This window comes from Paenibacillus nasutitermitis (genome assembly GCF_014641075.1).
GTDB lineage: Bacteria > Bacillota > Bacilli > Paenibacillales > Paenibacillaceae > Paenibacillus_Z > Paenibacillus_Z nasutitermitis.
In genome coordinates this window covers 57672-173014 of record NZ_BMHP01000003.1, presented here as the reverse complement: position 1 = coordinate 173014, position 115343 = coordinate 57672, and the positions used below count along the sequence as shown (strand labels likewise).

The following is a 115343-nucleotide window of genomic DNA, read 5'->3' as shown; positions in this document are numbered from 1 at the left end:
TATTATGAAGCGACAGGCAAACGCAAGCTGCTGGACGTCTCCTGCAAAATGGCGGACCACTACGACAGCCTCTTCGGCCCGGGCAAACGCCATTGGGTGGAAGGTCATGAGGAGATCGAGCTTGCGCTTGTGAAGCTCTACCGTGCGACCGGTGAAGAACGCTACTGGAAGCTTGCGCTCTGGCTGCTGGAGGAACGGGGGCATGGACATGGCCGCGGCATGATCTGGGATAAGGAGGATTGGGGCCCTGCTTACTGTCAGGACGATGTCCCGGTCCGGGATATTGAGAAGGTCACGGGTCACGCCGTTCGCGCCATGTATCTGTACACGGCAATGGCGGATGTCGTTCATGCCTCCGGCGATCCCGCCTATATCGATGCGCTGCATCGCGTCTGGTCCCACTCAGTGGAACGTAATATGTATGTGACAGGAGGCATCGGACCGTCCCGTCATAATGAAGGATTTACATTTGACTATGATCTTCCCAATGAAACGGCTTACTGTGAGACCTGCGCTGCGATCGCCATGGTATTCTGGAATCACCGGATGAACCTCTTGTTCGGCGATGCCAAATACGCCGATGTGGTAGAGCGGGAAATGTATAACGGAGCCTTGGCCGGCATTTCCTTGTCCGGGGATAAGTTCTTCTATGTGAACCCGCTTGCGTCCCGGGGCGACCATCATCGGGTGGAATGGTTTGAAACCTCCTGCTGTCCGACCAATCTGGCGCGGTTTCTGCCCTCCATCGGCCAGTACGCGTATGCGCAGACAGAAGACGGAATTGCGGTGAATCAATATATGAACGGCGAAGCTTCTGTGGTTATCCCCGGGGGACGAACCGTCAAGCTTGCGCAGAATACCGCTTACCCGTGGTCGGGAAGGATCGAATTGATGGTGGAACCGGAGCGGGCGGAGGAATTTGCCATCCGGCTGCGCATTCCGGGCTGGTGCAGAGGATTCTCCGTGACGGTGCAAGGCGATTTGCTGCAGGAAACGGCAGTTATTCCAAGCAAAGGATATGTGACAATTGTCCGTTCTTGGACAACTGGCGATTCTATCATGCTGGAGCTTGATATGCCGGTGGAAGCAGTGCGTGCAAGACCGGAAGTCGAAGCGGACCGCGGCCGCCTGACGCTGCAGCGGGGGCCGGTGGTATACTGCGCGGAGCAGGCGGATAATCCGCAGCTGTCTTATGACGATTTTGAAGTGTCGGCCCGCGGCCAGTGGTCTGTTCGCCATATGCCAGAGCGCCTTGGCGGTGTTACGGTACTGACGGGAGCGGATTCGCAAGGCAGGCCGCTCGGGCTGATTCCTTATTATGCATGGGATAACCGGGAGCCGGGCTTCATGCAGGTCTGGCTGAGGGAAGCGGAAGAGGGCCAGCTGTACAGCTATTGATGCTTCAACCAAGTATGGATGAATGTAAGCAACAGGACAATCCCGGATGCGGTCAGCTTAGCTGATTGTGTCCGGTTTTTTTGCAATTATAGGTTCTCGGTCATTCCAGGGGAAGCGACGTGCGTCGCCGAACTTGAGTGCATGATCGCGGAGGATGCCGTCAGGTGTTTTTCTTTACAGCCACCCGGGCGGCTAATAACTTCTTGCCGAGAACAAATCCGGGGTAGTTTTCATATGCGCTTTTTCTTAGAATGGAAGAATGAGCATGCTCCTATGTTGATAATGCCGAGAATAGCGAAGGAAAGAAGTGATAGCCATTATGAAAAAGCTGGAGCAGGCGACTCCCTCCATCCGCATTGCGCATCATTACCGGTTCAGCAAGGACAGGATCCCCGAGACCAACCGGGTCGGATACTGTTATGCCCTGCATTTATTTGATTCCGGCCGGGGGAAGGTGCAGATTGACGGAACGATGTATACGGCAGGCAAAGGAACGCTGATCTTTCTGCGGCCGGATCAGCCGCATTCTTTTTTTCCGGATGCGGTGAATCCCTTCTCCTCCTTCAATATTTATTATGAGCCCTGGCGCAGGCCCGCAATGAACACCAGCAAGCATCTGGCGCGCGACCAGTCTGAATACGACAAGGCGATGCTCACGCCCGTATGGGAATGTCCGGAACTGGAACAAATGCCAAATGTGCTGCAGTTGCAGCATCAGCCCGCCGTATTCGAGATGATGGCCTTAATCATCGAATCCCATCAGCATGCCGCTCAGCCTTATGCGGAAGAGATGGAGAACAGCTTGTTGTATGCGCTAATCCTGCAGCTGTTTATGTGGAGCTCCCACCAGGCGACTTACGATTCCCGCATTCAGCGCATTAAGGAACGTCTGGATTTGGATGCCTCCTTGAAGTACCTGGATCTGATGGAACAGGAGGCGCTGAAAAAATCGCAATTCCACCGATTGTTCCTGGAAATGACCGGCCTTCCCCCGCGCGCTTATTGTTTGCGCAATCTGATGAAGCAGGCGGTAACGGAGCTGCTGGAAAGCCGGAAATCGATATCGGATATAGCCGAATCGCTCGGCTTTCCTTCTATTCATTATTTCTCCCGGCGGTTCAAAGCCTATTACGGCATTTCTCCAAAGGCTTACCGCGAAGGGATGCAGATTACCGGGAAATAAATCGGGCGACAATTTTATCGGAAAAAATGACAAATTTGACCGATTTGTTTAAATACGGCCCGCCGGCTCTTCTTTATAATGAAAGCAATCAGTATTTCATTGATCCTAACGAAGGGCAGGCGGATTCAAATGGCAATCAATCAGGGAAGTCTGAGCAGGGAGCAAGTGGACTTTTATGAAACGGAGGGTTATCTGGTTATCCCGGAGCTGTTGAATGCGGAAGATTTGGCGGCGCCCAGGCAAGCGATGGAAATGAAGGTATCGCAGATTGCCGATGAACTTTATGAAGCAGGTCTCATAACCGACAAACGGACGGACAGCCCGTTTCCCAATCGGCTCGCCGAGCTGTTCAATGGGCTGACAGATAAGGACTTCAATCATTACGGCCGCAGCTGGCGCGACCGGATCCCGGGTTATTTCACCCTGATGAGCAATCCCAAAATCCTCGACGCAGTGGAATCGCTGATTGGCGGCGAGCTGTTCTCGAATCCCGTCTACAATGTGCGGCCGAAGGTGCCGCTTGTCGCCTCTGGCGCCGTTCCCTGGCATCAGGACAAATCGTATTGGCCGGACGCCAATGCCAATCCCGTTATTACAGTATGGATTCCGCTGGTCGATGCCAATTTGGAGAACGGCTGCCTGCACATCAAGCCCCGTACGCATAAGAAGCGGGTGCTCAAATGGCATCAGGAATCTTATTCGGGTACCGGCTACACCGCCCTGAAGGATAAGCAGCTGGGCAAGACCGAGACGGTTGTGCTGCCCGTGAAGGCAGGCTCCGCGATTCTCTTCAATGACCGCTGTCTGCATATGTCGACGCCGAATCTGTCGGATAGCGTCCGGTGGAGCGTGGACCTGCGTTACCAGCCGACCAATCAGGATCCCATGCCGCAGCATGGCGCCGGATTTCTGGCGAGGAGCTACAAATATCCAGAACGTGTCGCCACGCTTGAGGACTGGATGAACAACCGCCCGGAGCATGGATGAGACGTTGCGTGAAACAGTCACCACGAAGAGGCGCATAAGGAATAAGGCTTCATGCCCGGTTGTGATCCAGCCAAGATTTGGATTCAATGACAAGGCCCCATCCGGATGATAAGTCGATACGACAAGAAGACCGCCTGCCATCCAGCCAAAAGCTGAAGGAGGCGGTTTTCATTGCCGTCCGAAGACGGTGCTGATTTAACTTTATCGATACGACTGTGTCATAGCCTTCTCCGCCTGCGGATAAGATCTCCGATGATGCTTTCCATGCTGATGATCAACTTGCGCCACTCCAGGCACAGCCACGCAAAAACTTCCTGACCATATAAATCTGGAAAAGTTAGCATTCTTCGTCTATTCTCATCATAGAGCTTGTTCAAAAAGATCAATTGGGGTCATGAAGACAGCCATTTCGTCAATGAGATAAGGAGAGAAGCGATGAAACCGCTATTCGGGCAGGACGCAAGGGTACCTACGAGCAAAAGAATAGTTTTTCTTGGCGACAGCATCACCGATGAAGGCACCTATATTGCCTATATGGATGCATATTTCCGGCAGCATATGCCGGAGCATGATATCACCCTAATCAATCTTGGGGTCAGCAGTGAAACTGCTTCCGGATTAAGCGAGCCGGACCATCCGTTTCCCCGTCCCTGCGTTCATGACCGGCTGGAACGCGCTCTGCAGGAGAGCAAGCCGGATTGGGTCGTGATTTGTTACGGGATGAATGACGGCATCTATTATCCATTCTCCGGGGAGCGGTTCCGGGCTTATCAGCATGGTATACGGAAGGTCATCCACAAAGTCCGCCGTGCCGGGGCGCTGGCTATAGTCATGACCCCGCCGCCATTTGATCCGGCGTCGCTTCAGGGAGCCAGCCTGCTTTCCGAAGGGCATGAAGCTTACAGCTATTTGGCTCCTTATGCGCATTATAATGAGGTGTTGAGGCGTTATGCGGACTGGGTGCTCGGATTGACAGATGAAGCGGACGGGATTGTGAATATTCATGACCCTCTGGCCTCCTATATGGAACAAAAGCACCGTACAGATCCCGCATACCAGTCAGGTGACGGCATTCATCCGAATAATCAGGGACATTGGATCATGGCGAGGACACTGCTTGCCCGCTTGTTCAATATCAGTCTGGAGCGGGAGCCGTCTTATGTGGAGCAGCCCGAGCAATCGGAGCTGTTCCGGCTGGTCAGGGAGCGCCATCTGCTGCTCAGCGCAGCCTGGAAGGAGCATGTCGGCCATACCAATGCCAATAAGGCCGAGGCATTGCCCCTGAAGTCTGCACTGGAGCATGGCGAGCGGCTGACGAGTCGGATCAGGGAATCGTCAGAAGCACAGCCGGTGAACAGGCATGCAACTGCACGGTCCTTCTGGAAGGGATATGAACGGATTGATTTTTACGTTGCAGGCAGAGAGGGTTTTCTGATTCTGCCGAAGGTGCCGGCGCCGGGGAACCCGTGGATCTGGCGGGCGGAGTTCTTTGATGCATTTCCGACTGTAGATATGGCGCTGCTGGAGCAAGGGTGGTACATCGCTTATTACCGGTTAAGCAATATGTACGGATGCCCGTATGCTGTGGAGCTGATGAACGGGTTCCAGAGTTATGCTGCGGGCGCTTATCATTTGGCGGACAAAACGGTTCTCTTCGGCTTCAGCCGCGGGGGATTGTATGCGTTCAACTATGCCGCAGCCTATCCGGAGCAGGTGGCTGCCTTGTATCTGGACGCCCCGGTAATGGATATCCGCAGTTGGCCAGGTGGACTGGGCGCGGGTGACGGATCACCGGACGAATGGGAGGAGTGTCTTGCTGTCTATGGAATGACGGAGGAAAGCTCAACCGCTTACAAGGAAACCATGCACAGTAGGGCGACTAAACTTGCTGCTGCCGGCATTCCGATCATTATTGTGGCGGGAGATGCGGATGCACCTGTTCCGCTGGACGAGAATGCCGCGATGTTGGAAAACCATTACAGGTTGCTGAACGGTACCGTGAAGCTGATCGTGAAGCCCGGTGTCGGCCATCATCCACACAGTCTGGAAGACCCCAGGGTGGTTGTTGATTTTATTGTGGGAGCGATTCCGAATAATCCCAGCAGTTAATTCCCCATTCGAACTGGAGCCATAAAAGAAATAAAATAAGATTGTTTCATCCCCCAGCCGCGGTGTCCTCGTTGGCAGATGCAGTGACAGTATCCAAGTCATTCTGTCTGTACATCCAAGCCTTTATCAATTAAATAATTAATTAAGTGTTTACTTTATAAATAAAATAGTGCATTATAGATATGCGGACGAAAAACAATCGACAAGACGAAGAGTTCGATTTATTAAAAAGAAAAGAAGGGAGGAGCGAAACGATAGATGCCGGCAGATATATTCTCGGCTTTGGCTGATCCAACCAGACGAAAAATTTTGGAAATGCTGGCGGACAACGACGGATACCCCGCATCGGACATTCACAACCAATTCCAGTCCAGTCCTCAGGCCATTTCCCAGCATCTGAAAATTCTTCGAGAAGCGAATTTGGTGCAAGTGGAGAAAAAAGCGCAACAGCGCATATATCGGATTAGCACCGAGGGCATGGCTGAATTGGAAGCATGGGTCCATAACATGAGACGGCGCTGGAGCAGCCGACTGGATGCGCTGGACGCCGTGTTGAAGGATGAAACGGATAAACTGAAAAACAATCATAAGGAATAGGAGAACTGTCCGATGACTGAACGTTCCAACAAGCAAGATATTGTCATTACGCGAGAGTATGATTATTCGGTAGAACTACTTTGGAAAGCTTGGACGGATCCGACGCTGCTCATGAAATGGTGGGGGCCAACGCACTATACCTCGCCGCGCTGCGAGGTCGATTTTCGCGAAGGCGGGAAATACGTGTTCTGCATGCGCGCTCCGGATACGCACGGCGGCTTGGAGTCGTATTCGGCTGGCGTGTATAAGAAAATCGTGCCGATGAAGCGGCTTGAATTCTCATCATACTTATCCGACCGAGATGGTAACGCCATCGATCAGGTTCGAGCGGGCGTCCCGTCGGATTTTCCGGCGAATATCGAGTTCGTTATCGAATTCAACGCTAAAGGCGAACGAACGGAGCTTAAAATTACGGAGTACGGATGGACAGCCGGAGAGATGATGAAATACGCCATCATGGGGATGAACCAGTCGTTAGATAAGCTTGCTGCAAATTTATTTGCATTCAAATGAAAAAAACCTCCGGGGTCCCCGCCGCAAGTCATTGGGAGATGCTGCACGGCCGGAAGATCCATGAGGTTTGCTTCTGCAGTGCAAATATAACATATAACAAATTAAAGTCAACCAAATGAATAAGAATCGGGGAGATAGATATGAGTAAAATTATTGCATCAGTAAGCTGCACGTTGGATGGTATCTATACAGGGCCGCAAGGTGACGAGAACAACATGGTGAGCTGGGCAATGCCTGGAATCGTAGACTCCACGGCAGACAACCTGGCCATGTTCCAGAAAGCTGACGCCATCTTGATGGGGCGGGTTAATTACGAGGGCCTTGCGACCTATTGGCCATTCCAGGAGGGGGAGTGGGCCGATGCCATGAACAAGACGCCCAAGTATGTGGCCACGGGCAATCGCGAGCAAATGGAAGCGCAATGGGGGGACTTCAGCGACACGATCTCCCTGCTGTCCGGCGATTTGAATGAACGTGTAGCTGCGCTTAAGAGCGAGATCAAAGGCAATATCATCGTTCCGGGGAGTGCCGTCCTCGTGCAGAGTTTATTAAATGCCGGTTTCGTGGACGAAATCAGCATGATTATCCATCCAGTCGTCCTCGGGAGCGGCAAGAGATATCTGGATAACATTGCAGCAAGGAACGACTTGAAGCTCATCGGTACCCAACTTTATGAAAAGAGCGGCTCCACGAGACTTCATTATGAGGTTGTAAAATGATCAAAAAACGAATAATCGCTCTGCTCGTCGCAGTCGCGATTGCCGCTTTCGAATGGATGTCTCCAAGCCCAATCAGCGCGGTACCGGCGAAACAACCGGCCATCGAAACGATAAAAAAGCAAACCGGTTATGCAGAAGTCAACGGGCTTGACATGTACTACGAAATATACGGCGGGAAAAACGGCAGGAGAAACGGCGGAATGCCGCTCGTTCTCCTTCACGGTGCATTTATGAACGCGGATAGCTCATTTGGGCAGCTGCTTCCGGATCTTGCCAAAGGTCGCCCTGTCATTATCGTTGAACAGCAAGGCCACGGCCGCACGGCTGACATTGACCGTCCGCTGAGCTATGAGCAGATGGCGGACGATACGGCAGCATTACTTCATCAGTTAGGCGTGAGGAAAGCGGATTTCTTCGGCTGGAGCACGGGCGGCGTGATCGCAAGCCAGATAGCAGTCCGTCACCCTGAATTTGTGGGCAAGGTGGCGGTAACCGGCGCACATTTCGGACCGATTGAATCTGCCTTCACCGATGAGGGCTACAAAGGCTTTATTAGCATACCGGACGACTTTGCGCCTCCATCGCTGAAGGACGCATACGATAAACTGTCACCGAAGCCTGAGCAATGGTCCGCGGTTGTTGTAAAAGTTCGTGAGATGGGGATAGCCTACCAAGGAATTTCAACCGAACGGCTTCGCCATATCCAAGTTCCATTCCTGGTCATGGCCGGCGATCACGATACTGTTGATCTGGGCCATCTCCTCGATGTATACCAGCTGCTTCCGAAAGGGTACTTGGCAATAGTGCCGAATAGCGACCACTTCCTGCCTGTAAGTCATCACCAAGAAGTGCTTGCATTGCTAGAAGATTTTCTGAAATCATAAATCGAAGAACCTCCATCGCCACGTAGTCAGTGGGAGTCGGAGGTTCTTTTTTTGCGCTTTTTCGACTTATGGCTAAAGTTTCGAGAATTTTCCTCTTTCAGTACGTTTTACACAATGCGACGAGCTTGTTGATCGTCTTCCAGTTGCGTACGGTAGACGGCACCCCCATCTTCTCCACCTGGGCCGAAAGCTTGGAATTGCGTATGCTCTGGCCATATAAAAGATAGAGGTCCCTTCCTTCTAAATGATATTGATCGCCCTTGGTATCGAACGCCTTCAGCTTCTCCATCCGGTCCGTGGACGGTTCCTCAAGCAGCATGGAAACATATAAACACACGGCCTCCGAGGCGGCTTCTGCTTCGGCAATTTGCTGGTCTGAGAAGGGGCAATTGTCTACTATCTTCATTAACTCCTCGGACGTTCGGAGAATGACTTTGATGGTGAGGCCGAATCTTTGGTTTATGAGTTGTTCAATCAGGCGGCGCAGCAGGGCCTCATCCCTATCATCTTCAAATAATATATTCCCGCTCTGAATATACGTCTGGACCCGGGACAATCCGAGCGATTCCAGCGCCTCCCTTAATTCCGCCATCTTGATTTTGTTGTTTCCGCCTACATTGATGCCGCGCAGCAAAGCAATATAAAGGGTCATTTGGTCACCGCTTTCTTTTGTTTGAATTTGTAACTCGATTCTTTGCTTGGCAATAAATTCGGCAAGGCCGTGGCCGGTCATTTGCTTGAATAACCTTGGAAGGCAGGAAGGATTCTAGTATACCACTTCCGCAAGCTTGTTTAAGGAAAGATCTTCATCCAGCCGGGAGCATGCGAAATCCATTCGCTTGCTCCCGGCTGTATTTTTAACGGGATCTGTAGGATACAATGGAGAATAGATAAATGAAACCATAAAAAGGAGATAAAAAATGCCTGTAATTGCCGCCAAACCATTCAATGAGGACATGCAGACCCTGTTAAGCGAATTAAAATCCGGGTATCATGCAGGGGAATTAAGCCGAAAAGACCAATCGGAATTACCGGAAGAGATCTATATCATCGAGGCAGACAGCGAAATAGCCGGGTACGGCGTGGTTTGGGAATACAATCATGGGAAGCAGTTGATTCAGAAGGCCGAAAAGGATTATTTCCATGAGGATGAGAGATATCTGGAAAAGGACTTCTATACGGAATTCAACAACAAAACCGATCTTGTTTTTATTGAAGCCCTGGATGTATTAAAGGACTTTGAAGGCAAGGGTTATGCCGCTTTTTTTATTAATTGGCTCAAAGGGAAATATCCCAATAAAAAAATATGCGTTTATTCCCTGGATAAATCCCGGAATTTTTGGTTTAAACAGGGCTTTGAGGCTGTGGGAAATACGGTATGGATGTCCTATAATTAATGCTATCGTTTCATTCTCAGAGATTGAACATGACTTGTAAATAACAGGAGGAAGAAACGATGAACCTGTCCCCAAAACAACAAACCTTGTTGGTTTCATTGACCACGGAATGGCAGACACCGCTGCAAATTGCCGAGCAGCTTCCGAAAGAATGGGGAGATCTAACCGGTGTAAATCAGACGCTGAAAGATTTCATGCAAGAAGGATGGGTGCAAGCGAATCCCGTTATGTTCGGCATGTACCGATTAACCGCGGATGGTACGGCTATAAAGGAATCGGAATCTGGCGAGAACTGAACCAATGACATAGGAGGAGGAGAAACGATGGAAGATACTGATTTAATCAATGCGTATATTTCAGAATTCCCTCCGAAGGTGCAGGAAATGCTGCAAACATTAAGAAAAGTGATCAAAGAGTCTGCCCCGGAAGCCAAGGAAAAAATAAGCTATCAGATGCCGACGTTTGTGCTGCATGGAAATTTGGTGCATTTTGCCGCATACAAAAATCATATCGGATTCTACCCGGCCCCAAGCGGGATTGAGGCGTTTAAACAGGAATTGTCGATCTATAAAGGGGCAAAAGGCTCCATTCAATTTCCTATAGACAAGCCCCTTCCTTATGAATTAATAAGCAGGATCGTTAAATTCAGAGCTTCTGAGAATATCGGGAAAGCAAAAAACAAATCAGAAAAAAGACCATGATGTGATAGGGATTCTACTCGTTGCAGGAGGGACAAAAATGATTCCGATACAGACGACGAAACGGACGCTCCGGCGCTTTCTGCTGGAGACCCAGCTTCTACTTAAGCCCCGTGCGGAACGTTCAGCCGAGCTTGGGCGCCAACATGTGCTGGATGTCATCCGGCAGTTGGAATGCATTCAAATCGACCCGGTATCTGCCGTAGGCCCCAATCAGCATCTTGCGCTGGCGGCAAGAATTGCCGGCTACGAGCAGGGCCTATTAAGCGACCTGCTGCGGGAAAACGAAGTTTTTGAATATTTCGCCAATGCGGCCTGCATCATACCCATGCATCATTACCCTATATTTGAACCGGTTCGCCAGCATCATCGGGAGCGGACAGCAGACCATTTGGTGAAGATTCAGTCAGTCGTCGAACAGGTGCTGCAAAAGCTGGAAAGCGAAGGACCGCTTCTTGCAAAATCATTTGAATCCGATGAGCGGGTGCACGGGTATTGGGACAACACAAACGCCAAAACCAAAGCCACGTCGCATGCGCTGAATTTATTAATGGATGCCGCGCAAATCAGAATCGTCGGCAGAACGGGAAATCAGCGTCTTTTTGATGTGACTCGCCGCAGTATTCCTGTTGAACTGCAGCAAGAAGCGGAGCAAATGGACACCTCCGAAGCGCTTGATCAGATGATGCGCAAATACTTCCGCGCCTATCGCGTATTTGAGCCTGGCGATGCCCGTTTGGGATGGCAGCGTTTAAGTGCGAAAGGCAGGCGGGATACGATCGACCGGCATGTCGAGTCGGGAGAAGTCGTGCCTGTCCTGGTCGAAGGACTTAAACAGCCCTATTATATTTTATCTTCGGACAGGGAGCGGCTTTTGGCACATCAGGAAGAGGCGGACATACTGGAGGATCAGGAGAATGAGAACGAGCCGGTTTCTTTCCTCCCGCCTCTCGATAATTTATTATGGAGCCGCAAGCGGTTGGAGGATTTATTTGATTTTGTATACCGCTGGGAAATTTACACGCCCATCGACAAACGCAAATACGGTTACTATGCGATGCCTATATTAGTCGGAGACCGCTTGATTGGCCGCATGGACCCGCGTCTGGATAAAAAACAAAAACACCTGTCCGTGCAATTGCTGCAAATCGATCCAGGTATCGGTTTCACGGAAAATCTGAGTATTAACATACATAAAGAGCTGGAAGCGTTCGCTTCCGCACACGGGGCAGAAACGGTGTCGGTCGAGCACTATTCGTATGGTGTGCCAGAATAGGTGCAGCAGGCGAACCTATGGGCCTTTATGGAAAATGACCTTGATATTTATCGATAATCCCTTCAAAATGAAGAGAACGAAAAAACAAAGGGAGTCATCCAGATGAACAACATTGATGTACGGAATAATGTGAGCGTAATTGGAAATGGAGAACGTACGCTTGTTTTTGCACATGGGTTCGGCTGCGACCAGAGCATGTGGAAATATATCACGCCTTCATTTGAGGAGAAGTATCGAATTGTCCTGTTTGATTATGTCGGCTCTGGTCATTCGGATCTAAAAGCCTATCAAACAGAAAAATATGATTCCCTCCAAGGCTATGTGCAGGACGTTCTGGATATCATTGAAACGCATGAGCTGAAAAATATTATCTTTATCGGCCATTCGATCAGCTCTATGATCGGGATGCTGGCATCCATTGAGCGGCCGGAATATTTTGACCGGTTGATTATGATCGGACCTTCCCCTTGTTATTTGAACACCGATGATTATCACGGCGGTTTCGACAAGAGCGATATTACAGAGCTGCTGGACATGATGGAGATGAATTTCGCAGGGTGGGCCAGCTTCATGGCGCCGCTTGCCATGAATAATCCGGAGCTTCCCCAATTATCGAAGGAGCTGGAACGAAGCTTTATTTCGGCAGATCCTGTCATCGCAAGGGAATTTGCTGAAGTTACCTTTCTATCGGATCATCGGAAGGATTTATCCCAAGCCACTGTTCCGACACTCATCCTGCAATGCTCGGATGACAGCATCGTACCCCTAGAAGCGGGGGAATATTTGCACCGTCATCTGAGAAATAGTACGTTTCAGTTAATGGAGGCCAAAGGCCATTATCCGCATATCAGCCATCCCGGGGAAACCATTGGTTTTATTCAAGACTATCTTCAAAATAAGGGGCAGGATGAGACCTTATTGGAAGGTAGCTAGAGATGGATGAGCGGCTGAATAATGCGCCATGCGGATACATTTCCATCACGCAGCAGGGATATATCACGAAAGTAAATCAAACCTTTCTCGATTGGATGGAATATGATTCAGCGGATTTATTGACCAAACACATTGAATCGATCATGTCTACGGCCAATAAGCTTGTTTTCCATTCCTACTTTTATCCGAATATTAACCTGCATGGACATGTGGAAGAGTTGTTTATTCGCTTAAAGCACAAGAGCGGGGAGACGGTTCCCTATTTATTAAATGGAAGACGGTTCGATCAGGCGGGCGTGGAGATGATTGATTGCATACTGGTGCAGATGAGAAAAAGGATTGAATATGAACAAGAACTGAGATCCGCCAAGAAGCAGATCGAAGACGCTTATTGGGAGAATGACCGGGCACTTGAAAAGTTAAAGGACATTCATCAGGAAATTGAAACCAAGCAAACCGAACTGCTCAGAATGAATGCGGTGCTGGTTGAATTATCCAATACCGATAAGCTCACCGGATTAAGGAATAGAAGGTTTATGCAGGAAAAGCTGGAAGAGCTGATTGCCGGGTTTACGCCGACCGGAGACGCTTTTTCCTTGCTGATCCTGGATATTGACCACTTCAAAAAAATCAATGACACCTACGGACATCAGACCGGTGATCGTGTGCTGGAGCAATTAGCGGATATTTTGAAAGCAAATGCGGGCGTTAAAGATATCGCATGCAGGTATGGCGGGGAGGAATTCGTCGTTATTCTGCCTGGCACGAATGCTCTCGAGTCAAAGATTACAGCCGAGAATTTACGCCGTACGATAGCATCATCGATTTGGGAAACCGGCTGCGTTACGGTGAGTATCGGCATAGCCACCTGTACGCCTGCGGATTCGGCTGAATCTATACTGAAGAATGCCGATCGCGCCCTTTATGCCTCTAAAGAGAGCGGAAGAAACCGTGTTACACATAGCAGGGACGGGAAGTTGTGATTGCAAACTTTATGGGGCAGCAGGTGAGCCGATGGATGAGCTGAAAACCATTCTTGAGAAGCATTATGGCCTGGAAAATATGGTCATTACCGCTCAGATGGGTGGATGGGCGGCACTCGCTTACAAGGCAGCCGGAAATAATCGCTCTTACTTTCTGAAGATGTACGAAAAATCGAGAGCATCCACTCCAAAATGGACGGCCCTCATCGATAAGTATATCCCTGTCCTCCAATGGCTCGGGCAGCATACAGTGCTTGCGGGTAAAATCCCCGTGCCGCTGGTGACAAGGAACGGCAATTACAAATGCGAGGATGACGATGGGATTTATCTACTTTATGAATACATAGAGGGGGAAACCATTGGTGGCAGCGACCTGACGGAAAATCAAATTTCACAACTGGCCGTGATCGTCTCGGAGCTTCATAAATACGGCAGCGAAATACCGGTGGAAACCGACGGTTTGAAGGAAAGCTTTGAGGTTCCTTTTGCCCCGCTGCTGCAAAATATGTTAGACGAGGGATACGACCGGCTTGCGGACGATCTGAAAAAACAGATAGATCCGTATAAGGAAATACTTCATCGCCTGATTGTCCGCATGGATCATCTGTCTGCAGGCTTGAAAAACAGCCATGTACCGATGGCGCTATGTCATACAGATATCCATAACTGGAACTTGATGCAAACGGGCAGGCAGCTGAACCTGATTGACTGGGAAGGGCTGAAGCTGGCTCCTGTGGAAGCAGATCTTATGTTCTTGACGGACAGTCCCTACTATAATGAGTTCATGGATAGTTATCGCAAATCCCACCCAGGGTTTTCCTTGAACCCAAATGCACTGCTTTTCTATCAGATCAGACGGAAACTGGAGGATATCTGGGAATGGCTCGAACAGTTGTTATTCGATATCCAGTCACCGGTGGAAAGAGCTGGCACCCTTAGCAGTTTGATGAAAGAACTTGAAGGGATGGACGGCTAGGACGCTGGGAGAGGCTCGCGGCGATCCCGCCAGGATCCATAAAATACACAAAAGCCGGTCTTCGTGGATCGGCTTTTTTATCATTAAATCCCGCTGATACGATATGGGGCATTTACATACATACTGTATGTATGTTAAAGTGGTTTTAAATTCCAGTCTGGGAGGTATCTATTATGAAAGTAAACAGCTTTTATCCCGTTATTCTGACTGAACAAGTCGCGGTTACATCCGCATTCTACAGGGAGCATTTCGGTTTTGAGCCGGTATTTGAAACCGACTGGTATGTCAGCCTCAAGATGACCAGCAGCGTGCTACCCTTCGAGTTGGCTGTTCTTGACGCTTCTCACCCCACTCTGCCAGTTCCGTTTGGTAAGGGGACGAGCGGATTGGTTCTGAACTTTGAAGTGGAGGATGCGGATGCGGAATACGACCGGCTGATTCGAACGGCCAAGCTTCCGCTGCAGTTGGATATTCGGGATGAAGATTTCGGACAACGGCACTTCATTACCAGCGATCCTAATGGGATATTAATCGATATTATCGCGATCATTCCACCTGCGGAATCCTTCAGTAGTCAATACACGGAGGATATTTGGACCAAAACAGAGGATGGACAAACAGGAGCATGAATGCGGGATGAAAAAAAACAAAGCAGAAACCAATGAAACGATTCGCAAGCTGATCGAAATTGCCAGAACACATTTTACGGAATATGGGTATGCGGATGCGGCATTGGAATCGATTGTTCACGAGGCGCAGTTAACCCGGGGAGCGGTATATCATCATTTTCGCAATAAGAAGGGGCTGTTTCGCATCGTATTTGAATCCGCCCACCAAGCAGTGGCGGAACGGGTGGAACAGGAGGCTTCGAAGAGCGGGGATGTCTGGGAACAACTGGAGATTGGATGCTGCGCATTCGTAGCTGCCGCAGTGGAGAATCAAAACAAGCGGATCATGCTTATTGACGGTCCTGCTGTGTTAGGGTGGGAAGTCTGGCGTTCGTTGGATGAGAAAAATTCCATGCGCTCTTTGCGCGAACAGCTTCTTGTCATGAAACAGAAAGGCTTCCTCAAACCGGTTTCCATCGATGCCATGACGCACTTAATCTCTGGCGCTCTGAATGAAATCACGTTGTGGAATGCCCACAATCCGGATCACCCACAGGCCCTGGAGGAAACGAAGGCCGTGATATCGTTATTGCTGGAAGGATTCAGAAGCCAAAACCCATGATCATCGGCTGATAGCCACAGCTGCCATCCGCAAACCAGACTGGCTTGTCGGATGGCAGCTGTGCAAGTTATATAGACAATCCTGATGGATAGCACATCGCTATCGTCATGCTTGCAGCCAGGTCTGCAAATCCGTCATCGTCCTGCGTATATCATCCTTCTGCTCCTGGCCGGAAATTTCGCGTTCAATAATCAGTTCACCGGTAAAGCCGATTTGCTTGAGCCTGCTCATGAAGAGGGGAAACTCGACTTTGCCTTCGCCTGCCCTTACTTCCTTGCCCAAATGATCTCCGTCCGTCGGATACATGCCGTCTTTGACATGAATATTGCGGACGTACCGTCCAAATACATCCAGCGCATCGATCGGATTGCCTTTGCCGTACAAAACCAAATTCGCCGGATCCATATTGATGCCCAGATTGGATGTGCCGACACGTTCAATCGTGCGCAGCAGGACAATAGGCGTTTCCTGACCGGTCTCAAACCAGAAGCCGATTCCTTTGCTCTCGCAATAAAGCGCAACCTCGCGGATCGCCTCGACTACGGCCGGATATTCCGGGTCCGTCAGATTCTCGGGAATAAAGCCGCAATGCGTGATGATGGCGGGAGCTCCGATCCACTGGGCAAAATCGGCCCATTGCTTCAAAGCTTTGACCCGTTCGGCGCGGTACGCCTGCGGAACCAGTCCGAGTGTCACCGGCCCCTCGGTGAAGTTCCATTGCTGCGGGCCTGGCACGCCTGCCCAGAATGCGCATATCCGCACATTGGCTTCCTTAGCTTCCCTGATGACGCGCTCGGCCATCTCGGGTGTCGCATACGTAGTGTCCCAACAGCAAAGCTGGCATACCGTAAGCCCAAATTCGCTGACAGGATTAAACATATTTTCCGATGAATCCGGTTGAATCGTGTGAATGACGCCAATTTCCATAGAAATTCCCCTTTCAAAACGAATTCGGTCACCTAATGACTATACCGCAATTATTACTGCTGCGCAGCAGCTTTATGCTCCACTTTATTATAAAAATCAAAATAAAGAATCGGAAGCAGACAGCCCTCTTTTCTGTTGGTATAATGTTCTTAATAACGAACGGAGGGGGCAGGTAATAAAATGATCAAAAAAGTGTTGTATTTTATCAAAGCCCGAATCAGAAAGTACCTTTTGGATGAAATATGGCTAGAGGATTATATGAAATTGGGAATGAAAGTGGGGAAAAACTGCTCCATCCAGCCGCAGGTTACATTTGATTATTCCCATTGCTGGCTCATCAGCATCGGTGATAATGTTACGATCGCTCCGCAAGCTTATTTATTGGCGCATGATGCAAGCACCAAACGCCGTTTGAATTATGCTAAAGTCGGAAGCATTGTGATAGAAGACAATGTTTTTATTGGGGCAAGGGCCATTGTTATGCCGGGTGTGACGATTGGCCAGAGCTCGATTGTAGCCGCCGGATCTGTTGTGACCAAGTCTGTTCCGGAGGGATGTGTGGTCGCGGGGAATCCGGCCAGACTCATCATGAAGGTTGAGGAGTACCTGGATAAGATGAGGGATAAGTTAGAGACTTCCGATATATATGGGGATGAGTATACCATTCTTGGAGAGATCACGATTGAGAAAAAAGCAGAGATGTATGCATCTTTAATAAACAAGCTGGGTTTTGTGAAATAAACACGATAGAAAGAAGCGGTTATGCTGCCAGAAGGAGATGCCATTCAGCCGGGAGTTACAACGTTAAACTTCGTAGTGATTGCCTCCGAGCAGCGACCTGCCGTTTCGCATTCATTGCTCCACAAATTCAATTCCGATATGAGAGACGGATTCCGGAATGTCTGCCAGATGGTGCTGGATGCTTTCCGGGGAGCGAGTTAGTGATTGATCCATAACAAGTTGAGGAAGAGAGGTTGATACCCCTGAAAAAAGCTATTGTTGTTGGAGCATCTGGCGGAACAAGCGCATCGATTATGCAGGAGCTGATAGCCACAGCTGCCATCCACAAACCAGTCCGGCTTATGGAGGGCAGCTGTGTAGACTATATATGTAATCCTGATGGACAGCACACCGCTATCGTCACGCTTGCAGCCAAGTCTGCAAATCCACCATCGTTCTGCGGATATCATCATGCTGCTCCTGGCCGGATATTTCGCGTTCAATAATCAATTCCCCGGTAAAGCCGATTTGCTTGAGCTTGCTTATAAAGAGAGGAAACTCGACCTTGCCTTCGCCTGCCCTAACTTCCTCGCCCAAATGATCCCCATCCGTCGGATACATGCCGTCTTTGACATGAATGTTGCGGACGTACCGTCCGAATACATCCAGCGCATCGATCGGGTTACCTTTGCCGTACAAAATCAAATTCGCCGGATCCATATTGATGCCCAGATTGGGTGTGCCAACACGTTCAATCGTGCGCAGCAGGACAATAGGCGTTTCCTGTCCCGTCTCAAACCAGAGGCCGATTCCTTTGCTCTCGCAATAAAGCGCTACCTCGCGGATCGCTTCAACTACGGCCGGATATTCCGGGTCCGTCAGATTCTCGGGAATAAAGCCGCAATGCGTGATAATGGCGGGCGCTCCAATCCATTGGGCAAAATCGGCCCATTGCTTCAGCGCTTTGACCAGTTCAGCACGGTATGCCTGCGGAACCAGGCCGAGTGTAACCGGCCCCTCGGTGAAGTTCCAATGCTGCGGGCCAGGCACGCCTGCCCAGAATGCGCATATCCGTACATTGGCTTCCTTGGCCTCCCTGATGACGCGCTCGGCTATCTCAGGTGTCGCATACGTGGTGTCCCAGCAGCAGAGCTGACATACCGTAAGCCCAAACTCGCTGACAGGGTTAAACATATTTTCCGATGAACCGGTTGAATCGTGTGAATGACGCCAACTTCCATAGTAATTCCCCTTTCCAAACGAATTCTGTTCCCTAACGACTATACCGCAAATATAGCTGCTGTATAGCTGCTTTATCATCTCTTTATTCTATAATCTATAAATGAGCATATTCGCTTCCAGTAAACTGTAAAATCAAAAGAATAGAGACAAAGCGATCTCCTTGTGGTAAAAAGTAGTCACCACAACGCATTTTTACACGAGGAGAAATCGCTGTCTCATACCGCCATCGTACCCGATCATGCCACGCTGCGCAACTATTTGCTGCAACACCGGTTGCCGCTCTATTTTTCCAAGCCGGTCACTCACTCATTCATTCCATTGATTTGTATGACAAAACGAAAACGCGGCTCGATGGCACGGTCTATACAAAAATCGATCACGTGTGCGATACGGCCGCTACGCTTCCGCTTCATGGTGGCTATGTGCTGGTCGATACCTGGTTTACCTGTGCGCATGTGATCGACAGCTATGCTGCCGCAGGCTACCACCTATCGGATCATCTATCCGCAAGGCATCCGCATTTCGGTACAGGACTTTGCCGCTTATATCCGCAAAGAAGACGTTCGCCTCGTGACCGTGAACGGGACTTCGTACTGGACGTACCGTTATGAGGGCGCCTTAAATGACATTGAAAATGCCGTGGTTCTCCTATGTTGGCCGGAGCAAGCGTTTGGAGAGCCCAAAGCCCTTCGTGCTTTTTTATGCACGGATATTTCTCTGGATACGTAAACGAACGGTATTCCTTTTCACGCTGTTCGGTGAAAAGTTTAAATTGGCTTAACTACCACTGGAATTTTCTGTATCCATTTTTGCTCATTTATAGTTAATAAAAATGGAGCAATTGCCGACAGCAAACTGCTCCTGGTTCTTTAAACTATTGTTCTGCGTTAGCGAAACGACTTGATTGCACCTGTTCAGTGATGCCACATCAAAAAATACTGAGGATACCCAACCAAACATGCTTCAATTCTTTTTAAACAGTCATTCCGACTGCGGGCATATGTTAATTTGGCTCAAATTTGTCTTGCGATGAGGAATCACTTGTTCTTTCTCCACATAAGAATTCCTATTACTACCAGCCAAATATTGAGGATCAGCCCGAATCCCCCGAAGACCATTTCTTCCGGTATGATAGGTCGATCAATAAACATCGTAAAACCCGCGATGAAATTACCTAATCCACCTATCACTGCAATCCAGCCTAGCCATCTTGGGAATAGCTTACTGCAGCTAACAGCGATTCCTGCCAGTAAGAACGGCAACCCAAACAAAAAGCCGATATAGAGCGGGAAGGTAGCCCCTAATCCGGAGAACAGAGTATAGAATGCGTTATAAATTCTCTCTTTATCAGCCGATGAACTAGCCGCTTCATAGGCTCTGGCCAAAGCCGGTAAGGTGTGCCCGTCTATGGCGTAATCGATAGCGAATATTGCGGCTCCGATAGTAATGCTGGCGACGGACAACTTTCCGAACATCGAAGCTGCAGCTCTGGTACGGAGGGAATGAGCCAAGCAGATAAAGGCAACTACCCATAGTAAAACGGAGAGGATAGTGCTGATATGAATCAGCTGCCAATTTTCATTATGACTGACATGTTGGAGAGCTTGCAGGGGATCGCTGGGCATATCACCATGGGCGAATCCCAGCAGCAAATACCCGAGCCCGCCAGCAATGGCGCTTATTGAACCAGTTATCAGATTTATTTTCTCCAAGGGATCTCTTACTCCGCTATTCATCATTTGTTTCCCCTTTCATTTTCCACCTGTGACACGGATCTCTTCCCCATTGACAAAACTATTGGCTGCCGAGCCCAAGTAAACAATCAGGTTGGCGACATCTTCCGGGGTACCCAGTCTTCTTGTCGGAAAAGATTGAGCGTATCCATCCAGCACATTCGACGGAAAAACGTTGGATACCCACTCTGAAAGTGTTAACTCAGGGATTACCACATTGGAGTAAATGCCATCAGTCGCCAATTCTACCGCCAAGGACCGGCTGAACCCGTGCAAAGCCGCTTTACTTGTGAGATTTGCCGTTTCATTTGGTTTACCGTCCCGAACCAAACTGGAGGAAATATGGATAAGCCGGCCCCATTTCCCTTGTTTCATTAGTGGAACAGCCGCTCTCGTAATCAGATATGTTCCTTTAACGGTCTGATCGATAACGGAAAACCAACGCTCACTCGAACTATCTTCTATAGATGTTTCCTCTCCCCAGAATACAGCGTTATTTACGAGTACATCCAGCTGATTATTCTCTTTATTTATTTGTTCGATGGCAGTATCAATGCTTTGCCGATTATCCAAAGATAGTTGCAGCGCTTTGCAGAATCCGCCAGACTGCTGGATTTCGTCAACTGTCAAGCAAGCCAGGTCACGGTTAGTAGAATAAGTAATAAAGACGCGGGCGCCTTCTTCGGCGAATTTTACGGCGGATGCTTTACCGATTCCTCGCGAGCCTCCGGTAACCAAAACGACCTTTCCATTCAAACCATAATCCAAATTGATCACTCCTATCAGACCGCAGAGGCCCTATGTTCTTGTTTGGGAAATTATATTAACGCTTGCCACCCGGAATCTCTTGGATACGGCAATTATGGAAAGCAGTCAGTTTCCAATCTCCGTTGTGCTTCATAACTACATTCGTATTGATGGATCCTCTATCTTTAGGATCTTGAGCGGGCTCAGCGAGCCGTACCTCCCCAATTGCATGAACGATCGCAACATCGAACGCAATAAAGCGCGGCTGTAAATCGGAAGAAGCACTAGATAATAGGATGGAACCTTTAAGAGGGCCGCCAAACAGCATTTGATGGACATCGCTAATTTGTTTTCTCCCCTTCAGATGCTGACCAGTGAACGTCACATAATCGGCGTCTTCCGTAAAGCAATTGCCGAAAGCCACCCCGTCGCCCATGTTCCAAGAATTGCTTAACTTTTCAAATAATGCCCCGATTGCTTTCAGATCTTCTTGATTTGTCATTTTGAATTGTCCTCTCCATAAGTGAATTTGTTTGGCCGTGCATGGATCGTGTGTTATACTTTGGATGGTAAGAAACTTAATTCCCTAATTATCTCGATTTATATTATATCTTAATTTATCAAGATATTTAGATGATAGCTTGGAGGTTACGATATGTCAAGGGATAACTTTCCTTTGGATTTTCCCGAGATCACTTCTTCACAAAAGGCACTAATCCACGAATTGCGGCAAAACAGCGCGAGAGCCGTCATGTTTCATCAATTGATCTCTGAGAAATTGGGTCTAAACGCGACCGATCACAAATGCCTTGATTTCCTGAATCGCACCGGTCCGGTAACTGCCGGCCAGCTGGCGCAATTAACCGGGTTGACTACGGGAGCTGTGACAAGTGTCATCGATCGATTGGAGCAAGCAGGCTATGTTATTAGGGACAAGGATCTGAATGATCGAAGACGTGTTGTTGTCAAGCCTGCACCGGAAGGCTCGGGCGATATCTCGCCCATGTTCCAATCGGTCATTCATTCGACGCTCAAGATCATCACACAATACACCGAGCAGGAAATGCTACTGATCATTGACTTTATCAGGAAGTGTAACGAGATGACATTAGATGAAATGAACAAAATGAAAGAACCAAATTGAATCCTAATGTTGAGCAATATTCAAAGGTTGCGGTCAAGCGATCAATAGGGTGGGATCCAAGGCAAAGTTATGCTTTCAAGATTAAAATAAACAAAGGAGCCACTGTGCGGCTCCTTAAGTACCCGTCGTATTATGAGGTCAGCCAGTATTTACTGGTTGACCACTTTTCATTGTAGTGGTGTATTTCTCGGTAGCCGGAGCAGGCTGGTCGTATCCCTGGGTCTGTAACCCGTTGCTAAAACTGACCGCCCCCTACCTGTAGAAACCATGTTTAAGCTGGTTGAGACGAAGATCCCGCATAACAAGCGATGCTGTGGAACTGCAAGCCATATAGAGGTTGCCGGCGCTAAACTTTGAAGGGAGTCTACCATGAATTCTGTTATCGGCTTGGATGGGATGATCCAATCGATACCCGTATAAATGAGCAAATTCTGATACAAAAAATGACAGTTTCTAAGCCAGTTTAAACTGCTCACAAACGACATGAAAGGGGATGCCGCTTCGTCCACATTCATAAAGGGCTCAGAATCGGTCCTGTTGGACTTGCTTGCGCACCAAGCGCAAACCGTCAGTGCATTTCGGTTCTTTCGAATGCATGTTCCGGCCAACACAGCAGAACGACGGCGTTGTCGATTTCGTTCAACGCGCCTTCAACGCGCCTTCGTAGCGATACGTCCAGTACGAAGAGCCGTTCACTGCCACGAGGCGCACGTCTTCCTTCCGGATGTGGGAAGCAAAGTCTTGTACCGAGGTCCGAATGCCTTGTGGGTAGAGAATTCAATTGGTCTTCAAGGCCCCAATCAGGTGATACCCCGCCGCCGCGTAGCTGTCGATGACACGAGAGCTGGTAAACAAGGAATCGACCAGCACGTACCCGCCATGAGACGGAAGCGGCAAGGTCCCCGCCATGTCGCAGATGCGGGCGATTTTCGTGTAAACGGTGCCATCGGGATGGGTGCTCATTTATAGCTATAATGTAGTTTATTGGTGCCAAGGCAAAACCATTGTTCCACACCAGAATCCAGGCGGATGCATTAGGAGAGGATATTCATTGTGAAACGATCCGTTCGTATGTGGCGCTGGGAGGGAAGAACGAGGCGGTCAGTAATGCATAATGGAGGAGCTGCTGCAGCAGCTTCTCCGATGTTATTCAGCTTGCTTGAACGTGATAAGAAAAACAGTTCCGCCATCCCCGCTGGTCACATCGATAACGGCATTATGACGTGCGGCGATACTGTAACAAACGGCAAGACCAAGTCCCGTGCCTTTCTCCTTTGTCGTAAAGAATGGCGTACCCAGCTTTTCCAACAATTCTGGTTTGATACCGCTGCCTTGATCCTCGATTTTCAATAAAATATCCGGGCCATCCATAGAAGTGCTGATGGTTAACGCCCCATCCGGTGACATGGCCTCCAGACCGTTAAAAGCCATATTAAGAATGAGCTGGCGGATTTCCTTCTCATCCAACTGCAAACATGTGATCTCTCCGTAATTTACATAAAAATGCTTGCCTGCGAGCATCGCTTCCGCCTGGATGAGCGGATACATGGAGGATATAATCTCATTGAGATCGGTCAGTGCGAGATGGGTTGTTTTGTTTTTGGCTAAAGACAAAAACTCCGTAATGATGCCGTTGGCTCTATTTAATTCCTCCAGCATAATATCAATATATTCAACTGCCATATTTTGATTATTTTTTGACATTTGCAAAAAACCGCGAATAGTTGTCATCGGGTTTCGGATTTCATGGGCGATGCCGGCCGCCATCTCGCCAATCAAATTAAGACGGGCCAGTTTGGCCATTTCTTTCTCCCAGGCCAGCCGCTCTTCATTGGCAATCACGAGCTCCCTGGTACGTTCGTGCACAATTTTCTCCAGGTACTCATACTGATTTCGATGGAAGAGGTGCATTTGTACGAATGCATCCACTTTGAGTTTAAGCACATCAGGATGAAAGGGCTTGAACATGTAATCGATGGAACCTGCTTTGTAGCCTTGAATAACATGATCCGCCGATTTATTGATGGCTGTAATGAAAATGATCGGGATGTCCTTCGTTTTTTCTCTGTTTTTGATCAGCTTGGCCGTTTCAAAGCCATTCATCCCGGGCATCTGGACATCCAGCAGAATGACAGCCACATTTTGCATATCCTCCCGTATCGTATACCTCAGCGCGTCCTCTCCCGATCGGAGAGCGATCAAACGATAGTCAGGCGACGATAGAGCTGCTTCAAGCGTCAATAAATTTTCGGGAAGGTCATCCACCATTAAAATATCAATCTTGTTTTCCATGCTTTTACCCCCGTCCACTTTCGAATTTGACGATCCGGGATCGGCTCAGGCCATGGCGATTCGTCATTAAGATTCCTGTCTATACAGCCAAACCTGTATTAAAGACAAGAGCTGATCCAGTAATACCGGTTTACTGATATAATCATTTGCGCCTGCCTCCATGCATTTATCCCGGTCATATTTCATCGCTTTAGCCGATAACGCGATAATGGGCAAGGTTTTAAACGAGTCGATTTTGCGGATTTCCCTGATCGCTTCGTGACCGTCCATCGTAGGCATCATAATATCCATGAGAATCAGGTCGGTATCGGTGTTCTGGTGCAACAGGTGGATGCCCTCTTGTCCGTTTTCAGCAAAAATAATACGGATCTGATGAGCCTCCAGGGCAGTCGTCAGCGCATAAATATTCCGTAAATCATCATCGACGATCAATATTTTCTTGCCCTCCAGCGAGGGGACCATCTGCTCCTTGAATCTTTCATTGGAATTGTCATTATTGATGACCAGCGCTGCGGCCGCTTCGTTCTCATAAGGAGCCGACAACTCGCTTGGGACTTTACCGGTGGGAATATACAACGTAAAGGTGCTCCCGATACCTTCCTCGCTTTCGATCCGGATAAACCCGTTCAATAGCTGGGCCATTTGCTGACAGATAGACAACCCTAATCCGGTCCCGCCATATTTACGGCTGGTTGTTCCATCCGCTTGTCGGAATGCCTCAAAAATAACGGCATGTTTGTCCTTTGGAATACCAATACCTGTGTCTTGTACTGAGATGGCAAGCGCATAATCGGTCAACAAGTCGGCCAACGGTTCATTTATTTCTTCTTTGGAGGTCATGCAGAATCTCATGGTAACGCTTCCCTGTTCCGTAAATTTAAAGGCGTTGGACAGCAGATTTTGCAGGATTTGCTGCAGCCGTTGTCCATCGGTATAAATCATGATGCCGGCAATATCCTCATCTAAGCTGATATGAAACTGGAGGTCTTTGTCGCTTGCCACCGGCTCATATTGCCGCTCGATAAAATCAACGATATTCGAGAGCTGCACCCAAGCGAAATTCACTTCAAGCTTCCCGGATTCAATCTTCGATAGATCCAGAATCTCATTAATTAACCCAAGCAAGTTTTTTCCGGAGGAAAAAATGGTTTGCGAATATTCGACCTGCTTCAGGTTCAAATTGCCTTCTGTGTTTTTGGCCAGCAGCTGGGACAGGATCAGGAGGCTGTTCAGCGGTGTCCGGAGTTCATGCGACATATTCGCCAGGAACTCGGACTTGTATCCGGAGGCGAGCATGATATGTTTGTTTTTATCTTCCAATACATCTTTGATATGTTCCAGCTCAATCGTTTTTTGCTCTGAAGCTTTGATTTGTTCCCCCAATTGATCATTCAAGGTTTTTAACTCTTCCTGCTGCAGCTGCAGCTCTTCGGACTGCGTTTGCAGCTCCTCGGTAAAAGTTTGCGATTCATGCAGCAGTTGTTGAATTTGCATATGGCCGGAAACGCTATTTACCGTGATACCCAATAAGCCCGCCAAATCCTCCAGAAGCTGTAAATGGGCCGGCGTAAAAGGATGGAAGGAAGCAAGTTCAATAACGGCGACCACGCTCGACTCATACGGTACAGGCACAATAACGATTTGACGGGGCGGGGCTGTTCCCAGAGCGGAGCTGATATGGATGTATTCGTTCGGGGGTCCGGTAAGAACAATCCGTTTGTTCTCCGCGGCGCATTGGCCAGCAAGTCCTTCTCCGAGGCCGAAGCTGTCCGCACCAATATCTTTTGCCGCTGGCGCGTATGCGCCGATTTTCACAAATCGGGTGGATCCGCCTTCGATCTCCTTACGGTGATACACAACGCCATAACTTGCCCCCAGAGCAGGGGTAAGCGCGGACATGAACCTGCCAGCAAGCTCGTTCAGATTCTGAATCCCTTGATAGATAGCCGTAATTTCGGCCACCATGGTCTTGTTCCAGTTCTGCTCCTGCAGCAGCAGGTTGGCCTGCTGCTGGTATCTGGCATGATCTTCAAGAGCCTCGGCCATTATATTATAGGCATGACCGATGCTGGCCATTTCATCCTTCGTTGCGACCTCTATACGCGGAAGGAGATCGTTATTTGCCGACATTGCGGCTTCCTTCATGACGGCAACAATATAGCCCAAGCTCTTGATTACACTTCTTAAAACCCAGATCGCGACAAATATGCCGGCTATTAATGTCATGACAAGCAGCACGACTACCAGGCGGATTGCAAAACTATATGTACGGGTTGAGTTCATCAGGGATTGATCCATGCCTTTTTCCTGGAGCGTGCTGAACGCTTTGAGACCCAGGAACAGCTTGAGCCGGATGGGTCCTGTGTCACGGTTGTGCAATTGAATCGCCTGATCCTTCTTCTTATTCAACAAAAGCTTGATCGCGGCATCATTGCTTTCGACATATAGATCAGTCAACTGATGCAATTCCTGCGCCAATATACTTGCATCCGGCTGGTCTTCAAACATTTGATCCAGCGCGTTCAGATTCGTATCCAGAGAAAATTTCAGTGCCTCAATATTGGCCGATCTTTCATTTGCCCGATCTGAATTTACATCCAGCAAGAGCTCGGTTGTTTCTGTATTGAGGCTGTTGATTTCTTCCTGGATGATGTTGGCAAGCTTCACCTTTGAATAATTATCATCGACGATTCCGTGCATGTTCCGATTCATCATGAAAAAAGTTCGTAATACAAGATAGGAAAAAATGAGCAGCAATAATAAAACCGCGGCGAACCCGCCAAATAGTTTTGTGCGGAATTTCATGAGAGCTCCACCTTTCTAGCAACTAGAAAAACAGCCCTATATGATTTAGTTATATCTGATATTTGGAAGATATACCAGTAGAAAATGGAAATCGATATTTTTCGTCAATATACCGTTTTTTTAACGCTTATTGAATGCATGTTTCCGTCAAAAAACGACAGGGAAGAGGAGTATGAGTGGCCTGAATTTTTTAAAATAAGAAATATTAAAGGACAATCTGTACTGCTACATATTAAGGTGAAAAGCCCTCATCTGCAACGTACAACTCATCTTAAACAGGAGATTCAAACACCACCTTATACGTGGTGTTTTTTTGCTTTCAAAAGGGGTCTGGCCCTGTACAGGAACCTGGCACTTTAAAATTTCTGGAGGTCACGGAGGGTTTGATCCTATGGTGATTGCACGAGGGATAGATTTTGGGCAAATGTATAGATTTTATGCCACTCAAAGTATCTTTCAAAGTAAATACCATATCTTTTGTATTTTTAAAACCTACAGGAGTGAGAGTAACATTGGCATAGACGGAATAAAGAAAAAACAGAATGGGAGAGAACATGCTGATGAAAGAAAAACTGCAGAGACTTCGGAAAAATCGCTGGCTCATATTAATGACAATGCCGGGAATGTTGTTCTTGCTTCTGTTTTCCTATATGCCTATGTTTGGCATATTCATTGCCTTTAAAGACTATCGGTACGCCGATGGAATATGGGGGAGCAAGTGGGTTGGCTTTAAAAATTTTGAGTTTTTGTTTGCTACCGAGGATGTGTGGAGAGTAACGGGCAATACGTTTATGCTGAATGCTTTGTTTATTATTTGCGGTCTCATCATGTCCGTATTTCTTGCTTTACTCATGTATGAAGTCAAAAATAAGTTCCTCGGCGCGCTGTTCCAGTCGTCGTATTTTTTACCCTACTTACTCTCGTGGGTGCTGGTGGGATATTTCGTATATGCGATGCTGACGACGGATGGATTTGTTAACCAGATGCTACAGCATTTTGGGATCGAATCGGTTTCTTGGTTTACATCTCCGGCCTATTGGCCGCTCATTCTTGTATTGGTGTCGATATGGAAAGGTGCGGGATACACAAGCATTATTTATTTGGCCAGCATGCTGGGAATTAACACGGAGTATTACGAAGCCGCACGGATAGACGGAGCCACTAAAATAAAGCAAATCTTTCATATTACACTGCCCCAGATCGCACCTGTTATTACAATTATGCTGCTGCTGCAAATCGGCCGGATCTTTTACGCAGACTTCGGTTTGTTTTATAATGTTACGCGCGATTCGGGCATGCTCTACCCTACCACCGATGTCATCGATACGTACGTATTCAGAATGTTACGAAAGGTTGGAGACTTCGGCATGGCATCGGCTGCGGGTTTCTATCAGGCTATTGTCGGTTTTGTACTCGTTTTTGTTTCTAATACAATCGTACGTAAGATTGACAAAGACAATGCGCTCTTTTAGCCCTCTGACCTACTCTGGAATGTAAAAGAAATCATATGGGAGGTTGTCGTATGTATCATATACGAATGAAATCAATTCTTGAGAAAAGTGCTCTATATTCGGTTCTTGGTATACTCTCTTTACTATGCATTATTCCTCTTTGGCTCGTCATATCTGCCTCCTTAACGGCGGAAAATGTCTTAACCCTTCATGGATATCGTTTAATTCCGGCGGAATTCAGCCTGGATGCTTACCGTTTTATCCTTAATGATTCCAAGCAACTTTTTGATTCCTATGCGATCACGATTATGGTTACAATAGGAGGAACAATAACTGCGCTAATATTGACGGCTCTGCTCTCTTATCCATTGTCCCGTCCGGACTTTATGTTCAGATCTTCATTTTCATTTTATATTTTCTTTACGATGCTTTTTAATGGCGGTTTAGTTCCCTTCTACATTCTAGTCAGCCAGTATTTGCATCTCAAAGACTCCATTTGGGCTTTAATTATTCCGTATCTGATCCAGCCCTTCAACGTTCTGTTGATGCGAACGTTCTTCGCGACGATTCCTATCTCCTTGATTGAATCCGCTCAAATCGACGGAGCAGGGGAAGTGTTTATTTTTCGCAAAATTATTATTCCTTTATCTACCCCTGTGCTGGCTACAGTGGGACTGTTTATTTCCCTTATCTATTGGAATGATTGGTATTTAGGGCTGCTTTTCATCGAGGACAGGAAACTCCTGCCGCTGCAATATTTGCTTATGACCTTGATGACGAATATAGAGGTCATGTCTTCCAACACTCAACTGGGTGGAGAATTATTAAGAATTCCATCGGAATCTGCAAGAATGGCCATGGCTGTTTTAGCTATTGGACCGATCGCTTGTATTTATATGTTTTTTCAGAAGTATTTTGTGCAAGGGCTTACAGTCGGTGCGGTTAAAGGTTAAAAAGGAGTTGCTCAAATGAAACTGTTGCTACAATCCAGTCTGTTTATGAAGATGTTAGTGTATTTTATGATTGTACTCGCGGCGATGGCGATTTTTTTATCCGTCGTTCTCTATAAGAGTTTTGAGAAATCCAGTATGGAGTCTGTTACGAATAATAATGGCAGATTTCTTTCGCAAATCAGTTATAGTGCAGACCATATGAACGAAAACGCGAAGAACTTTATATTGTCTATCTATGGCGACGCGAATACGATTCCACTGATGTATCAGACAGATTCAGATTACCAACAGTTAATTGATGCGATGGACAGGCTAAATCGTCTGGTCCAATCGAATTCCTTTGTCCAATCGGTTTACATTTACAATAGTAAAATGAAAAGGGTTCTCGCTACAGGGGACAAGTTTATGTTCGGTCAGGAATCTTTCTATGATCAGGAAATGGTGACGCTGCTTGCGAACAGCAAATTGCAGAAAAATAGCCGGTTGGTCCCCATTCCCCGGATGATTAACAGCGCCTTTGGGGAGAAGGACGCAGAGAAGAATATAAAGGTTTTCACTTATATTATGTACGATACCAGTTTGAACAGTGATGGAATTGAAGGCGCGATAATCGTAAATATTAAGGGCGACTATTTGCAAAATATTACGAATGCCATGAGGACGAGGGATACTTGGTCGCAAGGCGATAGCTTTGTAATCGATAGCCAGGGAGCGATCATCAGCGCATCTCAGGGTCATCCTCTCAGCATTCATTTTGCGCAATGGGCTGAAAAAAACGGGAATAAGCTCCATGCGGAATCAGGCTATTTCATCGATAATCTGGATGGCTTGAAAGTGATGGTCAATTACATTTCATCGGGCTCCCTGGGTTGGAAATTTATCTTTGTCACCCCCTATGAAGAGGTCATTTCCGATATTGAGAAGATTAGAGCCAATACAATAAAAGTAGTAATAGGCCTGCTTTTGTTGGGGTTATTGGTTACGTTTCTGCTGACCTTGCGACTATATGCGCCGATTCAGAAGCTAGTCAGTAAAGCGAGTCAATTATTAACTCCATCGAGCGCCGCGGAGTCCAAAACCAACGAGGTCATTTTTCTGAATGCGACCATATCCGAGGCTTATGTATCCATGAGAGGGACGTTGATAAAGCGGAAGCAAGAGGTTTTATACAATCTGTTGTTACATGATACGAGTAAGCTGGATCAGGTGCAGACACTTTTTCAGAAATATAAAATTTCTCTGGATCCCAACACAAGCGTGATGTTAATTTCTTTCAAGATCGACCATTTCGAAACGTTCAGCACTCAATTCCAGGAAAATGACCGTCAATTGTTTCGTTATTCCATTGGGAATTTGGCCAACGAATCCTATAGTGCGGAATTTGTTAATGAGGCTGTGGATATGGGAGAAGATACAGTTATCGTGATCATGAATATAAACCCTGTAACCGGGAAGGATGCAGTTGAAAAAGTCATTGCGCTGACGAGGTCCATTCAGTTATGGTGCGACCAGCATCTAAGGGTTAGCTTAACTGCGACAATCGGATCCGGGGGCAATTTAACGGATATTCATCGTTTGTATATGGAAATTGTGCGCGATTCCAACTATCGGTTACTATTCGGCTACCAATCTATAATTACTCCTGAGAGGATCAATAATCAGATTGCAGATCCATATAAAATTTCGGCACACGAGGATGGACTTTTGCATGAAGCTCTAATTCACGGGAAAACCGAGAAAATCGAAGCGATTTTTAAAGAAATCATGACAAAACTATACCTCCGATCCTATGAGAACGTCATGTCGAATCTGCGTTATTTGACCTATTCCGTGTACGACAGCTTACAATTAATTGAATCTAATGGGCTGGACCGGTTTGAACTCGATTACAATTCCTTTATACATCGTATTCAACAAGCAGAAACCTTGGAAGAAATTAAAAACCTGTTCGACGGATTATTCTCCTACATCATAGGAATCGTGAGCTCCAAGAAGGATAAACGAAGTACGGTGCTTGTGGATACGATAATAGAGCATATTAAACAGAACTATACGGATAAGAATTTAACGTTGGACAGCATATCGGAAAAGTTGAATATGTCGAAAATATACATAGGAAAAGTGTTTAGGGAGACGAAAGGTCAATCGGTGGCTGAGTATTTATCGGATATCCGGATGGAAAAAGCGCTGGAAATGTTGCAGATGGGGGACGGCAAGCAGCTTGCAGCAATTCTGGATCGCGTAGGAATCGATAATAAGAAGTACTTTTATACCTCATTCAAGAAAAAGTTTGGGGTCACGATAAGCGAATATAAGCTGAAAAACACGAAATTAAATCAGGATAAACCATAACATCTATACAATCGGTACAGATGTTTAAATTCCGGACCGCCCGAAGTATGGTTTTTGATCTAAAATTAACTTTTCAGCGTTTAAAGAATTCCCTTCGACACTTTAGTATAGGCATATGCCAATCGGGTTTGAGGTGGGCAGCAAACATAAGGAGGGTTTTGGATGAGGTTGAAAAGCAAGATGGCATTCACGTATTTGTTTCTTGTCTTGATGATTTTTGTTAGCGCTTGCGGAAACAATGGGGGGGAAAACACGGCATCATCGCCAGCGGCTTCTAATCCAGGCAGCGGAGCAGGGGCTGATGAACCGGCAACAAGCAAACTGGATCCGGTTGAGTTGACCTGGTATTTCCCTAATACGCCGCAGAATATGAAAGATGTTGAGATGGTACAGAATGAAATGAACAAAATCGTTCAAGCGAAGATTAATGCAACGATTAAATTGATCCCTCTTGATTGGGGTGCTTATGATCAGAAGATGAATGTAATGACTGGCGCCGGAGACACCTTTGATCTCATGTTTACAGCGCCTTGGAGCAATAATTACTTCCAGAATGTTTCCAAAGGGGCGCTTCTCCCGCTTGATGATTTGTTGACGGAATATGCCCCGACCTTAAAATCCACAGTCCCTGCATCGGTATGGGATGCAACAAGGGTAAACAAGAAAATTTACGGCGCCATTAATTGGCAAATTATTGCCATGCCTTATGGTTTGCAGGTAAATCAGAATTATATTGATAAGTATAAAATCGATCTGGATTCCGTTCAGAAATATGAGGATATGGAGCCTTATTTGGCAGAATGGAACGAATCCTTTGTTCCGCTGAATTATTCGAAGGATGATGCTGATCCCTTTACGCGTCAGCCTCCTTATTTCGGAATGGACAGTATTGGAGAGGATACTTCCGTTGGTTGGATCCGGCTTGATGACTCGGAAACCAAAGTATTCAATCAATATGCTACGGATGAATTCAAAAACTTTGCTGAGCTCATGCACAAATGGTATGAAGCGGGCTATTTCCCGAAAGACGCGGCCCTGCATACGAGCGTGGAAAGAGCAGCAGATGCTAAAGCAGGAAAGATCAGTCTCTTCGGTATTGGTTCGCCGATCAAGCCGGGAGTTGAGCTGGAAGCCAAGGCGTCTTTGGGCGTAGATCAAAAATTCAAGCCTCTAAGTAAAGCAATCATTACGACCAACCGCTCCATTGCGACAATGACAGGGATTAGCTCCACTTCCAAAAATCCCGAACGTGCCATGATGTTCCTTGAACTCATCAATAGCGATAAACAGTTATACAACTTGTTATGTAACGGAATTGAAGGCGTTCATTACAAGAAAGTTGCTGACAATGTTATCGAGAAAGTAAAGGATAACAATGGATATAATCCGGTTACGGATTGGATGTTCGGCAATCAATTTAATGCGTATTATACGTCGCCGGATGCTGTAGGCATCTGGGAGGATACGATTGAGTTGAACAAAACAGCAAAGGTGTCACCTCTCTTGGGCTTCACCTTTAATCCCGATCCGATTAAGTCGGAGATTGCGCAGACAAATGCTGTTTATGCCCAGTATAAAGACGCACTGTTAAGCGGAACTGCAGATCCGGATAAGATGCTTCCTGAGTTTCTGGATAAGCTGAATAAAGCTGGAGCAGACAAAGTAATTGCAGAGAAACAGCGGCAAATCGAGGAATGGAAGAAAAACCGCTAAACGGATAAGCCGATGCCTTTAAAACAGATCAAGGACGCCAGTCATCCCGCATTTATTGGCGGGAGGCTGATGTTCAGCCCATGGAGAAATTGGCGATGGAACGCATCAGCACCGACTAGTTTGAAAAAAAAGCATATATTCGCAAGTAGGGAGGAATGTAGCATGCGAAAAAAATGGATTTCCTTCATTATCCTGAGCATTATGATGGAATGCTGTACCGGCTTTATCCTTCATGTACCCCATGTGCAAGCTTCCCCTAATATTCAACTATTCGTTTCACCGGAGGGCACAGGGAACGCCTGTTCCTTGGCTGATCCTTGTACTCTCCAAGCAGGCAGGGACAAGGTGCGCGCACTGAATGCGGATATGACAGCTAATATTGATGTTCTGCTGCGAGGAGGCACGTATGAACTGACAGACACCTTCGAGCTGACATCCGAAGATTCGGGCCATAACGGTTATCAGATTTCCTACAAAGCTTATCCAGGCGAGACTCCGGTCCTGAGCGGGGGAACCGTAATCTCCGGATGGACACTGGATGATATCACTGCCAATATTTATCGCGCGCCTGTGGCAGCGTCATTAGAGACACGTCAGCTTTATGTTAACGGGCAAAGGGCTGAACGTGCCAAAGGCGGTGCGTTGCCTGGCGTGCAGAAAACGGAAAGCGGTTACACGACAACGGATATGTCGATGAAGGATTGGGGCAACATCCCGGATGTCGAATTTGTATTTCGCAAGCTCTGGACGGAAAGCCGCTGCGGCGTTTCCGTCATTGCAGATGGCATGATTACGATGGATGAACCTTGCTTCACGATGGTGAACAACACAAGGTCGGTACAGGCGGATAATCCCACATGGATCGAGAATGCTTACGAGTTACTTGACGAAGAGGGAGAATGGTATCTGGATCGTACAGAGCATTTTCTCTACTATAAACCTCGGGCAGGCGAAGACATGACTTCCGCCGAAGTCATTGCACCTGTGTTGGAAACATTAGTAAGAGGGACGGGAACGCTTGAAGACCCATTGGAGAATGTCGTGTTCGAAGGGCTGACCTTTGCCTATGCGACTTGGCTGCAGCCTAATGGCCTGTTTGGATTCAGAGATATTCAAGCCGGATTTATGTCACCCCATGAGCCGCCACCTGTCGCATATTCCTATACGGATGTGAAAATGCCGGCTAACGTAAGCATCAGTGGCGGGCGCAACCTCCGTTTTGAACGGAATACGTTTGTACATCTTGGCGCAGTTGGGTTGAATATCGATTACGGGGCGCAGGATAATCTGATCCAGGGCAATATATTCAGAGACATCTCCGGTAATGCGATCATGCTTGGCGATGTGAAACAGGAGGATTATCATCCAAGCGTAGAGGCCAGGGCAGTAGACCGCAATACGATAAAAAACAATTTTATTACAAAAGCAGGGGCTGAATATCACGGTTCCGTAGGCATCTGGATCGGCTATACGAAGAATACGATCGTTGCCCATAATGAATTGACGGATTTGCCTTACTCGGGTATATCCACCGGCTGGGGCTGGGGAGAGACAGATGAAGGAGGATCACTGAATTACACAATCCCTACTATAGTAGAGAATAATAAAGTGTTAAACAATAAAATCTGGAATACGATGCATACGCTTATTGACGGCGCAGGAATCTATTCGTTATCGGCGGATCGCAATCAGATCATTTCGGGTAATGTCATTTCGGATGTTCATACACATGGAGCGATTTATCTGGATAACAACAGCCGCTATAACACGGTAACCAATAATGTTTCGTTAGATATCGCAGGGAGCAATCATTTGTTTTTTAACGGCAATAAAGGAAATACGTTACTTGCTTATAATTTCTGGGATCAATCTGCCAAGTTATATGACAACAGCAAGAACGGTGTGTTTGTAGGTAACCAGTTCGTGGACGACCCATTAACATTGCCTGCTTCCATCATCAACAATGCCGGATTAGAGGCAGCTTACAAGGACTTAAATCCTTCAGCAATTCCCACAGATACCGAGGCGCCAACCGTCCCGGCAACCCTCTCATTGATAGAAGGCGTAACAGCGGTACTGGATAATAGCGTCTCCTTACACTGGCAAGCCTCTTCGGATAATACGGCTGTAACGGGATACGAAATTTTACGTGACGGCATCGTCGTCGGAGTTACGACAGCTACAGCCTTTACTGTCCGTAATCTGGAGCCTGGCCGCACCTATGCGTTTTCCGTTGCGGCAAGAGATGCCGCTCTAAATCTCTCCTCGTCCACGCCAGCCTTGACGGTGACGACAGGCAATCAGTCCAACCTCGATAACCTGGCTTATAATAAAAAAGTTGTCGCTGCTTATGAATCACCGGAAGGCCGCGAAGCGGAAATGCATCCTGACCGGAATCCGGAAAATGCCGTTGATGGCGATCCGTTAACCTACGCGGCATCCATCAATGAATATGCATGGCAGCAGCAGGTTGATCTGGGATCGCCGCAAAATATCAATAGAGTCGTGGTCAAGATGGACCCTCAGTATTATGCTTCCGAGTTTGATATTCGTACTTCGAACGACGGTATCCATTTCACCACGATTAAATCCGTCGTCGGGTTCACCGGAGGAACAAGTGAACAGGTCTTTGACGATACGCAGACAAGGTACGTCAGAATTGTTGCGGTGAAGCCTGACGGACCGAATCAGCCTGGAAACCAAATGGTTATTTACGAATTGGAAATTTATAACGATGGTTCCGGAAATCCCGCTCCCTCCCAAGTGAATCTGGCATTGAACAAACCGGCTAGGGCGTTCTATATCGGGGGAGACAATATTACAACGAAAACAACAGGTTATGAAGCGATCGTGGACGATGATTTAACGACGTACGCTCAAGCACCCCGGGCATCCGTATGGAAGGCTGCTGTTGATCTTGGTTTTGCAACCGATTTCAATCAGATTAAAGTGACGATGCCGCTTACGGCGTATACAACCGACTTTAATATTGAGGTATCGTTGAATGGGAGTACGTATAGCCGGGTTAGTGAAGTTACGGGATTTGAAGGGGGTACCTTTACCGTCTATGGTCCTCAGAACGCCCGTTATGTTCGGGTCGCTGCTGTCGCGCCCGAACATCCATTGGACGGCGAGCAAATGGCTATCGCGGAAATTGGTGTTTACAACACGAGCAATCTATCTATCGAACGAGCCGCGACTGCCTTGAATGAAGACGGATCGGGTACGACTATGCTGCAAGGTCACGAAGCAGCCAAGGCAAATGACGGGAACCCCGATACATTCGCCCAATCCGAGGGGCAGGATCCCTGGCATTGGAATTTGGACATGGGTGCCGTGAAGAATATCAATCAAATCCGTCTATTCGCAGGTACCGTTCCTGATTCATCCGTTCATGCGGATATTAGGATTGCGACTTCTGTTGATGGTGTTGCTTTTACTGATCTTGAACAGGTAACGGATTTCGCGGGCGGTTGGAAAACGATTCGCTTCGAAGATCGGAATGCGCAGTATGTAAGGGTATCTCTTGCAATCACGGGCGATTCCCCGACAGCGGGCGGCAACCTGACTTTAAACGAAGTCGAGGTTTATCATGAGAATGTTGTAGAGATCAATCAAAGAACAACGGATTCCAATGATATGGATCGCTACTATTATCAGAAGGTATCCTCCCAGGCCTATGAGTTTCAGGCGGGGGATTTACTGGAGTATGAGTTCATGCTGCTGTCCGATGAGGCAGGAATCGGAGGTATCGATATCGTTGCGGCAGACGGGAAGAGGTTAAAGGAGCAGGGAGACTGGGTCGACCAATGGCATATTGCGGGCAACCCTGCATCGGATCTAAGTGCACAAGGCCAAAATCAGTGGTTGAAAAGGACAATGAAGGTGCCTTCCTCGATGCAAGGCCGCACAGCTAATGCGTGGCTGCTAGCCATGGAGAATGATAAGCCGCTCACAGAGCTTAAGGTAAAGGTTAAAAATCTGCTCGTTCGCAACGTTTATGGCAAAGTAGCATTGAGAATCAAAATGGACGACAACCTTCCTGTGGAGGATGGATATATTCAGGGCTATAGCTTGGATACCGCTGTTAAATCGGTGCAGCTGAATAAGAAAGCCGTTGATCTTCTTATTGGAGATACTGAAACACTGGCTGCTACTATCGTACCGGCCTACGCGTTGAATAAGCAGATGGTCTGGACTTCCAGCCACCCGGACATTGCAGACGTCAATCAGGAAGGTGTGGTCACGGCAATCCAAGCCGGCTCCGCGATAATAACGGCGACAACGGAAGATGGGGGATTCTCGGACCAGGCGGAAGTGAAAGTTGGAGTACACACAACCCGTTCCGGGAATTACGCATTAAACAGACCGGCTAAAGCCTATACAAGCGGCGGAACTGACAGCACCACTCATCCGGGGCATGAACCGGGCAAGGCCAATGATGGGGATTTGGAAACCTTTGCTGCCTCAAATATGGTTTATGCGTGGAATTGGGAAGTTGATCTCGAGCAAGTCAGACCCGTCAACTTCATACAAGGGCGGATGCATGAAGCCGGCTATGCGACGGAATTTGATATTGTAGGTTCGGTTAATGGTCAAACCTATCAATTATTAGGCCATTATGTGAATTTCACCGGCGGAAATTTCGCTTTACGGTTCCCGACACAGAGTTACAGATATATACAAGTAAAAGCGCTTCAACCGGACGGACCCGGTCAGGCAGGTTCGTTGATGTTTCTGAATGAAGTTGAGGTCTATAAGGAGTCCCCGATGGATCCTACAGTTACTCCGACCCATGCAACCTTCGACAGGAATATTGCTAAGGCGACGGATCTGGAAGTAAGCCTGTTCTTGAACGGCCAAACCTTGACCAGTATCGTCAATGACGGAGATGAGCTGGAGAAAAATGCGGATTATACGATCAATGGAAACATCGTTAAGTTAAAGAAAGAATACCTGTCAAGCTTACCTCCATCGGAGGTGCAGTTCTCCTTCTTGTTTAGCGCAGGACCAACTTGTATCTATACTGTATCGTTAACGGATTCGACGTCAATTCCCGATCCGGGGCCGGAGCCGGAGTCGCCAAACCCGGAATCACCAAACCCGGAATCACCAAACCCGGAATTACCGAACCCGGAGTCACCGAACCCGGAATCACCCAATCCGGAGTCGCCAAAACCGGAATCACCCAATCCGGAGCCTGGTACCATGCCAATAACAAAGCAAGATAAGGGCGAGCATGAGAAGCAAGTAGAAGAACACGCGGTTACGAATGAAGCAAGTGTTACAACAAGTGTGCTTCCAACTGATGTCCCCGAGAGCCATTGGGCAGCAATTGCAATTTCCAAAGCAATCGGTCTTGGTATTGTTAAAGGCTATCCTGATGGTACGTTTCAACCAACTGCTGCCGTTACTCGTGCAGAATTTGTAACCATACTGATTCGTTCATTGAAGTTGGATGGGGAGGCTGGGAGCCCGGCCTTTAAAGATTTGTCGGCGATTCCGGTATGGGCGAGGGACTCTGTTGCACAGGCTGTCAGTGCTGGGATCATTAGTGGATACAGCGATGGCAGCTTCCGTCCGGGAAATCAAATCACACGTGCCGAAATGGCTGTCATGATTGCGAAAGCCTTGAAGCTGCCCCTGTCAGAACCGTACAAATTGACATTTGAGGATTCGGAGCATATTCCCATGTGGGCAAAACCTTATGTCTCAGCGGTCTATGCGGCAGCTTTGATGAAAGGCAGAGGAAACAACATATTTGCTCCGCAATCAGAAGCGACCAGGGCTGAAGCCATATTCCTGATATTATCTCTGCTGGAGTATAAACAGTGAGGGATCAAAGCTGAAAGTTGTTTTTGTCAGACTGAAATATCTATTATTCAGATGAATGTTTAAATTTTGAGGAAGATCACCTTCAGATTTCGGAGGAATCTTCCTTTTGTTTGATTTCTGTTCTCTTCTTATGTTGATAAGATGATCGAAGGCCAAGATCATATCAGATTGGGAGTGTTGAATGAATGCATAGCAGAATAAACGATTTAATATCGCATCAGGAATGGGATACAGAATCAGAAAACACGGAGATATTGTTAGGCAGCCTACGTGTAAACGTCCTTAGAGAACCTGGAAAAATGTCGATTTGTTTTCCGGATATCTCCAAGCTGGCTCTTCATTTGCCTACGCACAGCGGAATAAGAATAGATGCCACCTTCAACAAGGAATTATTGCCGATACCCGGACATTATTCTTGTCCTCTTGGGGTTATTGAATTTGAGGGGAAATTCATTTCCGTATTTGATCCGGAAGGTAAAGCGCATATGGAGGTATACAGCTGTGACGGCGGTTGGGAATGGTCGTGGCAATCGGAGCAACATCTTAAACTGGTATGGGGGCAAACGGAAAATTTGGAAGACAGCATTAACCTATATAGGGAAGTCAGGCCAATGGATACGATTAACCGGGATGCTCTCTCTAAAATAAAGCGAATACTTACATTGGATATGATGTTATCTAATGGAGAGGTCGTTCATTGCTACGATGATGTCATTGATTTAATCGTCGAACTGGCCTCCAACCATTTGGCATCGGGAACATTGATCTATATCCCGGGCTGGTGCGGAAAATATGATAAGGACTACCCCAATTATCTGCCAAGCGAACAATTGGGTGGAGAACAAGGATTTTCCCGAATGATGGAAAAGGCGAATAGAGAAAATGTAATTGTGATGCCGCATATGAATTATTGGGGCTATGATCCGGAGCTGCAGCTATTTACGAAAGACCAATTAAAGGACATGCAGCTGCATGATGAACATGGAGTACCTGCCGGGTGGGCAGGTCCCACAAGCCCGTTCCTCTATATGAGACCGGATCATCCGGAATGGCAGAAGGTTCTTCTTAAACAAATTACTTCATTCCTTGCCAAATATGACATCAAAGCGATTATGCTCGACCAGATTGGCTTTGAAATTAGGGACAAACGATGTGATTTCAAGAAAGGTACGGATGAGATATTAAATCAAATCCGATTATGTAAGCCAGAATTAATTATTTCAGGAGAAATGTTAAACGATCATTTGGTTAGCGAGGTGAATCTCATTCAAACATGGGGAATGCCCTGGTGTGGACTGGGTATAGACTTGACCGCCTATACTTCTTCAATTACGAAAGCGTTATTCCCGGAAGTATCTTTCTATGGACATCTAGGATTGCCGGCAATATCGGAGGGGAAATATACATGGACTAATCATGAGTATTTAAGTCAGAAAGGTATAGAAGCAGCCTTTTACGAAGCCCAACAGCATTTGAGCGCAATGGGGGGGATTCCCCATGTAAGATTGCATTACAAAACAAACGGATTGGATTCGATATCACTACGTTATTTACTCTCACGAGACAATGAAGTTGAAAAGGAGCGCCTGTGAATGAATATTGCAGTTATTGGATACGGCAATCGGGGCAAGTGCATCAGTGACATCTTATTAAAGTTGAACGGTGATATTCGCTTGGTTGCGATTAATGATACGAATTTGGACTCCGTTCAGAAAGCTTTGAAGGAAAGAAGCATAGAGGCCCGCCTTTATACGGACGTGGATGAGATGCTGGACAAAGAACAGCTTGATGGGGTCATCATTGGCACTCGTTGCTCCCTCCATACCCAAATGGCGATTAAGGTCCTGAAGAAACGGATTCCTTTGGTTCTGGAGAAGCCGGTTTCCACATCAATGGAAGATCTGTTAGCTCTGAAACAAGTCTATGAAAGCTCGGGGACAGAGGTGGCCGTTCCCTTTTCCCTCCGGTTAAGTAACCTGGGGCGCGCTGCTAAAAAAATCATGGATTCCGGAAGATTGGGAGCTATCGAACATGTTCAGGTTAATAACAATGTGAGTTATGGAAGTGTCTATTTTCAAGGATGGTACCGTGACGAGAATGAAACGGGGGGGCTGTTTCTACAGAAAGCTACCCATGATTTTGACATGATTAACTACATGCTCGGTCTGCAGCCTACGCAATTGTGCGCGATGAAGGCTAAACAGATATTCAAAGGCAATAAACCGGCAAATTTGAAATGCGAAAATTGCGAAGAACAATATAGTTGCCCGGAAAGTGCAACTTTGCATCGGCTGCGCGGCGAGCCGGCTCACCATGACATGTGCTGTTTCGCGGTGGACACGGGTAATGAAGATTCGGGAAGCGCGATTATTGAGTACGAGTCCGGTATGCATGCTTCTTACTCTCAAAACTTCTATGTGCGGAAAAAAGCAGGTATTCGGACATTTCGTTTTATCGGCTATGAAGGGACGTTGGAATTCGATTATTTTACTAGTCAAATCAAGGTTTTCATGCATCACGAAGATCACACGGAAACACATGACATTGGATCTTCCGGAGATGATCATGGTGGAGGCGATGTGATGCTGTGCGAGAACTTTATTGAAATGATGCAAGGCGGGAAGTCTAAAACGCCTCTGGATGCGGGGCTTCTGAGTGTCTTAATGTGCCTCAAAGCAAGAGAGGCTTCAATAACCCGTACTTATCAGGAAATTAAATGGTAGAATAAATAAAAACAATGAGAGCGAGGGATAATGTTGGAAAATCCAATCTTTAATAAGATACTTCCGGCGCCTAAAAATGGCGGATTCAAAATGGATGATTACTATATTTGGTGCGGGTCGGCGATCCAGGGGGATGATGGGCGTTATCATCTGTTTGCTTCAAGATGGCGGAAAGAACTCGGATTCGGCGCGCATTGGTTGTTTAATTGCGAAATCGTCCGCGCGTCATCCGATACTCCGGAGGGGCCTTACCGATTCGAAGAGGTTGTATTAGAGCGAAGGGAACGTCATTTTTTTGATGCCTTAAATCAGCATAATCCGTCGATCAAGTACTGGAATGGCACTTATTACCTGTACTATTTTGGAACGACATATGGAGGCCCCATTCCAGGTCCAGGAGATTCTATTTCGTCTGAACGAGCTTTGGAGGTATGGAATAACAAGCGGATTGGATTGGCAACGGCGACTTCGGTATTTGGGCCGTGGACAAGACGGGATGTTCCTTTATTGGAGCCGAGAAGACCGGGTCATTGGGACTGTACGATCACAACCAATCCTTCTGCGGCTATTTTGCCGGATGGTACAACCTATATGGTCTATAAATCGCGGGAATACGCCAATTCCACCTTAAAGCTGGGTGTTGCCAAGGCGTCAAGGCCGGAAGGGCCCTATGAAAGATTGCAGGACGAGCCGATACTCCGCTTTGACAATCCTGATTTCCATGTCGAGGACCCTTATATCTGGTATTCGGAGGGTTTGTTCCACATGCTGGTGAAGGATGATTATAAAAATAACAGTGGAGGATTGACGGGTGAGTGGGGGGCCGGCATCTATGCGACAAGCCTGGATTGTATTAACTGGGACATCCATGCCAAGCCCAAAGCATACGGGACGAAAATCCTCTGGGATGACTCGACCATAAGCTCGCCTTGCAACCTTGAGCGCCCCAACCTGCTTTTCCACGATGGCAAGCCGACTCATCTGTTTTTGGCAACAGGGAATGGCAGACAGCCTTATGACTTTACGGATGTTACCTGGAATATGGTTATTCCGCTGGATCGTTCTAAGTAAGGGGGCATTGAGCTGGAGTAGAAGCTTGAATCGGAGGAGAAATATGAATTGGAATTCAGATCGCTGGAATGAGCTGCGTGAATTGACTCGGGAAGTGGTGGAGGCTTCGCGTATTCGTCCAGGGGTCAGCCTGTACGAATTACCCGGGGGCGTTGAATTGGAAAAAAGCCGGCCTACGATGCCGGTTGTGAACACGACAGGCATTACCCTGATACGTCCCGGCGGCGGGACTTGTTATCCTTCGTTCTGGATTCGTGATTTTGCCATGTCACTGGATTGCGGCATGATTTCGGAGGAGGAACTGCACGGTATGCTCCGCTTGACTGCCTTGACACAGAATGGGAGGACTCCCCTGAAGCTTGATAAGGGAGTGGTTCCGGCTTTTGCAGTAGCGGATCATATCAATTTGGACGGTAGGCCGGTTTATTATCCAGGTACCTACAGTCCCGGCCCCGACCAGGGTGGTGAGCCTTGGGGTGAATTTCCACCGTATTGCGATCATTTTTATTTTATAGCGATGGCCTATACATTTATTAAAGAAACGGGCGCTTGGAGCACTCTGGCGGAGGTATGGGGTGAGATTCCTTTATGGGAAAGGTTGGAAGGCGCTTTTCATGTTCCGGAATCAGATTGTGAGACTGGCATCGTCTTCACATCCCTTGCGCCTCGGGCTGTCAATTTTGGCTTCGTTGACAGCATCGTGCAGACAGGCAGTTTATTATTTGCCACTTTGTTGAAATATCGGGCTGCCGGCCAATTGGCAGAGTTGGCGGAGTTAAACGTTCAGGTTGATAAAGCAGCGCGTTATCGTGGGATCGCCCAACAAATCAAGCACCATGTGCCCTTGCTGTTCGGAAGCGACTCCGGATGGCTGCTCGCGGCTACCGGATATGGTAAACAACCGGATATTTGGGGAACAGCCTATGCGATTTATTTAGGTTTGCTGGATGGGGAACCCTATGAAGCAGCGCTTTCGGCGATTCGGCATGGTTATCGGAGCGGTACGACTTGTTATAAGGGAAATGTTCGCCACCTGCCGCTGGAGGCTGCTACGTTGATGGGAACGGCTTGGGATAAGACGGTGGAAGATTATCCGATGAATACTTATCAGAACGGGGCATATTGGGGAACGCCGACTGGCTGGTACGTTTACGCGCTGAGTCAGACAGATCCTGCTGCTGCACAAGAGATGTTCGAAGATTATGTGGATGGCATGCTTGCCGAAGATTTCCGCTGTAACGGATGGGAAGGGGCGCCTTGGGAGTGTATCCATCCAGACGGAGTCTATCGCCAGAACGGAGTCTACATGACAACCGTTACGGTCCCTTATGGTGTATTCGGAGCGATGCTCGGCGAATCAGGATAAACCGTATTTAGGAGGAGGAGAGGATTCCAAGTGCCTTGGCCAATGGTTCATTTTGCGATTGCGGAGCAACTGTATGTAACAGACCCGACGCCTCATTTTTTATTAGGGAGCATCGCTCCCGATGCCATACATATGAGAGAACATGCAACAAGGGAGCATAAGGGAGTGACTCATCTTGTCTGTGAGGGCAAGCTGCCCAGTATCGAGCAACTTAGAAATCATTGTTTGAACTACTGGAAGCTTAATCATAACAACGCATGGAAAGATTACATATTGGGATACTTTGCACATCTCTATGCGGATCTGAGATGGACGGAGACGGTCTATGCTGATTTTGATGCCAATTACCAAGGAAGGAATGAGGACAAAAGGAGATTATATACCAAAGAAGTAAGCCAGGTGGAGTTTGATTATTTGAAAGCTGAAGGATGGCCGCATCGTGTCATCAAGCAATTAAAGCAAGCTGAAGCATTTACAATAGAACCCTTTGTTACGGAAAGTGAAGTTCTTCAATATCGAGATGTGAAAATAGAATGGCTCCGGAATGATCGTAACGAACCGAAGATTTCACCGAAATATTTCACGAAAATAAGGGTGGATCAGTTTGTAAAAAGCACTTCCGATGAACTGAATCAATTATATAAAGAATGGGCCGTAGGGTCTGCAGAAATGGTTTCTGGCAGGTTCCGGGAGTAAACAACTTGACTTTAATAATCCATGTAGGATATAGTGGGTGGCATAAATATGTTCCACTTGAGGAGAACTTTTATGTATCAGGTCGTTCTTAACTAACCAAATTCCATATTATGAAGGTTCTGATCACCAGGATAAACGAATTGCTGATCGAGCAACGTTTATTTTTCTATGGACGGTTGGACACTTCGGAATTAGTTAAGAACAACGGATATCAACCAAGCCTTAAGGGGATGCCTATCTTTGCGCCCACATCCGTGCTGTTTTTCAGCGCGGATTTTGTTTTTTCGGGTTCTTTATAGGTATTGACGCAAAAAGGGCAGGGAATGACGTATGTTCATTCCCTGCCCTTTTTCTATTTTTTTAGAAGGAGTGAATGGGAAGATGAAGCAGCAGGTATGCCAGGCAAGAAAGTCGGATTATGGTCATTCAACGTACAGGGAGGTTTTAAATCATCGATTATATTGATCAAGCGAGTAAACATGTAAGACTGCAGGAAGGGCCGGCTGTCATTGAGCAGCTGCTGCTGGAATGTTATTTGCACCCGGGCGTTTCAACCAAAGAGCTGGCACGCAAAACTTTGCTGCCGATTCCGGTTGCCGCTGCGATAAAAAAAGAGCTCATCAAAACCGGAGTACTTATGCAAGATCGCGGGGTTCGCTGTACGAGAGAAGGTACAGCATGGATCGAACAGCAAAGGGGCTATCAAGGGCTAAACAAGACGCTCCATCAAGAACTGATGGCTATCGATAAGGATTGGACGTCTGTCCTCAAGGATGTATTGTCGGATTTGGAACACATTTTTCTGCTTCGGCCGCAGGCAGATGTTCAGATCGACCAATCCAAGTGTACGCCAGAGACCAGCTTGCGCCGGGCGGTTCTATGCTTGAAGCAGCATGCGTTAATCGGGAAGCGAATCCTGTGCGTTGGCGATGATGATCTGGTCAGTGTATCGATCGGACTGCTTCTGGAGCGTTTGTTCCCAGGCGGCGAACATACAGGGACGATCATTACCGTGATAGATATCGATGGGCGGTTTCTGGATTTTATCAGCGGAATCGCCGAGCGTAACAAGCTTCCTATTCAATGCTGTCAGCATGATTTGCGGAAGCCTTTACCCGATCATCTGAATGAGCAATTTGACTGTTTTTTTACAGACCCACCGTACACCTTGCAGGGGATGAGTCTGTTCATCTCACGGGGCATCAATGCTTTAAAGAAAACCAAGGGGCAGCCGATCTTTTTGTCCTTTGCCCACAAATCGCCGGAGTACATGATGGCTATGCAGCGTGAGTTTGTCCGGATGGGGCTTGCGGTCAGTGCGAGCTTCCCGCGGTTTAATGCTTATGAAGGGGCGGAAATGATTGCGAACCGGAGTCAGATGTTCATTCTGCGGACAACGGACCAGACGACTCCTGAATATACGGAAGTTTTCACTGATGCACTTTACACGGGCGAAGTGAAGCAAACACAGCGAACGTACCGCTGCAAACAATGCCAACAATCTGTTTATGTCGGCATGCAGGGAACGATACCAACGATTGAGCAGCTCAAAAATCAAGGCTGCAGCAGCTGCGGCAACGATACATTCGACATGGTTGAAAAAAAGACGATTCCCCGGGCATGTGAAGAGCGTTAGGGCATAAAATGCAGTCCATGAGAGGCTAGTCAACCAAATGGCCGCGCCTGCTGAAGAGCGGCTGTTTGGTCATGTGCGAGGAGCAAGCCGGGTCCGGCTATTTTGCTTCTATTTCTTGGTAAATTATAATGCCAAACCTGTTGAGAAGGGATACAATATCAATAAAAGATCAAGTCTGGAGATGATGGTCATCAATAATGTATGGGAGTCTGGCGGATCTGCTCCCCGTCCAAGATCTGTGTTGCAAACAATCAGGATTGTATTAGCAGCCGATCTCGCTTGCTCTGAGACTGATTTCCTTGCAGATGGCGTATCTGTTCATCATGCTGAACTAAGAGATGGACGATTTCGGTTCCCGGTTCGTGCCCATTCGTTAAACATCGTAACGATGGGTAAAGGAGTTGTTATTTCATGCAGTCATCAACGAGTGGATTGGGTGAGACAGAATCTGGGTCATCTTACGCGAGGTCAGATTTTTTCCATCCCAACGATGACGATGATAGAAGAGTATGTACGCAGAGATAACCAGTTTATAGCCGGACCGGATCAGAAATATGTTTGTTCGAGTGACGATCTTGCAGAATTTAATATCCCGCAGGGTATCAGCATATCTACCTATGACCGCAGCAATGTGATTAAACTTTATGAGCATACCGTTTTCCGGCATGCTTTATCCTATCAATCGGATAGTCCCCGTCCTGACAGGCTGGCTTCGGTTGCCGAGCACAAAGGAAAGATCGTAGGTATCGCCGGAGCTTCTGAGGATAGTGAATTAATGTGGCAGGTAGGCGTGGATGTATTGCCTGAATATCAGGGGCTTGGCATAGGTAAGGCGATCGTCGGAACTTTAACGAAGAGGATCATTAATGAAGGGATCGTTCCCTATTATTCAACCGAGGTGAGCAATCTCCAGTCGCGCCAATTGGCAATCAGTCTGGGGTACAAACCCGCATGGATTCAATTATATGCACGATAACGGGAGGCAGGTATGTCTGATGAAATATTGATTCATGAATATCAGGATGAATGGCCGCTTTTGTTCCATGAGGTTGGTCTGAAATTAAGAAAATCATTAGGAGAAGCTGCATCCAGAATCGATCATATTGGATCTACTTCCGTTCCCGGTCTACATGCAAAACCAATCATAGATATTCAGATATCGGTTCGGCGGCTCGAACGTATGGAGGAATATAAAGCTGGCATCGAAAGAGCCGGGTTTCTCCACCGTCCGGAGAATCCGGATCTGACAAAAAGATACTTTAGGGAGTTGCCTGGTCATAGAAGGACGCATATTCATGTGAGGGAAGAGGGAAGCTGGTCCCAGCAATTTGCTTTGCTGTTTAGAGATTATTTGCGCTGCCACCCGGATGATTGCAAGATCTATGCAGATGATAAATATGAGCTGGCCCGCACGTTTCGCCATCAAAGAGAAGCCTATGTGAACGCCAAGGAGCCCATGATCTGGACCATTATGAACAAAGCAACCCGGTGGAGTCAACAGACCGGATGGAGACCGGGTGTAAGTGATCATTAGGAGGGGATATGATGAGTCCTAACGTCAGCGTGACACGGGAAGATGTCAGAAAATTGAATAAAGGGTATTACTCCTTGAAGGACAAGAAAAATAAACGTTTACCATATTCCGCAGATGCAATATCTGATTTCTTCAGGAGTTGGCGAGCGTGATATTTATCGGATGTATGATTACAATGAAATCTGGACAATCGGACGTTTTATCAACCGGGTAAAATACTACACCAAAAGGGAACTGGGAAAGAATTTTAGCAGAATGCCCATTGAAGTGGAATGGGGCAGACAATGACATGTGAATTTGAGCAGAAGGGAAGCCGGATTATGGACACAAGAGAAATTATCGCTGCTGCGGAACAATTCACAAAGCAGGAGCTGGAGTTCGATCCAAGCGGGCACGACTGGTGGCATGTTCATCGTGTCCGAAAGCTGGCTCTGGAATTGGCGGCAGTCGAGAAGGCCGACGTATTTGTATGTGAATTGGCCTCCCTATTGCATGATGTTGCGGATGAGAAGCTGAATGAAACCAAAGAAGCAGGATTACATAAAGTGCGCAACTGGCTTACGGAACATCAGGTGGACCACGAAACCGTAAATGAAGTCATGACCATCATTTCAACCATGTCTTATAACGGTGGACATAACCCGCCGATGGATACGCTTGAAGGCAAAATTGTTCAAGACGCCGACCGTTTGGATGCTCTGGGAGCTATAGGGATAGCCCGAACCTTCCAATACTCGGGGTGGAAAGGCCAAACCATCCATCACCCGGAACGGGATTTCAGCAATCTCGCTTACAGGTCGGATGAAAAAACGGCCATCTATCATTTCTATGAAAAGCTGCTGGAACTTAAGGACAGATTAAATACAACGCATGCCAAACATTTGGCCATTGATAGGCATGAATTTATGGAGCAATTTTTAGAGCAGTTTTATAAGGAATGGGACCTGAAGGATGCTTAATTAGCATAGAGGTTTTAACGGCGAAGGTTCGAAAGGAGAAATAATAAATGATAACAATATCGTGTACAAAAAAGCTGTTTGAACTCAGCTCGTGGGAAGAAGTGCAGGATACGGAAACAAATGACGAGTTATTTAAATGGCACGCTAATGTTTTCCGCATGGCCAAAAGGAATAACCTGATCATTATGAATAATCGAACAAGATATTGTTTTATTTTATTTGGAATAAAGAAGGAACATTTAAAGAAGTTTAATTCGCTATTCATTGAAGCATTAACAGAGAATTTAAGAGCTGATGGATTTCCGGAATCAAAGATTAGCGAGTATCTATTTGAAGCCAATAAAATAGAATTTGTTAAAACCTATAATCGCAGTGTCTTGGGATCCATGACAGATATGGTTAAGATAACTGAATTTTTATTAGAAGATTATTGGCCCATTCAAGAAATGAATATTATCGATCTTAACAAATATCACAATCAGGTACCTTTAGTAAAACTGAAAAGCTATCCGTATAAATTAATGAAAGAAGCACTTGGAACCTGACACAATACTTTAAATCAACAAACATGGAGGTTTATATGATTAACCGGATCCATATTTTTGGCGCATCTGGTTCAGGAGCAACGACACTTGGCAAAGAACTGGCTGGTCATCTGCCGCATGTGAATGTTGATGGGGATGATTATTTTTGGATAGAGAAATTTAACCAAATGAGACAACCGCAAGAAAGAGTGAAACTGTTGCAAGCTGACCTTGCGCCTTATAAACAATGGATTCTATCAGGCGCAGTGTGCGGCTGGGGAGATGAGTTAAAGCCCTTGTTTGACTTCGTTATTTTCCTCTATGTTCCACAGGATATCAGACTGCAAAGACTGCGCGAGAGGGAATATGCGAGATATGGGGAAGAAATAATGCCCGGAGGCCAGAAGTACGAGCAGTCCAAAGCATTCTTAGAGTGGGCGGCATTATATGATAAAGCGGGGCTGGAGGTAAGAAGCAGAACCTTACATGAGCAATGGATTGCGGGTTTAGCCTGTCCCGTTCTTCGGATTGAGGGGGACCAAACGGTTAATGAGCGCGTGCAAATGATTCTACTTGCTCTCGCTGAGCTTGAGCGTACCAAGGAGGCAGCGCAAGATTAGCTTGTTACGTGAGCTGTCAAAGTCGTATATCTAAGCTGACAGCATGATCCCCAGATGCTCAATACCCATTATTTATCCTAGCGAATCATGCCTGTGAATTTAGGGTTTACAGGGACCATATACCCATGCTATACTGAAAGCGTTATCAGATAAACTCTTTATTACATCAAGTAATTAAGTTTGAAGAGAGGGGTTAAATATTCAAATGATTTAGTTGAAAGACATCTACTATGGGGGAATTTTTTTTAACTACTTAGTTACATACAATAAGAAAGTAAGTTGATTGGAGGTTTCGCAGTGCCGTTAGTCACAAGCAAAGAAGTTCTGTCGAAAGCAAGGGAACAGGGTTATGCGGTTGGAGCTTTCAATGTATTTAACCTGGAAAGCGTGAAGGCAGTTATCGCAGCAGCGGAGAAAGAGAATGCTCCCGTTATGATTCAGGTCTGGAGCGGTCTGGACACTTATGTCGGCCTTGACGTGCTGGGTGCCATTGTCCAATGTGAGGCGAAGAAAGCGAAGGTTCCGGTTGTGCTCCACCTGGATCATGGTATGAGTCCCGAGCATGCCGCGATTGGAATCAGGAATGGCTTCACGTCCGTCATGATCGACGGGTCATCGCTGCCGCTCGAAGACAATATCGCCATCACCCGGGATGTTGTCAGAATCGCGCATGCCGTCGGACTTCCGGTTGAAGGGGAAATCGGTCATGTGGGAGGAGAAGAAGGCGGCGATAACGCGGATGTGGACGACATGATTGAAACAAGCATCGAAGATGCTGTCGAATTCTACCAGCGTTCAGGTGTGGATAGCCTGGCGGTCTCGATCGGAACTTCTCACGGCAAATATAATCATGAACCGCGGCTGAATATCGCTTTGCTTAGCGAAATTGCAAAACAGATTCCGATTCCCCTTGTGCTTCACGGCTCCTCTTACACGCCTGAAGACATGATCAGAGAAGCAATCGGTCAGGGAATTGCCAAGATTAACGTCGCCACCGAGATGAGCGATGCGATCATCGAGAGAACTACACAGGCCATTCAGCAGGGGCTGCAAGCCAAGTATGTGAATGATCTAACCTATGGCGCTTACGCGTTAATGACGGAGAAGATCATTCATAAGATGAGGCTGTTCGGCTCTTCCGGTAAAGCCTAGTTCATGCAATGCCAAGTAGCTTGTCAATATGCGGAGGTGCTCAGATGAGAAAGTTAGTTTCCGGTTTATTGATTCTTGCAATGATGATTATGATAGCGGCTTGCGGTTCTAACACCAAGAATAACGAAACAGTCAGCGCGAATACGACGCCGAAGGAAAGCACTGGTTCGGATACACCTGCCAAGCAAGAGGAACTTACAGTCTGGGTTTATGATTATCTGGTTAATGACAATAACAGCCCGTTGATCAAAGCCAAAGAGAAGTTTGAACAGGAAAATCCTGCAATCAAGATTACGTTTCAACCAACCGTTTATGGCACGACGAGCTACCGCGATAAATTTATTACCCAAACCGTAGGCGGCAAGGGACCTGATGTGATTTTGTCGGATGTGGTTTGGGTTCCGCAGCTGGCGTCAATGAAATCCATTCTTCCGTTGGGTGACAAGGCCAAAGCGCTGCAGGATCAATTTTACGAGGGTCCAATGAAAGCGGCTACGTACAAAAATGAGATATATGGCCTGCCTTGGGAAGCAAGCCCAATGGCTATCTATTACAACAAGACAGCGTTCAAGGAAGCCGGACTGGATCCGGAGAATCCGCCCAAGACATGGGATGAAATGCATGCTGCTGCAAAAGCGCTGACCGGAAAAGGCAAATACGGTTTTGCTTATATGGGGGGCTGGGGAGGCTCTTTCGACTGGCTGCCGTTCTTCTGGCAAGCGGGCGGGGAACTGTTCGACGAGTCGGGCAAAGATGCGCTCTTCAACAGCGAAGCGGGCCTTGCAAGCGCGAATTATTTGTTTGGCATGGTCAAAGAAAAGTTGACCCCTCCGGCAGCCCTTACATGGAAAACCTGGGACGAACTGAACTCGGCGTTCGGCGCTGGATTGACGGCCATGTACCAGTCTGGACCGTGGAGCTTGCAGGAATTGAAATCCAACAATCTTGGATTCGAATGGGGCGTGTTCCCTTCTCCGGCCGGCAAGCAGCAAGCGACCGTGCTGGGTGGAACAGACTGGGTAATCGGGAAGAATACGCAGGCTGCGGAAGCATCTTATAAATGGATTGAGTTCATCACGAACAAAGAAAACATGAACGTGCTGTCCGACATCAATCGGGTCTCGGCACGCAAAGACAACAACGAACAAACGATTTTCAGCGATCCGGCCATGAAAGTGTTTATCGAATCAATCGCTTTTGCCAAGGCCCGTCCAGACTTGACTGCATGGAGCGATATCGATTATAACGTGCTGCAGCCTTCATTGATGAAGATCGTAATGAGCAACGAAGATATCAAAAAGACACTTGATGAGGCAGTGAAACAAGCCAATGAGATACTCACAAAAAATTGAGCGGCATCTGGGCAAAATTCTCGTAGCACCCGCACTTATTGGATTATCTTTCGTCGTTGTTTATCCGCTCATTACGAACATTTTAATGGGCTTCCAAGACATGAACATGACCCAGCCTGATTCGTCAGGATGGGTCGGGTTTGATAATTACCGCCAACTGTTCGCTGATCCGATCTTCCGCAAAGCGATCTCGAATACGTTGATCTGGACGGTTCTCGGCGTCATTCTTCAACTGATGGTTGCCGTACCGCTGTCCTTATTGCTAAATATCGAGTTCAAGGGGATGGGATTCTATCGGGGGGCGCTCCTGATCCCGTGGGTCATGCCTTCCGTGGTCGCAGCCTTCACATGGGTATGGATGTATGACGGGAGCTTCGGAATTATCAACTATTTCTTGATGGAGCTGAACTTCATATCCGAGCCTGTCATCTGGTTGGGTAATCCCGATACCGCATTATACGCGGTGCTGGCAGAGCAGGTCTGGAAGGGGTTCCCTTTCCCGATGATTATGCTGCTTGCCGCCCTGCAGGCAATTCCCAAGGATATCTATGAAGCGGCGAATGTGGATGGCGCGACAGCCCTGCAGAAAATTTTCCGGATCACGATCCCGCAAATTTTGCCTTCGCTGGCATTGTGCACCGTATTCATCACGATCTGGACGTTCAACAGCTTTGAGAATATCTGGTTGATGACCGAGGGCGGCCCGCTTAACTCCAGCGAGACATTGACTACCTACGTCTACCGCGTAGCATTCCAAAGCTTTGATCTGGGCGTGGCCTCAAGCAGCGCATTAGTCATGTTCGCTCTACTGTCCGTTGTCATTATCCTTTACGCCAGATATATTTCCAAACAGGAGGCGGGATAGATGCATAACCGGACGCTGCGGAAGAACATCCTGATGAATTTGCTTATGTGTATTATCGTTGTGATAGCGATCTTCCCATTCCTGTGGATGCTGTTCACCTCCCTGAAGGAAAAGGGAGCAACGATGACGATCCCGCCTACTATATTGCCTCCCAAAATCTCCTGGGAAGGTTACAAGCAGGTGCTGGATACGAATTTTTTGAGCTATTTTTTCAACAGCTTCTATATCGCTGCGGTAACGACGGTCGGAGCGCTGATTCTGGGAGTCATGGCGGGCATCGGTTTCTCGAGGTATCAATTCAAGGGAAGCAAGGGGTTTAAGATCGGCATATTGGTGACGCAGTTGTTTCCCCTTATTCTGCTGGTGCCGCCCTATTATTTGCTCATGAGCAAAATTGGACTGCTTGATTCCCACGTTTCACTGATGATTACTTACTGTGCTCTGACGCTGCCATTCTGCGTATGGATGCTGACGACCTATTTCTCTACCGTTCCCATCGATATGGAGGAGTCTGCGATGATTGACGGCTGCTCCAAGCTTGGCGCCTATATCCGGATCACTATTCCGATGGCGGCACCGGGAATCGCGGCGACGGCGATATTCGCTTTTGTACTTGCCTGGAACGAGTTCGTATTCGCCAATACCTTCATCGATACACCGGGCCTTCGTACGCTTCCGATCGGTCTGCGGACATTCATGGGACAATATTCCACGCAGTGGAACGTACTGATGGCAGCTTCCGTCATGACGACGCTTCCGGTCGTACTTATGTTCATCTTTCTGCAAAAATATTTTATCCGAGGCATGACATCGGGTTCGGTTAAAGGATAGGTGGCGGATATGGGAACTTATTATGATATCATCGGAGTCGGTGTCCCCTACCTGGATATGGTCGTGCAAATCGGCAGCATGCCGTCCCTGAATCAATCTGCTCCGATAACCGGCTTTCAATTCGCAGGAGGCGGCAAAGTGCCGACTGCTCTGGTAGCGGCATCGCGGCTGGGCAAATCCACAGCACTTGTGGCTGGACTCTCGAATGATTATTTCGGCGAGATGATCCGCCGCGACCTGGAGAAGGAAGGAATAACGCTCCAAGCCGCTGCGGAATCTGAGAGCTCGGCGATATCGGTCGTCTTGTCGGACGAGGCGACACGGAGCCGGACCATTCTCTACAGTGAGGGCGAGGTTGCCCATACGGACTTGTTCGAAACGGACGATGCGATTGACGGGCGGCTGCTGCACATCAGTGCATCGGGACCTGTAGAGAGAAACGCCATTCGCTGGGCGAAGCGAAAGTCGCTGCCGATAATGCTGGACGCCGATTATTACGATCCCGCTTTTGAGGAAATGGCCAAGGACATCACGCTGTTCATCGGCTCTGAGCACTATTTCAGCTCTTGGGCACCCGAGATGGAACTGGTTGATAAGCTGCGGCGGATTCAAAGTGCCGGTCCTCAAATAGTTATTGCAACCTTGGGCGAGAAGGGCTGCATGCTGCTCGATCGGGGCAAACTGCATGCGATACCGGCTTTCGCCGTTGAAGCGGTGGACACGACAGGAGCTGGCGATGTTTTTCACGGGGCTTATGCGGCTGCTTATCTGGATGACGGGGATGCATACCGCAGCGCAGTTTTTGCGAGTGCTGTCAGTGCAATGAAGTGCCGGCAGCCTGGAGGACGCGCAGGAATCCCGTCAATAGAGGAAGTCAAGCGGTTTTTGGAGAATGATTACAGAAGCCACAAATGAAAAGAAGGTTAACCAAAATGAGAAAGCTGACTTTACAACATAGCGATTTAAGCAAAGTGAACCGGGCGACGGTTCTTAACTTAATAAGAATGAACAACCAAATTTCCCGGGCTGACATTGTCAAAAAAACGAAGCTGGCAGGCCCGTCTGTATCGCGGATCGTGCAGGATTTGATCAACGAGGGACTTGTGGGAGAGAAGGGCGTAGGGGAGTCGATCGGCGGGCGCAAGCCGATTCTGCTCACTTTTCGGCCGGATGGCAGAATGGTCATGGGGATGGATATCCGCCCGCATCTTATTCATGGCATTATCTGCAACCTGGACGGGGATGTGGTATGCGAGGGGGATTACCCGATACATGCCAGGATGAGTCCGCAGGAAGTTATCGACAGCATCATCGAACACGCGGAGGCGCTACTCCGCAAGAGCAAAACGGCCAGACGGGATCTGGCGGGAATCGGGCTGTCCATTCCGGGGCTTGTCGATCATCAGACATTCAAGGTTAGATTTTCGCCGCCGACCGGTTGGCGCAATCTTTCCTTGCAGCAGCCGTTGAGCGATCATTTCGGCGTGCCGGTTATGGTGGACAATACGGTGGAAGTGATGACGCTGGCTGAGAAATACATGGGCAGCGAGGCTTCCCAAATGACCAATAATCTCGTGTTCCTGTATTTCGGAGCTGGAGTCGGAGCAGGCGTAATCAATAATGGGTTATTGTTCAGAGGTTCACGCTATTCAGGCATGGAAGTGGGTCATACAACAATAGACCTTCATGGACCGCAATGCCGATGCGGGAATTACGGCTGCCTCGAGGCGATGACTTCGGAACGGGCGTTTCTTGGCAAAGTGAATGTACATTTGGCCAACTTGAACATCGACCCTGTGCAGACGATCGCTGAAGTGGCTGCATTAATTGAAGAGCGGAAGGTTGATCTACAGCCTGTTTTCCAGGAAATGTCCGTGTATCTGGGTGTTGGGATTGCGAACATGATTAACTTATTCAACCCGGATGTGATCGTACTCGGCGGTTGGCCAAGCGAGCTTGGTCAATACGTTATGGACCAGGCCAAGCAAGTCGGATTAAGCCGCAGTTTGGAAGGGATGAGCGAGGGTGTGGAGCTGCTTGCTTCTTCAATTGGCGAGCGCAGCGTCATACTCGGAGCGGCATCGCTTATTATACAAATGTTTTTTACAGGAGAGCTGGCTTCGATAGTGAGAGAGAGGGTGTAGGCTTAAGATGAGTACACAGACAACTTTGGAAGTTGCACACAAATTGGAGAAATTGCGTTCGTTTATGGCCGAGCAGCATTACGATGTTATTCGTATCCAGACGCCGAACCTGTTTGCCTGGTTGACGGGCGGCGGACGCAATCATATCGACATCACATCCGATTGGACAGGAGCAGCGCTGTTCATTACGCAGTCGAAGGTCGTATGTGTAATGGCCGAGAACGAGAAAGCCCGCGTGTGGGACGAGGAATTGGCCAGCCGGCTGGAATGCGAAATCCGCACCTATCCCTGGTGGGGCTGGGCGGATAATGAAGTGCAGGATCTTTATGAAGGGGCAGCGGTTGCCGGAGATATGGCCTTCCCTCATGTAACTCCGATCTCGGAGGAACTGAGAAGTTTGTTTTATCCGCTGGTTCCGGATGAAGTGGAGAGATATAGACAGCTCGCCCGCGACGTATCGGATGCTTTCTATGAGCTGATGAGTCATATCCGTCAAGGGATGACCGAATTCGAAATCGACGGCCTGCTGTCCGGCTTATTGCGCCGCCAGGGCATTAATCCTAATGTTCTGATGGTGGCTGCCGATGACAGAGCCCCCAAATATATGCATCCCCTGGCAACGGACAACAAATTGGAAGCTTTCGCCGTAATTTCGGTATGCGCCTCGCGCGGCGGTCTGGTTGTGTCCATGACCCGCTCCGTACACATCGGCGAGCCTGACGGCGAGTTGTTGAAAAAACATCGCGATGCCTCTTATATCGCTGCTCAATTGGAAGCCCATACGGTCGATGGGGCGGATCTGGGCGAGCTGTTCCAGTTCTGCCTGAAAACGTATGAGGAGCTCGGCTTAGGAGATGCGTGGAAAAAACATACGATCGGCGGCAAAACAGGCTATCGCACACGTGAATTTTCCGTAGGGCCCTACACGGAAGGAAAGGTAGAGAAAGGGACGGTCTGGGGCTGGAACCCGACGGTGAACGGGACGAAGAGCGAGGATACGGTGTGGGTTGGCGATGACGGCGCAATTCCCCTCCATGAAGATAAACGCTGGCCTCAGCTAAGCTTTGAAATCAATGGAAAAATCATCAGCAAGCCAGGTATTTATATTATCTAATCGAAGGAGAAGAATTCCGCTATGTTGAATATCGGGTTTGTTTCGTTGCGCGCTCAATTCGGTTTTAATCCAGAAGAAGCTGGAAGACTTTACGAAGTAAGTAAATCGATACTTGCCCCTTTGGGCAGGGTTACCTCCTATGAATCTATGATTATGTTGAAAAAAGAAGCCAAAGAAGCGAACGAGCTGCTGAAAACCAGTCAGATCGATCTGTTAGTCATGCAGATTGGAACATTTCCCTCCGGTGAGCTGCTTCCGCTCCTGATCAAGGATTTGGCTGCTCCGGTATTGCTGTGGGCGCTGCCGGAGCCTCCGTTTGACGGAGGTGCGCTTCAATTCAATTCCCTTTGCGGCGTCCATCTGATGGCCAGCCTGCTGAAGAGGGATAATCACAAGTTTGACTATGTTCATCTCAATCCGGAAGGCGACGTAACGAGCCTGACACGTTATATCCGCGCATTCGAGGTGTCTTGCGATCTGAAGAAAATGCGTGTTGGGCTTGTGGGCTCCCATACCCCGGGATTCGATGCGATGGCCGTCGATGCGGTTTCGTTAAAAGCTGTCATCGGTCCGGAAGTCGTTTATATCGGATTGGACGATGTGTTCCAAGGCTCAAATAACGTCCCCCAAGCCCAGAGAGACAAACTGACCGCGGAAATCGGCAGCCAGTTCGACAATGTGAATGAGCTGCCCGGAGAGAAAATCGAGAAATTCGCGAACACTTATGCATCGCTGGAAAGAGAAGCGAAGGCAAAGAACGTGGCTTCCTTATCCGTGCGCTGCTGGCCGGAATTTATCGAAGGACATGGGCAGGCAGCCTGCTGTTCCGTATCGAAGCTGACGGATGACGGGATTGTAACCGGCTGCGAAGGCGACGTGCTGGGAACCATCACCTCTTCCATTATGCGGGAATTTGCCGGCTCGGCTCCATTTCTCGCGGATATCGTGCACGCCGATTATACGACGAATGAAACGACATTATGGCATTGCGGCGCTGCCCCGTTCTCACTGGTGGCACCGGGCGAGAGCGTGCTGCTTGGCGAAGAATTCGGCATAGGCGGATTAAACGTCGAGTTTCCACTGAAATCAGGCGTTGTTACTCTGGCTCGTCTTGGTTATCTCGACGGCAAATACCGCATGCTTGTTACAACGGGTGAAGCGCTGAAGATCGGTCCGATCGTGAAGGGCACTGTAGCACAGGTCAGAACCGACTCCAGCGTTAAGACGTTGATGGATAAGCTCATCTATGATGGCTGGGAGCATCATCTGACGATGATTTACACCGATGTGGCCGCAGAACTGGAACAGCTGTGCAAAATTTTAAATATCGAATGTGTTCGATTGTAGACGAGAGGGGTCTGTTGAATGGGTTTCGAGAGACAGGTTGACTTTCGCTATGCGATACTGGTCGACGGACAGTTGGAGTGGCATGCAGCATTGAAGGCGGAAAGCCTTGCACAGGATGGGGAATCGGATGAACAAATTCGGTATGCCTCTTCCCGTCAGGCAGATTCAATCATCTTGCGCATAACGAGGACTGGCGGGACGGTGACTCGTCTGCAGTGGAAAGTGGATACCCGTGAGAGGGTCGAATGGGTCAGCTGCGAATACGCCGTAAGGGAAAGCGAGCATTTCTACGGCTTTGGCGAAACCTATGGGGAATTGGATCAGCGGGGCAAAGAGATAAAGCTTCGCGTGGAGAACGGCTGCGTTCGGGATTTGAGCTACAAGCCGATTCCGTTTTACCTGTCCTCGGCTGGCTACGGCATTTATATGGAACACAATGAGCTGATCTATGCCCGCATGGCGACGCCGGATATCGGAAGCCGTGTGCAGTTGAAAGTGAACAGCGGTGAATTAAACCTTTACCGGTTTGAGAACGAACAGATCGAGGGAATTATTGATGATTATACGACGGTTGTCGGAAAACCGACCCTGCCTCCCCCATGGTTCTTCGGAGCGTGGAAGTCGCGCGACTGGCGCACGGAGAACCAGGAGACCGTAATGCTCGATTTGCGCAAGCAAAGAGAGCTCGGCATTCCATGCAGCGTGAAGCTGATCGATGCCGCCTGGGAGCAGGAGCTGAATGACTTCCAATTTCACAAGGAGAAATTTCCGAATTTTCAGTCAGTTATGGATGAAGCCAAGGCATTGGAATATCAGGTTGTGATCTGGATTTCCCCTTGGGTGGCGAATTGGACGGAAGTGTATCAAGAATTGGACGCCAAAGGATACTTCCTCAAGACGCCAACCGGCGAAACCTATGTGCATCGCCTGGGCAACAGCCCGAACCTTCTCGGTTCCATGTTCGATTTCACGAATCCGGGAGCCGTTAGCTGGTGGCAGGAGCGGGTTCAAGGGCTCATGGATATCGGTGTAAGAGGCATCAAAACCGACTTTGGCGAGCAGGTACCAGACGATGCGGTATTTTACGACGGCAGCACGGGCAAGACGATGCATAACTATTACCCTGTGCTCTACAACAAAGTTACGCATGATGTCGTTCATCCGTATAACGGTATTCTGCTCGGACGTTCATCCTGGGCGGGTTCGCAAGCGTTCACCGGCATCTGGGCGGGAGATCAAACCGCAGATTTCGCTCCGCGGAGCGGGATGCTGGCGACGATCTTCGCCGGACAGAATATCGGGCTGTGCGGCTTTCCTTATTGGGGAAGCGATATCGGCGGATATTTCGGCACGCCTGACCGCGATTGTTTCATCCGCTGGACGCAGTATGCGGCATTCACGCCCTGTATGGAATTGCACGGGCTGGGTGAACGCGATCCATGGGATATGGATCAACAAGCGCTGGATAACTATGTGGAGTATACGTCATTGCACACTCGTTTGTTCCCTTATCTCTACAGGCTTGCGATCGAGGGGGCTGAGAAAGGCGTTCCGATGATGCGGGCGATGATGCTTCATTATAATGAAGATCCCAATATCCATGAATTATCGTGCATCGCCTTCCAATATATGTTCGGCCGGGACTTGCTTGTCGCACCGGTCTTCTATGAAGGAACTTCCCGTGAAGTGTATTTGCCGGAGGGAGATTGGACCGATTTCTGGACCGGAAAGCGGATGCAAGGCTCCTGGAATGGAAGAATAGATGCTCCTCTGGACCGGACCCCTGTTTTCATTCGGGCGGGTGCCGTCATTCCGGTTCTTCCAAGCGGCGTCAAGACTCTCGGGGGATACGACGATCCGGTGCGCTGGATGGAGACGCTTGGCACCAAACGTTGGGAGTTCATTGTCGCTCCTGGCGAGGGAACCTATGAGCTGGGCGGAGTTACGATTTCCCAGCTTGCAGGAGAGAACGATTCTATTGCTTTTCATATTACGATTTCGGCTGATCAGGGAATCACGCCGGATTGGATCATTCTGAAGCTCCGCCTGCCGTTAGGACAACAGCCTGAGAACATCATCACATGGCTTACAGACTCCAAAGGGGTGGTTGCAATGGAGGAGAAGGATGGGGAGAACTGTTCAGCTTGGGAAACCGGCGTTTGGATTGTTTTGTCCGGAGCGCATCCAATCCATAAATTCCACTTAAATAACAGCGCCTTACGGACGGAGGGTTAAGGTTGAGAATCACAAATGTAATCGCTGATTTGGTGAAATGCCCCTTGCCGGCGCCGTTCTATCCGACCTGGGGAAGCGGGCTTCAGTTCGATTCGGTCAAGATGACGATCGTTCAAATCGAGACCGATGAGGGGATCACGGGAATCGGGGCGGGACCGGCTACAGGCTGGGAGAATGTCGTTGGCATTAACACGTTTTTGAAGCAGCAGCTGCTGAACAAAGATCCGTTCATGATTGAAAGGCTCCGTCCGGCAATCTCCAACGCGAAGCTGCGCATGGGATGGCCATGGATGGTGGAGGCGGCTTTGTGGGATCTCGTCGGCAAAGCTTGCGGCCAGCCGGTTCACCGGTTGTGGGGCGGTTTTGCCAATGAGATTCCGGTATATGCGAGTACAGGCGAATTATGCAGCTTGGAGAAGCGTATCCAGTACGTGCAGAACTGCGTGGATCAGGGCATTCAAGCCGTTAAGCTTCGTATGCATGATCCGCACCCGGAGAATGATCTGGAGACGATCCGCGAAATTCGCCGGATCTTCGGATCCAGGATCAAGCTGATGGTCGACGCCAACCAAGCGGATCATCTGCCCGGCGCGAGCGACATCCATTCCTCCTGGGATTTGCCTGTTGCGTTGAAGGTTGCCCGGGCGCTGGAGAAACTTGATGTCGTTTGGTTGGAGGAGCCGCTTGCGCGTCATAATTATGATGGCCTGGCGGCGCTCGCCCGCAAAGTGGACATTCCCATCGCAGGCGGCGAGAAGAACTCGGGACTGGAGGAGTTCAGAACACTGGCCGAGAGGGATGGTTACCATATCATTCAGGGCGACTGCGTATTCAGTGAAGGGATCTTCCAGCTTCGTAAGGCGGCTGCATTGGCTGAGGCCCATCATAAGCAGTTCATCCCGCACACCTGGTCCAATCCGATCGGTCTGATGACCAATCTGCAGCTCGCAGCATCTCTGCCGAATTGCCCATGGTTCGAGCTTCCTTACGAGCCGCCGGCCTGGAATCTTGATATTTACACCATTATATTCGAAGAGGGTCTGGAGCTGAAGGAAGGGCGTATCGTCGTGCCGGATCGGCCGGGACTTGGCTTCAAGCTGAAGGAAGGTTTCCTGGAACAGAACCGTGTCCCTCACGATCCCCAGCAATGGATGGTCAGATGAGGCGAAGTGGTTGGCTTTGGGTGATTGCAACATTGATCTGTTTTCAGGCTTCCGATATCTCGCTTCGCATCGCCTCGGTCGATACGCATTTTGCAGTCGGAACTGTGCTTCAAGCGTTGCCGCTGATGCTGATTGCGCTCATTGTTGCCGTCAGGAGAAGCTTGCTATCCGGGGACCGCATTGCCGGTCGTTCATGGGGGATTATCGCAGGGTACGGAGTCCTTCAATTTTTCACCGGAAATTTGTTGTTCTATGCGGCGGTGCAGATGGGGGGATTAAGTATTGCATCCCCCTCTGTCCAGAGCCAAGCGATCTGGGCGGTCGTTCTGGGCGGTGTGTTTCTGGGAGAACGAATCAGCCGCATGATGATTTACGGGATTCTCCTCTTCATCGCAGGACTTGTTACGATGGCGGGTTTCAAATCTGCAGGGCTCAGCTTATCAGGGGATTGGATCTGGGCCATCGTCTGTGGAGTTCTTGGAGGGCTGGCATGGGCTGGCGGGTCGGCTTTGCAGCGGACTCAGCTGCGCCGCGGGGTGCCTTTATCCTACATATTGGCTATTGGCTCCGCGGCAGGTATATTGCTGCTTAACTTGATGATCATCCTCTATTACGGCACATCCGCATGGCAGAATACAGATTTAACGGGAGCGGTAAAAGTGCTTGCCGCCGGCTGCTTTAACGGGCTCGCGGTTGCAAGCGTATCGCAGGCGCTTAAGACCATCGAGATTTCCAAGGTCATACCTGTCATATCGCTGAGCATCGTATTTAATACCCTTGTGGGCGGATTGGTGTTCAACGAATATTTGAATGCAGGCTCCATTGTCGGAATGCTGGTCTTATTCCTGGGTGTCATTATTGTGCAAGAACCGAAATTCAGATTCTTAAAGTCAGGGGGAGTCCGTGCATGACAACAACTATTCCCGATTATCCGCTGCTTATCTCGGGCGAGAAAGTGAGCACAGGGCAGCTGCTGCCCGTTCAGGACAAATTCACCGGCGAGCTCTATGCGCATGTTCATCAGGCAAGCAAGGAAGACGTAAGCCGAGCCATTCAGGAAGCGAAGCGGGCGCAGGCCACAGTCCCTTTCGGGATACCGCAGCGATATGAAGTGTTGATGAAAGCGGCGCAAATTATGCGGAGCCGGGCGGAAGAGCTGGCGGATATTATGGTGGCTGAAGCCGGCAAAATCAAGCGGGAGGCCTTGTTTGAAGTGTATTGGTCCGCCGATATTTTCACGGAATCCGCGGAGGAGTCCCGCAGGCTGCATGGCGAGACATTCAGTCTCCCCGTTCCGGGGCTGGATCAGAAAACCTGCTATACACTGAGGCAGCCGGTAGGAGTCGTCGGAGCGATCACGCCATTCAACTTTCCGCTGAATCTGGTTGCCCATAAAGTTGCTCCTGCCTTGGCTGGCGGCAACGCTGTCGTGCTTAAGCCCGCTGAGAAAACGCCTGTGATCGCCTATAAGCTCTGCGAAATTTTGCTGGAGGCCGGATTGCCCGCAGGGTATTTGCAATATCTCGGCGGAGAAGGCGCCACGGTTGGCGAATGGATGATTGCCGATCCGGGGATCGATTACTACAGCTTTACAGGAAGCGTGAAGGTGGGCAAAAGAATCAAAGAAGCGACCGGACTTCGGCGGGTGTCGCTTGAACTGGGCTCGAACTCGGCAACGATCGTTCATTCCGACGCCGATCCGGCAGCTGCGGCGGCCGCCTGCAGTCAAGGGGCTTTCAGCAACGCGGGACAAGTGTGTATTTCTGTGCAGCGGATCTATGTACATGAGACGATTTATGACCGCTTTCTTGCCGAGCTTATTTCCCAGGCTGAACTGCTTAAAGTAGGAGATCCGCGGCAGGAGGATACGGGCATCGGTCCGATGATTGCAGAGAAGGAAGCCATTCGCGTCCAGGAATGGATTGAAGAGGCGGTTCAAGGCGGGGCAGTCGCGCATACGGGGAACAAACGGGAGGGCGCTCACGTATGGCCGACGGTTCTGAGCAACGTGAGTCCGGAAATGAAGGTAGTGAACAGCGAAGTATTCGGTCCGGTCGTCAGCGTCACTCCATACAGTACCCTGGATGAAGCGATCGATCATGTCAACCGTTCCGATTACGGCCTGCAAGCAGGCATTCTGACCAATGACCTGCAGGCTGCCATGCAAGCGAGCCGCCGCATTCGCACCGGAGGCGTCATCGTCGGCGGAACCAGCGCGTTCCGTATCGGATGTATGCCATATGGCGGAGTCAAGAACAGCGGAATCGGTCGGGAAGGGCCGCGTTATGCAATAGAGGAAATGACGGATCTGAAGACGGTCGTTCTCTTATGATGAAGTTCGTGCTCGCGCCGGATTCGTTCAAGGGCTCATTGTCTGCAACCAGGCTTATCAGCCATATGAAGCAGGCAATTCTCCGGGTCATTCCGGAGGCCGACATCGTGGAAATTCCCATTGCCGATGGCGGGGAAGGCTTGCTCGACAGCCTGATGGCTTCGCTCGGCGGTACCCAATATGAACGAATCGTCACAGGGCCCTTAGGGGACCCTGTGTTGGCGCGTTATGTCATTCTTGACGACAGGGTGACGGGCATTATCGAGATGGCTCAAAGCTCCGGCCTGCCGCTCATCCCCGCGGACAAACGGGATCCGCTGGCAGCCACAAGCTTCGGTACAGGCGAGCTCATCGTCGATGCGATGGACCGCGGCTGCCGGAAACTGGTTATTGGCTTGGGCGGCAGCGCGACCAATGATGGCGGCGCCGGGATGTTAAAAGCATTAAATATGAAATTACTGGACTCGCAAGGAAATGAGCTGACCGGTAGCGGCGAGTCCTTGCTAAAGCTTGCGGCTATAGACGCTACAATGATGGATCCCCGCATACTAAAGATGGATATTACTGTCCTGTGCGATGTGAACAATCCGTTATGCGGTCCGGACGGCGCCTCTGCCGTATTCGGGCCGCAAAAAGGCGCAGGTCCCGAAGAAGTCCGCTTGCTGGAGCGGGGACTGAACCGGTTGGCCGATGTTGCGCTCAAGCAATTCGGAGTTTCTTTGCGGGAAATTGAAGGAGGCGGGGCAGCCGGAGGCATGGCGGCAACGCTTGCCGCCATACTGGGCGGCAAGCTCCGCCCGGGCATTGAATGGATAATGGAAGCCTCTTCACTGGAAGAACATCTTAAGGATGCGGATATTCTTCTTACGGGAGAAGGCAGGCTGGATTCCCAGACTTTTGCTGGTAAAGCCGTTTCGGGTCTTGGGCGGCTGTCACGCTCTTACGGTGTTCCGGTTATAGCCCTGTGCGGGAGCATGAACATTGCTCCATCGGATCTGGATGACTTGGGTGTGACGGCGGCGCTATCGATTGTAAACGGTCCCTGTACCTTGGAAGAGGCGATTGCCCAGACGCCGCAGCTGCTGGAAAGGCAGGTAGAGAACCTCTGCCGGATTCTGACGATTCGGAGTCGGGCATAGGGTGCCTAGCCGGCATGGGCATGTTCTGACACTATTAGTGATATTTTGAAATGGATGTTGCTTTAGAGCTAGCGTCCATTTTTTTGTTAGGGGGAGATTGGGGCTGTAGCGCAAATAGACATTGCATCTGTTGTGAGGAAATACCCAATACTGGCGTAACAACGCTCCGGGAAAGCGTAACGGAGCTATTTAATGACGGCAAATTAGTGCAATTTTTAATCTTGAAAATACAGCAAACAAAAATTCTGCTTTTTATTCTACCCTCCTTTGTGTTATCCTTATATGTCATGATCTAATAGTTATGGCGAATAATAGATACAGGTACACTTAAGGAGATAACATGACATTTAATGAATTAAATCTTATACCCCCGATATTGAAGGCTTTGGCCAAAGAAAATTATACAGCGCCGACTCCGATTCAGGAGCAGTCGATTCCGGCGGTGCTCGCCGGCAAGGATCTGCTGGGCTGCGCACAGACCGGAACAGGCAAGACGGCTGCTTTTTCATTGCCCATTATTCAATTATTAAGCGCCAGCGGACAGCAGGGCAGAACCTCCGGGACGCGTAAGATACGTTCCCTGATCTTAACGCCGACGAGGGAGCTTGCGCTGCAGATCGCAGAGAACATCGGAGCCTACAGCCAGTTCACCACCCTGCGCTGCTCGGCGATTGTGGGCGGCGTGTCGCAGAAAGCACAGGAGCGTGCGCTTTATTTTGGCGCGGACATCATTATCGCCACGCCTGGCAGGCTGATCGATCTGATGAACCAGCAGCGCATTAATCTGCAGCATGTGGAAATTCTGGTGCTGGACGAAGCCGACCGCATGCTGGATATGGGTTTTATCCACGATGTGAAGCGGATTATTGCCAAGATGCCAGCCAAGAAACAGACGCTCTTCTTCTCGGCTACCATGCCGCCGGAAATTGCCAAGTTGGTCAAAACCCTGCTCGTAAATCCCGTGAAGGTCGAGATTACACCGGAATCGACAACCGTGGAACGAATCGAGCAGTCCGTTTATTTTCTCGACAAAGCCAACAAACAGAATCAGCTGAATCTGCTGCTGCAGGATAAATCCATCGCATCGGCTCTGGTGTTCACCCGCACCAAGCATGGCGCCGACCGCGTGGTCCGGGAGCTGACCAAAGCGAAGATCTCCGCCCAGGCGATACATGGCAACAAATCGCAGAATTCCCGGCAGGCTGCGCTCGCCAATTTCAAGAGCGGCGCCACACGGGTGCTGGTCGCGACGGATATAGCGGCACGGGGAATTGATATCGACGAGCTATCCCATGTGATCAATTTCAATCTGCCGAATATCCCGGAAACCTACGTTCACCGGATCGGCCGTACAGGCCGTGCAGGTCTGAGCGGAATTGCCATCTCCTTCTGTGAAACGGATGAGATTCCGTACCTGAAGGATATTGAGAAGCTGATCGGCAAGTCGATCCCTGAAGTGAAAGACCATCCTTATCCGATGCAAGGCGTCACGTCGCCGCCCGTTAAGGCGCAGCAAGGTTCCTCCAGGGCGGCGGCAACGGCCCTCCGACCAGCAAGGCCATCCGCCAAGCCTAGAGCTAACCCGGCTCCCAAGCCCCGGTCCGAATGGTTCTCCAAACGGAACAAAGCAGGCCGTTAACTCCAACGTCAAAAAACCATTTCCGCCCGAATAGGCGGAAATGGTTTTTTTTCTGATCATTGGAAGAGCCTCTCACCGGATTTCGCCTTCCGCATGAACCCTCCGTAAAATCTCATCGACCGTCTCGTCCGGTGTATGACCGGAGGAATCGATCCATAAGCCAATCCTCGGGGTGTCGGCTTGCAGGACCTGCTGAAGCGCGGAGACTGTAATCCCGCCATAGCCGGTCTTATGGCGGGCCGCATCACGGGCGGCGACAGCCTCGGCATTTGGATCCAGCACAACGAGATAAAGGGGCCGATGGTTCAAATACAGGAGCATATCGTTCAGGACAGGCCCGATAATAACATCCTGGAGGACAACATTAAATCCGGCCTCATAATATTCTTCCGCTACTGTGGCTGCAAGTCTGTACCGCAGCTGCAGCTGCCCCAGTGCCTCGGGAGACGGCTCGGAGGACATATCTTCCCTGCCGCTAACGATCATCCGGCGGAACAGATCGCCCCGCACATGAACGCTTTTGTCCAGGCGCTCTGCGAGAAGCTGGGCAATGGTGGATTTTCCTGCCGCCATGACGCCGGTTATGATGTATATCGCTTTTTTCTCAGCCATCAAGTGAACACCTCCTAGAATAAGATTACCATATTCAGACGCCTCCGGTAACAGCGGGATCTGCGTTTTGTCACATTCTTTTTCTGAATTGATATATCGTAGTAAGCACCTTTGTTTGGAGGAAATTAGCCCTGGGTATAATCTCTTATAATAGAACTTTTGAATGAGGGAGCCGAGCCGTTTATGGAAAGAAATCATACGATGATGCAGTTTTTCGAGTGGCATGTCGAGTCTGACGGCAAGCATTGGGACCGGCTCAAGGAACTTGCTCCGAAGCTGAAGCAGAGGGGAATCGATTCTGTCTGGATCCCTCCTGTAACTAAAGGAACATCGGTGAATGATACGGGTTATGCAGTCTATGATTTGTATGACCTGGGCGAATTTGACCAGAAGGGAACGGTCCGAACCAAATATGGCACGAAGCAGGAGCTGCTGGAGGCAATTGCGGTTTGCAAAGAAAACGGCATCGCCGTCTATCTGGATCTGGTCATGAACCATAAAGCAGGTGCAGACGAAAAGGAGGTCTTCCAGGTAATCGAGGTTGATCCCCAGGACCGGACGAAGGAGATCTCCAAACCCTTTGACATTGAAGGGTGGACGAAATTCACTTTTCCAGGCCGCGGGGAGAAGTATTCATCTTTCAAATGGAATTTCGAGCATTTTAACGGAACGGACTTTGACGCCAAATCGAACCGGTCCGGCATCTTCCGAATTACCGGAGAGAACAAGGTTTGGAATAACAATGTCGACGATGCATTTGGAAATTATGATTATTTGATGTTCGCCAATATTGACTATAATCATCAGGCGGTCAAGGATGAGATGATTTCCTGGGGCAAATGGCTCGCCAATGAGCTGAAATGCAGTGGCTACCGGCTGGATGCGATTAAGCATATTGATCATCATTTTGTGAGGGAATTCGTCGAGCAGGTCAAGAAGGAGCACGGGGAGTCTTTTTTTGTGGTTGGTGAGTTCTGGAACTCCGACAAGGGAGCCTGTCAGGAGTTTCTGGGAGAGGTGAACCACGTGCTCTCCTTGTTTGATGTCTGTCTGCATTATAAGCTGTACGAAGCTTCGCAGACCAAAGGCGGATTTGATTTGACCAAAATATTCGAGAACACTCTGGTAGCCACGAATCCCCGGAATGCGGTAACTTTCGTGGATAATCATGATTCCCAGCCTAACGAGGCGCTGGAATCGTGGGTGGGGGACTGGTTTAAACAAATTGCTTATTCCCTTGTCTTGCTGCGGCAGGACGGTTACCCCTGCGTGTTTTACGGTGATTATTTCAAGATCGGCGGCGATGAAACGATTGAAGGGAAGAAGGAAGCAATCGACCCTCTCTTGTATGCCCGCTATCATAAAGCGTACGGAGAGCAGAAGGATTACTTCGACGATCCTCATGTAATCGGTTGGGTGAGGCTCGGCGTAGATGAGTTCAAAGGCTCGGGCTGTGCCGTCGTAATTTCCAATACCGCGAAAGCATCCAAGCGCATGTTTGTCGGCGAACGCCGGACCGGCGAAGTATGGGTAGATTTGACCAACACGAGGGAAGACCATATAACCATCGGCGAGGATGGTTATGCGCAATTTCCGGTCAATGGGGAAAGTGTATCGGTATGGGGCCTGCCTGAGCTGCCGGTTGAACCAAAATAAACCAAACAGCAATTTCCCGCAGCGCTTCTGGACAAAAGGTTCAGGAGCCCTCTTCATTAATGAAGCTGTTCATAAATCTATCATAAAAAGCAAAAGCAGCGGATTTCTTCACCTGGAAGAAGTCCGCTGCTTGTTTGTGAAAAACGGGGCATTTGCCGGCTTTATTGGTGCTCCGTCTCGCCCTCTCTACAGCATATAGGGGAAGCTTCCTTGCAAGCTTCGACCGTATCTATGTCGTCCGGAAGCTCCACCCATTGGGTTGCCCATTCTCCTATTTCTTTAAAAAGCGGAGCCAGGGCGTAACCTTTGTCCGTTAATGAATATTCGATTCTTACAGGAGTTTCGGGATAAACATCCCGCCGAATGATGCCTTCCGCTTCAAGCTCCTTCAACCGGTCAGAGAGGACCTTGCCGCTCAAATTCGTTACCGCGTTCTCAAGGCCGACAAATCGGTGGGGACCGGAAAGCAGCTTGTAGACGATTAAAGCCATCCATCGTTTGCTTAACAGCTCAATAGCCTTTTCGAACCGTTGGCAAGAATTATGCTGATCCATCTTCATCACCTCATTATCTATCATTATACTCCCGAAGCCGAAATTAGACAAACTAACTATTTTAGATTTAAAAACTTGACGAAATATAGTTATATAAATATACTTAATAACATAAAGTAAGTGAAAATGACAAATTCAAATGAGTCTATTGGAGGGCTGCTGCAATGATACCGTCCTTATTTATTAACCACGGGTCGCCGCTCATGGCTTTGCAGGAATCGGATTATACCCGTTTTCTCCAGGATACGGGCAAAAGATTCGCCCCCAAGGCGATCGTCTTGTTTAGCGCGCATTGGGAAGAGCGGGTAACGACCATCTCGTTCGCGGAAGGTCCGCTGACGACCATCTATGATTTCGGCGGATTTCCCGATGAGTTGTACCGCCTGACTTACCCGGCGCACGGAGACCCCGTACTGGCCGGGAGGATCGAGCAGCTATACCGCGAGCGCGGTCTGGAGACCAGAAGGGACAATAAGCGCGGACTTGATCACGGCGCATGGATCATGCTGCGTTATATGTACCCTGCGGCCAATATCCCGGTAGTGACGATTTCCGTCAATCCTTTTCAGACGGCAGCTGAACAGTACCATATCGGTGAAGCGTTGGCGGGACTGGGGGAAGAGGATATTCTCATTATTGGCAGCGGTACGACGGTCCATAATTTTCATTATCTTAAATTCGGCCAAACGCATCCCGAGCCTTGGGCGGAGCAGTTTGACGACTGGCTGATCGATACAATCCGGCAGCGCGATCTGGCATCGCTGTTCCAGTATACGGAGCTTGCGCCTTACGCTTCGAGGGCAGTTCCAAGAGCCGAGCATTTTGTACCTTTGCTCCAGGCCATGGGAAGCTCCAGCAGCATGGAAGAGCCTTTATTGCTGTACCGCGGCTATGAATTTGGCACCTTCAGTTATACATGCTTTGAATTTTGATCATCTGGTCAATCGACGCTCGGGCCTTGCCAGTCTGGATGTCGAAGTGAGGAAAGGCGATCATAGTGGAAGTGACATAGGACTCCATCCTCCCGGATGGGTCTTTTTTGGCAGATCAGGATGGATTGCCCGCCCCTCGAATTGGCAATGAAGTACGCAATTAAGGGAGAAATTCTGGAGGAACTATCGCGAGATGATAGCGGGAAGCGAAGGGCAAAATGCTCACTTAAAGTCCAAGACAAGACGTTGATTGTCGAACTTACCGAGAAGGATAAGAAGGAGTGCTACTCGAAATCCAAGCAATTTGTCTTTAGCGTTGAATTAAAGCAGGGGCAGCGTGTCCGCAGCCAGTCACCTTGTCGGATGTGGCCAGTGGCATTGTCGTAACAACTCGGGTATGGTCACTCGTACTGCCACTGACCAACAGTATCCAGCCGAGATGAGTGTCGGAATTACATCTCGTTCATTGCTCGGTGGACATGCCCTTCACCAAAAATCCTGTTTTCACGAACGAATGCATCTAATAGAGATTGGCTGCACAGGGTATTAATTTTTCTAGGTACACCATGACCAAATTGGTGAATCGCAACCAACGCTTCCTCTGAGAATATCTCCTGCACAGACCCAGATACCCTGACTTGATGCTGGATGTAAGCCCTCGTCTCTTCTTCTGAGAACCCTTGGAACTGGTATCTGGTTTGGATCCGCTGATCAATGGCGTCCAAATACCTCGCCTTAAGTTGGTTGCGCAAGCTAGGCTGACCGATCAGGATTAAGGCCAGCGGTGACATGGAATCCTCTTTGAAATTCAGTAAAAACCGAATCTCCTGCATCATTGTTTCCGAAAGGCGATGTGCCTCATCTAGTACGATGACCGTTGTTTACTTGTCTTGTTCATACAGGTCTAGCAAGCACGTCTGGTATTGTCTTTTAAGCACGGTCCGACGCGATGCCCCATTCATGCCTAACCTCTCGAGCACTTCTCGGTAGAACAGCTTGGGAGTAAGCGCTGAATCACAAATGTATTCGTAATGCGTAAGTGAAGATTCAAGCTGTTTGGCAAATGCGCGCACCATGGTCGTCTTCCCCATCCCGGCTTCTCCGGTTAACATACAAGCTTGGCGCTCCTGTACGGCATATTCTATATAAGTTGAATTAAAGAATTTCCATGACATGGTCGGACTCCATCCGGATACAGAGTCGGTCAATGACGATCTGAGGCTGCAGCATCACCGCATTCATGAAAGAAGAGACGTTATTGCGAATCTCGATTACCGCGTGGTAGAAGACATTGTTCACTACATCGGACAATATTCAGCTGTGGACTATACGACGGTAGAAAGACGAAGGGAAACCGCTTGTTCTCATCCAGAAACGGTTTCAGCAACTTGGCATGATGAATGCGGGCGTTGTCGAGCACCATCGTAAACGAGGGATATCCAAGGCAGAAGCCGTTATTTCCTCACAATACCTGTTGATTGAGTGATTCTGCGCGGGTTATTAAGTCGAGAAATCGCCTAATTTTGAAAAATAAGTATTAGACTGCCCCCATGATTAACAAAGCGTTAAGGCGGAGCGTCTTTTTTCTGGAGATCATTTAATCATTTTTTCTGTAAAATCCTTTAACAAGCAATTACATTGTCTTATAAAATCGAGTACCTTCTGAAGTTCCTTATCATTATAGCTCGATAACATTTGATTCAGTTGTTGACCGAATGAATGGAAGAGAGGCAAAATATCCTTTTCCGCCTTTTCCCGATCGACGGAAATCAATACCGACCTTTTGTCTGTCGGATCTTTGACTCTGAAAACATATCCCACTTTCTCCAGCCTGTCTAATACACCCGTGATCGCCCCCGTTGTTAACCCGGTTAAATTGGAAAGACGACCGGCAGTAATGGGTTGATTGTTCAATATGACATCTAAACATTTGTGATCCGTCGCATTTAATCCCAGTTTTGTACCGATCGCTTGGTGAAACATGATCGTCACCGTACTGTTATTTCGTAATTCTTCCGCAAGGGTGTCTATGATTTGATTTCTTGACATACAGGTCATCCTCCGTTAATATTATCTTATCTCATGAGATAAATTAATTACAAATCTTATTATACCAATTAATCGATTGACAATCAAACGTAAAGGGGATGGCTGTAATATGTCCGAAATTTCAGTGGCCATAGCCGGTGCCGGGTTAAGTGGCTTGTGCCTGGCACATTCGTTGCTTCGCGCCGGGTTCGATGTGCAAATTTATGAACGCGATCCTGAGCCACATATCCGTCGCCAAGGATATCGAATCAGTGTTGACGAGCACGGTATCGCAGCTCTTCAGCGATGCCTGCCGCCTCATTTATTTAAGCTGTTTCTTGCCACTGCTTCCCCTACGGACAAAGCGAGTTACTTTCGCGTAACTAACCAAGAGCTTGGCGAGGTATTCAGACTCACTTTTAAAGGCGATCCGAGCGGTGCTGACTTGCGAACGCCACGTCAGGTGGATCGCCAAACACTCCGCGCCATTATGCTCGAGGGGCTTCAAGATAGGGTGCATTACGGCAAGGAGGTGCTGCGTGCTGAGACAACATCAGATGGAGCAACACTTCACTTCTCGGATGGAAGTTGTATCCGTGCTTCACTCGTAGTTGGTGCGGATGGTGTTAACTCGGTCCTTCGCAAGCAGCTTTTACCCGACTGTGAGCCGGATGATACCAGCAGCTGGGGGATTTATGGCCGATCGCTCCTTTTTCATAAAGGCCGATCGCTCGTTCCTCGTCCTCTGGAAACCAGCGGAGTATTCGCAATAGGTCCATCCGGCCGTGGATTCTTCTTTACCGCAATGCGCTTCGGTGAGGCACCGCAAACGGCCTTTGCACGTCTTGGAGTGAACCAAGCACCGCCAATAAATGATGATTATGTGATGTGGGGAATTCTGCTGCCGAAAGAGCAGTTTCCGGAACATCAAGAGAAACTTGGCGCCGAGGCGCTGCAACGCCTTGCACAAGAGGCCGTACGCGACTTTCATCCGGTTGTCCAACGTTTTGTAGAGCGGGCTGATGTCGACTATACCATGCCGGTAAGATTTAGAGTGGCCAAAAAACCGGATATGTGGCCAGTCTCCCGAGTTGTTTTTATGGGAGATGCGGTCCATGTCATGCCCCCTACCGGAGCGCATGGAGGTAACACAGCATTGCGTGATGCGGCACTTCTCGCAGATAAGCTGGAAGCCATAGCGATACAAGGCGAAACGCTTGAGTGGGCGATCCTTTCCTATCAAGAGGGTATGAGCAAGTATGCTTTTCGTGAGGTTGAAGCATCAAAAACGATGATGAAACGATTCTCAATCAAGAATCCGCTAATGAGTTGGGTCATGTTACGCGCGATACCATGGATGCGTTCATTTACAAATAAATCGCTAACAATCGAATGACTTATACTAGATGCGCAAAGTCGGTCTCCATCTGGAAGCACCCGAAGCGAGAGCCGCAGTTGCTCGAACCGGCTGCACGCCGCGCCAGTCTACAACTTTATTTCCCTAGTCTAATACTTTATTTTCTTTCAACACCGACAGCCAGATCGACTACGCTATTATGGTCCATTTCGCTGTCGGTTCTTTTTTTTCTTTGGCTCCGCCAAAGGGAATGGCTGGAAAACCTACACAATAGCGTCATGCAGACAGACTGCAAACAGTATGCCCCTCTGTAGGATGCCGGTTCATCCTGAGCATCCGTTCTTCTTCAACGAGTTCCTCCTCTTCCTTAAGGCGCAAGGCAACAACGGCAGCGATAGGAACGAATCGTTGTTACGTTATTCACCTGATCCTTGACAGGAGCAATCTGATTCAATTATAGTATTGATGAAATTATTTACACGAGTAAATCTACTCGTGTAAATAAGAAGTGAAACAACTAGGGGGCTTGTAGAATGGCATTTATTAAATCGTCTATACAGGGATTATCCAAACAGTTTAATGAAGAAGGTTACCTGCTGCTTAAGGATGTATTAAGCGCGGACAAGGTAGCAAGGTTAAATGCCGGTATCGACGAAATATTGGCTGAAGAGTCAGAATCGCTATCTTACAATATCTATAATAGTGTAGAGCGTCATGAAGAAATTGCCTCATTAATTGATCATCCCTCGGTTTTGCCGTTAATCGCTCAATTACTTGGCTATAACATTCAACTGCATATTTCTCATCTGACTGTAAGGAAGCCGAATCCGGACAATGTTCGGACAGCGACGAATAGCTTCATTAATTGGCATCAGGATGGACCGCATCCACAATTTCCGGCAATCAATGGCCTTACGCCGATGTACTATATAAAGGTCTGTTATATTCTCAGTGATATGTCAGAGCCTAATCGTGGCAATACGAAGATTATTCCTCGTTCACATAATCATGTGTACCAGCCTGACTCAGATAATGTTAGGGAAGAGCTGCCGGACGAAATTCAGATTTGCGCTGAGCCGGGAGATGTATTTATTTTCCCACAAAATTTATGGCATGCGGGTGCGCCGAATCATTCCGATCAGACTCGCCGTCAGCTGTTTCTCGGGTACAGTCCGATTTGGATGCGTCCCATCGACTACACGATTCCATCGGAAGGGCTGCTGAACAATTCTAACCCTGTCCGTAAGCAGCTGCTCGGCATCATTAGCGAAAATCCGTTTAATTATTATGTGCCTGACGACTCTATGGTGCCATTGAAGCAAATGTTGCAGAGCAATGGCGAAAACTCTAAGAGTATCGTATAGATCTTAGAACAACGTCTAGTGACGTCTGGAACGGGGGAAGTAAAGGACAATGGCAACAAGGCAAGAAGTAGCGGATCGAGCTGGTGTTTCTGTAGCTGTCGTCTCGTATGTGATCAATAACCGCAAAGTTGTGAAGGAAGAAACTCGGCGTAAGGTGCTCGATGCCATTCAAGAGCTCGGCTATCGACCGAATCAGATGGCACGCAGTTTGAAGACTAAGAAATCGCAGCAGATTGCTGTATTGGTGCATTACATTGGGAATCCATTCGATGCAGGATTGCTGCTCTCTATCGAAGCGACTGCCAAGCTTCATGGATATTTCGTATTCATACAAACCTATGAGCTTAATCAAGAGGAGGAGCTTCGGAATCTATGGATGGGCCGGGTCGACGGAATTCTGCTGTTGGGTCAATCCTTCAGCCAGGAGACTCTTGAATATTTCAATTCACTTGAAATACCTATCGTATCCGCTACGCAGCCTGTACCTCAGGGTGGAAGCGAGAGGTTAAGCATTCCTTATGTAGATATTGAATGGTTGCCCGCGATGCGGAACCTGGTTTCCCACCTGAGACAACAGGGGCATCACCGTATTGCCTTTATGACTGCGGGGGGGCAGAGCCTCCATTATGAGATTCGATATCAAGCTTTTCTAGAAGCGATGCGGTTGGAAGGCCCGGATGTATCTGTCTCAGGAGTGCTGGACGGCTCGGGCAGGTTCGAACAAGCAAAAGCCGTTCTTGATGGTGTTCTTGGAGAAGAGAACGGGATGACTACAGCTTTCACGGCTATTGTGTGTGCGAATGATCTAATGGCTGCGGGCTGTATAGCTGCTTGCCGTGAATGGGGTCTTAAGGTGCCGCAGCATATCGCAATCGCTGGCTGTGAGGATATCTTGATGTCATCGCAGCTATCGCCGCCGTTGACGGTTATCCACTTTCCGCGCCAGGCTGCTGGAGAAGCAGCGATGAATATGCTGCTTGAGCGGATGAACGGCCAGAAGAAGGATTCCATTCGTCTTAACAGCTATATGATCGTTAGGGAATCAACTTGTTTGGATGCATTCGGAGGGAGATCAGGATGAAATCCAGCCTGTCGAATAAAGTCATGTTGATCTATGGGGCTGTTTTCTTAGTTATTTTTACTCTGACTTTCGGTTTATCCTACACCGGAACAGTGGGTAAGCTAGAGAGTGATCTTAATGATACAAACCTTGCTTTATTGAAGCAAGTTGATCAGAAGATTGAGGTGGCCTTCCGGCAGACGGAGAAGGATCTGCTGACACTTATGGACGAACTTGAATTCGTATATTTTATGCTCGACAGTTATTTAGATGACGCTCAACGATACAGTAATTTCTATGGATTAAGTACGAAGCTAAAAAATTTTATTAATACGAATCCTCAATTCTCATCTATCTATGTCTATTCAGCTGTAAGTGGTCACATCTTGACGGATAAAGCGTATGTTAAGGATTCCCCTGACGTTGATAATTGGTTGGATGACTACTTGGAAATGCCAGTCTATTTAAAATGGTTAACTACCCATCAGCTTTGGGAGGGTAACGGAAACAAGGATGTCATTACGTTAGTACGGTCTTATCCGACGATCAGCAGTCCCGGCTATCGTAAGGGAATGGTAGCTGTTAACATCAATGAAAAGGTTATATACGATATGGTCAAAGCTGTCTATGAGGACAGTAACGTTGGCTATATGTTTATCATCGATAGTGATGGAAATGTAGTCACTCACGATGACAAGACGCAAATCTATCGCAATTTAAAGGAGCTCCCTCATATTAAGAGTGTTCTCTCCAAGAGAGGAAGTGGGTTCTTCACGGGGAAGCTTAATGGTGTTAGTCAATCGATCTTTTACCGCGATTCGGATTATACGGGTTGGAAATTGATTAGTATTCTGCCAGAGTCACAAATGTATAAGCCAATCAAGGTTACACGTAATCTATTGATTGCATTCGCAGCGGGAATGGTTCTGCTGGCATTGATCGTACTATTCTATGTGAACCGCTGGACCTTCAAGCCGCTGGATCGATTGGTGGGTAAAATGTCGGGTACATATAAGCTCAATCAGACGCAAGAGCGAACAGATGCGGGGCTTACTTATCTAGAGAAGGTATTCGACCAGCTTGTGCTTGATCGAGAGCATCTTCAGCAGCATGTGCGGGACTCGAGGCCGGTACTGAAGTGGAGAATCATGATGGATATGCTTGTCGGCTATCGCACTGATTATCAGGCTGTGCTTCATCATCTGGAATCTGTGGGTGTTCACTTATACCCAGATCGATTCCTTGTCTGTACGGCAGAGATCAGTAAAGAAGGAGTAGATTTAAGAGCTAAAGATGAGACATTGTACACGTATGCGTTCTGTAATGTGGCAGAAGAGCTAATCAATCTAGAGAACGCGGGGGCTGCAATCGACTTAGGCGAAGGTCGGGCGGCTGTGATCTTTAGCTTCGCAGAAGGGGATGCGGAGCTGAATCACCTGCGTGCGCTGGCGATTCTGGAGCTGATCCTCGATGTGATGAAGAAGCAATTCGATCTCATTGTGACTGTTGGAGTAGGTCGTGGCTGCAGCGAGATGAAGGATATTCCCCAATCGTATGATGAATCGCAGAAGGCGCTCCATTATAAGATGGTATTCGGTCAACATTCAGTTATTTCCATTGAGGACCTACAGCCACTCGATAGTCAGGAATATTACCGACTCATTCGTACAGCTGATCGAATTACCGATGCGTTGAAGCAGACCGATATAGTTAAATTGAAGGAATATATAAATGAAACGTTCCGCGAAGCCTTAGACAGTAATCTGCCACCTGAGTTAATCCGCCAACTGTCCTTCGATCTCATTATGAAATCAGTACAAGCGGTTGGTTCTATAGGGATTGACCTGAAGGAATCGATGAGTCAGCTGGATAGTCAATATGAGCTGATCAGTCGTAGTGAGAGCTTAAAGGTGATGGAGACAATCGTATTCTCCTTCCTCGAGGAGATGGCTGCCAAGATCAACGATAGACGAGTTCAGAGGGGAAGTAATGATACGATTGAACGTATGCTCATGTATATCGGAGAGCATTTTCAAGAGAATGATCTTTCCTTAGATCGGCTCGCTCAGGAATTCCATTTGAGCCCTACTTATATCAGCAAGCAGTTTAAGGAATATACGGAAAGCAATTTTATAGATTATTTAATTAGCATCCGAATTAGCGCTGCTCAGAAGCTGATCACGGGTAAGAATCGGAAAGTGAATGAGATTGCGGGAGCGGTTGGATATGTGAATACACGCAGCTTTCTACGGACATTTAAGAAATACACGGGGATGACTCCGCTCGAGTATCGGAAGTGGGCGGACAAGTCACAAGCTGACAACGCAGATTAACTATACAAGATAACGTCATTCGTTCAGGAGACATATACAGGAATCCTCTTAACTATGGAGGATATTCATGTGTATGTCTCTTTTTATTGTCTATAGACGTACAGCTCAAAACCCGCGCCACTCTAAGGATGTTCAAATGTAATCATAAGAAAGTGCACTCCGCACAAGAATTGTGACCGTACATTTTGCAAGAATAGTCATGGTGTTCAGAACGTGTCTATATTCATTTATTTCGCCTTCGCGGTACGATACGAATTGCCCGCAGACTTGGGCTTTCATCAACGAAAGGGTGAATCAAATGAAGGATAGAAGATCTGGATTCGATACGGCGCTTGCCCATTCCAATTCGATAAGAACAAAGACGCGGAGCTCATCTTTCCGAAGTCGATTAAAGCGGGATCGATATTTATATTTGATGCTGCTGCCTGTGATCGTATTTTATCTATTGTTCAAATACGCTCCAATGGCAGGTGAGATCATTGCATTCAAGGAATATCGCTTGGGGGACGGAATACTCGGGAGTAAATGGGTAGGTTTCAAGCACTTCCAAAGTCTGTTCTTAAGTCTCGATTTCTGGCGTGTTATTCGAAATACGTTAGTACTGAACTTATATAGTCTTGTCTTCGGCTTCCCAGTACCGATTATATTGGCACTCTTACTTAATGAGGTTCGCAAGGAATGGTATAAGCGAACTATACAGAACCTGCTGTATTTGCCCCATTTCATCTCTTGGGTTGTGTTGGGTGGTATCTTCATCGCGATCCTGTCACCTAGTACGGGAGTTGTTAATGCCATACTCGAGGTATTCGGCATTGAGCCTATTTACTTTATGGCGAGTTCAGCGTGGTGGCCTGTTGCCTATACAATGTCGGGCATTTGGCGGGAAGCAGGCTGGGGTACGATACTTTATTTAGCCGCTATGGCTTCGATAGATCCTCAGTTGTACGAAGCGGCCAAGATCGATGGTGCGAATAAGCTGCGGCAAATCTGGCATATTACGCTACCCGGTATCCGCAGCACTGTTGCCATCCTGCTCGTTCTGCGCATGGGCAATATCATGGATGTTGGACTTGAGCAAACCTTGATTCTCCAGAATCAGTCCGTACTAGATGTAGCTGATGTTATCAGTACCTACGTGTATAGGGTAGGTTTGCAAAATATGAATTACAGCTATACAACAGCCTTGGGATTGTTTCAATCAGCGGTTGGCTTGATCCTAGTCATCGGTGTGAATAGGTTAACCCGAGCATTCGGAGAAAGGGGGCTATGGTAAACGATGAATACTCCAATAGGCGGTATTTCTGTATGGTCTCGTATAGGGACAACTGCTAATTATATTATTCTTGGTTTCCTTTCATTCTTAGCGTTATATCCGCTTTGGTATGTAATCGTGTCTTCCTTCAGCAGCAGTAGAGCGATTACATCAGGCGAGGTGTCGTTATGGCCTGTTGAATTCAATGTTGAAGGATATTTACGGCTATTCGATGACGGTCAGCTTTTTGTCGCCATGTGGAACACGATTATCGTTACCCTTGTAGGAACGCTGATGAATATGACATTGACAACATTAGCTGCATATCCACTATCCAGAAGAAGACTTATAGGACGTAATATGCTGCTTATGTTCATCATTTTCACGATGCTGTTCGTCGCAGGAGTTATCCCGAACTTCATTCTCGTTAAACAATTGGGGCTTATGGATACTTATTGGTCATTGTGGCTGCCCGCATTGATCAGTACCTACAATATGTTCGTTATGAAAACATTCATGGAAGGCTTACCTGAGGAAATTGAGGAATCGGCAGCAATTGATGGAGCTGGGGATTGGAGAATACTCGGTCAAATCATTCTGCCTCTCTGCAAACCGATTATGGCCGCGCTTTCCTTGTTCTATGCAGTGGGCTGGTGGAATTCCTATTTCAGTGTGCTGTTATACATTACGAAGAGTTCCAAGCAGACCTTGACGCTCAAGCTCTATCAAATGATTCAACAGGTGAATCAAAGCTTACTGAATGCTTCTGGGAGTGAAGGTGTTGATCAAGTGATGCTGACACCAGAAGGGATCAAGGCTGCGGCTATCGTGATTACGGTTACCCCCATATTGATCTTATACCCATTTTTACAGAAGCATTTTGTTAAAGGGGTCTTAATCGGATCCGTAAAAGGATGATATCATGGGACAATATGTCCTTGATATAGATATAAACCATTCGATAAGGGGATGAAGAAATTGAGAATTTCGAAAGTAGTGTGGAAACCGGTTCTGGCAATAAGCTTATCACTTATGATGCTGGTATTAGCAGCTTGTAGTTCAAATGGAGCTTCAGAAAATCCCGCTGCTTCACCTGAAGCTGGTGGATCAAGCACACCGACTTCATCAGCTTCAGCTAGCGCATCTGAAGGACCGAAGAAAGAAATTAGCGTTTCAGCTTTTGACCGGGGTCAAGTGGCGACAGAGGAAGGAAACTATGAGGATAACCGCTGGACGAAGTGGATCAATGAGAACTCTCCTGTTAAAGTCAAATGGATTCCAGTTGATCGAGGCCAAGCTCAGCAGAAGCTAAGCACATTGATTGCTTCCGGAAGTGCTCCTGATCTCATCTGGGAATACGATCGTAACTATATCGCTCAATTGGCTAATCAGGGTGCCATTCAGCCGATCGATGAATATATCGAGAAGTACAGCACAACCTTCAAGAAGTATTTAGAAGAGAACCCTGACTTGAAATCTGCAATGACGATCAACGGTAAGATCTATGCAGTTACAAGTAAGAGGGCGATTGATTCGATTGCAGGTCAAGGAATATGGATTCGGCAGGATTGGCTGGATAAGCTGCAGCTGAAGGCACCTACAACAATTGAAGAGTTGATCGAGGTAGCTAAGAAATTCAAGGAAGAGGATCCAGACGGTAACGGTCAAGCTGATACAGTACCGATTGTATTTAACGGTAACGCAGTTGGAGTCATGCGGGCTTTATTCTTCACGAATGAGAATCAATGGTACCTAGAAGAGGGTCAAATGAAGTATGGCAGAACCTTAGATCGCTACACTGACTCACTAGCCTTTCAGAAATCTTTATTCGACCAGGGCTTGATCGATAAAGAGTATATTACCGACAGCAACTTCGAGCATGCACGTCAGCTATGGACAACGGGTAAGGCAGGCATGTATTTCGCTAACTGGAGAATGGATAACGAGAATACAGATCTTAAGAAGAATGTACCTGATGCTAAGTTAGCTCCACTTGAGCCAGTAGAGAGCAAATATGGCAAGAATGGTCTGTATCAGGAATTGCCAGCCAATATTCTGGTCGCGTTCAACAGTGAGATGAAAGAGGATGAAATCGAATCTGCTTTCAAATTCATTGACTGGATGTTAGAGGATGGCTGGTTGCCTCTGAAGCATGGTGAAGAGAATGTTCATTACAAGCTGGTCAACGGAGAAATTCCTCAAAGGCTCGATTCCGATAAGTTTCGGACGGAAGTGGCCTATGCTGGGGAGTACGCAATTATGAGTCAATGGAATGTGAAATCCGATTGGATGACAGTAATGGCAGCTCAAGATCCACTTTCCCAAGAAATCGCGGAATCGAAGGCCATAGCTTTGGATGTTGCGCTTAAGAATGAATATCGCAGAGATATTGCATTCAGCCCAGATCTACCAGAAGTGAGTCAGCTGATTGCGACATTTGCTCCTATTGCGACACAGATTGAAGTGAAGGTAGTTACGGGTGGAAAAGCATTAACACCTGAAGCGGGTATGGAGCAAATACGCAAGGAATGGAAACGACTTGGCGGCGAGAATGTTGAGAAGCTAGCACAAGAATGGTATGAGAAAAATAAGGAATTCCTGAAATAAGGTGTTATAAGCTCTGTGATCATCAACGAGAGGACCCATTCTAAGGAATTAGCTTAATAGAATGGGTCCTCTTGCTAATAGACTTCATCCTAAAGGAGTTGTATTTACGTGATCAGCCTCAGGAAAACGCTTTCGCTGCTATTAGTTATTACCCTCATCGTTTCTTTATTCCTATTTCCAGCTTTACCAGGCAGCCCTGTAACCAAGGCTTATGCCCAAACGAGTATGCCTGAGCTGACTATAGGTGATTTTGAAAGCGCTGATGAGGCTTGGGATTTCTTAATTGGAAGCGGTGGAGCGTTAGGGAACGGTGAATTTAGCAGGGACCCTGCGACCTCTCAGTCGGGTAGCTCCTCGGGGAAGCTTCAGCTTAATTTCAGCAGCAGCTCGACGTATACGAATAGCTATGTTTCTTTAGAGAAATATTTGTTCAAGCGTATTCTACCTGTTGATGCTGTGGAGCTTAGCTTCTGGGTGAAAACGGCAGATATAGCTAAATTCGATCTCATTCTGGTCGACAATTCTAATCAGAATCATCAACAGACAATTGTGCTGGACCCAACTACGGAGTGGCAGAAGGTTACAGTAAGCTCGTTTACATCAGGGATCAATTATACGAAGTGGAGCGGGAGTAATGATGGGGTTTGGCACGGTCCACTCAAGAAAATGTACTATAAGCTAACCAAAGCTTCGATGAAAGCGGGAAAAACAGTTGGCTCCATCTGGTTTGATGACATTCGAGTTAAGGTCGAAGCTCCTGAGCTGGCGATTGCCCAGGTTCAAGTCGGTAACGTCTTTGCAGGGAGCCAAGCAGCAGCATTTGACGTCTTAACGAGTGGAGATTCTGTTCAGTGGAGTGCGACCAATGCATGGGGAGAGCCTGTGTTAACTGGAGTCTCATCTGTCTCAGGAGGGAAGCTGCGACTTCGTGTTCCGGTGCCTGAAGATGGTTATTATCGGCTGAAGGTGGATGCTTATCTGGCTGATCACTTGGTCAGAACGACGGAAACTACCTTTGCTATACTTCCTGAGTTTGATTTAACAGCAGTATCGGAGTCTCCGTTCGGTGTCCAGACCCATTATGGGATCAATTGGAACAAGGAGATGATTCCGCTTCTCAAATATGCTGGCGCGAAGAACGTACGTGAGTCCTTCTATTGGTCGGAAATAGAGGTCAACAAAGGTCAGTATTCATTTAATCCGAAATTCACTTTACCGATGCAATCTTTTAAGGAATTCGGTATCGATCCGTTGCTCAGCTTCGCATTCAGTAATAAATATTATGATGGAGGTCAGACGCCTTACACAGAGGAAGCTCATACCGCATATGCGAATTATGTGAAGGCCTTATTGGGTAAGTTCGGCAGTCAGCTGAAGTCGGGAGAAATGTGGAATGAATTCAACCTTCCTTTCTTCGGAGGTAATGGTCCCGCGGCTTCGAGAGCTGATGTCTACTTCAATTTATTGAAGAAAGGTTATGAAGCATCTAAGTCTGTTCGTCCTGATCTTAATGTTATTGGCGGAGCAACGGCAGGAATCCCACATGAATGGCTGGAACAATTGTTCGAGCTAGGCGGGCTGGATTATATGGATTCGCTTTCCGTTCACCCGTACCGCTTTCCGTCAGAACCAGAAGGTCTGCAGGATGAGATTGAGGGGCTTAATCAGCTTGTTCGCGAGTACAATGATGGTGAGACGATCCCTCTTTGGTTCTCGGAAATTGGCTGGCCAACCCATTTGAACCCAACAGGAGTGGATGAGAATACGCAGGCTGCTTATTTGATTCGTGCTTACGTGTTAAGCATAGCGGCAGGTGTTGAGAAAATATTCTGGTACAACCTGATGGATACTGGAACAGATAAGCTCTCCAATGAGCATAACTTCGGGATTATCCATAATACGGGCGACGTATTGGGGGCTTATACTCCTAAGCCTGCTTATGTTGCACTTGCTACACTTTCGAGACAGCTAACGGGAGCGAATGCTGTGAATCAAGCTGTAGCGGATGGCATTTATCACTATACCTTCGATAAGAATAACGAAAAGATTAATGTTCTGTGGTCGTTGGAGAAACAAGATGTAACCCTGAATGTGCAAGCACCTCTTACCACAACGGATATGATGGGACGCAAGAGCACCTATACCCCATCAGAAGGGAAGGTGTACCTGACATTAACAGGTGAGCCTTTATTTATTCATGGGAACCTGGATAGTCTCGTTCAGAGCAGTCCATTTTCCCTAAATAGCAATCCCGCATATACAGGTGATCCCGTTACGCTTGTACTTCAGGTTAGTGACCTTGGACAGCAGGAGGAGCTTACCGCAAGAGTTAGCTTTCATGGGGTAGCTCAAGAAATCCACGTGAATGCTCCTGGATATTATCCGGTTGAGTTTCCAGGGATCGATGAGGTGGGGACGAAGATCGCGACAGCAGAGCTGTTTGCTGCGGGGACTGTGATTGCCGGGTTATCCGAGAACGTCGTTATTCAGTATGCCGAGCAGGTATCATCGAAGCATGTGATGAAAGACGGCGTAGATGTGATGGAGGTAACACTTGTAAATGAAAGACCAACGGAACGCCATTTAACGCGGATTGATTGGAGTATTGGGGCTTCTTCAGGCGGGGAAGTCTATGATGTGTTCATTCCTGGAAATAGCGTTCAGGTCGTCGATTTACCATTGTCTGGATTGCCGGATGGGGTGTTGCAAGCTTATCAGCTCAAGCTCTATATGGAAGATGGGGCATTGCTGCGAAGCGATGGGTTGGTTAAGCACGTTCCATCTGCGGCAAGAGTTCCTTTGCCCTTCCGAACACTCGAGCGAATGGAGGATCTACAGGATCTTAAGGGTATAGACCTTGTGACAGATGTAAATTCGCGAATTAGCTCCCCTAACGGTGTAGAGGATTTCAGCGGCAAGCTGTGGACTACGTACGATCATGATTATTTGTATATGTACGCTCGTGTCCATGATGATGTATTCTCACAGCCGAAGCAGGGTGGGGAAATCTGGTCAGGTGACAGCATCCAATTTGCCATATCGGCGGGAATGCCGGGAGAGAATTTGCAGTGGTATGAATATGGAATGGCTTTGACTTCTCAGGGCTCTGAACTCTATAGGTGGATGGCACCGCAGGGGATCCAGACAGGAGCCATCGCCAATCCGAATCTACAGATTATAAGAGACGAGACGGAGAAGGATACGATTTACCAGCTTGCTCTCCCATGGGGTGAATTGGTGCCAATCGTTCCAAGTGACGGTATTCTTAGTCTGTCTATCGTCATCAACGAGAACGACGGTAATGGCCGTAGAGGTTATGTAGAATGGGGCAGCGGTATTGGCTCAAGCAAGCAGGCCTCTTTGTTCAAGCCGATGCAGCTAGGTCATGCAGATACAACAGCTCCTGTGATTGCCATTTCGGGGATACAGGCTGGAGATAGCTACACCGACCAAGTGGCTCCTGTTATCGCTGTGGACGACTTGGGGAGTGGAGTGAAGCATTGGAATATGAAGTTGAATGGAGTGGAGTGGTTAGGCAATTCTTCGATTACTACGAGTGGTGCTCATACATTGATCATAACGGCGGAAGATCATGCGGGGAATGTGGCATCAGAAACAATACCGTTCCTGATTTTTGATAGCTCGCAACTTGTTGTGTCCGATACGGAGGCGCCAATCGGAGGGAAAGCTCTGCTACAAGCCACACTATCAGATCGTAATGGAAATCCGGTTGCTGGGCAGTCAGTTGCCTTCCAGATTTACGGTGCTCCAGTAGGCGAAGCTGTGACGGATGCGCAAGGTATAGCCTCAATTCAATACCAGATCCCGAACGATTCAAGTGTTGTTGTGGCGGAAGTGGAGGCGACCTATACGCAGAATGATGATATCTTCTTACGTGGCAGTGAGGATATGGGGATGCTTACCTTATACGTATCTGCCTCCAATGTACCAGGTAAGCCGAGCTTATCCAACAATAACGATCATGACACTGGGCTCAGAGATGGAGAATACTTGATCACGATGAACATGTGGTGGGGGGAGAACGGTAGAATCTTCAAGCTCTATGAGAATGGTGTATTGATCCATACACAAGCGATGGAGAGCATATCTGCGTCATCGAATGCGCAGACAACCACTGTACATGTGACAGGCAAGTCCAACGGAGCCTATGTGTATACCTGTGAGTTGATTAATGATAGAGGTACGACCGAATGTGATCCGATGATTGTGAATGTAACTCATGCAGTGCCTGGCATGCCGGTGCTCTCTAACGATAATTGGGGCCATGTCGGATCGTACAAGGTAACTATGAACATGTGGTGGGGGACGAATGCGACCGAGTATCGCCTGTACGAGAATGGCGTGTTAATCGATACACAGACGCTCACTGCAACCTCTCCTAACGCTCAATCTGTGATCACCCAGATTACGGGCAGAGCGACTGGCTTGTATGAATATCGCAGCGAGCTTGTGAATGCTTCGGGAGTAACAGAAAGTGCTGTCATGGTTGTAAGTGTAACGTAAAACTTGATAAGCATTGCAGGAGGGAAAGAGGCAATGCCTACGTTGCTACCTCTCTTCTGCAACTCATCAAGTCAATCTAATCATTGAAAGTTGAGGACTCCAAGCATGAGCTTATATACGAAATCAATTAATAAGAAAGAGCTTTTATTGAAAAAGATCATTTCCCAGGAAAATGATTACGATCCTACAACTCATATGCTGCTAAGGCCATTCTACACACCAGGATATCACACGACCTTAACTGCTGAACAATATCCACTGGTCCATCCGACACACCAGTCGTTACTTTATGCATTAGGCTTGTTAAATACGGAAGAACCCGGATATGTACAGAGGGCTTGTGATGTGATTAAACGCCTACTTACGTTACAAGACCGTGACCCGAAGCGAGATACCTACGGAATATGGCCTTGGTTCTACGAGGAGCCGCTCACTCAGATGGCTCCACCAGACTGGAACTGGGCTGACTTCTGTGGGAAGGAGCTTGTGATTGCCGCATTGCTTCACGGCCATCGGCTTCCTGAAGAGCTGAGAGATCAGATTCGGCAAGGGGTAAGCTGTGCCTGTGATGCGATCATCCTACGTGATGTGGGGCCACATTATACGAATATTGCAATCATGGGGGCATTAGTAACATTAATTGCGGGAGAGCTATACGGTCGTCAAGATTATCTGGATTATGCTCTGCAAAGATTGGAGAAGCTGAAGCTTCACACAGAAAAGCTGGGAACCTTTCAGGAATTCAATAGCCCTCATTATTCTGTAATTGCCATTGTTGAGTTATCCAAAATCCACACCTATTCCGTTAGCATTCGGGCTAAAGAAATCGTCTCGAGCTTGCTGAATATGATTTGGCGCATGGTAGCAGAGCATTATCATCCTGTCTCGCAGCAATGGGCCGGTCCGCACAGTCGCAGCTATCATACGCTTCTGACGGGCAAGATGAAATCCTTCCTGCAACTGGCAACCGATAATAAGTTGGATTTCCTCACTGAGGATGAGCTTGAATATGATGCCGAGTGGTACGGAAGCGGAAGCAGATGCCCGGACGAATACTTGGAGCTGTTCACACGCACGGATACACGGATGTTGGAACAGCCTTACTATCGTAATGAGGAAACTGGATTCGTGAAATGGGCCCAGACATATATGACACAGCAATATGCGATCGGGATGTTCAGAGAGGAGATCATGTGGAATCAAACACGGGGACTGGTTGCTTACTTCGAGAATGAACAGGCTACTTATATGCAGATGCGATGCTTGCATGATGGATATGACTATTGCTCAGCAGTGCTGAGTGTTGCAGCAGAGGACGGTCATCTACTTCTGGGGGTACGCTTTCTTACGAAAGGTGGAGATACTCACCCGAATTTGGATCGTATTGAAGGCAGTATAGTGGCATCAGATTTCCGGATCCGAATGGAATTCGGAGGTTGTCTCGACCGTGTGAGTCTGGATACTGATGGGCCGACTGCACGGGTCGTCATAAACGAATTACCTCTGCGGTTTGAGAGCTTATATGCTGCGTTCGATGAATCGTTGGTTACAGAAGATCGCAAAGAGCAGCGGGATTGGGGATGGGAAGTAACTAAGCAGGAGCATAGTTATGGATTAGACTTGATTATCTACGCGGGCCAGCGGAAAGTAATAGACTTTCAGGCATTAAATAAAGCTGCATTTCTATTCTCATTAGCTATAGGGGAGACGGTTGAGAATAGCCCACAGATTGTGGTTGTAGAAGAAGGAGCTCAAGTGACAGCCAGCAATGTGAATGGTTCATTATGCGGAATATCGATCCCATTAAAACCGAATGATAAGCATCCCGTGTAACGGTCTACCGAATCGATAAAAGATGAGCCTCAGCCAATGTAGGGCTGAGGCTTTCTCAAGCATTGTTGTAACTGATGTCTTAAGTGCGAATTGCGGAGCTAGTTATATGGCTTACTTAGCCTTAGCATTCAGCTCAGAGAGCAGCATGAGAACAAGCCCTTGCCCATAAAGAGTAGGATGGCAGGGAATATCGTTATAGGCTTCAATCGAAGGCATAACCGGAGTGCCACCGGAAACCCCCGTTACCTCTCCGCTTGGAAGCACTCTGTTAACGATTTCCTCCAAAGCTTGCAAGGCCGAACTCTGGCATGAGATGTCTAATAAGCCATGACGAACAGCCTTTAGGATGCCGCAGGCGATGCCTGCGCTGCCCGAGATCTCTGAATAGAAATCGGGTCGATCCATGACGGTAGCCCACAAACCATTCGTCTGCTGAAAGCGAATCAGTCCATGCATCATGGCTTTGTAGCGATCTAACGTATGCATAGGTACAGTTGCGAGACCTTCTAGTTCCTGCACAATCATGGGAGTTCCAACGGCGATCCAGGCATTCGCACGAGTCCAGCGCGCAGCGGACATATGATCCTGAGCGATGGAATTCCATCCGTGGAACAATACACCCGTTTCTTTGTCTTCAAGCAGCTTCAAGTGGAGCTCCAACTGATTAATGGCTTCGCTTGTGTAGGACACGTTGCCAGTTAGTCGGGCAAGACGAGCTAAGAACAGCACAGCCATAAAGATCGTATCCGCCCATACCTGCTCCGGAAAGCTGACATTTTCCGTAACGGTATGCTCGAATGCTCCTTCTCGGGTGCGAGGGGCTTCCGTCAGCATCCATTGTCCGATGTGCTCTGCCCTCTCTAGGAAGAGGGGATCCTGTGTGTGCTCGTAGAGCGCTGGAAAGATGGCAAAGGGAGCCATGGAATTGATGACTTTTGATTGTTCTGACTTTTGTATATTTTGGCGTGCCCACTTAACCAGATTATCCAGGATGTCTTTTCTTTGGATATTCTCATAGTAGGACAGTATTGAAATAACACCAACACCAGGAACCCAGTCCCAATGATGGAGATCCATTCCCCAATTACCGGAATGATCTTGTAACATATAGCGATAAACCTGATCTGCTGTCTGATTTACGGTATCGTAACTATTTGTATCCAGCATCTTATTCATTCCTCCATAAAAGTGTAAAAGTATAAATTCAATATATAATGTGGATTGAACAAATACTTGGTCTATCGTCTTAATAGCTTGGGATATTGTCTTTAGTAATCGGATTTGTGGGAAGGGGGACAAATTGTGGATACTAAGGTGATTACAAGTGGGTACAAACAGCAGGATCGTTCTAAATTGTCACAATTCGTTGTGGATGAGTTGACGAATGCAACACTTTCGGAATTCCCCGTACATTGCTCATACCGGACAACGAGTTTGTATCAGCCTACGTTTCATTCCCATAGTGGATTTGAGCTCTATTTATGTGTGCAAGGAGACGGTCATTTTATTGCCGGTGAACGGATCCATGATTTGGGAGTAGGTACGTTCACGGTTGTTAAACCAATGGCATTGCATTTATCTAGGCCGGATAGGAATGTGCCCTTCCATCGTTATGTTCTAGCTGTTCAAAGAAGTTATATAGAAGGCTTGTACTCGGACGATAGCGCCAGCCGCTTTACGATCAAACAATGGCTTCCAGGGCTGGATAGTGATTCGACTCACACTCAATTAAACGCTCGACAGCTATTGAGCTTGCAGGAAACACTGGCTCAACTCGAAGGGGAAATTCAGAGGAAACAAGCCTGCTATCCTATGATTGTCAAAAGCCTGCTTCTTCAATTATTCGCCCAACTGGAGCGTTATAAATCTGACACGAGTGAGGATCAGGGAGGGACCCATGAACAGAAGCGGCTGATTGAGAATATTCTGAGCTATATGATGGAGCATCACCATGAGCCTCTCAATACGGAGAGGTTGTGTAATCAATTCCATTTGTCTCGTTCCTACTTGTTCAGGTTATTTAAGCAGAATACAGGAGTGTCCATTAATGAGTTTATGGTCACTTATCGAATGAATAAGGCTAAAGAATTGTTGCAAGGAACCGAGCTGCCGATCACGGAAGTCGCGGCGACCGCTGGGTTTCAAGATATTTCTCATTTCTGTCATACTTTTAAGCGTTTATCTGGGATGACTCCTAGCCGCTATCGTATCACACATAAGCCTATGACCTCGTCAGTACTACCACTATACTAAATGGGACCGCGATGCTTATCGCGGCCTCTTCTCATCTATACGATCAGTAAGTATCATACAGGCTGGTGATCTGCGAACATTGATCAGGTCTTGTTCTCCGGCACCCGGCTCGAGGGAATGGATTTGAGCAGCTGCGATGGCGTGGAAATCGAGATTAGGCATTTGCACATAGTCATCACGGAATTGAAAAAAGAAGCCTTCCGCGTTTCAGGCCATAAAGGTCCGTTAACGCCGAAGGCTTCTTTATTATTGAAGAAACAAATCAGGATGGCTCCGCTACAGCCGTTCCCTGCTTCTTCTCAAGTTCTGCACCTGGCTTGACTGCCGAGCTGCGCAGCGGGAGTTCCTTGAGGAACAGAACCAGGACCAAAGCGATCGCAACCAAACCTGCGCCAGAGAGGAAAACCGTCGTCAGCGAGCTGCTTAACGCATCCCGCAGCATCTGAACGAGCTGCTCCACCATCCCTTGGATTTCTGTGGGAAGGCTGGCTTGGAGTTGATCCAGCTGCGGTTTATCCAGCAGAATTTGCGGATTTTGCAGCGGCGCCAATTGTTTCAGCACTTCCGGGTCAGCGCTTGAGAGATCCGGTCCCGAAGCGGACGCGGTTTTGATATTGTTTGCCAGTCTGGAGGTCATGATGGAACCCATAACCGCGATTCCGATGGTGCCGCCCATATTCCGGAAGAGCTGCGAGGTAGCGGTAACGACGCCAAGCTCTGTCGGTTTGACGGCGTTCTGGGCAGCCAGAGTGAATACCGGCATGCCGAACCCAAGACCCATACCGAAGAAAACCATAATTGCAATGGCGACGGGAATACTGTTCATAAAGGCCATCATGACCATACCCGCCGTCATAATCAACATTCCGATAAGGGCAAACCGCTTGTATTTGCCGGATTTGGTCATCCATCTGCCGGTCAAGGCGCTCAGGATAATCATACTGATGGACATCGGCATGGTGACGTAACCCGAATACGTTGGTGAGATACCTTCGACCCCTTGCACGAAGAAAGGCAGATAGATCAGTGCTCCGAGCATACCGGCATTCATAAGGAAACCGGCTACGCTGGAAATGGTGACGACGCTGTTGCGGAACAGGGACAGCGGCAGCACCGGGCTTTTGACGACACGTTCAATCAGAATGAAGATAATCAGGCTGACCAGCGAAGCAGCGAATAATCCTATTGTCTGCGGCGATCCCCAGTCGTATTTGGTCCCTGCCCACGAGAAGCCTAGCAGCAAAGGAACAATCGTTAACGTTAGGAACAGCGAACCCCAATAGTCAATGGATTCATTGTATTTGCGAACGGATTTCGGGAACAAGAGCATAATAAGGACGAAAGCGACGATACCGATAGGGAGGAAGATCCAGAAAATCCACTCCCAATCCATATGATCGACCATCCAACCTCCGAGCGTTGGGCCGATGACACTGGAGAAACCGAAGATCGCCATAAGCAATCCCGTCCATTTTGCACGTTCCCTTGGAGCGAACAAATCCCCTACAGCTGTTATGGCGGTCGCCATAATAATACCGCCGCCGACGCCTTGAAGGCCGCGATAGGTGATCATTTGTGTGATATTGACAGAGGTTCCGCAAAGGAAAGCTCCAACCATAAACAACACAATCCCCACCATCAGGAAAGGCTTGCGGCCATAAATATCCGACAGCTTCCCGACTAGTACCGTGGAGATGGTGGAGGTCAGCATATAGATGGTGACAACCCATGTATAATGATCCATGCCGTTCAGAAGAGCGGCTATGCGCGGCATTGCCGTGCTGACAATCGTTTGGTTAATCGCCGCAAAAAACATTGCAGCCATAATGGCAATCATAATGGTTACTTTTTGTTTACCTGTTAAATGTTCCATTCCTGTGTTTCCAACTCCTCGTCCGTCTTGTTTACAATATCAATCATCTGGATGAAAATCCGCTTCAGATGCGCAACATCCTCAGGTGCAAGCCGCTCTACAATCCTGCTGTAGAGATGTACTTGTTTCTCCATCAGACCGCTAATCAATGATTTGCCGCTATCTGTAATCAGCAGATAGACGACCCTGCGGTCTTCAAGATCGCGTTGTCTTTCCACATAGCCGCGTTCAATCAGCTTGTCGGCGAATCCTGTAATGGCTCCGGAGGTCACATGCAGACACTCGGCAAGTTCAGCCATTTTCTGGGGGCCTTTATGATTGAGCACATATAACATCCGAAACAGCGATAAGGAAATAAAGCTTTCGGTTTGTTTGTTCCACTCCTCCGTTATTTTTTTCGCTAACGTTTTGAACAGCCCGTGAATTTCCATCACGTCCTCGTTTAGCGGCATCCCAAGCTCCTCCTTAAGTCTTTTACAGCTATTGATATACCCGTAAAAGATTTAATAGAAAACAGTTTAGATATATATTGTTTATTAGTAAACTAATATTACTCCCCTGATAAGGCTCTGTCAATAACGGATTTGATAAAAAAATATGAAGCGTTTTCGTACAAATTGCTTCTTCCTATAGATGAAATCAACTGTGTATAGCAAAAATCAACAGATCAACCAAAACAAATATATAGGTTGCCAACCTATTTGAATTATGTTTTAATTCTTTCATGGTCATACTAAGGGAAAAGAGGTCGATTTATGAATCAGTTAACCCATAAACAGAAAGTAACCGTTATGATTGCGCTGATGGCGGCGATGTTTTTTGCAGCTATCAATCAGACACTTGTCAGTACCGCCATGCCCCGGATTATTGCCCTGCTGGGGGGAATGGATTATTACTCGTGGGTTGTGACCATCTTTATGCTAACCTCGACGATATCCACCGTGCTGATCGGCAAGCTATCCGATATTTACGGCCGCAAGCCATTCCTGCTGAGCGGAATCATTATCTTCATGCTCGGCTCTTTTCTGACAGGACTCTCGACGGATATTTTTCAAATGATCTTTTTTCGGGCTATTCAAGGGATCGGCGCCGGTATCCTCATGTCCACGACCGTGACCGCAGTAGGGGATTTATTCGCCCCGCGCGAGCGGGCCAAATGGACTGGCGTCATGATGGCTATTTTCGGATTTTCCAGCATTCTCGGACCAACGCTCGGAGGCGTCATGATCGACCATATGGCTTGGAAATGGCTGTTCTGGATTTTCCTCCCACTTGGCATCATTGCTTTCGTCATGATCTGGTTTATGTTCCCCAAATCTGTGCGGAAAACCTCGGAATCCATTGATTATTGGGGATCCCTTGTGCTGTCGGCTTCCATTGTCGCGCTGCTGCTGGGCTTCTCTTGGGCGGGGAATAAATATGCCTGGGATTCTCCTGAAATCCTCGGTCTGTTCGCCGCTGTCGTTGTCGGGATCATCATCCTGATTCTCATTGAACGCAATGCCAAGAGTCCCGTTCTGCCGCTTTCCTTATTCAGGAATCCTATCGTAACGATATCCAATTCGGTAGGTTTTCTAATGAACGCGGGTATGATGGGAGCGATGATTTATTTGCCATTCTTCGTGCAGGGCGTGGAGGGACTTACACCGACCCAGTCCGGATTTGTGAATATGCCGATGTCCGTCACGATGATTGTGCTGAGCACCTTGACGGGGCGCTGGATTTCCAAGTCGGGCAAGTATAAGCGGTTTGCGCTTTTGGGCGTAGCTATTATGGTCGTCAGCATGATCATGATGGCATATATGAACAGCGTTGCATTCGCTGTCGCCAGCATGACCGTTTTCGGAATCGGTCTTGGGCTGAGCATGCCGGTCTTCACCTTGACCGTTCAGAATGCGGTGCCGGCTTCCCAGCTTGGCGTTGCTACTGCGACCGCCACCTTATTCCGGAACCTTGGCGGGACGATCGGGATAGCCGTACTGGGCTCCATTATGAATACCACCATGACACGGAAGATGGACAAGGCGATGGCTTCCGGCTCGGGTATTGATTTATCCGGGGTCGATCCGGCCACCGCCACAAAATTGACGGATCTGCTAAATCCCCAGCTGCTGCTCAACCAGCCTTTGCTGAAGGAGATGCAATCCACGCTGCCGGAGCAAATTCAAGGCTTGTTTTCGCAAATGGTTCAACTGCTGCGAACTGTATTAAGCGATACGCTGTCTACCGTCTTCCTGTTCGGAGCGGGGCTGGTCGCGGTGGGATTGGTACTAACCTTCTTCCTCAGAGAGATTCCGCTGCGGACGTCCAATGATGCCGTACCGGATCTCAAGGTGGATGAGAGCGTCAGAAAGCGTACTGAACCTGCCGTACAATAAATCATAATGATCGTATGAAAGGCGTGCCGGATTTACATTCCGGCACGCCTATTATTGAAAGGATGCATAACCCATGGAATTATTTTACGCGGTTCTGGTTCTTCTTGGTCTTATCGCGGTCTCCCACGTTCTGAACCGGCGGGTCCCGTCCGTCCCCGTCCCGCTTATTCAAATCGCATTGGGAATTGCGGTTTCCGCGATTCCATCCGGCATTCATATGCCTCTGGAGCCCGAGCTGTTCTTCCTGCTATTCATCGCGCCGCTGCTCTATAATGATGGCAAGCATACGCCGCGCAGCGAGCTGTGGCGTCTTCGGGCGCCTATTCTGCTGCTGGCGGTCGGCCTGGTATTCGTAACGGTCTTCGTGATCGGTTACGCCATTCATTGGATGATCCCGGCGATCCCGCTTCCGGTCGCATTTGGGCTTGCGGCCATTCTGTCGCCTACGGATGCCGTAGCGGTAGGCGCGCTGGCGGGCAGAATCCATTTGCCCAAGAGCCTGATGCATCTTCTTGAAGGGGAAGCGCTGATGAACGACGCTTCCGGGCTTGTTGCCTTTAAGTTTGCCGTAGCAGCTGCTGTGACGGGCGTTTTCTCGCTGCCCAAGGCAAGCGTCAGCTTCCTTGTTATCGCAATCGGCGGGGTGGTGGTCGGGGTTATTGTGGCATCGGTCATTACGGGCATCCGGTATCTCCTGCGCCAGTCCGGCCTGGAGGATGAGACCATGCATATGCTTATACACATCCTGACTCCTTTCGCTCTTTACCTTGCAGCGGAGGAGCTGGGCGTGTCGGGCATTCTGGCTGCGGTTGCGGGCGGGGTTATGCATGCGGTGGAGCGGGACCGGTCCAACCGGATACGGCCGCGCCCCCACGAAGTGTCCGACAATACGTGGTCAGTAATTCTGTTTCTGCTGAACGGGCTTGTATTCGTGATTTTGGGCTTACAAATTCCCGATGTTTTTAGTACTATATTGAAGAGCCCGTTATACAATAACTTCGAGGCATTCGGTTATGCGGCCGTTATATTCATACTGCTGATCGTGCTCCGGTTTTTATGGAGCTATGCTTTTTCGGCGGGCGGGCGATTATTCGGCGTCAATAAAAGGGAAGACAAGCTTTCTTTTAAAATACTGGCAATGACCTCTTTATCCGGTGTCCGTGGAGCCGTTACGCTTGCAGGGGCCTTCTCGATCCCCTTGTTTATCGATAATGGCGATCCTTTTCCCGAGCGCAGCCTGGTGATCTTTTTGGCGGCAGTCGTCATCCTGCTGTCTTTGCTGGCCGCAAGCATTCTGCTGCCGCTCCTGGCCAAACAAGACGACGGTAACAATAAAGAGGAATGGGCGGAGAAGAAACGCGAGGGAGAGCTTGCGATGATGTGCGCCGCCATTCAAGCGGTACATTATGCTACGAATGTGGATAATGAACCGGAAAGCGCTTCTGTTCTTGCGGACTATTCGCGATGGATGCGGCAAATCCGGCTGCCTGAAGATCATAGGCCGCTGGATCGGCGCTTTTCCAGGATAGAAGCCGAGCTGCGTCTGGAAGCTCTCGGAATAGAACGCGCGGAGACGGAGCGGCTGCTGGCGGAAGGAGAAATAAGCGAGGAACATGGCGCATTATTCCTGAGAAGTCTTGAGAAGCTGGAGCTGCTTGTGTCGCAGCGACGGCAGCTGTTATTCGTTATTCTGAGAAAATGGACAAGAGGGCTGAAAGTTCTGCTGGCGAAAAATAAACCGAAGCAGCCGCTTAAGCTGTCTGAAGCGGACCGGGAAGCGCTCAGGCAAATCAAGCGCCGGACAAGCAGCGCGGTTACCGCAGCTTTTGAGAGCCGCTTATCCGGTTCTGACCGGAACAAGCGGATGGATATCATCCGTCATTACCGCTATCTTGGCGATCATTTATCGAAGCTGGATGCGGCTCGGACGAAGGATGTTCGTGAAATAAACCGGGAAGTGAGGCTGGAGCTGCATTGGATCGCCCTCCAGGCGGAGCGCGATGAGGTGCAGAGCTTATACGAGCGCGGGGACATAACCCGCGACATGGCCAATGAACTCAGAAGGGTTGTCCGCGACCGCGAAGCGTCCCTTCTGGAGCAGGAATGAGCAGCATGCAAGGGCGGTGTGCCCTCGCAAAATTGAGGTGATAAGGATACAGCAGGAACAATTACCTTCACTGGTTAAAGAAATGATTGAGACATTTGAGCTGTTCGCCAAATCCGAATGGCGCAAACAAACGTCCTTCGGCATCAAGTCGAGCGAGATTCGGGTGTTGGTCTGTATCAGGGTATTGTCTACCGAAAACGACCATGGCGTCAATATTTCCGATATCAGCAAAAAACTGGCTGTAACCTCCCCGACGGTTACGCAAATGGTCAAACATTTAATTCATGAAGGTTTTGTGCAGCGGGCGGCGGACTCCAGAGATAAGCGGATTTCGCTGCTGCGGTTGACGGATAAAGGGGAACTTGTTGCGGAGAAAGCTTTCGAGCGGTTCAAAACCATCTTCTACGGCCTTATCGAAACAATCGGGGAGAAAGAGAGCAAGGAGCTGATCACCTTGCTTAATCAAGTTTACCAGTATTTCCGCCAGCTTGACCCTATAGACAGGGAGTAAGGCATCGAACAAGCCCAATTTGATTCAACAAAAAAGAAGCTTCCTGGACCGCGATCTTGTGGTTCAGGAAGCTTCTTTATATGTCATGGTGGCTGTTACAGTGGGGAAACTCCCAGAACAGGCCCGACTTTGGCCGGCCCGCCGTCTGTTTTCTCGCCCTGCTGAAGCTGATACATTTGATAATATTTGCCCTTCAGCTGCATCAGTTCATCATGATTGCCGCGTTCTTCAATCACGCCGCGGTCCAGCACAAGAATCAAATCGGCATTGCGGATGGTGGATAGACGATGGGCAATGACGAACGTCGTGCGTCCTTGCTTGACTACCTCCAGCGCGTCCTGAATCACCGCTTCGGTCTCTGTATCGATATTGGAGGTCGCCTCATCCAGAATGAGGATAGCCGGATCAAACGCCAGCGCCCTGGCAAAGGAAATCAGCTGCCGCTGTCCCGCCGAGAGGGTACCGCCTTTCTCGATCACGCGCTCGTCAATGCCTCTGCGCAAATGTTTCAACTGCCGGTCCGCGCCGACTGCCGCCAGCGCCTGCTCCACACGTTCCCGGGAGATGGACGGATCGTCCATGGACACATTGGAAGCGATGGTTCCGGTGAACAGGAACGGATCCTGCAGCACGATGCCCATATGCTCGCGCATCGTCTGCCGCGGCATGTCGTTCACATTCATGCCGTCAATGGTAATGCGGCCGCTGTCCACATCATAGAAGCGGAACAGCAGATTGATAATCGAGCTTTTGCCTGAGCCGGTATGCCCGATCAGCGCCACCGTCTGGCCCTGCTTGGCCTCGAAGGTTATGCCTTTGAGCACCTTCTCCTCAGGGTTGTAGCCGAACCATACATTCTCGAAAGCAACATTGCCTTTGTAGCGCGGCATCCGTTCATCCGACACGGACTCACCCGTTTCATCCAGAAGCACGAAGACGCGCTCGGATGATACAAGCGCCGACTCCAGGTTCGGCAGCTGGTTCACGATATTGACGATCGGCTGGAACAGACGGTTGAGATAGTCGACGAAGGCGTACAGTACGCCTAGCGTGACGGCCCCCTGCGCACCCCCGATCGCCCCTGCGCCAAAATACCAGATCAGCGCAACGTAAGCGATATTGCGGATGACATTGACCAGGTTATGCCCGGTCCAGGAGTTTAAGGAAAGCAATTTTCTTTTGTAGGCATAATTCTCTTCATTATATTGCTCAAACTCGGCTTCCATTTTCTTCTCTTTGCGGAAGGCGCGAATAATGGCCATCCCCTGGATCGTCTCGTTAATCCGTCCGTTAATCTCGCTGAGGGTGGAGCGGATGATCCGGTTATAACGTTTGGCAACCTTGCCATACAGATAGATCCAGACCCCCAGCACAGGAAGGATGAACAGACAGATGGAAGCCAGACGGGCGTCCAGAAGAAACAGCGCCGCGAATATACCGATCATATTGATTCCGCCAGTAAAGAAATTCGCCAGTACCGTGACATAGAGCTCACGGATCGCTTCCGTGTCGTTTGTAATCCGCGAGACGATTTTGCCGGCTGGCAGGTTGTCAAAATAGCGGACAGGCAACCGGTTGATATGCTCGAATACATCGTTGCGCATTTTGCGTATGACGCGGTTGGCCGAAGCCTGCAGGAAATAACGCTGGCCGTATGCGAACAGGGCGGAGATAACCACCAGGCCAAAATAATACCAGCACAGCCGCAGCAATCCGCCCAGTTCCGGCTTGAAGAACTGGTAAAGCTCCGTCTTGCTCAGCTTGTCAGCTTCATACCGGGCCGATTCGGTTCCCCGGGTAATTCCGATGCCGCCGCCATCCAATGCTTCCCGGCGGCCGTCGAAAGCGACGGCTCCGGGAACAAAATAATAATCCCGTCCCACCTGGAGCACGCGGATTTCACCGCTGCGCGTTTCTCCCGCGGCAAAATGGTCAGCCCGCTTGTAGGAGCCTTCCTTATACGTTGCGGCATAGCGGTCATCAGCCGGCGCCTGGTACCATGGCTTCTCGATGCCGGTGATGTGCACGTCGATCAGCCGCTTCGCGACCAGCGGTCCCGCCAGATCGGTAGCGACCGCTACGGTCAGCATCAAGAGGGCAAACAGAAGCGGCATTTTGACCTGCATCGCGTATCTCAGCAGCCGCTTGACTGTCGTTTTCTTGTCGCCGGCAGCCGCGTCGATTTCCAAATCGTATTGCTCGTTGTCTAAGCTCAATTCTCTTCACCGCCTTATTCTATCGCCTGCTCGATTTGCTGGCGCTCATATTGTTCTTTATACCAGCCCTGACGGCGCATGAGCGTCTCATGCGTTCCCTGCTCGACAATCTCGCCTTCATCAAGCACGAGAATCCAGTCCGCATGCACAATGGCGGACAGCCTGTGCGTGGCGATCAAGGTCGTCTTGCCGGCCCGTTCACCGCGGATATTCGCGATGATTTCGGCTTCGGTTCTGGCGTCGACCGCCGACATGGCGTCGTCGAGCATCAGGATGTCGGGATCGGCAATCAGCGCTCTTGCGATCGATACGCGCTGTTTCTGGCCGCCCGACAGGGCTACGCCGCGTTCACCTACAAGCGTCGAGAGCCCGCCGGGAAGGAAGGTGATATCCTTCTTGAAGGCGGAAGCGGCGATCGCGTTCTCCAGTTCGTTATCGGTCGCCTTGTCGCGGCCGAACATAATATTGCTGCGGACGGTCCGGGAGAACAGGAACTGCTCCTGCGGTACGTATCCGTACCAGGACTTCAAGGCGTCCATGTCGATGCGATCCAGAGGGTTGCCGGCGATGGTAATGCGGCCTTGTCCCGGCGGATATTCCCGCAGCAGCTGCTTGATCAGCGTTGTCTTGCCGCTGCCGGTTCTGCCGACAATCCCCAGGGTCTGGCCCTGCTCCAGCGAAAATGCAATTTCTTTGAGGTTATCGACGGAGGAGCTGGGATAGCGGAAGGTTACATTCTGGAATTCGATCCGACCCGATTGCGCCATAGAGACAGGATCTATCGGTTCAGGAACATCCGGCTTGGCCCCGAGCGTCTCGATGACACGGTCAAGGGAGGCATTGCCCCGCTGCATAATATTGATCATCTCGCCAATGGCGAACATCGGCCAGATCAGCATCCCCAGGTATACATTGAATGAGACCAGACCGCCTACGGTCAGTTCATTGTTATAAACCAGATATGCGCCGTAACCAAGTCCGATTAGGTAGCTTGCGCCGACGAATATTTTCACGGTTGGTTCAAAAAGCGCATCGATGCGGACAACGGCTATATTTTTGGCCAACACATCGCCGGTTACATCCGCAAACCGCCTCTCTGCGGCCCGCTCCTGCACATAAGCGCGCGTGACCCGGATGCCGGAGATGGTCTCGAGCACACCGTCGTTCATATCGCCGAACGCATTTTGCGCATCGGAGAAGCGGCTATGAATCCATTTGCCGTATAAGCTGACCAGAATGGCCATAATCGGCAGCGGCAGCACGGATACCAGCGTGAGCTTCCAGGAAACCAGGATCGACATCGTCACCAGAAGGGTGGCCATCCACAGCGTCGAATCAATGAAGGTCAGGAGGCCAAAGCCGACCGTTACCGAGAGCGCCTGCAGATCATTGGTGGCCCGGGCCATCAGGTCGCCCGTCCGGTTCCGCTCGTAGAAGCTTGGTGTCATGCGCAGGAAGTGCCGCATCAGGCGGGAGCGTTTCATCTTCTCCACGACGAAGGCTGCGCCGAACAGCTTATACTGCCAAATGTAGGACAACAGATAGGTCAGGACAGTCAGTCCGCCGAGCTGCAGCAGAACAACGACCATACTGCTTTTCGTCATGCTGCCCAACTGGATGTTGTCGATGGACCGGCCCACCATCATAGGAGGCAGTACTTCGAGGATGCCGCAGATAATCAGTATTGAGATGGCGATGATATAACGTTTGCGTTCAAGCTTGAAAAACCAGCCTAATTTCTGTAAAACAGCAAGCATAAGGGACTACCTTCTCTCCAACATGTAGGGTAAGGGAAAAATCTTTCAAAAAACACAAAAGCACACCGCTCGGATACGGTGTGCTTAAGCTTTGGAATAAAAAAAGCGCACGTCACGAGAATTTCGTGACCAGCGCTTAAGGATGACGTTAAATGTCCGGTGAACGTCAGAACAGACTTCAGATCCGCTCATTAAGGAGGCCACGATGAATATGCAATTGGGCGATGCGCGGATTGTAGGCGGTAAACACATGCGGATCTCTTGCAATCATGACGGTGGCTCCTTTCCATTCCGAGATTTTGAATTCGATACTACGTAAGTTATCATGCTCGGTGAAACATTGTCAATCCATAAAAGGAAAAAAACTTCGGCTGGCCTCGTACCGTCCCATGAAATACAAGGCAGCCGCGATGATAGACAAGCTTCTCTACTCCATTAACTGGCCTTCAGTGATGGTGCCGGGCTCGGGATTGAAACGAAGGGTCTTGATTTCAAAGGCATTCAAATCGATTTGCTGCTCGATATGATACGCAGGTATCCGCAGCACGGTTGAACGCTTGATCCCCGTTGGCTCAAACAGACGGATCATATAGCCCTTTTCATCCTCCGCCTGCTTGAAGGCTGCCAGCTGCACGGTTTCGTCATCCAGCACCATCAATTCGCCGGTTAAACGGCCCTTGCCGCTGGGGAAGAACGATAGAATGGCAGGCTTCTCGTTATGGGCGAGCGCTTCACGGTCGATCGCCGTGGCACGTTCCTCGCTTGGACCTGCGTTCAGCCAAAAGCTGTAAAGGCGTTCACCTTGGTCGATACGTGGAGAGAAGCGGTCCTGCAGCATCAGCGGGCGTTCCATAATAGGATGCGAGCAATAGCCGGGGCTGCGCAGCAGTGTCGGACGCATTTCATTGCTGCTGCTGTCGCTCCCGTATATGCCGTCATTGATTAAGGTGACGGCGCTCTGCGGCGAAGACAGCATCGTCCATTTCTGCGCAACCGCCTCGGTACCGTCCTGCGGCAGCTTCTGCACCCCATAAGCGGTTTGGCCCATGTATTGGGCATTCTGCAGGACAGTCGGAATAGACAGCTTCACCATTTTGTCCTTCTCGTTCCAGAACAGCCGCACCCCGACCTCGATTTCCGTTCCCTGTTTGGGCAGCTTGTAGGTGATGCAAGCTGCCGACTGCCCGTATTCCAGCAGAGCCTCGACAACCGTACGCACTTCCCCGTCCTCGATGACCCGGACAGAAGGGATATCCTGCGTCGTGATCCCCGAGAGAGCCGTTCCTGCAACTGGACTCATAAGCGAGAAAGCGCCGATTGTGGGCTCGAAGCGGTTGGTATCCATACGCCAGGGATCGGCATTATCCTGCACAACGAGCGGGAGAAAAGCTTGCGGGAGCAGGTAATCCTTCCCGTCGATGCGATAGGCATCCAGCAGACCGGTTGCCGTATTGATCGCTACTTCCAATCTGCCGCTGCGGAAGTGCAGTAATCCGTTCTCCTCCACGAGCTGCACAGCGGGTTTGGCCGGGAGCGTTTCGATCCGGCAATCAAACCGGTTCATGGAGAACGGGGAGAGCTCGGCTTCGAATACGACGCGCTTGCGCCAGTCTAGATTGATATTGCTATATTCCTTCTCCGGCTGGGAGGGGAGCTTCACGCCGTCCCTGTATACGACTGGACTAGAGAATTCCTCCTTCCAGTTCTGGTCAGCCAGCATGAATTCACAGGCGAACGCCCCTTTGACAGGGTAGGGATGCGGATTATAAATAAGAATCGGATATTCGCCATCCGCTGCCTTGGCCTGGCCGGAAGCAAGGGCAAAGAATGCGCGCGCCTTCAATCTGGAGGCGATTTCCAAGCCGTGATCCAGCAGCCGCAGGGAGGCGTCTTCCGCAGGCTGGACGGAAGAACCAGGCAGAATATCGTGGAACTGGGCAAGCATCAGGTCATAAAACCCTTCGAGCAGTTCTGTCTTGGGATTGGCGAGCAATCCGTTAAGCGCCGCAGCGGAGAGCATTTTCTCCGTCGTATAAAGCTCATTCTCAAGCTGGCGGTGTTTCTGTTTGATCCGGATCATCGAAGTATAGCAGCCGACAAACCGTGGGTTGATATCATCTTCATGTACAGGAAGCGAATCCCTGCGTTTGCTTAGCTCGGCAAAATATCTCTCCGGTGTGGAATGCTCGATGCGCACATCCTGAGAATCCGTGATCATCCTGCCGATCTCATCCAGGTCGATACGCGAGGGTCCGCCCCCATGATTGCCCACGCCCCACAACATCAAACAGATTTCTTGATCCTGGTGCTGCGCAAGCCAATTCTCCACCTTCTTGTGAGCCTGTCCGAGGAGGGTGTTGTAGCCCCCAAGCGCTTGATGGGCGATTACCTCGGAGCCATCAAAGCCGATCCATTTGAAATCCTGCGCAGGGCCGGCTGTGCGGTCATCCGGACGGCAGAAGATATAAGAATCGTAGCCTGCTTTGCTCATGATCTGCACAAGTCCCCGGGAATGTCCGAAGGAATCGAAATTGATCGCCGTCCCTGGCATTACCCCGAATTTTTCTTGAAAATAGTTTCTCCCGAGCAGAATTTGCCGGACAAAGGACTCGCCGGAAGGCATGTTGCAATCCGGCTGCAAATACCAGCCGCCCATAATATGCCAACGCCCCGATTTGACATGATCGCGGATTCGTTCGAACAATTCCGGCTCGTATTCTTCAATCCACCGGTACAGCAGTGCTTCATTGTGATTGAATACATAACCCTCGTATTCGTCGCAGAAATCAGCGGCCGCACGGAACGTTGACACCGCGGCTGCAGCGCCTTCCTCCCATTCCCACTGCCAGACAGGATCCAGATGGGCATTGCTTAACAGATGAAGCTGCTTCATAGAACATATTCCTCCTTATTATTGCTATTGTTCTATTGTCCGTGACCGGAGGCGATAAATAAATTCATTATGGTAACAAGTTTTTATAATAAAATAACAGTCTTCCTTGTGTTAAAATGACCCTATGCCGAGTGTTTTCCAAAAGGAGCGAGCCCTATTATGTTCGAACTGGAATTCGCCATGAGCCATTTGGCCCGCCTTCAGGCTTCCGTGAATGGAAGTCTTGCTGTCAACGGAGCTAATGTGGAGATTATCGAAATTATTGTGGAGCATCCGCTGGGCGCCGATCAATGCCCTCTTCATTCCCATACCTGGTTCGAGTTCAACTATATTTGTGAAGGTACGATGCAGTCCAGCTTTGGCGGACCTATGATCGAAGTGGGGCCGGGGAGCTTCTTTCTCATCCCTCCAGGCATGGTCCACTCCCATTGCTACGTGCCGGAAGCTCCGCATTGGGGGATATGTATCCGCTGGACGCTTGCCGGCGATGCACCCGACGGAGCAAGAGAGGAAAGAGGCGACAAGCAGGATGCTTTTGCCCAATTGGAACGGCTGCGGGGGTGGAATCCCGGATGCTACAAGGATGACATGGGCATTGGTCTGCTGCTGCTGCGGATGTTCCAGGAAGCTTCCCGCGAGCATTCGCAGCTTTCGCTGCAGCTGACGCTGCTCCAGCTGCTGCTGGCGCTCGCAGGGGTGGGGGAACCGCAGGAACATGTGCCGACATCGTCGGATTATTCGAATGCTGCGCTTCTGCGCAAGATCGAAATTTACTTGAATGACGACCAGAGAAGGAAGATTAACGTCCATGAGCTAGCCGCTTCCCTGCATATGAGCTATGGCAATCTGGCCCGCAAATATAAGCAGCTGACCGGTCAGACCATTATGGACCGGATGCTCAGTATCAGGCTGGAGCGCTCCAAAGAGATGCTGCTCAGTACGGATAACCGGATTCAGGATATATCCAAAATTGCGGGATTTTCGAATCTCTATTACTTCAGCCGCGTCTTCAAGGAAAGCTTCGGCATCAGCCCCAGCAAATACAGAGCTGCGCATACCGCAAGAAAATAACAGTCCCAGCCATTTCTGAATCATTAGCATCTCTTGAAATAGAAAGTTGGACATACCCCCGGGTATGTCCAATGTCCTTCCAGAGGCGCTTTTTTTTGTGCCTGTCAAAAGAGGCCATTCGCCAGTTGCTTGTAAGGCAGGTACCGGTTAAACGGTATCTGCCTTTTTTTCATTTCATGTACTTGCTAATATCGGTTGATTTTGTATATAATCGCAGTAAGCTGTGTCTTATACAGTTTGATGTAACATAAACACTTGACTGACATAATGAGGTGAGAACTTGGAATCCTACACCGCCAAACAAATAACGGAATATTTGCAGCAGGACGATCCGGAGATCAACCTGCGGACTGTCCGTTACTACACTCAGATCGGTTTAATTCCGCCGCTTGCACTGGTGGGCAACAAGCGGGTTTATACGCAGAAGCATCTGGATTATTTCCGGGCTATTCTGGCGTTGACCAAAACAGGCGAGAGCTTGGCTTCGATTGCCCGCCAGCTGCAGGATCTTTCTCTGGAAGAGGTGATTCGAATCGGAGACAGATTGTCGATGTATCAGCAGGGCAACCAGATCCATCAGGTGAGCGAGGATGTCTTTATTACGACAAGTCCCCGGATTTCTGCGGAATTAAGACAGAAGATGATTGAATCTGTCTCCCATTTAATCAAAGGTGAACGTCCATGATGCGCCTGCATTTGGAAAAAACAAGGATGGAAAACGAAGAAGGCCTGAACCACCTTTGGGTGGAGATCATGGATTCCGCCGTCTGCGACGTGCGCATCCATATCGATCTGCCTGAGGGGCTGCTCCGCTTGCCGAATCTTACCGGACACGAGGAGTCCGATTCCGGTACCATTTTTCTCGACGGACCCTTGAAGGAAAGAGACGTGCTGGTTGAATTTTTCACGGAAGAGGCAGTTACTCCCGGACGCTGCGAAATAATTGTCGTGATGGATTACCGGGACGCGCATAACAGGGAGCAAAGCATGATTCGTACCGTTGTCCTTGAATGGGTAGAAGAGACGCAGTGGGAGGAGATCGTGATTAACGACGATGTCGCCGGGCGGGTGAAGCCGATGCGCAGTATGTCCCTTCAGCGGAAGGACCATGGGGACGAATGGATTGTGCTGGTTCCTCCCGGAACCGGAATGAGAGGCGAAATGTCGGAGCTGGAGAAGAAATACCGGATTGATTATTAACCATGCACGAAGGAGGAAAATGTATGGAACAGGAGCTTGGCGTATACACCGTGGAGTTTACCGATTCAATTTACGAAATTGTTTATTATCGTGATGTTCATGCTTTCGGTATTGAAGATGCCAGGCATCGGATCTGCCGCCTCTATCCGGACGCGAGAATCCGGGCCGTAACTTTATTGAATGACGAAGATAATACAGCCGCCAAGAATTGAATGCTCCTATTCAAGTAACAGATTCAAAGAAACCCGCCTCTTAGAGATTCCTTCATACATGGTTTCTTGCCAGATGGAATTTACAAATGGAATGAGGCGGAGCGTTGTGCTGCAGCAGGTTATAGTTGTATTCCTTTTTACGTTCATTATTCATTTATCCGAAACGTTGACGTATTCGCTGCGTCTGGCAGGCGTTCGTCTGGGCAAGCTTGCAGTTGCCCTGTCCTTGTCGGGAATCATCCTGCTGGTATCCCGGACAGCGAATATGGTGCAGGGGCCTCTGACGGGCAAAATTATCGACTTTGCCAGGGATCATCCGGAATTTAATTTGATCGGGCATTTGCGGCTCGTTATAGGCGCTTCAACGATCGGGACGCTCACCGCGATTCTGTTGTTTCCCTCTGCTGTATTCATATCTTCAAGAATCATCGCCCATCTGGAAGTGGCAGGTTCCATTCCGCTGTTGGTCCGGTCCTTCGTTTCTATCCAGAAGATCAAGCATGCCCGGACTCATATGCGTTTTCCAAGACTGGAAATGTTGTCGCGCCTAAGGATTGGAGGAATACCCAAGCGTCTAGTCGGAATGAACATTCTGGTGACCGGCATTTATACCATTGGTGTTCTTGCGGCATTGCTAGCATCAACTTTGACGACGGAGTATGCGACAGCCGCATCCCAGGCATCGGGCTTGATCAATGGGGTCGCAACGATCCTGCTCACCATTCTGATCGATCCGCAAATCGGTCTGCTTACCGACAAGGTGCTTAGAGGCGAAAAGGAAACGAAAACACTGAACAAGGTTTTTGGGCTCCTGATGCTTTCCCGGCTTGCGGGAACGCTATTGGCTCAGCTGCTTCTGGTGCCTGCCGCTTATTGGATTAAATGGCTGGTCACTGTTATGTGACTGCCTGTCGGACCCCTACCTCGATTTGCTCCGGCTGCGCCCGTGAGATACTGATCCGCGGAAACTTCCCCCGTTCGATATCATCCGCTTCCACAATTTGCTGAAGAAGGCCGCGATCGACCAAAAAAGAACCGGGATAGAGCAGAATTGACGTCTGCTACATCCCGGTTTTATTAGTTGGATCGTTTTCTTCGAGTAAAGCGGGTTCTCTCTCTTCTGCATGCGAATCCCTTATGGGACAGCTTATTCAAATAGTGGATATCCCCGGCAAGGCATTTTCTGCCGGAAGGCTAAGTGTGGAGCGCCCTTCGACAAGCGAAACCGGAATTTTAATTCGTTCCAATGTTGAAGGATCATCGATGGCGCGGATGAGCAGCTCGACGGATTTTTCGCCCATTGACTCAATATCCTGCCGCATATGCGTAAAATAATGCTTCTGCAGATCGCTGATTCCCGGATCATCGAAGGAAAGAATGGAGAGATTGCCCGGTACTGCGATGCCCAGCTTCTCGGCGACGGTCGCCACATAAATAGCGTCAATAGAGTTGGTGGTGAAGATGGCAGTCATTTCATTGTGCTCGGTAAGCCATTCTTCGATGGCTTCCCGGGTTGTAACTTCATCGTGGAAGAGCAAATCCTCATCAATCCGGGTCAGCCATTGATGAGGCTGTACCTGAAGGGACTTGGCCCTGAATGCATCCAGATAACCCTGGAAGCGGTCTTCGCTGCTTGAGGCCTTGGAGATCGGCGAGGATACCACGCCAATCTGCGTATGACCGAGGCGGATGAGATATTCCGCAGCCATTTTTCCGCCTTCGTAGTTATCGGAGAATACGGCATTGGTAGGTATACCGGGAAGATACCGGTCCACCAGGACGAAAGGAAATTGATCCGCCCTCAGCTTCAGTATGGCCTCGTTGTAGGCTTCGCCGTAGAAAGGATGAATAATCAGCCCCTCCACGCCCCAATCCAGCAAATCCTTGATCGCTTGCAATTCATCATCCTGTGAAAAAGAGGAACGGACCATCAGCCCGTAACCCGCCTCGCGGCAAGACTGTTCAATGCCGAGCAGCAAACGGTACATGAACAGATCGCGCGCGGGATGCATGATGAAGCCGATGACTGATTTCTTGACCGGCAGAGAGATACGGTTAGCCGCAGGGAGAGAAGGGGGATCCGACTGGACAAAGGTTCCTTTGCCGGCAACCCGGTACAGCAGACCATCCTCGACAAGGTAGCGGACCGCCGTGATGATGGTGACCCGGCTGACCCCGAATTGACCCATCAGTTCCGCTTCTGTCGGAACTTGATCGCCGGGTTTCAATTCTCCGCTGTCAATTTGATTTTTGATATATTCTCTTATTTTCGCATACAAAGGTATTTTGGTTTTCTTCATTCCGTACTCCTCAATTCCAGAAACGCAGCGTTTCGTCTGATGCATTTAATATAACATTAATACAAAGGTAAGAAAAGCGATCGTAATATATGACCATCATAGTTTGCTGGCTGCCAAACGTTTAACGTGGACAATACTAATTTGTACTAATGTATTATTATATTGACTTAAAAAATATGATGGATTAAGATGATCCATATGTAAACGTTTTATGACTAATGAGAAGTTAGAGGAGAGAATACAGCTATGAATAAACCGTTATCAGGCATTAAGAAAATACACGTCGTTTCCCAGACGCATTGGGACCGGGAATGGTATCAGGATTTTCAGGGCTTCCGGGCACGCCTCGTGTATATGATTGATGAGCTGCTGGACCATATGGAGAAGGACCCGGAGTACAAGTATTACACGATGGACGGCCAAACGATCGTCCTGGATGATTATCTGGAGATCCGTCCGGAGAACCGGGAGCGGCTCGAAGCTTTGATCCAGAGCGGAAGAATAGCTATTGGCCCCTGGTATGTCATGCCGGATGAATTCCTCGTCAGCGGAGAATCCCTGATCCGCAACCTGCAGAAGGGTATGCAGCAATCCCGGGCGTGGGGTGCCGAGCCGATGCTGTCCGGCTTTATAGTGGATATATTCGGACACAACAGTCAGATGCCGCAGATCCTGCAGGGCTTCGGCATCGATAATGCCGTGCTGTTCCGCGGATTTGAAGGCAATGCGGATCCTTCCGAAATCTGGTGGGAAGGGGCGGACGGCAGCCGGGTACTCGGTTTGAAGCTGGATGAGGACCGTTCCTACAGCGATTTTTATTTCAGCGTACGCTGGCCGTTTTTTGACCGCGACAATGATTATGCCGGGAACAAGGATGAATTAATCGAACGCGTCAAGGAATGGATTGCATTCAAGAACAAGCGTACGACAACCACTGTGGGCATCGGTATGGATGGCGTCGATCATGTGGAGATTGAGCCGCAACTGACCTGGCTGATTAAGACGATCAATGACTCGGAAGAGATTGATGTGGAGCTTGTCCACTCCAGCCTGGAGCTGTATCTTGAGGACCTGCGCGGCAAACTGGGAAATTTGAGGGTTTATAAAGGCGAGCAGAAGGCGCTGGCATTAAACGGTGTGAATAACTGGGTGCCGGAGAATACGCTGTCCTCGCGTATCCACCTTAAACAGCATAACCAGCATTGCGAGAATCTGCTGGAGAAGTGGGTGGAGCCTCTTGGCGTAATGGCTTCCCTGGAAGGCCGTCCGTATCCGAAAGCTTTTATCGACAAATCCTGGGAGCATCTGCTGCAGAACCATCCCCATGATTCGATCTGCGGCTGTTCCATTGACCAGGTTCACCGGGATATGATGTACCGCTTCGACCAATCCCGGCTGATCAGCGAGCAGATGATCAAGGAACAGACAAACTTTATCGTGGATCATCTGGATACCGCCGGATTGAACGGCAATCAGGCGTTTACGGTATTCAACTCCTCACAGTTCCCGGTTAACAGAGTCATTGAGGTGGAGCTTCCGCTTCCGGCGGGGACAGACGCCTCTGTTGGGTTAAGAGCGCTGGATGGCACATCTTTCCGCATATTCGATCATGAGCACAGGGAAGTGCCTTATCAGCTTCTCGCCATCCAGAGAAACAGCGTAAGCAGATTCAGACCGTATCGCGAGCTGCCGCGCGCGGATATGGTAGACCGTTTACGGATCGCGCTACCCGCAGAACTGCCGGCGATGGGTTATTCCACCTTTACTTTGGAAAAGTACTCCATCGAAAATCCTGCTCCGCTTGCATACAGCGGACCCAAGCTCGTGGGTCCGGTGCGTTTTCCAGGCAGCCTGCAGTGCGGTGAGAACCAATGGAATAACGGCCGTATCCAGGTCGAGGTGGGGGCTGGCGGAACAATCGATGTGACGGATCTGCTGTCCGGGCATACCTACAAAGGGCTGCTGCTGTTCGAGGATGAGGCTGATATCGGCGACGGCTGGAGCCATATTCCTCCTGTCGGTAACGCCAAGGTCCGCTCAAGCGCGTTGGAAGCCGTCGTTACGTCAGAGCATGACGGGCCTTATCAGGCAACGATCCGGATTCAGTTGAATCTGAGACTGCCCAAGGGCGTGAATGAGCAGGAAACGGCCAGAAGCAAAGAGCTTGTCGATGTACCGGTCATTACGTATATCGATTTGCGGAAAAACGATCCGGTCCTTTATTTCCGTACGGAAATTATCAATCATGCACGGGATCACCGCCTGAAGCTGTTGTTCCCGTCGGGACTTGGTACGGATCATTATTTTACAAGCACCCCGTTTGATTTGGTGCGCAGGGAAATCAGCGTTCCCGATCAATCCCATTATTTGCGCAAGCCATTTGAGGTTGTGCCGCATAATGGTGTTGTTGCCCTTCATGACGAAGGAAAGGGGCTGGCCGTTTATACAAAGGGTTTGTATGAGGCGATTGTACGGGATCATGAGCAGCGCACCCTTGCTTTGACGCTGTACCGCAGCACGCAGAAGGAAGTGATGAGCGACGGCAGCGACGGCGGCCAGCTGCTGGGTCCGCTGACCTTTGAGTATGCTCTGAGCTTCTTCGGCATGGACGAACCGGTCGAGGCCCGCTTGTGGCGGGAGCATCAGCAGTTTGTTACAGGCGTTCAAACCACTCACCGCAAGGCAGCGAAGCTGTATAAAGAAACCCCGCACAGCAGGGAAGCGGACCTACCGATGCGCAAATCCTATCTTCATCTGGAATCGGAAGGGCTGATCATCAGTGCCTGCAAGCTCGCAGCCGGCGGCAACGGTTATATTATCCGCTTGTTCAACAGCCGGGCGCAGCAGGAGGAAGGCATGCTGAGCTTTGCCGGACCGCTGGCATCAGCGACGGTTGTGAATCTGGACGAAGCCGTGCAGGAAACATTGCTGGTGGAATCGGGTACCGTGAAGATTGCGGCTGGACCGAAACAAATTGTAACACTTCATATCACGTTGAGGGGGTGAGGCAGGGGGCGCGGCAGCGGGTATCTCGTGAAGTACCCGCCCGTTGGACTGCGCTGCAACCAGCAAGGAAGAAGGCTTGGCACTTTTGCATCATACCGTCAAACATTCATGACCGCTGTCAGCAATTGATTGAGTCTGATTAGCCAATCAACTGAAATGGAGTTGAGCATCAACTAAGGATCCTGCATGCTGAAATAATCAGATTGGGAGCGTGATGAAGGTTATGGGTTTACATGGAAAATGGAAAGGAATAAGCATCATCCTGCTGGCTGTAATGCTGACAATAGGGGTGCTGCCGGGTTCGGCGCTGGCATCTTTGGACCCCTTGTCTGCCGACAAGGACAACAAGGACAACAACGACACCAAAGACAAAAATGGCAAATCCCTCGTCGTGTTTGATATGAAGGCGTTCCTCGCAGCCCAGCCGAATTCGCAGATTGCTTATGATTATTTCAAGCTGGCTACTGCGCTTCAAGGTCTGGTCAACCGGAAAAACGCCGATTTGTATTATCTGTATGAATCCAATTACGTGGCGAAAGCGGAAGGAATGGACAGCGACCAGTTCTGGCTGGATGAGCTGCGCAAGAAGAAAGGTTTCCTGGCTTCGCGCACGATCAAGACACCGCAAGCCTTCACCGAATTACTGGACTATTTTGTTTCGTCCTACAACGGTGTAGTGGTCTGGGATTCCAATGTTCCCGCTACGGCAAATGTGGCATCTACCGCCGCAGGGGTGAAGGGCTGGCTGCCTGTCCGCTATGACCCGGCCCCGGAAAGTCCTTATACGGAGCTGGTCGTGAAACGGAAGCTCCCCGTGAAATTAAATTTGGTGGGCAAGTTCACCGGACAGGGAACGATTCCGGATACCAGGCTCTCTTCCTCGGGCAGCGCCAAAAATGATGCTTACCTGTGGGCTAAAGCGAAATATCTGGACACGGGGCTGACCCACTCCACGCTGATGGCTTATGCACTGGATGGAGTGTCGTGGGAATTCGATCAAACCAAGGAATTAAGCGCCAAGGTCAGCACGTTGACGATTCCCAAGCGCATGAAGGCGGGGGAGAAGATGGAAGTGTCCATCACCCTGCGGAATAACGGAACCACGGCCTGGTCCTATGGCAGCAATGACCGTCTAGGAACGACAGGCGACAAAGCCAATCAATTTCAGTGGGAGGACCTGAACGGCGGTTTCTCGCAAAATCCGGCCGATCAGCG

Annotated in this window: 91 protein-coding genes and 3 pseudogenes (2 of these 94 cut by a window edge); 73 read left to right on the top strand and 21 right to left on the bottom strand. The window is 48.8% G+C overall.

Annotated features, from left to right (window positions below; translation table 11 throughout):
- The 8 genes from IEY46_RS19915 to IEY46_RS19880 all read left to right on the top strand — a co-directional run.
- On the top strand, positions 1 to 1398 hold the 3' portion of the coding sequence (locus tag IEY46_RS19915) for a glycoside hydrolase family 127 protein (protein WP_188994283.1). The gene continues 444 nt to the left of window position 1, outside the view; 1398 of the gene's 1842 nt are visible here — the last part of the coding sequence; the start codon falls outside the window, past its left edge; its stop codon occupies positions 1396 to 1398.
- 319 nt (positions 1399 to 1717) lie between these two features.
- Positions 1718 to 2581, top strand: coding sequence for a helix-turn-helix domain-containing protein (locus IEY46_RS19910; protein ID WP_188994281.1), 864 nt, complete (start codon positions 1718 to 1720; stop codon positions 2579 to 2581).
- Between the two features lie 129 nt (positions 2582 to 2710).
- Complete coding sequence (locus IEY46_RS19905) at positions 2711 to 3568, top strand: phytanoyl-CoA dioxygenase family protein (RefSeq protein ID WP_188994279.1); 858 nt, start codon at positions 2711 to 2713, stop codon at positions 3566 to 3568.
- A 435-nt stretch (positions 3569 to 4003) separates the two neighbouring features.
- A complete protein-coding gene (locus tag IEY46_RS19900) occupies positions 4004 to 5677 on the top strand; it encodes an SGNH/GDSL hydrolase family protein (protein WP_188994277.1) in 1674 nt (557 codons plus the stop codon).
- Positions 5678 to 5935: 258 nt separating this feature from the next.
- Positions 5936 to 6274: an ArsR/SmtB family transcription factor gene (locus tag IEY46_RS19895; protein WP_188994275.1), complete on the top strand. Its 339-nt coding sequence runs from the start codon at positions 5936 to 5938 to the stop codon at positions 6272 to 6274.
- Between the two features lie 12 nt (positions 6275 to 6286).
- A complete protein-coding gene (locus IEY46_RS19890) occupies positions 6287 to 6787 on the top strand; it encodes an SRPBCC family protein (RefSeq protein ID WP_188994274.1) in 501 nt (166 codons plus the stop codon).
- A 140-nt stretch (positions 6788 to 6927) separates the two neighbouring features.
- Positions 6928 to 7506, top strand: a complete 579-nt coding sequence (locus IEY46_RS19885; RefSeq protein WP_188994272.1) for a dihydrofolate reductase family protein — start codon at positions 6928 to 6930, stop codon at positions 7504 to 7506.
- Entirely contained in the window at positions 7503 to 8390 is an 888-nt protein-coding gene (locus tag IEY46_RS19880) for an alpha/beta fold hydrolase (RefSeq protein WP_188994270.1), read from the top strand. Before IEY46_RS19885 ends, IEY46_RS19880 begins: the two co-directional genes overlap by 4 nt.
- Positions 8391 to 8487: 97 nt before the next feature.
- On the opposite strand, the gene IEY46_RS19875 is transcribed toward IEY46_RS19880, so the two are convergent.
- Entirely contained in the window at positions 8488 to 9123 is a 636-nt protein-coding gene (locus IEY46_RS19875) for a DUF1697 domain-containing protein (protein WP_308422823.1), read from the bottom strand.
- A 187-nt stretch (positions 9124 to 9310) separates the two neighbouring features.
- Here IEY46_RS19875 and IEY46_RS19870 point away from each other — a divergent pair, with 187 nt between their 5' ends.
- From IEY46_RS19870 to IEY46_RS19830, 9 genes are all read left to right on the top strand, one after another.
- Positions 9311 to 9787 carry a GNAT family N-acetyltransferase gene (locus IEY46_RS19870; RefSeq protein ID WP_188994268.1) on the top strand — a complete coding sequence of 159 codons (477 nt, stop codon included), beginning with the start codon at positions 9311 to 9313 and terminating at the stop codon, positions 9785 to 9787.
- A 59-nt stretch (positions 9788 to 9846) separates the two neighbouring features.
- Complete coding sequence (locus IEY46_RS19865; RefSeq protein ID WP_188994266.1) at positions 9847 to 10083, top strand: hypothetical protein; 237 nt, start codon at positions 9847 to 9849, stop codon at positions 10081 to 10083.
- A gap of 27 nt (positions 10084 to 10110) precedes the next feature.
- Positions 10111 to 10488, top strand: a complete 378-nt coding sequence (locus IEY46_RS19860; protein WP_188994264.1) for an iron chaperone — start codon at positions 10111 to 10113, stop codon at positions 10486 to 10488.
- 37 nt (positions 10489 to 10525) lie between these two features.
- Positions 10526 to 11761 carry a winged helix-turn-helix domain-containing protein gene (locus IEY46_RS19855; protein ID WP_188994262.1) on the top strand — a complete coding sequence of 412 codons (1236 nt, stop codon included), beginning with the start codon at positions 10526 to 10528 and terminating at the stop codon, positions 11759 to 11761.
- A 102-nt stretch (positions 11762 to 11863) separates the two neighbouring features.
- Positions 11864 to 12694 (top strand): alpha/beta fold hydrolase, encoded by an 831-nt coding sequence (locus IEY46_RS19850; protein ID WP_188994260.1) that lies wholly within the window; start codon positions 11864 to 11866, stop codon positions 12692 to 12694.
- Positions 12695 to 12696: 2 nt separating this feature from the next.
- Positions 12697 to 13677, top strand: a complete 981-nt coding sequence (locus IEY46_RS19845) for a sensor domain-containing diguanylate cyclase (protein ID WP_188994259.1) — start codon at positions 12697 to 12699, stop codon at positions 13675 to 13677.
- Between the two features lie 31 nt (positions 13678 to 13708).
- Positions 13709 to 14653 carry an aminoglycoside phosphotransferase family protein gene (locus IEY46_RS19840; RefSeq protein ID WP_188994257.1) on the top strand — a complete coding sequence of 315 codons (945 nt, stop codon included), beginning with the start codon at positions 13709 to 13711 and terminating at the stop codon, positions 14651 to 14653.
- Positions 14654 to 14826: 173 nt separating this feature from the next.
- On the top strand, positions 14827 to 15282 hold the full coding sequence (locus tag IEY46_RS19835; protein ID WP_188994255.1) for a VOC family protein: 456 nt from the start codon (positions 14827 to 14829) through the stop codon (positions 15280 to 15282).
- 7 nt (positions 15283 to 15289) lie between these two features.
- Positions 15290 to 15883 (top strand): TetR/AcrR family transcriptional regulator, encoded by a 594-nt coding sequence (locus IEY46_RS19830; RefSeq protein WP_188994253.1) that lies wholly within the window; start codon positions 15290 to 15292, stop codon positions 15881 to 15883.
- A 105-nt stretch (positions 15884 to 15988) separates the two neighbouring features.
- On the opposite strand, the gene IEY46_RS19825 is transcribed toward IEY46_RS19830, so the two are convergent.
- Entirely contained in the window at positions 15989 to 16810 is an 822-nt protein-coding gene (locus IEY46_RS19825) for a sugar phosphate isomerase/epimerase family protein (RefSeq protein ID WP_188994251.1), read from the bottom strand.
- A 180-nt stretch (positions 16811 to 16990) separates the two neighbouring features.
- Between IEY46_RS19825 and IEY46_RS19820 the strand changes: the two genes are divergently transcribed.
- Complete coding sequence (locus tag IEY46_RS19820; RefSeq protein WP_188994250.1) at positions 16991 to 17551, top strand: acyltransferase; 561 nt, start codon at positions 16991 to 16993, stop codon at positions 17549 to 17551.
- 21 nt (positions 17552 to 17572) lie between these two features.
- Entirely contained in the window at positions 17573 to 17752 is a 180-nt protein-coding gene (locus IEY46_RS19815; RefSeq protein ID WP_188994248.1) for a hypothetical protein, read from the top strand.
- 198 nt (positions 17753 to 17950) lie between these two features.
- Here IEY46_RS19815 and IEY46_RS19810 read toward each other — a convergent pair whose 3' ends face one another.
- Positions 17951 to 18850, bottom strand: coding sequence for a sugar phosphate isomerase/epimerase family protein (locus IEY46_RS19810; RefSeq protein ID WP_188994246.1), 900 nt, complete (start codon positions 18848 to 18850; stop codon positions 17951 to 17953).
- 194 nt (positions 18851 to 19044) lie between these two features.
- On the opposite strand from IEY46_RS19810, the pseudogene IEY46_RS19805 reads away from it, so the two are divergent.
- Positions 19045 to 19498: pseudogene (locus IEY46_RS19805) on the top strand (IS701 family transposase); the annotation flags it as partial.
- Between the two features lie 311 nt (positions 19499 to 19809).
- Here the strand turns inward: IEY46_RS19805 and IEY46_RS19800 are convergent.
- The 3 genes from IEY46_RS19800 to IEY46_RS19790 are packed head-to-tail and all read right to left on the bottom strand — an operon-like array spanning position 19810 to position 21754.
- Positions 19810 to 20511, bottom strand: a complete 702-nt coding sequence (locus tag IEY46_RS19800; protein ID WP_229750417.1) for a DUF4386 family protein — start codon at positions 20509 to 20511, stop codon at positions 19810 to 19812.
- Positions 20512 to 20523: 12 nt separating this feature from the next.
- Positions 20524 to 21273: an SDR family NAD(P)-dependent oxidoreductase gene (locus IEY46_RS19795; RefSeq protein WP_188994240.1), complete on the bottom strand. Its 750-nt coding sequence runs from the start codon at positions 21271 to 21273 to the stop codon at positions 20524 to 20526.
- A 55-nt stretch (positions 21274 to 21328) separates the two neighbouring features.
- On the bottom strand, positions 21329 to 21754 hold the full coding sequence (locus tag IEY46_RS19790; RefSeq protein WP_188994238.1) for an SgcJ/EcaC family oxidoreductase: 426 nt from the start codon (positions 21752 to 21754) through the stop codon (positions 21329 to 21331).
- A gap of 153 nt (positions 21755 to 21907) precedes the next feature.
- On the opposite strand from IEY46_RS19790, the gene IEY46_RS19785 reads away from it, so the two are divergent.
- Positions 21908 to 22396 (top strand): MarR family transcriptional regulator, encoded by a 489-nt coding sequence (locus IEY46_RS19785; RefSeq protein ID WP_188994236.1) that lies wholly within the window; start codon positions 21908 to 21910, stop codon positions 22394 to 22396.
- A gap of 453 nt (positions 22397 to 22849) precedes the next feature.
- Here the strand turns inward: IEY46_RS19785 and IEY46_RS37225 are convergent.
- The 3 genes and pseudogenes from IEY46_RS37225 to IEY46_RS19775 form a co-directional block, all read right to left on the bottom strand.
- Positions 22850 to 23353, bottom strand: a pseudogene (locus IEY46_RS37225) (hypothetical protein); the annotation flags it as partial.
- 189 nt (positions 23354 to 23542) lie between these two features.
- The gene (locus IEY46_RS19780) at positions 23543 to 24688 is read right to left on the bottom strand and encodes a response regulator (RefSeq protein ID WP_188994234.1); all 1146 of its coding nucleotides are present in this window, start codon (positions 24686 to 24688) and stop codon (positions 23543 to 23545) included.
- A gap of 66 nt (positions 24689 to 24754) precedes the next feature.
- Positions 24755 to 27493 carry an ATP-binding protein gene (locus IEY46_RS19775; RefSeq protein WP_188994232.1) on the bottom strand — a complete coding sequence of 913 codons (2739 nt, stop codon included), beginning with the start codon at positions 27491 to 27493 and terminating at the stop codon, positions 24755 to 24757.
- A 560-nt stretch (positions 27494 to 28053) separates the two neighbouring features.
- Between IEY46_RS19775 and IEY46_RS19765 the strand changes: the two genes are divergently transcribed.
- The 30 genes from IEY46_RS19765 (at position 28054) to IEY46_RS19615 (ending at position 68239) form a co-directional block, all read left to right on the top strand.
- Positions 28054 to 28965 (top strand): ABC transporter permease, encoded by a 912-nt coding sequence (locus IEY46_RS19765; protein WP_308422822.1) that lies wholly within the window; start codon positions 28054 to 28056, stop codon positions 28963 to 28965.
- A 50-nt stretch (positions 28966 to 29015) separates the two neighbouring features.
- Positions 29016 to 29897: a carbohydrate ABC transporter permease gene (locus tag IEY46_RS19760; RefSeq protein ID WP_229750414.1), complete on the top strand. Its 882-nt coding sequence runs from the start codon at positions 29016 to 29018 to the stop codon at positions 29895 to 29897.
- A gap of 15 nt (positions 29898 to 29912) precedes the next feature.
- Positions 29913 to 32249, top strand: coding sequence for an AraC family transcriptional regulator (locus tag IEY46_RS19755; protein WP_188994226.1), 2337 nt, complete (start codon positions 29913 to 29915; stop codon positions 32247 to 32249).
- Positions 32250 to 32411: 162 nt separating this feature from the next.
- A complete protein-coding gene (locus IEY46_RS19750; RefSeq protein ID WP_188994224.1) occupies positions 32412 to 33962 on the top strand; it encodes an ABC transporter substrate-binding protein in 1551 nt (516 codons plus the stop codon).
- Positions 33963 to 34124: 162 nt separating this feature from the next.
- On the top strand, positions 34125 to 39797 hold the full coding sequence (locus IEY46_RS19745; RefSeq protein WP_188994222.1) for an S-layer homology domain-containing protein: 5673 nt from the start codon (positions 34125 to 34127) through the stop codon (positions 39795 to 39797).
- 299 nt (positions 39798 to 40096) lie between these two features.
- The gene (locus tag IEY46_RS19740; protein WP_188994220.1) at positions 40097 to 41389 is read left to right on the top strand and encodes a DUF6259 domain-containing protein; all 1293 of its coding nucleotides are present in this window, start codon (positions 40097 to 40099) and stop codon (positions 41387 to 41389) included.
- The gene (locus tag IEY46_RS19735; RefSeq protein WP_188994218.1) at positions 41390 to 42520 is read left to right on the top strand and encodes a Gfo/Idh/MocA family protein; all 1131 of its coding nucleotides are present in this window, start codon (positions 41390 to 41392) and stop codon (positions 42518 to 42520) included.
- Positions 42521 to 42610: 90 nt separating this feature from the next.
- Positions 42611 to 43591, top strand: coding sequence for a glycoside hydrolase family protein (locus IEY46_RS19730; RefSeq protein WP_188994216.1), 981 nt, complete (start codon positions 42611 to 42613; stop codon positions 43589 to 43591).
- Positions 43592 to 43634: 43 nt separating this feature from the next.
- Positions 43635 to 44957 (top strand): hypothetical protein, encoded by a 1323-nt coding sequence (locus IEY46_RS19725; protein ID WP_188994214.1) that lies wholly within the window; start codon positions 43635 to 43637, stop codon positions 44955 to 44957.
- A 30-nt stretch (positions 44958 to 44987) separates the two neighbouring features.
- Positions 44988 to 45653, top strand: coding sequence for a hypothetical protein (locus IEY46_RS19720; protein ID WP_188994212.1), 666 nt, complete (start codon positions 44988 to 44990; stop codon positions 45651 to 45653).
- Positions 45654 to 46101: 448 nt separating this feature from the next.
- Positions 46102 to 47289 (top strand): bis-aminopropyl spermidine synthase family protein, encoded by a 1188-nt coding sequence (locus IEY46_RS19715; RefSeq protein ID WP_188996035.1) that lies wholly within the window; start codon positions 46102 to 46104, stop codon positions 47287 to 47289.
- Between the two features lie 37 nt (positions 47290 to 47326).
- A complete protein-coding gene (locus IEY46_RS19710) occupies positions 47327 to 48265 on the top strand; it encodes a GNAT family N-acetyltransferase (RefSeq protein ID WP_229750413.1) in 939 nt (312 codons plus the stop codon).
- A 12-nt stretch (positions 48266 to 48277) separates the two neighbouring features.
- Complete coding sequence (locus IEY46_RS19705; RefSeq protein ID WP_188994208.1) at positions 48278 to 48823, top strand: GrpB family protein; 546 nt, start codon at positions 48278 to 48280, stop codon at positions 48821 to 48823.
- Positions 48824 to 49107: 284 nt separating this feature from the next.
- On the top strand, positions 49108 to 49782 hold the full coding sequence (locus IEY46_RS19695; protein WP_188994204.1) for an HD domain-containing protein: 675 nt from the start codon (positions 49108 to 49110) through the stop codon (positions 49780 to 49782).
- Between the two features lie 47 nt (positions 49783 to 49829).
- On the top strand, positions 49830 to 50327 hold the full coding sequence (locus IEY46_RS19690) for a DUF6933 domain-containing protein (protein ID WP_188994202.1): 498 nt from the start codon (positions 49830 to 49832) through the stop codon (positions 50325 to 50327).
- 35 nt (positions 50328 to 50362) lie between these two features.
- Positions 50363 to 50926 carry an AAA family ATPase gene (locus tag IEY46_RS19685; RefSeq protein WP_188994200.1) on the top strand — a complete coding sequence of 188 codons (564 nt, stop codon included), beginning with the start codon at positions 50363 to 50365 and terminating at the stop codon, positions 50924 to 50926.
- A gap of 297 nt (positions 50927 to 51223) precedes the next feature.
- Positions 51224 to 52078 carry a class II fructose-bisphosphate aldolase gene (locus IEY46_RS19680; RefSeq protein ID WP_188994199.1) on the top strand — a complete coding sequence of 285 codons (855 nt, stop codon included), beginning with the start codon at positions 51224 to 51226 and terminating at the stop codon, positions 52076 to 52078.
- 44 nt (positions 52079 to 52122) lie between these two features.
- On the top strand, positions 52123 to 53430 hold the full coding sequence (locus tag IEY46_RS19675) for an ABC transporter substrate-binding protein (RefSeq protein ID WP_188994197.1): 1308 nt from the start codon (positions 52123 to 52125) through the stop codon (positions 53428 to 53430).
- Positions 53408 to 54295, top strand: a complete 888-nt coding sequence (locus IEY46_RS19670) for a carbohydrate ABC transporter permease (RefSeq protein WP_188994195.1) — start codon at positions 53408 to 53410, stop codon at positions 54293 to 54295. Before IEY46_RS19675 ends, IEY46_RS19670 begins: the two co-directional genes overlap by 23 nt.
- Positions 54296 to 55126 carry a carbohydrate ABC transporter permease gene (locus IEY46_RS19665; RefSeq protein ID WP_188994194.1) on the top strand — a complete coding sequence of 277 codons (831 nt, stop codon included), beginning with the start codon at positions 54296 to 54298 and terminating at the stop codon, positions 55124 to 55126.
- A 9-nt stretch (positions 55127 to 55135) separates the two neighbouring features.
- Positions 55136 to 56041 carry a carbohydrate kinase family protein gene (locus IEY46_RS19660; protein WP_188994192.1) on the top strand — a complete coding sequence of 302 codons (906 nt, stop codon included), beginning with the start codon at positions 55136 to 55138 and terminating at the stop codon, positions 56039 to 56041.
- A gap of 17 nt (positions 56042 to 56058) precedes the next feature.
- Positions 56059 to 57270: an ROK family transcriptional regulator gene (locus tag IEY46_RS19655; protein WP_188994190.1), complete on the top strand. Its 1212-nt coding sequence runs from the start codon at positions 56059 to 56061 to the stop codon at positions 57268 to 57270.
- 7 nt (positions 57271 to 57277) lie between these two features.
- On the top strand, positions 57278 to 58384 hold the full coding sequence (locus IEY46_RS19650; RefSeq protein WP_188994188.1) for a M24 family metallopeptidase: 1107 nt from the start codon (positions 57278 to 57280) through the stop codon (positions 58382 to 58384).
- Between the two features lie 21 nt (positions 58385 to 58405).
- The gene (locus tag IEY46_RS19645) at positions 58406 to 59731 is read left to right on the top strand and encodes a hypothetical protein (protein ID WP_188994187.1); all 1326 of its coding nucleotides are present in this window, start codon (positions 58406 to 58408) and stop codon (positions 59729 to 59731) included.
- Between the two features lie 18 nt (positions 59732 to 59749).
- Positions 59750 to 61966 carry a glycoside hydrolase family 31 protein gene (locus tag IEY46_RS19640; protein ID WP_188994185.1) on the top strand — a complete coding sequence of 739 codons (2217 nt, stop codon included), beginning with the start codon at positions 59750 to 59752 and terminating at the stop codon, positions 61964 to 61966.
- 2 nt (positions 61967 to 61968) lie between these two features.
- Positions 61969 to 63129 carry a mandelate racemase/muconate lactonizing enzyme family protein gene (locus IEY46_RS19635; RefSeq protein WP_188994183.1) on the top strand — a complete coding sequence of 387 codons (1161 nt, stop codon included), beginning with the start codon at positions 61969 to 61971 and terminating at the stop codon, positions 63127 to 63129.
- Entirely contained in the window at positions 63114 to 64040 is a 927-nt protein-coding gene (locus tag IEY46_RS19630) for a DMT family transporter (protein ID WP_308422821.1), read from the top strand. The genes IEY46_RS19635 and IEY46_RS19630 overlap by 16 nt, the downstream gene beginning before the upstream one ends.
- Positions 64037 to 65461 carry an aldehyde dehydrogenase family protein gene (locus tag IEY46_RS19625; protein WP_188994180.1) on the top strand — a complete coding sequence of 475 codons (1425 nt, stop codon included), beginning with the start codon at positions 64037 to 64039 and terminating at the stop codon, positions 65459 to 65461. Before IEY46_RS19630 ends, IEY46_RS19625 begins: the two co-directional genes overlap by 4 nt.
- Positions 65458 to 66600, top strand: a complete 1143-nt coding sequence (locus tag IEY46_RS19620) for a glycerate kinase family protein (protein ID WP_188994178.1) — start codon at positions 65458 to 65460, stop codon at positions 66598 to 66600. The genes IEY46_RS19625 and IEY46_RS19620 overlap by 4 nt, the downstream gene beginning before the upstream one ends.
- Positions 66601 to 66940: 340 nt before the next feature.
- Positions 66941 to 68239, top strand: a complete 1299-nt coding sequence (locus tag IEY46_RS19615; protein ID WP_188994176.1) for a DEAD/DEAH box helicase — start codon at positions 66941 to 66943, stop codon at positions 68237 to 68239.
- Positions 68240 to 68311: 72 nt separating this feature from the next.
- On the opposite strand, the gene IEY46_RS19610 is transcribed toward IEY46_RS19615, so the two are convergent.
- Positions 68312 to 68851: a P-loop nucleotide/nucleoside kinase family protein gene (locus IEY46_RS19610; RefSeq protein WP_188994174.1), complete on the bottom strand. Its 540-nt coding sequence runs from the start codon at positions 68849 to 68851 to the stop codon at positions 68312 to 68314.
- Between the two features lie 183 nt (positions 68852 to 69034).
- Here IEY46_RS19610 and IEY46_RS19605 point away from each other — a divergent pair, with 183 nt between their 5' ends.
- Positions 69035 to 70507 carry an alpha-amylase gene (locus tag IEY46_RS19605; protein WP_188994172.1) on the top strand — a complete coding sequence of 491 codons (1473 nt, stop codon included), beginning with the start codon at positions 69035 to 69037 and terminating at the stop codon, positions 70505 to 70507.
- Between the two features lie 161 nt (positions 70508 to 70668).
- Here IEY46_RS19605 and IEY46_RS19600 read toward each other — a convergent pair whose 3' ends face one another.
- A complete protein-coding gene (locus IEY46_RS19600) occupies positions 70669 to 71061 on the bottom strand; it encodes a winged helix-turn-helix transcriptional regulator (protein ID WP_188994170.1) in 393 nt (130 codons plus the stop codon).
- Positions 71062 to 71225: 164 nt separating this feature from the next.
- Between IEY46_RS19600 and IEY46_RS19595 the strand changes: the two genes are divergently transcribed.
- Positions 71226 to 71993, top strand: a complete 768-nt coding sequence (locus tag IEY46_RS19595) for a dioxygenase family protein (protein ID WP_188994168.1) — start codon at positions 71226 to 71228, stop codon at positions 71991 to 71993.
- A gap of 452 nt (positions 71994 to 72445) precedes the next feature.
- Here the strand turns inward: IEY46_RS19595 and IEY46_RS36790 are convergent.
- The 3 genes and pseudogenes from IEY46_RS36790 to IEY46_RS19575 form a co-directional block, all read right to left on the bottom strand.
- Positions 72446 to 73168 (bottom strand): annotated as a pseudogene (locus tag IEY46_RS36790) (ExeA family protein).
- 80 nt (positions 73169 to 73248) lie between these two features.
- Positions 73249 to 73416: a transposase gene (locus IEY46_RS19580; protein WP_188994166.1), complete on the bottom strand. Its 168-nt coding sequence runs from the start codon at positions 73414 to 73416 to the stop codon at positions 73249 to 73251.
- A 170-nt stretch (positions 73417 to 73586) separates the two neighbouring features.
- On the bottom strand, positions 73587 to 74042 hold the full coding sequence (locus IEY46_RS19575) for a MarR family transcriptional regulator (RefSeq protein ID WP_188994165.1): 456 nt from the start codon (positions 74040 to 74042) through the stop codon (positions 73587 to 73589).
- A 109-nt stretch (positions 74043 to 74151) separates the two neighbouring features.
- On the opposite strand from IEY46_RS19575, the gene IEY46_RS19570 reads away from it, so the two are divergent.
- From IEY46_RS19570 to IEY46_RS19530, 9 genes are all read left to right on the top strand, one after another.
- Positions 74152 to 75417 (top strand): FAD-dependent oxidoreductase, encoded by a 1266-nt coding sequence (locus IEY46_RS19570; protein WP_188996033.1) that lies wholly within the window; start codon positions 74152 to 74154, stop codon positions 75415 to 75417.
- A gap of 494 nt (positions 75418 to 75911) precedes the next feature.
- Entirely contained in the window at positions 75912 to 76742 is an 831-nt protein-coding gene (locus tag IEY46_RS19565; RefSeq protein WP_188994163.1) for a phytanoyl-CoA dioxygenase family protein, read from the top strand.
- A gap of 49 nt (positions 76743 to 76791) precedes the next feature.
- Entirely contained in the window at positions 76792 to 77823 is a 1032-nt protein-coding gene (locus IEY46_RS19560; protein WP_188994161.1) for a LacI family DNA-binding transcriptional regulator, read from the top strand.
- Positions 77820 to 80135, top strand: a complete 2316-nt coding sequence (locus IEY46_RS19555) for a cache domain-containing protein (protein ID WP_188994159.1) — start codon at positions 77820 to 77822, stop codon at positions 80133 to 80135. Before IEY46_RS19560 ends, IEY46_RS19555 begins: the two co-directional genes overlap by 4 nt.
- A 298-nt stretch (positions 80136 to 80433) precedes the next feature.
- The gene (locus IEY46_RS19550; RefSeq protein WP_188994157.1) at positions 80434 to 81408 is read left to right on the top strand and encodes an ABC transporter permease; all 975 of its coding nucleotides are present in this window, start codon (positions 80434 to 80436) and stop codon (positions 81406 to 81408) included.
- 3 nt (positions 81409 to 81411) lie between these two features.
- A complete protein-coding gene (locus IEY46_RS19545) occupies positions 81412 to 82305 on the top strand; it encodes a carbohydrate ABC transporter permease (RefSeq protein ID WP_188994155.1) in 894 nt (297 codons plus the stop codon).
- A 60-nt stretch (positions 82306 to 82365) separates the two neighbouring features.
- A complete protein-coding gene (locus IEY46_RS19540) occupies positions 82366 to 83994 on the top strand; it encodes an extracellular solute-binding protein (RefSeq protein ID WP_229750412.1) in 1629 nt (542 codons plus the stop codon).
- Positions 83995 to 84102: 108 nt separating this feature from the next.
- Complete coding sequence (locus tag IEY46_RS19535) at positions 84103 to 88518, top strand: hypothetical protein (protein ID WP_188994153.1); 4416 nt, start codon at positions 84103 to 84105, stop codon at positions 88516 to 88518.
- Between the two features lie 105 nt (positions 88519 to 88623).
- Positions 88624 to 90351, top strand: a complete 1728-nt coding sequence (locus tag IEY46_RS19530) for a DUF8769 domain-containing protein (protein WP_188994151.1) — start codon at positions 88624 to 88626, stop codon at positions 90349 to 90351.
- 111 nt (positions 90352 to 90462) lie between these two features.
- Here IEY46_RS19530 and IEY46_RS19525 read toward each other — a convergent pair whose 3' ends face one another.
- Positions 90463 to 91518 carry a glycoside hydrolase family 88/105 protein gene (locus IEY46_RS19525; protein ID WP_188994149.1) on the bottom strand — a complete coding sequence of 352 codons (1056 nt, stop codon included), beginning with the start codon at positions 91516 to 91518 and terminating at the stop codon, positions 90463 to 90465.
- Positions 91519 to 91653: 135 nt separating this feature from the next.
- On the opposite strand from IEY46_RS19525, the gene IEY46_RS19520 reads away from it, so the two are divergent.
- Positions 91654 to 92604 (top strand): AraC family transcriptional regulator, encoded by a 951-nt coding sequence (locus IEY46_RS19520; protein WP_188994148.1) that lies wholly within the window; start codon positions 91654 to 91656, stop codon positions 92602 to 92604.
- A gap of 262 nt (positions 92605 to 92866) precedes the next feature.
- On the opposite strand, the gene IEY46_RS19515 is transcribed toward IEY46_RS19520, so the two are convergent.
- Together IEY46_RS19515 and IEY46_RS19510 are read right to left on the bottom strand one after the other, a co-directional pair.
- A complete protein-coding gene (locus IEY46_RS19515; protein ID WP_188994146.1) occupies positions 92867 to 94477 on the bottom strand; it encodes an MDR family MFS transporter in 1611 nt (536 codons plus the stop codon).
- Positions 94465 to 94929: a MarR family winged helix-turn-helix transcriptional regulator gene (locus tag IEY46_RS19510; protein WP_188994144.1), complete on the bottom strand. Its 465-nt coding sequence runs from the start codon at positions 94927 to 94929 to the stop codon at positions 94465 to 94467. Before IEY46_RS19510 ends, IEY46_RS19515 begins: the two co-directional genes overlap by 13 nt.
- 303 nt (positions 94930 to 95232) lie before the next feature.
- On the opposite strand from IEY46_RS19510, the gene IEY46_RS19505 reads away from it, so the two are divergent.
- The 3 genes from IEY46_RS19505 to IEY46_RS19495 all read left to right on the top strand — a co-directional run bounded on the left by IEY46_RS19505 (position 95233) and on the right by IEY46_RS19495 (position 99473).
- Positions 95233 to 96855, top strand: a complete 1623-nt coding sequence (locus tag IEY46_RS19505) for an MDR family MFS transporter (protein WP_188994142.1) — start codon at positions 95233 to 95235, stop codon at positions 96853 to 96855.
- A gap of 73 nt (positions 96856 to 96928) precedes the next feature.
- Positions 96929 to 98962 (top strand): Na+/H+ antiporter, encoded by a 2034-nt coding sequence (locus tag IEY46_RS19500; protein ID WP_188994140.1) that lies wholly within the window; start codon positions 96929 to 96931, stop codon positions 98960 to 98962.
- Positions 98963 to 99044: 82 nt separating this feature from the next.
- A complete protein-coding gene (locus IEY46_RS19495; protein ID WP_188994138.1) occupies positions 99045 to 99473 on the top strand; it encodes a MarR family winged helix-turn-helix transcriptional regulator in 429 nt (142 codons plus the stop codon).
- Positions 99474 to 99568: 95 nt separating this feature from the next.
- On the opposite strand, the gene IEY46_RS19490 is transcribed toward IEY46_RS19495, so the two are convergent.
- The 3 genes from IEY46_RS19490 to IEY46_RS19480 all read right to left on the bottom strand — a co-directional run bounded on the left by IEY46_RS19490 (position 99569) and on the right by IEY46_RS19480 (position 106339).
- Positions 99569 to 101599, bottom strand: coding sequence for an ABC transporter ATP-binding protein (locus tag IEY46_RS19490; protein ID WP_188996029.1), 2031 nt, complete (start codon positions 101597 to 101599; stop codon positions 99569 to 99571).
- Between the two features lie 104 nt (positions 101600 to 101703).
- On the bottom strand, positions 101704 to 103446 hold the full coding sequence (locus IEY46_RS19485) for an ABC transporter ATP-binding protein (RefSeq protein WP_188994137.1): 1743 nt from the start codon (positions 103444 to 103446) through the stop codon (positions 101704 to 101706).
- A 427-nt stretch (positions 103447 to 103873) separates the two neighbouring features.
- Positions 103874 to 106339 (bottom strand): glycoside hydrolase family 38 N-terminal domain-containing protein, encoded by a 2466-nt coding sequence (locus IEY46_RS19480; protein ID WP_188994135.1) that lies wholly within the window; start codon positions 106337 to 106339, stop codon positions 103874 to 103876.
- Positions 106340 to 106498: 159 nt separating this feature from the next.
- Between IEY46_RS19480 and IEY46_RS19475 the strand changes: the two genes are divergently transcribed.
- The 5 genes from IEY46_RS19475 to IEY46_RS19455 all read left to right on the top strand — a co-directional run bounded on the left by IEY46_RS19475 (position 106499) and on the right by IEY46_RS19455 (position 109726).
- Positions 106499 to 107410, top strand: coding sequence for an AraC family transcriptional regulator (locus IEY46_RS19475; RefSeq protein ID WP_188994133.1), 912 nt, complete (start codon positions 106499 to 106501; stop codon positions 107408 to 107410).
- 280 nt (positions 107411 to 107690) lie between these two features.
- A complete protein-coding gene (locus IEY46_RS19470) occupies positions 107691 to 108095 on the top strand; it encodes a MerR family transcriptional regulator (protein ID WP_188994131.1) in 405 nt (134 codons plus the stop codon).
- 26 nt (positions 108096 to 108121) lie between these two features.
- Positions 108122 to 108610, top strand: a complete 489-nt coding sequence (locus IEY46_RS19465) for a hypothetical protein (RefSeq protein WP_188994129.1) — start codon at positions 108122 to 108124, stop codon at positions 108608 to 108610.
- A 23-nt stretch (positions 108611 to 108633) separates the two neighbouring features.
- A complete protein-coding gene (locus IEY46_RS19460) occupies positions 108634 to 108822 on the top strand; it encodes a hypothetical protein (RefSeq protein WP_188994127.1) in 189 nt (62 codons plus the stop codon).
- Between the two features lie 106 nt (positions 108823 to 108928).
- The gene (locus tag IEY46_RS19455) at positions 108929 to 109726 is read left to right on the top strand and encodes a lipid II flippase Amj family protein (RefSeq protein ID WP_188994125.1); all 798 of its coding nucleotides are present in this window, start codon (positions 108929 to 108931) and stop codon (positions 109724 to 109726) included.
- A 247-nt stretch (positions 109727 to 109973) separates the two neighbouring features.
- Here the strand turns inward: IEY46_RS19455 and IEY46_RS19450 are convergent, their stop codons facing one another.
- Positions 109974 to 111122: a GntR family transcriptional regulator gene (locus IEY46_RS19450; RefSeq protein WP_188994123.1), complete on the bottom strand. Its 1149-nt coding sequence runs from the start codon at positions 111120 to 111122 to the stop codon at positions 109974 to 109976.
- Between the two features lie 246 nt (positions 111123 to 111368).
- On the opposite strand from IEY46_RS19450, the gene IEY46_RS19445 reads away from it, so the two are divergent.
- Together IEY46_RS19445 and IEY46_RS19440 are read left to right on the top strand one after the other, a co-directional pair.
- On the top strand, positions 111369 to 114128 hold the full coding sequence (locus tag IEY46_RS19445; protein WP_188994121.1) for an alpha-mannosidase: 2760 nt from the start codon (positions 111369 to 111371) through the stop codon (positions 114126 to 114128).
- A gap of 223 nt (positions 114129 to 114351) precedes the next feature.
- A protein-coding gene (locus IEY46_RS19440; RefSeq protein ID WP_188994119.1) for a sugar-binding protein crosses the window boundary here: on the top strand, positions 114352 to 115343 show its 5' portion. It continues 2011 nt past the right edge of the window; only the first 992 of its 3003 coding nucleotides appear in the window; the start codon lies at positions 114352 to 114354; its stop codon lies off the right edge, out of view.

Excerpts from the sequence above, each read along its gene's own strand:
- IEY46_RS19800 (WP_229750417.1), bottom strand. The coding sequence starts at position 20,511 with ATGATGAATAGCGGAGTAAGAGATCCCTTGGAGAAAATAAATCTGATA.
- IEY46_RS19480 (WP_188994135.1), bottom strand. The coding sequence starts at position 106,339 with ATGAAGCAGCTTCATCTGTTAAGCAATGCCCATCTGGATCCTGTCTGG.
- IEY46_RS19580 (WP_188994166.1), bottom strand. The coding sequence starts at position 73,416 with ATGGTGCTCGACAACGCCCGCATTCATCATGCCAAGTTGCTGAAACCG.
- IEY46_RS19745 (WP_188994222.1), top strand. The coding sequence starts at position 34,125 with ATGCGAAAAAAATGGATTTCCTTCATTATCCTGAGCATTATGATGGAA.
- IEY46_RS19885 (WP_188994272.1), top strand. The coding sequence starts at position 6,928 with ATGAGTAAAATTATTGCATCAGTAAGCTGCACGTTGGATGGTATCTAT.
- IEY46_RS19760 (WP_229750414.1), top strand. The coding sequence starts at position 29,016 with ATGTATCATATACGAATGAAATCAATTCTTGAGAAAAGTGCTCTATAT.
- IEY46_RS19755 (WP_188994226.1), top strand. The coding sequence starts at position 29,913 with ATGAAACTGTTGCTACAATCCAGTCTGTTTATGAAGATGTTAGTGTAT.
- IEY46_RS19610 (WP_188994174.1), bottom strand. The coding sequence starts at position 68,851 with ATGGCTGAGAAAAAAGCGATATACATCATAACCGGCGTCATGGCGGCA.
- IEY46_RS19840 (WP_188994257.1), top strand. The coding sequence starts at position 13,709 with ATGGATGAGCTGAAAACCATTCTTGAGAAGCATTATGGCCTGGAAAAT.
- IEY46_RS19555 (WP_188994159.1), top strand. The coding sequence starts at position 77,820 with ATGAAATCCAGCCTGTCGAATAAAGTCATGTTGATCTATGGGGCTGTT.
- IEY46_RS19595 (WP_188994168.1), top strand. The coding sequence starts at position 71,226 with ATGATACCGTCCTTATTTATTAACCACGGGTCGCCGCTCATGGCTTTG.
- IEY46_RS19515 (WP_188994146.1), bottom strand. The coding sequence starts at position 94,477 with ATGGAACATTTAACAGGTAAACAAAAAGTAACCATTATGATTGCCATT.
- IEY46_RS19670 (WP_188994195.1), top strand. The coding sequence starts at position 53,408 with ATGAGATACTCACAAAAAATTGAGCGGCATCTGGGCAAAATTCTCGTA.
- IEY46_RS19510 (WP_188994144.1), bottom strand. The coding sequence starts at position 94,929 with ATGCCGCTAAACGAGGACGTGATGGAAATTCACGGGCTGTTCAAAACG.
- IEY46_RS19655 (WP_188994190.1), top strand. The coding sequence starts at position 56,059 with ATGAGAAAGCTGACTTTACAACATAGCGATTTAAGCAAAGTGAACCGG.
- IEY46_RS19730 (WP_188994216.1), top strand. The coding sequence starts at position 42,611 with ATGGATGATTACTATATTTGGTGCGGGTCGGCGATCCAGGGGGATGAT.
- IEY46_RS19850 (WP_188994260.1), top strand. The coding sequence starts at position 11,864 with ATGAACAACATTGATGTACGGAATAATGTGAGCGTAATTGGAAATGGA.
- IEY46_RS19450 (WP_188994123.1), bottom strand. The coding sequence starts at position 111,122 with ATGAAGAAAACCAAAATACCTTTGTATGCGAAAATAAGAGAATATATC.
- IEY46_RS19735 (WP_188994218.1), top strand. The coding sequence starts at position 41,390 with ATGAATATTGCAGTTATTGGATACGGCAATCGGGGCAAGTGCATCAGT.
- IEY46_RS19625 (WP_188994180.1), top strand. The coding sequence starts at position 64,037 with ATGACAACAACTATTCCCGATTATCCGCTGCTTATCTCGGGCGAGAAA.
- IEY46_RS19620 (WP_188994178.1), top strand. The coding sequence starts at position 65,458 with ATGATGAAGTTCGTGCTCGCGCCGGATTCGTTCAAGGGCTCATTGTCT.
- IEY46_RS19900 (WP_188994277.1), top strand. The coding sequence starts at position 4,004 with ATGAAACCGCTATTCGGGCAGGACGCAAGGGTACCTACGAGCAAAAGA.
- IEY46_RS19475 (WP_188994133.1), top strand. The coding sequence starts at position 106,499 with ATGTTCGAACTGGAATTCGCCATGAGCCATTTGGCCCGCCTTCAGGCT.
- IEY46_RS19640 (WP_188994185.1), top strand. The coding sequence starts at position 59,750 with ATGGGTTTCGAGAGACAGGTTGACTTTCGCTATGCGATACTGGTCGAC.
- IEY46_RS19465 (WP_188994129.1), top strand. The coding sequence starts at position 108,122 with ATGGAAAACGAAGAAGGCCTGAACCACCTTTGGGTGGAGATCATGGAT.
- IEY46_RS19460 (WP_188994127.1), top strand. The coding sequence starts at position 108,634 with ATGGAACAGGAGCTTGGCGTATACACCGTGGAGTTTACCGATTCAATT.
- IEY46_RS19660 (WP_188994192.1), top strand. The coding sequence starts at position 55,136 with ATGGGAACTTATTATGATATCATCGGAGTCGGTGTCCCCTACCTGGAT.
- IEY46_RS19835 (WP_188994255.1), top strand. The coding sequence starts at position 14,827 with ATGAAAGTAAACAGCTTTTATCCCGTTATTCTGACTGAACAAGTCGCG.
- IEY46_RS19650 (WP_188994188.1), top strand. The coding sequence starts at position 57,278 with ATGAGTACACAGACAACTTTGGAAGTTGCACACAAATTGGAGAAATTG.
- IEY46_RS19500 (WP_188994140.1), top strand. The coding sequence starts at position 96,929 with ATGGAATTATTTTACGCGGTTCTGGTTCTTCTTGGTCTTATCGCGGTC.
- IEY46_RS19525 (WP_188994149.1), bottom strand. The coding sequence starts at position 91,518 with ATGCTGGATACAAATAGTTACGATACCGTAAATCAGACAGCAGATCAG.
- IEY46_RS19895 (WP_188994275.1), top strand. The coding sequence starts at position 5,936 with ATGCCGGCAGATATATTCTCGGCTTTGGCTGATCCAACCAGACGAAAA.
- IEY46_RS19890 (WP_188994274.1), top strand. The coding sequence starts at position 6,287 with ATGACTGAACGTTCCAACAAGCAAGATATTGTCATTACGCGAGAGTAT.
- IEY46_RS19855 (WP_188994262.1), top strand. The coding sequence starts at position 10,526 with ATGATTCCGATACAGACGACGAAACGGACGCTCCGGCGCTTTCTGCTG.
- IEY46_RS19495 (WP_188994138.1), top strand. The coding sequence starts at position 99,045 with ATGATTGAGACATTTGAGCTGTTCGCCAAATCCGAATGGCGCAAACAA.
- IEY46_RS19865 (WP_188994266.1), top strand. The coding sequence starts at position 9,847 with ATGAACCTGTCCCCAAAACAACAAACCTTGTTGGTTTCATTGACCACG.
- IEY46_RS19675 (WP_188994197.1), top strand. The coding sequence starts at position 52,123 with ATGAGAAAGTTAGTTTCCGGTTTATTGATTCTTGCAATGATGATTATG.
- IEY46_RS19615 (WP_188994176.1), top strand. The coding sequence starts at position 66,941 with ATGACATTTAATGAATTAAATCTTATACCCCCGATATTGAAGGCTTTG.
- IEY46_RS19665 (WP_188994194.1), top strand. The coding sequence starts at position 54,296 with ATGCATAACCGGACGCTGCGGAAGAACATCCTGATGAATTTGCTTATG.
- IEY46_RS19815 (WP_188994248.1), top strand. The coding sequence starts at position 17,573 with ATGCTGCCAGAAGGAGATGCCATTCAGCCGGGAGTTACAACGTTAAAC.
- IEY46_RS19550 (WP_188994157.1), top strand. The coding sequence starts at position 80,434 with ATGAAGGATAGAAGATCTGGATTCGATACGGCGCTTGCCCATTCCAAT.
- IEY46_RS19530 (WP_188994151.1), top strand. The coding sequence starts at position 88,624 with ATGAGCTTATATACGAAATCAATTAATAAGAAAGAGCTTTTATTGAAA.
- IEY46_RS19875 (WP_308422823.1), bottom strand. The coding sequence starts at position 9,123 with ATGACCGGCCACGGCCTTGCCGAATTTATTGCCAAGCAAAGAATCGAG.
- IEY46_RS19740 (WP_188994220.1), top strand. The coding sequence starts at position 40,097 with ATGTCGATTTGTTTTCCGGATATCTCCAAGCTGGCTCTTCATTTGCCT.
- IEY46_RS19575 (WP_188994165.1), bottom strand. The coding sequence starts at position 74,042 with ATGTCAAGAAATCAAATCATAGACACCCTTGCGGAAGAATTACGAAAT.
- IEY46_RS19565 (WP_188994163.1), top strand. The coding sequence starts at position 75,912 with ATGGCATTTATTAAATCGTCTATACAGGGATTATCCAAACAGTTTAAT.
- IEY46_RS19485 (WP_188994137.1), bottom strand. The coding sequence starts at position 103,446 with ATGCTTGCTGTTTTACAGAAATTAGGCTGGTTTTTCAAGCTTGAACGC.
- IEY46_RS19445 (WP_188994121.1), top strand. The coding sequence starts at position 111,369 with ATGAATAAACCGTTATCAGGCATTAAGAAAATACACGTCGTTTCCCAG.
- IEY46_RS19560 (WP_188994161.1), top strand. The coding sequence starts at position 76,792 with ATGGCAACAAGGCAAGAAGTAGCGGATCGAGCTGGTGTTTCTGTAGCT.
- IEY46_RS19545 (WP_188994155.1), top strand. The coding sequence starts at position 81,412 with ATGAATACTCCAATAGGCGGTATTTCTGTATGGTCTCGTATAGGGACA.
- IEY46_RS19870 (WP_188994268.1), top strand. The coding sequence starts at position 9,311 with ATGCCTGTAATTGCCGCCAAACCATTCAATGAGGACATGCAGACCCTG.
- IEY46_RS19910 (WP_188994281.1), top strand. The coding sequence starts at position 1,718 with ATGAAAAAGCTGGAGCAGGCGACTCCCTCCATCCGCATTGCGCATCAT.
- IEY46_RS19725 (WP_188994214.1), top strand. The coding sequence starts at position 43,635 with ATGAATTGGAATTCAGATCGCTGGAATGAGCTGCGTGAATTGACTCGG.
- IEY46_RS19830 (WP_188994253.1), top strand. The coding sequence starts at position 15,290 with ATGAAAAAAAACAAAGCAGAAACCAATGAAACGATTCGCAAGCTGATC.
- IEY46_RS19845 (WP_188994259.1), top strand. The coding sequence starts at position 12,697 with ATGGATGAGCGGCTGAATAATGCGCCATGCGGATACATTTCCATCACG.
- IEY46_RS19905 (WP_188994279.1), top strand. The coding sequence starts at position 2,711 with ATGGCAATCAATCAGGGAAGTCTGAGCAGGGAGCAAGTGGACTTTTAT.
- IEY46_RS19825 (WP_188994251.1), bottom strand. The coding sequence starts at position 16,810 with ATGGAAATTGGCGTCATTCACACGATTCAACCGGATTCATCGGAAAAT.
- IEY46_RS19505 (WP_188994142.1), top strand. The coding sequence starts at position 95,233 with ATGAATCAGTTAACCCATAAACAGAAAGTAACCGTTATGATTGCGCTG.
- IEY46_RS19785 (WP_188994236.1), top strand. The coding sequence starts at position 21,908 with ATGTCAAGGGATAACTTTCCTTTGGATTTTCCCGAGATCACTTCTTCA.
- IEY46_RS19630 (WP_308422821.1), top strand. The coding sequence starts at position 63,114 with ATGGATGGTCAGATGAGGCGAAGTGGTTGGCTTTGGGTGATTGCAACA.
- IEY46_RS19710 (WP_229750413.1), top strand. The coding sequence starts at position 47,327 with ATGGCCGCGCCTGCTGAAGAGCGGCTGTTTGGTCATGTGCGAGGAGCA.
- IEY46_RS19810 (WP_188994246.1), bottom strand. The coding sequence starts at position 18,850 with ATGATAAAGCAGCTATACAGCAGCTATATTTGCGGTATAGTCGTTAGG.
- IEY46_RS19705 (WP_188994208.1), top strand. The coding sequence starts at position 48,278 with ATGTCTGATGAAATATTGATTCATGAATATCAGGATGAATGGCCGCTT.
- IEY46_RS19605 (WP_188994172.1), top strand. The coding sequence starts at position 69,035 with ATGGAAAGAAATCATACGATGATGCAGTTTTTCGAGTGGCATGTCGAG.
- IEY46_RS19685 (WP_188994200.1), top strand. The coding sequence starts at position 50,363 with ATGATTAACCGGATCCATATTTTTGGCGCATCTGGTTCAGGAGCAACG.
- IEY46_RS19880 (WP_188994270.1), top strand. The coding sequence starts at position 7,503 with ATGATCAAAAAACGAATAATCGCTCTGCTCGTCGCAGTCGCGATTGCC.
- IEY46_RS19775 (WP_188994232.1), bottom strand. The coding sequence starts at position 27,493 with ATGAAATTCCGCACAAAACTATTTGGCGGGTTCGCCGCGGTTTTATTA.
- IEY46_RS19570 (WP_188996033.1), top strand. The coding sequence starts at position 74,152 with ATGTCCGAAATTTCAGTGGCCATAGCCGGTGCCGGGTTAAGTGGCTTG.
- IEY46_RS19600 (WP_188994170.1), bottom strand. The coding sequence starts at position 71,061 with ATGGATCAGCATAATTCTTGCCAACGGTTCGAAAAGGCTATTGAGCTG.
- IEY46_RS19645 (WP_188994187.1), top strand. The coding sequence starts at position 58,406 with ATGTTGAATATCGGGTTTGTTTCGTTGCGCGCTCAATTCGGTTTTAAT.
- IEY46_RS19765 (WP_308422822.1), top strand. The coding sequence starts at position 28,054 with ATGAAAGAAAAACTGCAGAGACTTCGGAAAAATCGCTGGCTCATATTA.
- IEY46_RS19695 (WP_188994204.1), top strand. The coding sequence starts at position 49,108 with ATGACATGTGAATTTGAGCAGAAGGGAAGCCGGATTATGGACACAAGA.
- IEY46_RS19820 (WP_188994250.1), top strand. The coding sequence starts at position 16,991 with ATGATCAAAAAAGTGTTGTATTTTATCAAAGCCCGAATCAGAAAGTAC.
- IEY46_RS19860 (WP_188994264.1), top strand. The coding sequence starts at position 10,111 with ATGGAAGATACTGATTTAATCAATGCGTATATTTCAGAATTCCCTCCG.
- IEY46_RS19780 (WP_188994234.1), bottom strand. The coding sequence starts at position 24,688 with ATGGAAAACAAGATTGATATTTTAATGGTGGATGACCTTCCCGAAAAT.
- IEY46_RS19490 (WP_188996029.1), bottom strand. The coding sequence starts at position 101,599 with ATGCAGGTCAAAATGCCGCTTCTGTTTGCCCTCTTGATGCTGACCGTA.
- IEY46_RS19690 (WP_188994202.1), top strand. The coding sequence starts at position 49,830 with ATGATAACAATATCGTGTACAAAAAAGCTGTTTGAACTCAGCTCGTGG.
- IEY46_RS19790 (WP_188994238.1), bottom strand. The coding sequence starts at position 21,754 with ATGACAAATCAAGAAGATCTGAAAGCAATCGGGGCATTATTTGAAAAG.
- IEY46_RS19750 (WP_188994224.1), top strand. The coding sequence starts at position 32,412 with ATGAGGTTGAAAAGCAAGATGGCATTCACGTATTTGTTTCTTGTCTTG.